This is a genomic window from Leptotrichia sp. oral taxon 218 (genome assembly GCF_018128225.1).
GTDB lineage: Bacteria > Fusobacteriota > Fusobacteriia > Fusobacteriales > Leptotrichiaceae > Leptotrichia.
This window is the reverse complement of sequence record NZ_CP072377.1, coordinates 692,058-807,400: the sequence shown is the minus strand read 5'-3', so window position 1 is coordinate 807,400 and position 115,343 is coordinate 692,058. Positions and strand designations below refer to the sequence as shown.

Below are 115,343 nucleotides of genomic sequence, written 5' to 3'. Positions count from 1 at the left end.
CAGCCGTAATCAAAATTGTTTCCAAAAGTTCTTCCAAGTTAATTTTTTTCTTAGCTGAAATTTCTACAAACTCTGTAGTTCCACCCCATTCAGGCGACATAAGTCCATATTCTGTCAACTCAGTTCTAACTTTTATCGGATCCGCACCTGACTTATCAATTTTATTAATTGCAACAATTATAGGTACTCCAGCTTCTTTGGCGTGGGAAATTGCTTCCACAGTTTGAGGTTTAACTCCGTCGTCCGCCGCTACAATCAAAATTGAAATATCTGTAATATTTGCTCCACGAGCTCTCATTTCAGTAAACGCTTCGTGTCCAGGAGTGTCAATAAATGTTATTTTCTGACCTTTCCAGTTTACTTGATAAGCACCAATTTTTTGAGTGATTCCTCCAGCTTCTCCTTCAATCACATTTGTATGTCTAAGTGCATCAAGCAGTGAAGTTTTTCCATGATCGACATGTCCCATTATAGTAATTACAGGTGCTCTTGTAACCAAATCTTTTTCACTGTCCTCAGTTTCCAAGTGATATTTTTCACCGTAACTAACTTCCTCAACTTCTTCTTTTTCCACAATTACATCATAGTCAAGCGCCACTTCTTCAGCTTCTTCAAAAGTTAAAATTGCATTTGCAGTAAGCATTTTACCTTCCATAAAGAATTTTTTAATTATGTCTGAAATATTAATTCCTAATTTTTCAGCCAAATCTTTAATAACTATTTCTTCTCCAATAGTTATCATTCCAATAGATTCTCCTTCAATTCTCACAATTTCATCTTTTACAACTTTTTCCTGTTTTTTATTTTTCTTTTTCTTTTTATCATCTCTTCTAAAATCTGAACGAAGTTCTTTTTCTTCTCTATCTCTTCTATTTTTTTCATATTTTTTCTTTTCAAATTTTCCTTTACCTTTTCCGATATTTTTCCCTTTTTCAGCGACAGGTGTAGCTATGATGTCATTCTGAATTTCTTTTTTCGCACCGAAATTTCTGTTGTCTCTATTATCCCTATTATTTTCTCTATTAAACGGTCTGTCTTTTCTAAAATTTTTATTGTCAGAATTTCTATCATTATCTCTAAAATTTTTATTGTCAGAATTTCTATCATTATCTCTAAAATTTCTATTATCTCTGCTATCTCTGTTTTCTCTATTTCCAAAATTTCTGTTGTCTTTGTTATCCCTATTATTTTCTCTATTAAACGGTCTATCTTTTCTAAAATTTTTATTATCAGAATTTCTGTCATTATCTCTAAAATTTCTATTATCTCTGCTATCTCTATTTTCTCTATTTCCAAAATTTCTGTTGTCTTTATTATCTCTGTTATTTTTTCTATTAAACGATCTGTCTTTTCTAAAGTTTTTATTGTCAGAATTTCTGTCATTATCTCTAAAATTTCTATTATCTCTGCTATCTCTATTTTCTCTATTTCCAAAATTTCTGTTGTCTTTGTTGTCTCTGTTATTTTCTCTATTAAACGATCTGTCTTTTCTAAAGTTTTTATTATCAGAATTTCTGTCGTTTTCTCTAAAATTTCTGTTTTCTTTATTGTTTTTATTATTTTCTCTGTTATCTCTATTTCCGAAATTTTTATTCTCTTTATTTTGTTTATTCAAATTTTTATCCATATTATTTTGGTTGCTCAAATTAACTTTCATCTCCATTTTCTTTTGATTTTCTTTAAGATTTTGTTCATTTTTCTGCACGGTTTCTTTTTTTTCAAGTTTTTCTTCTATTTTTTTATCTTTTGCTAAATTTTTCTTTATGAGCTGTTCTTCTTCAGTTGTCACAACATTCATATGATGTTTTTTATTAACTCCCACTTTAGCAATATCTTCAATAAATTTTGCAGTTCCAATGTAGCCCATCTCTTTTGCCAATTCGTGTACTTTTTTCATCCAAGATCACCTCCACTTTCTTTTATTATATTGTACTATTTTTTATAATTTTTTAAGTATTCCTTTTATCACCTTTTTATCAAAAATTCCAACGACATTCACATCTCGCATGAAAAGTTTGATAAACTCTTCTTTTTTTTCAATAAAAATAATATTTATAGAATATTTTTCCTGTAACCGTAAAAATTCTTCGATATATTTTTTATTTATATCACGAGGAATTACAACTAATTTCACTTTTTCTTTTTTTATATAATTAATATTTTCATCAATTCCAAAAGCAAAAAATTTCGAATTTTTCATCGGTTTTAAAATATCAATTATATTATTTTTTTCTATATTTTCCAACATTTTTACCAAATATTGAATTTCAATATCATATTTTTTATTTTTTGACAATTTTTCAATACATTCTTTCGTCTTACAGACATAAAATCCACGAGCCTGAATTTTCATTTCTTTATCAAAAACATATTTCTTATCTTTTTGTGCCACTCTGAAAAAAGAATCTTTTTCTCCTTTTCTTCGACAGCAGACACACATTCTAGTTGGCATAATTCATTTTTCCTTTAAATTTTTAAAATTTATTCTTGTATTTCATCCGCTTCTACGGTATTAATATCAATTTTTATTCCGCAAAGTCTAGCTGCAAGTCTTGAATTTTGACCTTTTTTACCGATTGCAAGAGAAAGTTGATCTTCTTGTACAAACACTTTTGCAATTTCTGTTTTTTCAAGCTCTTTATCAGTTTTTTCATTTTCTTTATCTTCTTTTTTCTCTTCAACAATTTCTACTGCTAAAACTTGTGCAGGATTTAGTGAATTTTTTACAAATTCTTTAATATCTTCGTCCCAAAGTACAATATCAATTTTTTCTCCGCCCAATTCGTCAATGACACTTTGAATTCTAAGCCCATTTTTTCCAATACAAGCCCCTTTTACATCAAGGTTTTCGTCATTTGAGTAAACTGCCACCTTAGCACGGCTTCCAGCTTCTCTGGCAATATTTTTTATTTCGATAATCCCTTCTTCAATTTCAGGAATTTCAAGTTTTAACAGTCCTCTTAAAAGTTCTTCAGATTTTCTTGAAATAAATGTTTTTGTAAATTTCGTATTTTCTTCAACTTCTCCAACAAAAACTTTTATTCTATCCCCTTGTTTAAAAGAATCTGATGCCGACAGCTCTTTTGCTGGAATAATCGCTTCAAGTCCATTGATATCAACATACAAGTTACCTTTTTCATCAGTTTTTCTAACATTTGCAGGTACAATTGTGTTTTCAATTTCCTTGAATCTGTTAAAGATATTTCTTTTTTCACATTCTCTGACTTTTTGCACAACAATTTGTTTTGCATTTTGAATCGCATTTCTTTTAAAGTTTTCTGCATTGATTTCCAAATCTAAAATATCGCCTAATTTCGATCTTTTTTTCAATGAAACCGCATCTTCCAAACTTATTTCATCATCTGGATTTTCCACAACTTCCACAATTTTTTTTTGTGAAAATACTTTCACATCTCCACTATTTCTATTTATTGTAACTTTAACATTATCTCTTTCCCCATAATTTTTTTTATACGCTGCAAGAAGCGCTGTTTCAATTGTTTCAAACAATTCTTCTTTTAAAATCCCTTTTTCTTTTTCTAATTCGTCAAGCGCTTCCAAAAATATTTTTTGGTCTTTACCTTTCACTCTCTAATCCTCCTCGCTATCCAATATTCCGTTAGGTATTTCATAAACCAAATTCGCCTTTTTCAATTTTTCCAGCGGAATCTGAACTATTTTTTCCAACTTCACATCAGAAATAAAAATTGTATTATTTTCAAATTTTTCTAATTTCCCAATAAATTTCTTAGTTCCTTCTATATTGCTTTTCGTATGAACATTAATTTTTTCTCCAGTAAATCGTACAAAATCCTTTTCTTTTTTAAGTTTACGCTCAATTCCCGGAGTTGAAACTTCCAGAAAAAACTTCTCATCTATAAGTTCGTCGGCAATTCCATCAATTTTTCTGCTAAAGTCGATACAATCATCAAGTGTCGTCACACCTTCTTCCTTTTCCACATAAACTCTTAAATAATTGTATCCACCATCTCGCACATATTCAACATCCGCCAGTTCTAAATTCATTTCTTTCAAATGCAATTCGATTTTCTTTTCAAATTCATTCAAAATTTGTTCCATAATTCACCTCTATATCTAAAACTAAAGAGTGGGAACAACCCACTCTCCTAAAATCTATTTTCTTAAATATATTATATCACATTTTTTATATTTTTTCAAGATTAAAAAAAACTTTTTACCAAATTTTAATTCTATCAGCAGGAGCTTTATACATCTTATCTCCTTCTTTCACTTCAAATGTTTTCTCAAAAGCATCAACATTTTTTAAAATTGCATTTACTCTTAGGAAATTTGGCGAATGAGAATCTGTTTTCGTACTATTTTTTAAATATTCAGGTGTTGATTTTTGTCGCCACATTCTCGCATAGCTCAAAAAGAACAGTTTACTTATCGTATCATCATAAGCCTTTGTCGAATTCGGATGATCTTTCAAATAAAGCTGCAGTGCGTCATAAGCGATATTTACTCCACCTAAATCGGCAATATTTTCAGTCAATGTAAATTCTCCATTCACTCTTGTATTATCAACTACCGTATAGCTTGAAAATTCGTCCGCCAATTTTTTAGAAATAGCATCAAATTTTGCTCTATCTTCATTAGTCCACCAGTTTCTCACATTTCCATCTCCATCATAAGAAGCTCCAGAAACATCAAATCCATGTGTTATTTCATGTGCAATCACAGTTCCAATCGCTCCAAAATTTGCGGCAGCTTCAGAGTTTTTGGCGTCATAAAATGGCGGTTGAAGTATTCCTGCTGGAAATACTATTTCATTTCCAGTTGGCGAATAATAAGCATTTACTGTATTTGCAGACATTCCCCACTCAGTTTTATCCACAGGTTTTCCAACTTTTTTAAGAGTATCTTTATATCCCCAGTCATTCATTTTTTCAACTAAATCATAAAGAGTATCATCATCTTTGAAAACCAATGTGCTATAATCTTTCCATTTATCTGGATAACCAATTTTAACAGTTATTTTCGCCAATTTTTCCTGCGCTTTTTTCTTAGTTGTATCACTCATCCAAGAAAGTTTAGAAATTCTATTTTTAAGTGCTTTTCTTATATATTCAACCATTTCTTTCGTATCTTTCTTAGCTTCAGGCGTAAAGTTTCTTTTAACATAAATCTGTCCAACCATTTCTCCAAGTGTGCCATCTGTAAAGTACAGTGCTCTTTTTTCCAGCGTTTCTCTCTCTTTTTGACCATTCAAATATCTTCCGTAAAATTCAAAACTTCTTTTTCCAATTTCATCAGTAAGATATGCTGTCGATCCATTAATCAATTGAAATTTCATATAATCTTTAATCAAGTCAATATTTTCATCTTTCAAAAATCTGTCCAGATTTTGATAGTAATTTAGTTCACTAATAATCACTTTATCAGTATTTACACCAACTTTCTTAAGATAATCCGCCAAATCTATATTTTTCGTAATATTTGCCAAATCTTTCACGCTTCTAGGATTATTATACTTTTTAACATCGTGATAATCTTCAACTTTCAACATCGTACTAGCCATATCTTTTTCAAATTGCACAATTTTTTGCGCTTTTTGCAAAGTATCTTTTTCTCCTAAAAATTTTAACATATCGCTAACATAGTTCGTATATTCTGACAAAATCTTTCTATTTTCAGCAGTATCCTTTTGATAATAATCCACTGATAATCCTAAACTTGCATCTCCCAAATATATAGCATAGTTTTTGGCGTTATTCAAATCCGTTCCAAGTCCCCAGCCATAAAACTCATTATTTCCCTGTCTTGTATTTTCAATATTATATTTTTGCAAATCTTGTATATCTTTAATTGCGTCAATTTTCTCTAAACTATTTTTAATTGGCGAAATTCCAAGTTCATCTCTTCTTTTCATATCCGAAAAACTTTTATACAAAGTTAAAATTTTCTGTTCATTTGTATTATTGCTTACTTTTTTTTCTTCCAATTCTTTAATCAAATTTTTCAAAAAATCCTGATTCTTTTCGCTAACTTCAACAAATGAACCCCAAGAAGATTTTGCTTTTGGGATTACTGTACTTTTATCCCATTTGTTATTTACATATTTGTAAAAGTCATCTTGTGGTCTAACGCTTTTATCCAGCTCACTAAACAATTCTCTATCATTTGGTTTCAACAACTTCGCCTGTTGCTGCTCATAAAAGTCCCAAAATCCTGATTTTTTTGTGCTTGCTTTTTTAGTCACTCCATTTTGTTTTTCCAAGTTATTTGTTTTCGCAACATTTCCCGCATTTGTATTTTCTTCAGCAAAAACACTGCTAGCAGCTATTAAAACTGCCCAAATCACAAATATTTTCTTCATTTTTTATCTTTTATCCTTTCTTTTTATTATGTTTTATTTTATTTTATTTTATTTTGTTTTTTACAACTTTTTTAATTCACATATTTTTATTTTTTTATAAATTATTTTTCAAATTATATCATTTTTTTTTAATAAAATCAAATAAAAAAAGCCGCATAAAGCGACTTAATTACAAAGACTAAAATGCTGGAATAATTCTTCCTTCATATTTTTCTTCGATGTATTTTTTAACTTTTTCACTTTGCAACGCTTTCATCAATTTTTGTATTCTAGGGTCATTTTCATTACCTTTTAGAACAGTTACAACATTTGCATAAGGCGAATTTTTATCTTCCTGCAAAATAATTTCGTTTTTAGTAACTCCCGCATTAATTGCAAAGTTTGAATTAATGATTGCTCCTGCAACTTCAACTAATCTTGGTGCAATTTGTTCATTTGACAAAGTTACAATTTTAATTTTTTTAGGATTGCTTGCTATATCTTTAGTTGTAGAATCCAATTTTTTATTATCTTTCAATTTTATAATTCCAGCTTTATCAAGCAAAATTAAAGCTCTTCCACCGTTTGTCGGATCATTTGGAATAATTAATGTGTCATTCGGTTTCAAATCTTTTATATTTTTAATTTTTTTAGAATAAAGCGCCATTGGTTCTAAATGCACATTTCCAACTGAAACTAAAGGAATATTATTTCTTTTCGCAAAATCTTCCATATATGGAACATGTTGGAAAAAGTTTGCGTCTATACTTTTATCCGCAAGAGCTTTATTTGGCAAGATATAATCGTTAAATTGCACAATTTCCAAATCAACTCCTTGTTTTTTCAAATCATCTTTTACTAATTTTAGGAACTCTCCATGTGGAACTGGAGTCGCTCCAACTTTCAATTTTTCCCCTTTTCCGCAAGACACCACAAATAGTGCAAGCGCAACTAACAATGCTAATATTTTTTTCATTTTGCATCATCCTTTCTTTTTAAATTAAATTAAATTTTTTATTTATACTTTTTTTCTTTTTTCAATAATTTTATTTACAATTGTATCTCCAATAAATTGTATAATTTGAACTAAAACAATAATAACTATTGTAGCTTGCCATATAATTGCATAATTTTGATTTTGATAACCATCCATTACAGCCGAATTTCCTAATCCTCCACCGCCAATAGTTCCAGCAAGTGCAGAATACCCAATAAGCGTGATAATTGTCAAAGTAATTCCATGTACTAACGAAGGTAATGCTTCTGGTATCATCACTTTTAAAATTATTTCTTTAGAAGTTGCTCCCATTGATTTTGAAGCTTCTATTAATCCTTCATCCACTTCTTTTAATGCTCCTTCAATTATTCTTGCAACAAATGGAGCAGCACCTAACGCAAGTGGTATAATAAACGGAACACTTCCAATGGAAGTTCCCACAATAAATCTCATTAATGGAAGCAACAAAACCATTAATATAATAAATGGAATTGATCTTGTTATATTTACCAAAATAACATCTAAGATTTTATGCAGTGATTTATTCGGCTTAATTCCTTTCTCTTCAGAAGTAACCAACAAAATTCCTATTGGAAAACCAATAACTAATGAAACTAAAGTCGCAATTCCAACCATATAAATTGTTTCCCAAAGTGGTACAATCATATTTTGAAATTGAAAAAATTCTATCCAATCAAATCTCATAAATTATAACACCTCCGAATCTATTTTATGTTTTGTAAGCCAATCTATAATTTCGTGAACTTTTTTTTCATTCGCTGTAATTTCAATAAGCAAATTTCCAATTATGATGTTGCTTACTTTGTCAATAAAGCCACCTAAAATATTTACTTCCACATCGAAAGTTCTTATAAGTTCTGCAATATAAGAACGGCTAACTTGCTCTTCGTTATATTTTAATTTTAATCTCAGTTTACCGCCATTGCTATTTTCTTTTCTTCTCTTAATTTCTTCTTCCGTCCTAAAAGTATCGTGTGACAAGTGAGCAACAAATTCTTTAGTTAGTTCATTTTTGGGACTTAAAAATATTTGTTTTGTAGTTCCACTTTCAACAATTTCCCCATTCGACATAATCGCAACTTTGTTACATATTTTTCTAATCACTTCCATTTGGTGAGTAATTAAAATAATAGTTATCCCAAAATCTTTATTTATCTGTTTTAATAAATCTAAAATTGAATTTGTAGTTCTAGGATCAAGTGCTGAAGTCGCTTCATCAGACAAAAGTATTTTAGGATTATTCGCTAAAGCCCTAGCAATTGCCACTCTTTGTTTTTGCCCTCCTGAAAGTTGCTCAGGATAATTTTCTTTTCTATCAGAAAGTCCAACAATTTCAAGCAATTCATCCACTCTTTTATCAATGTCAGCTTTTTGCCACCCAGAAATTTCTAGCGGAAACGCAACATTTTGTGCAACATTTCTCGAATTTAGTAAATTAAAGTGTTGAAATATCATTCCAGTTTTTTTCCTGTATTCTCTAAGTTTCTCTTCATTAAATTCCAAAATATTCTTTTTCGAAAAATCAGAGTCTGTGCCATTTGAATCAGCATTTTCTTCAACCAGAATCTGTCCAGAAGTCGGTTCTTCAAGTCTATTTAATAATCTTATAAGCGTTGATTTCCCAGCGCCACTAAGTCCCATAATTCCATAAATATCGCCTTTTCAATCTCAAGATTTATGTCATTTACTGCAAAAATCTCTTTTCCATCGGCTAATTTATACTTTTTTACTAAATCTTTTATTTCTATAAAACTTCCCATCTATTATTTCACCTCTTTCATATTAATTTTTCTTATAATTTTAAAATAATTCTAAAATTATAATTGTTATAATTTATTATACCATTTTTTTGTGTATATGCAAATATTTTTTTTCAATTTTTAAAAATTTTAAAAAAATTAATAAATTGTATTCAAAAATTCTTTCACACGACTAGATTCTGGATTTTCAAAAATCTGTTTAGAAGTCCCCTTTTCTAGTATTTTCCCATTTTCTAAAACGACAACTTTATCTGAAATTTCTTTCACAAAATTCATCTCATGGCTTACAATTAACATTGTTATTTTTTCGTTCTTCAATTTTCTTATAATATCTAAGACTTCTTTTACAAGCTCTGGATCAAGCGCCGAAGTCGGCTCATCAAAAAGCAAAATATCAGGTCTAAGTGCCAGTGCTCTAGCAATTGCCACCCTCTGTCTTTGTCCTCCTGAGAGCTCACTCGGAAAATTATCAATTTTATCGGCAAGTCCAACGACTTCCAAAACTTCTTTTACAATTTTTGTAGCTTCACTCACAGAAGATTTTTTCACCAATTTTAGTGTTCTCACAATATTATTTCTCACCGTCATATGCGGGAACAAATTGAACGACTGAAAAACCATCCCTGTTTTTAATAAAATCTCTTTTTTTAATTTTTTATCCTTCAAATTTTTTCCTTCGATAAAAATATCGCCATCGGTAATTGTCTCCAAATCAATGATACATCTCAAAATTGTAGACTTCCCACTTCCTGAAGGCCCTATAAGCGAAACGACTTCCCCTCTATTAACAGTCAAATTTATGTCGTGCAAGACCTCATTTTTACCAAAATTTTTTCTCAAATTTTTTACTTCAATTATTTTTTCCATTATTTAACTCCCAATTTCTCTTTTTCTGCCCAATTTTATATTATATTCTAACTTTATTTCGTTTTTCAATAACTTTAAACAATCTGTCAATACAAAAACTCAAAATCAAATAAATGATAATTGCACAAATATAAGGAGTTATTGTGTAAGAAATATTCGCCAAATCTTTTGTTCTCTTCATAACTTCTGTAACAGCCAAAATATACATAAGCGATGTATCTTTTATAAGAGTAATTGCTTCATTTCCCAAAGTTGGAAGAACTCTTCTTAAGGCTTGTGGCAAAATTATATAAATTATTTTTTGCCAATATGTATATCCCAAGACTTTCGCAGCTTCGTGTTGCCCTTTATCAATGCTCTCAAGTCCACTTCTTATAATTTCAATAAGATATGCTGCATAATTTATCACAAATGTTATTGCAACGGCCATGTAAGCTGTCAAAGTTATGCTATATCCTTTTATTTTTATAAGCGGCAATCCATAATACATCATCAAAAGTTGCAGCATAAGCGGTGTTCCACGAAAAATCCAAGTGTAAGTTGAAATTAAAAATTTTATAATTTTATTTTTTCCAGTATATGACAACGCACCTAGAATTCCTAACGGGACGGAAAATACTATCGTTGTTATATACAACAAAAACATACTTGGCAATGTCTTTACAAGTTCAAAAAATATTTGAAAAAAGGTCATTTTTTCCATATTTAATCTTTAAACCATTTTGAATAAATTTGTTGATAAGTCCCGTCTTTCTTCAATTCTTCAATTGCTTTATTAATTGCATCAATCAATTTTGTATTTCCTTTTTTAGCCGCAACCGCATATTCTTCCTGACCAAAATCGTCTTTTAAAATTTTGTATAATTCTTTTTTAGCTTGTGTTTCTTTAACTTTTTTAGTATATTTTGCCAAAACTTCATCGGCAACTATAGCGTCAACTCTCTTAGCGTCCAAATCCATAAACGCTTGGTCATATTGAGCATAACTTTTAAAATCTTTAAATTTTTTGTCAAACCCAGCTCTTTTTACAGCTTCTTCTCCACTGCTCTGAGTCTGGCTTCCAACATTTTTTCCAGCTAAATCATTTTTATTTCCAATTTTTTCATCAATTCTTGTCACAATAAGCTGATGTGATTCTAAATAAGGATTAGACATCTGAGTTTCTTTTTTTCTTTCATCTGTAATTGTAAGTCCATTCCAAATCAAATCTATATTTCCAGCATTCAAATCAAGAATTTTAGAATCCCAATTTATCGGTTTAAATTCAACTTCACTTCCAATTTTTTTAGCAACTGCACGAGCTAAGTCGATATCAAATCCGACAATTTCACCTTTTTCATTCTTAAATCCCATAGGAACAAATGAATCATCAAGTCCCACAATAATTTTTTTTGGAATTCCATCTTTGCTAACTTCTTTTGTCTCATCTTTTTTAACACTACACATTACAAGCGACAGCGCCAAAATCATCAGTAATAATACTTTTTTCATTTCTTTTACCTCCACAATTTTAATATTTTTCCTTCAGAAAAACATTATTTTTTCAAATAAACAAGTCTTTTCTTCGATATACATTATTTTACCATAGATAATTTGAAAAAGCAATGGAGCCAAAATGAAAAATAAATTTGTAAATAAATAATAAAAATAAATAAATTAAATAATAAAAAATTATTGTAAAATAAATTTAAAAAAATCACAATCAATTAAATCAAATTAAACTAAATTAAATTTAAGACTGTGATTTTTCCTAATATTTTAAATATTCTTTATTTTTTTATAAAATTATTTTACAGAAGCTTCATAAATTTCTTTAATAGCTTCAGCCAAATCTTTGTTAAATTCATCATCACTTTGTTGTGCTGACAATCCTTCAGTTAATGCTCTTGAGAAACTTGCGATAACTCCTTTATTTTTAGCAAGAATTTCGTTTGCTTCTTTTCTTGGATAACCTCCTGATAATGCGACAACTCTTACAACTCTTGGATGTTTTGTCAAATCTTCATAAAAGTTTTCAACTGTTGGAAGTGTAACTTTTAACATAACATTTGAAGTTTCAGGCAATTTATCAAGATGTTTTTTAATTTCATTTTTCAAAATAGTTTCACATTCTGCTTTATCAACATTGTGAATATCTACTTCTGGTTCTATAATTGGAACAAGTCCAGCTGCAATAATTTTATCTGCAACTTCAAATTGTTGATCTACAACTTTTGCAATTCCTGCTTGAGATGCTTTTTTAATAACAGAACGCATTTTTGTTCCGAAAATATGTCTTTCGTTTGCTCGGCTCAAAAGATCGTCTAATCCAGGAATAGGTTTCATAACTTGAACTCCATCTTCCAATTCTTCTAGTCCTTTATCAACTTTTAAGAAAGGTAAAACTCCTTTTTCTTCCCACAAAAAGTCAGCTGTATATTTATCATCAATTTTTCTATCCATAGTTTGTTCAAATAAAATAGCTCCTACAATTTCCTTATCACTAAAAGCAGGACTTTTTATAATTCTAGTTCTCATTTTATGAATCAAGTCAAACATTTCTGTATCATTAGAATATTCACTTTCATCAATTCCATACAATTTTAAGGCTTTTGGAGTACTTCCACCACTTTGATCCAATGCTGCAATAAATCCCTTTCCGTTTCTCATTCTTTCTAATCTTTCTTTCATCTTAATCTTCCTCCTAATTTAAAACATTTTGATTATCAAATCTTTTATTTCTATACTTATCATACCACTTTTTCGAAAAATGTCAAGAGTAAAAAATGAAATTATTTTTATCACTAAGTTTTTAAAAATTATACAAAGTTTCAACTTTAAATTTTACTTCTCCATTTTCTATTGCTTCCAATTTTTGTATATCAATTGCCGATTTTGGAAACGATTCTGGTTCTTTTTCAGAATCTATGATTTGAAGCACAACTGTCGCAGTTTTGACATTTGTTTCCTTTGCAAAAAATTTAGCATTAAACAGAAGATTTCCATCAAAATTAAATTCTCCAATTAAAAGCAAGTTACTGCAAGAAGTTTTTGGATTTGAAATAATTTCAAATTCTGTAAAATTCATTAAATCAAAATCATCTTTTTCAAACATCTTTTCTCTCCTATAAAATTTTATTTTTTATGTATTAATTTAAAAAACAGGAGAAATTTTTTCTCCTGTAAAAAATTAATTTTTCATTATCAATGTTCCATAAATATTTTCCAAATCAGTTTTTCCACCCAAAATATTACTTGCATTTTTAACTGTTGCTTCAATATTTTTAGCTTTTATAGATTTTATCATATTTTCAATACTTTCAGTCATCATTTTAGCATTTTTCTTGATTTTTTCATAATTTTCTTTATTCACATTTTCTTTTCTAGCATCGTCCAAAGTCATAGTTTCAAGATTTCTATACGATTTTTTTACTTCTTCATTTAATTTTTCCAAATTTTCAATTTCATTTTCATCATAATTCAAATTATTTTTTGAAAATGCTCCTTCTGAAAATTTATTTATTGCAGTTACAAAATCAAGTAAATTTGATTTAAATTTTTTATTATTTTTCTTAAATTTCTCTGACAATTTTTTATTTATTGAAACTGACATCTCTTGTAATGAATTTGCTAAAATTTTATCATTTTCTTTTCTTGTCTGCGAAACTAATTTAAATTTATCGTTTAATTCTTTTACTCTTCCTAAATTATCAGCTTTATATTCACCTTTTTCAAAATAGTCGTCTATTTCGTTTAACACTTTTTGTTCATCAACAAGCGATTTCAAAAGATTTTCCGCATTTGTGTCAATTACTTCAAATTTTGGATTTTTTTGCATCACATCTCCCAAATCCCTAATTTGATTTCCCAGTAATTTTACCGAACTTTTTATATTTTCAACAGCGTCATTCCCTTTTAGATTAGTTAAAACTTCTTCTTTTGCATTTTTAAATTTTCCTTCATCAATTCCATCAAATAACATAAGCCACTCATCTGAATTAGGAACTTCGCTTATCCTTACATATTCTGTATATTTAGCTAATCTATCAGGACTTAATTCATCTTTTACATAAGTAACTTGAACTTTATCTTTTGCGCCATTTTTACTACCATCTTTCTTCCCGCACGAAACTGTGGCAAGTAACGCTAAAATTCCAATAAAAATATATTTTTTCATAGTTTTTCCTCCATTTTTTATTTTAATTATTTATAAAATTTCGACTTTTGCATTCAAACTATAGATTACATCTTTTCTTTCAACTATAATTTTCACTTTTTCTCTCAAATTTTCATCTTCTTTTATTTTTTCAAGCAATTTTTTTGCAGGATTAATCGCAATGGCATGTCCCACATTTTTAAACATAGTCAAATCTCCAGTCGTATCTCCATAAGCATAAGATTTTTCTAAATCAATATTATATTTTTTCACAAAATAAGAAATAGCTTTCTGCTTACTTTCAGCGTCCCACATAGGTTTAACTTCTCCAGTAAAATTCCCCTTTTCATCAACTTTATAAACCGAAGCACGGTAATCTTTTACACCATATTTTTTTGCAAGTTTACTCACCAAAAAATTTGGACTTCCAGAAATTATTATGACTTTGTGATTTTCCTTTTGATGATACAAAAGTCTTTCTCTTGTGTAGCGATAAACTTTATCTCCTTTTAGCACCATCACTCTTTTTGCAATAAAATCCATATCATTTTTACTGAAATTTTTAAGCGCTTCCATATAAGTTCGCACCAACTCATCTAAATAGTCGTCATAATCCCCAGTTCTATTTTCCCATTTAGAAAATTTTTCCTTCACTTTTTTCTCCCAACTGCTCATATCTATATACTCATACTGAAGAAGCATCTTAAAATGCTCAATTAATAATGAATCTCTATAAATTGTTCCGTCTATATCAAAAAAAGCCGCTATATTTTTCGTCATAACTATTCTCCTTAAAATTCATTTTTTGTGAGAAACTTTACCATAAATGCTACTATAAAAATACCACATATATTTAGAAAAGTCAACTTTTGTTAATAAAAATCTAACTTGATAAAAAATAAATTTTTCTCAAGAAATTTTAAAATATTTTAAAATATTTTATTTAATTTTAGATAAAAATTATCGTTTACAATTATAGTAATTTAGTATATAATATAAAAAATAATAAAAGTAAAGGAGATTTTATGGCAAGTTATAAAGATTTTGACTTTAAAAAATTATATTTTATCGTATATATAGCATTAATTTTACTAGTAGTATTTTTGGCATTTAAGCTGGGAGTTTTTTTATTTCCATTTACTCTTGCACTTTTTATTTCAATAATAATAAGACCTCTTGTAAGATTTTTAATGAATAAGCTAAAATTTTCAAAAAAAACTGCTTCAATAATTTCAATTGTAACATTTTTAATCGTATTTTTTGGACTAATTGGAATACTTTCCCTAAAATTTTTTGGAGAAATTTACAAATTGTCTCAAAATTTAAATAATTATAGTTCCGATATTCAAAATTTGTGGACAGAAAATGTAAAAAAAGTTTACACCTATTTGGGAAATTTTCCTGCAGGATTTAATGATCAGCTAAATAACACGATTAATAGCTTTGTGTCAAAAGGTTCTGTAAAACTTGGCTCATTTATAAATGGCGTTATAAGTTTTGTAACTTCTATTCCAACTTTAATTTTATATATTGTGATCACGATTTTATCAACATTTTTTATGATTTTAGATAGAGATGAAATACTTAGTTATCTGGAACATCAATTGCCAAAAAGTTGGCTAGATAAAGTATTTAACATAAAGACAGAAATGTTTACAGTGCTTGTTTCATATTTAAAAGCACAGGCAATTTTAGGTTCAATTTGTCTTATTGAATCATTGATTTTATTGAATTTATTAGCATTCTTAAAATTTGATGTGCCGTATCCGCTTCTTATGTCAATTATTATTTGTATTGCTGATATTTTGCCAATTTTAGGAGCTGGGACAATTTTAATTCCATGGTCTGTCTTATCTTTTGCCACAGGAAATATAAAATTGGGAATTGGACTTCTTATTTCGTATTTAATAATTATGTCAGTTAGACAAATGTTAGAACCAAAATTAATAAGTCAAAATTTGGGAGTTCATCCCTTAATTACGCTTATTTCAATGTATTCTGGCTTCAAAGTTTTTGGAGTCAGTGGATTTTTGATAGGACCTGTTGTCATGATCATTTTAAAAAATGTTTTTTCAAAAGAATTAGAAGTTGGATTTTTTAGAGATATTTTTGGAAATGGCGATGATAAAAATAAAACCAAAAAAAGACAAAAAAAAGACAAATAATTAATTTAAAACTGTTTCTAAATTTAAAATATTGTGAAACAGTTTTTTTTAATAATTTGTCTTAAAAATTTTATATTTGACCTTTTTTTATAAACTTAAATTCTACTCTTCTATTTTTTACTCTTCCTTCTTCAGTGTCATTTGAACCTACAGGATTTTTTTCACCTCGTCCAAGGACACTTACTATTCTATCTTCCGCAAGACCAATATTCAAGAGGCTTGAACTAACGCTTTCTGCTCTTTTTTGCGACAATCTTTTATTATACGCTTTTACACCAGTTGTATCAGTATATCCAACTACTGAAATCAAAAAATCATTTTTTTCAGCATAAGCTTTTACATCTTCCAAAACAGGATAAGCTTCTTTTTTTAGCTTAGCACTATTTTTATCAAAAACCAATTCATGAGAACGAAGTGAAATCAAATCAGACTTTGTCAACTCAAATTTGTCATTTTCATTCTCTAAAATTTCACCAGTTTTAGGAGTATTTTCCGGTGCTAAATCCAAATTAGAATTTTTCTTCTGTACATCATTTTCGTCTTTATCTATTTTTGTTCCCGTTCCATCCTGTGTGAGTGAAACTGTTATTAAATCAGGATCATCCACAGGCTTTTCGGGATTAGGCGGATCTAATGTTGGGACATTGTCTTCTTCATCTTCTTCTGTCACATCAGCCACATTTGCTCGAATGATTTCTTTTCTCATTTCCGAAGTTGTTACTTTTCCTGAAACAGTTGGCACTGACATTGCCACAATCGAGGACATCGCTAACACTACCGGTTTTTTCATCAACATTACCTCCTTTATATTTATTTTAAAAAACAAAATCTCAAATAATCAATTATTTTATTTTATTTACTTAAATTAAGATTATATTTTTTAAGCAATTCATCATATTTTCCATTTTCTTTCAATTTTTTAAGTTCTGCATTTACTTTTTGAATTAATTCAGGATTTTTTCCTTTGTCAAATGCCATTGCCATTCCTTCTTTATCAGCTTTTTCATCAAAAATTTCCATTTCAGGATTTTTTTTCATATATTCGATTGCAACTACATTGTCCATTATAAGAGCATCAACTTTTCCCATTTTTAAATCCAAAATTGTATTTACAATACTTTTATTTGGCACAACAACAGCTCCATCAATTTTTCTAGCCGCAATTTCTTGAATTGACCCAAGTAAAACTCCAATTTTTTTCCCTTTTAAAGTTGAAGCGGTAACTGAATTATTTCCTTTTTTTCTAATATAAAGTTGTTTTGATACAAAATAGTCATCTGTGAAATCCACTGATTTTTTTCTATCTTCTGTCGCAGTCATTCCAGAAACTATAACATCAATTTTTCCAGCTTTTAATGACGGAATAAGTCCATCAAACGACTGGTCAATAATTTCAGTTTCATAGTTCAAATCTTTTGCAATCTCGTTTATCAAATCCACATCAAATCCCACAACTTGTCCATTTTCTTTATATTCAAACGGTGCAAAAACTGCATTCAACCCAACTCTCAATTTTTTCGAGTCCTTAGTTTCTTTATTTCCACCACACGAAGTCAATCCAAAAATTAACAATGTCAACATTAAAAATACTTTTTTCATAATTTTCTCCTCTACATTTATTTTTTTATTTTGTTTTTTTTTTTTATAAATTTTTATTTTTTAATTTTTTTATTTTTATTTTTTCAAAACTAACTAAAAAACTGATTAATAAATAAATTAATTAATCAATCGGATTCAAAACTTTTCTCAAAAACTCTTTTGTTCTATCATTTTTAGGATTTTCAAAAACTTCACTTGGAGCTGCATCTTCCAAAATATGTCCACCATCCATAAAAAATACTCTATTTGCAACATTTCTTGCGAATCCCATCTCGTGAGTTACTACAATCATTGTCATTCCAGCTTGTGCAAGTTCCTTCATAACAATAAGAACTTCTCCTATCATCTCTGGATCAAGTGCACTTGTAGGTTCATCAAATAACATAATTTGTGGATCCATAGCTAATGCTCTTGCAATTGCTACCCTTTGTTTTTGTCCACCTGATAACTTATTTGGATAAACATCTTTTTTATCTTCCAAACCAACTTTTTTCAACAATTCAATTGCTTTTTCTTCAGCTTCAACTTTTGAGATTTTTTTTAATTTTACTGGTCCCAAAATAATATTCTCAAGCACAGTTTTATGTGGATATAGATTAAAATGCTGAAAAACCATTCCGACATTTTCACGAATTTTATTTATATTCACATTTTTTTGTAAAATATTCGTTCCATGTATAAAAATTTCCCCTGAAGTTGGTTCTTCAAGCCTATTAATGCATCTTAAAAAAGTCGATTTCCCCGAACCAGACGGTCCTATTATTGAAATCACTTCTCCTTCTCTTATTTCCGTATTAATTCCCTTTAGAACTTCAAGTTTTCCATACGATTTCTTTAGATTTTTTATTTTAATCATTTCTTGAGCACAATCTTTTGAATTAATCATTTCTTCTTAACCTCACTTCCAGTATTCTTCCTAAAAATGAAAATACTTTTACACTCACATAGTAAATAATACCTGTAAATAATATTGGTCCAACACTATAATAAGAGGCTTGAAGTCCATTACTATTCATTGTTATATCAACGACACTTATATATCCCACAACAGATGTTTCTTTAAATAGCGTGATAAATTCGTTTACAAGTGCAGGTAATATATTTTTTACAGCTTGTGGCATAATTATTTCGTTCATTGCCATTTTATAAGGCATTCCTGTTGCTCTTGCCGCTTCCATTTGTCCTTTGTCAATACTTTCAATTCCCGAACGCACCACTTCCGCAACATATGCAGCACTATTTAAACCCAACGCAATCATTGCTATCCAGTAATTATCAAATACTTTTATAAGCACTGAAAGTATAAGTAATTGTAATATCATAGGTGTTCCACGCATTATATCTATGTATTCATCAATTATTATTTCCTTTGCCATATCAAAAGTTGGAAATTTTGTTTTTTGAAATTTCAAAAACGCCAAAAACATTCCAAAAAATATTCCAATTAAAGCTCCTCCAATTGTCAATCCAACCGTTGTTACTAAATAACTGTCAACAAGGTAAAGTTTCCATTCATGTGGTTTTAATTCTTTTGGAAATGCAAATATAAATCCAACTGCTACAATTATCAGGAAAAATGATACTTTTAATACTTTTCTCAAATTTTCTATATTTTTCATAATCTTATGAACTTTTTTGTCCACATCCTCCTTCCAAAATTTTTGCATATATTATATTATACCTAATATTTTACACTTTTTCAATAAAAAGTTAAAAAAACTTATTTTTATGAAAATTTTAGAAAAAATAACATTTTTATTGCTTTTCTTTTCTTTTTATGTTAAAATTGCATTAATAGAAATAATAAGAAAGGGTGTGAAATCAATGATAACCGTTTCTATAAATGCTAATCCTGACATAGAGAACAAAATAAATAACTATGTTAAGGAAAATAATATCAATTTAAACCAGGTAATGTTAGATTTAATTCTTGAAAAAATCGAAGATGAAGAAGACTACAAATTGGCTATTGAGGCTTATGAAGAAGAAAAAGACAACAGAGAAAACTGGATTAGCCACGAAGATTTAATAAAAAAATTAGGGTTGGAAAATGAAATATAGTCTAATGTACTCTGAAAAAGCACAGAAACAACTAAATAAACTAGATAATTCTATGAAATCAAAAATTTTAAAATATATTGATCAAAATCTTTTCGATACAGATAATCCAAAAAAATTTGGAAAAGCTTTAAGATATAATCTAAAAGGATTTTGGAGATATCGAGTTGAAAATTATAGGATTATTGCAAAAATTGAAGAAAATGAATTACTTATTTTGGTTGTTCAAATAGATAAAAGGGATAAAATTTATATTTAAAATTTCTGAATTGAATTTTAAATTATTGGGTTAAATTGAGTATTAAAAATAAAAAACTGTCTGATATTCTTGATTTTAAAAACAACAGGCAGTTTTATTTCGCATATATAAAATTTTTACTAAGTGTGTTCATAATTTTGTGTAGACTAATAGATAAATCCATTAAATTCAATACTTTTCTATTCTATTTACACAAAATTTTTATGCACACAATTAAGAATATTATTTAGCATATCAGTATTTAAAGTTTAGTACTTTTGATACAATATCAAAAATATTAATTTTAAAATCTTCTTTAGTTACATCTATCGATTTCAGAAACTCTTTATTATCTCTTAATGATTTCCATAACAATTTTTTCTCTATCTCATTGGTATTAATCTTGTATAAAAGATTTGCCAGAGCAATAATTGATCTTTTTTCAGACGAACTATACCATGCGCTATATTTTCTTTTTATATATTCATCAAGATCTTCATTTGTATATTTAGGCTGTAATTCCTTTATAGGATTTACCAATAACTGAGTGCATAATGCCATTAAATGAATATACTTTTTAAGTTCCTGCTGTTGTTCTTCTGTCATTTTATTATAATCTAACCCTAAATTTGGTATAACTCTAATAGCAACTTTTAATTCTATATTTCCATTGTCAATTTGTTTAATACGATCATCTAATTCATTTATTGCTAATTCAAAAGATTTCAAATCACGGTTACTAATCCTTATAAATAAATTTTCAAGACATTTTTGATCATTTTTATTTTTCCAAAATAAAAGTCCCCCTGCTATAACTCCAACTCCTGCAATAGCCAATCCAATAGGCCCCATTAAAGCAAGAAATGCTTCCCCAGCAGCCATTCCACCTCCACCTGCTGCAAGTGCACCTCCTCCAATCCATGCCAAACCTGCATTCATAGCCGCAGCACCACTCAAAGCAGATATAGCAGTTCCTGTTGAAGCAACACCAAATGTGGTAGCAATACCCATAGCTACACCAGGACCCAAAGCAGCAACGGCAACACCAGCTCCAATTCCAACTCCCGCAACTCCAGCAGCAGTAGCATCTTTATTCTTTATTTCTTCATATTTTTTTATTATCTCATCAACTTGATTTTTCCAATTTAATCTAATTTGTTTTAATTCTTCATACCGTATTTTTTCTTCATTTGGTATATTTTGAACTTTATCAAATTCTTCTTGAATATTCGTTAATGTTGTGTTTAAAATACCTAAATGTTCTCCCAATATAGTTATTTTTTCATTTACTCTAACAACCATTTTTTGTACTTTGTCCTGCATCTTTTCAAGTTCTGTTTTTCCTTTTTTCATATATTATTTCCTCCATCTAAAACTAAAATAAAAATTTATATTTATATTATACCCCCCCCCCCGAATTTGATTTTAATTACAAAATAATTAAAATTAATTAAATTATTATTTCGTTTTTTGCATTATTTTTGAAAAACATCAAAAAAACGGAAAATTTTTTCATAAAAAGTTAAAACATAGGACATGTTGTAAAAATTTTTGAAAGAAGGTGAAGTAATTATAAATTTTTTCAATGGTTCAAGACCTTTTATTAACAAGCAATATAAAGTACAATTTCTATTTTTTAAATAAAGTTTAGTTTAAATATAAATAAAAAAAACTACACCACTTTAATTATAAATAAATTTTTGGTGCAGTCCATATTTTTTATAAAATCTCAACTAACAAACTTTGAAACCCTTCAAAAACAACTTTCTCTCCATCTTTTTCAAACCCATCAAAATTATTAATCAAAATTTCTCCAATTTTAATTTCTTTTTCTCCAAGAGCTTTTGCAATTTCACTCAATTTAACTTCTTGTTTCAACTCAGAAAAATTACTAATACAAAGAACTTTTTGATTTTTATATTTTCTCACATAAGCAATAATTTTTTCATTCTCCAACGGAACAGAAATAAAATCACCAAAAGTCAAGCAATCTGAATATTTCCCATTTTGTCTCAAATCAATCATTTTTTTGTAATGTGAAAAAATTGAATCTTTGTCATTTATTTGGTCTGCTACATTTGTTGTGGCTTGGCTTCCTGTTAATTTTATCCATGATTTTGAGTTTTCATCTTTTGAAAAACCAGCGTTTTTGCTGTTATCCCATTGCATAGGTGTTCTTGAATTGTCACGGCTTTGTTTATTTACAAAATATAATGCTTCTTCAGATGAAAATCCTTCTCCTAATGCCCGTTGATATTGGTCTTTACTTGCAATATCATCAAATTCAGAAATATCATTTCTCACAAAATTATCCATCCCAATTTCTTGACCTTGATAAATAAACGGTGTTCCTCGCAAAAAGAAAAATACATTTGCTAACAATTTTGCATTTGTTTCATTCGCTTTTTCACCAAAAAATTTATTCAAACTTCTTGGCAAATCGTGATTTTCAAAGAATGGTGCTCCCCATCCATATTTTTGCTGAGTCAGTTGACTTTCAAAAATAGCATCCCTAAGCTCTATTGTTGGAATATCTCTCAATGAATAATAAAATCCGCCTTTTGTCATATCTAAATCCGTATAGCTAAAATCAAAAATCATTGTAAAAAATCCATCATCTCCAATGAAATCATTGTATCTTTCATACTCAAGCATTGGAGTTTCCGCAACAGTCATCGCATTATATTTTTTGAAAGTTTCTTTTGCCAATTCTCTTAAAAACTCTTCAATTCCAGGCTGATTCAAAGTATATTCCACATTGTGTGCCATTCCATCCGCTCCATCAACTGGCAAATCCAAATATCTTGCATCTTTTTTTATCGAATTAATCGCATCAACTCTAAATCCAGCAATTCCCTTTTCAAGCCAATAATTTACCATTTTGTAAAGCTCTTTCCTAACTTCAGGATTTTCCCAATTTAAGTCAGGCTGTTTTTTTGTAAATAAATGCAAATAGTACATTTCATTTCCATTTTCATCAGCTTCTCCTTCAACTTTTTCCCAAGCAGAACCTCCAAAATGTGATCTCCAGTTTGTTGGTGGCAATCCATTTTCTCCTCTTTTGAAAATATAGTAATTTCTGTACTTGCTTTCAGGATTTTTCAATGCTTCCAAAAACCACTCGTGCTCATCAGAAGTATGATTAATTACCAAATCTAAAATTACTTTTATCCCTCTTTTTTCGGCCTCTGCAATCAATTTTTCCAAATCTTCCTTTGTCCCGAATTCAGGATTCACATCATAATAATCTGAAATATCATATCCATTGTCATCCATTGGCGACTTAAAAATTGGACAAACCCAAATAAGCGTTATTCCTAAATTCTTCAAATAATCTAATTTCTCTGTAATTCCATTCAAATCTCCAATTCCATCGTTATTACTATCATAAAAACTTCTTGGATAAATTTGATATCCAACTTCTTTTTTCCACCATTTTTTATCTAATTTTTTTATATCCATTTTTTCTCCTTCATATTTAATTTATAAACAATTTATAAACTTTTATTAATATAACTTTTTTCTTTTTTGGTTAATGAACATTGACATTATTTAACCTTTAAAAATTTATTTTTACAACTGATTAATAAAAAATAATTTATAAGTAATTATATCAAAAAAAAAGACACTACTTCAATAGCAGTGCCTTTATTTTTGCAATTTATTTTACTATACCATGCTGAATGGTTATTTTTTTAAATAATTATATCATAATTAATTAACATTTCAAGCACTAAAAATTATTTATTTCAAATCTGTTATTTCAAAACTGGCCAGAAATCTTTATTAGCCTCAATCAAGTCATCCAAAATAGCTTTTGCAACAGATGCACTTGGCACAGTTCTTGACAATGTAATTGCCTGCCATAATTTTTGGTATGAACCTTCAATCCATGCTTCTACTGTTAATTTTTCAACAGAAACTTGTTGTTCCATTAAACCTTTTTGGAATTGAGGAATTTTACCTTGAACAATTTTTTCAGGTCCGTTTGAACCTACTATACAAGGTACTTCAACCATTGCAGTTGAATCAAAGTTTGAGATTGCTCCGTCATTTTCTACGATTAATAACATTCTTTCTTTTGTATCATAAGCAATTGCTCTTGCCAAGTCAACTATGTATGAAGCATGATCGTCTACATGAAGTTTACTATCTTTTGCAGTTCCTTTTTCAGCGATTGCTCTACATTCACCAAATACGAATTTTTCCCTTCCTTCCATTACTTCATTTGCTCTTGTGTGGTTAGGGTTTGAATGCTCTACCACATAGTCAGGGAATAAGTAGTATTTTAAGTATGTGTTTGGTAATGTTGTAGGGTCAACTGCAAATACATCTCTTGCTTTTGTAAATGTATCATTCCAGCTTGCTTCTGTATTTTCTCCTTCAATTTCTACATTATACCCTATTTTTGCAACTTTTTCTTTTAATTCAGGCATTAAGTCTTTTCCATGTTTATCTCTAATGTCTGTCCACCAACCAAAGTGATTCAATCCAAAGTATCTGATTACCATATCTTTTCTTGATTTCAATCCAAGCATTTCAGCCATTCTTATTTCAATTCCAATTGGCATATCGCAAATATTCAATATTTTAGAATTTGGACGCAATCTTCTAGTTGCTTCTGCTACAATTGCCGCAGGATTTGAGTAGTTCAACATCCAAGCATTTGGCGAATATTTTTCCATATAATCAACTAATTCAATAACTCCACCAATTGAACGCATTCCATAAGCGATTCCTCCTGGTCCACAAGTTTCTTGTCCTAATACTCCGTGTTTCAAAGGTATTTTTTCATCTTTTTCACGCATTGCATATTTTCCAACTCTTATATGTGCCATAACAAAGTCAACATCTGTAAATGCTGTTTCGGGATCAGTTGTATAAACAAAATTAATATCAGGTGCTTTTTCTTTTATTATAATGTCACACGCTTTTGCAATAACTTCTTGTCTTTCAGCGTCATTATCATAAAATTTAATCTGTCTAATTGGAAATTTATCCAAGTTTTCTAACAACATCAAAACAATTCCTGGAGTAAATGTACTCCCTCCACCAGCTACTACGATTGAAAATTTTTTCATAATTAATCATCTCCTATAATTTATTAATCATATATTTTTTTCTTTTCTTATTTCAATATTAATTATAACATATTTTTTAAAAAAGTCAATAGGTTTATATAAATCTTTTAAAATTTTTATAATTATTATATAAATCTTTTGTTTTAGTTGTTATTTAAAGCAATTTATTGTATAATATATAAAAATGATATGAAAGGTTTATACAAATGACTAAATATGAAAAAGTATATTATGATATAAAGGAGAAAATTAAAAATGGTATTATTAAATCAGGAGATTTTTTAAAAAAAGAAGATGACTTGGCAAAAGATTATAATTTTTCTAAACTTACTGTAAGAAAGGCTCTTTCTATGCTGGAAACTGAAGGTTTTATTCAAAAAGTGAAGGGAAAAAAATCAATTGTACTGGAGAAAAAAAATTTGGAAAATATTTCTCTGACTTCAATTCAAACTGTGCAGGAACTCAATAAACTTCAAAATATTAATCTTGAAACCGACTTAATCAGCTTATATATTGTTCAGGGAGATAAAAAATTAATGAAAGAATTTCAAGTTTCTGAAAGCGCTGATTTCTACAAAGTTGTCCGTACAAATTCCTTAAATGGGGAAGTTTTAAATTATTCCACAAGTTTTTTTGACAGAAAAATTGTACCTTTTTTGAATGAAGAGATTGCCAAAAAGTCGATATATGAATATTTGGAAAAGGATTTGAAATTAAAGATCGGTTATTCTCGAAGAGATATTAATTTCAGAAAGATCACTCCAGAAGAACAAAAATATCTCAAATTAAAAGATATAAATATGGTTGTTGTTATTGAAACTCATGCCTATTTATCAAATGGAACACTTTTTCAGTATGAAACAATAATTCATCATCCTGAGAAATTTACTTTTACCGCTATTGCAAAAAGATAATTTTTATACAAAAAAAGAGGTTATATCATTTTTGAAGCAACCTCTTTTTCTTTTATTTTGAAAATTTTTCAAATGCTTTAACAAATCCAATCGTATAAATATCAAAAAATAAATTTACATTTTTTTCGGGAATATCACCTAACGCCATCATCACATTTTTAGCAAAATGTACAGGACTATCCCCTTTCGCAGTTATCAAGTTTCCATCAATCACTGACTCCATCTCCACAAAATTTTTAGCATTCGTATAATTCGAATTATCTTTTATTTCATCAAAGCTATTTACTGTATGTTTTCGATCATTCAATAATCCATTTGTCGCAAGAAAATATGCAGCATCACAAATAGCACCTACAACTTTATTAGGATTATTTTTAAATTTTTTCACAAGCTCAACGATCTTATTATTTGTTTCTTCTGTTTGACTTCTCCAAGTTCTCCCACCAATTAAAACTAATCCATCTACATCATTTTCATCAATCTCTTTCAATGTCAAATCAGGTAACACTTTTAAATTTCCCATTGACTTTTTTAAATTTTTATCAATTGAAGCAAAGTTAGTTGTATAATTTTTTGTTATATTCTTATCATTCAATGCTGAAGATAAAAAAGCTGCTTCCCAATCTGCAAATTCATCTAAAATTACAAAAACTATATTTTTCATTTTATCTCCTTTAATTATTAAAAAATTCTATTTATTTTATTTAACAATAAGAAATCAGAATCCCTCGCTAAATAACATAATTTTATATAAAAGAAAGAACTTTCTCAAGTTTTGTATTTTAAAAATTTAAAATTTTTAACTTTTGAAAATTCTTTCTTAATTTTTTTATAAAATTTAATTTCAATTATTTATTATTTATCAAATTTTATTTTTACCCTTTTTTCATCATGTCTTCAATTCTTTCTCTTACTTGAGGTACTGACAATCCGATGATTACTTGAATAGCTGTTCCTTTTCTAACTACACCATGAGCTCCTGCTGCTTTAAAACGCTGCATCTGGTAATAATTTACTTGCATCTTTTACACTTACTCTAAGTCTAGTTGCACAGTTATTAAGTTCTTCAATATTTTCTCTTCCACCTAATGCTTCAAGAATGATTGCACCTTTTTGAGCATATTCATCTCCACCAGCTGCGGCAGCTGCACCTTGTGCTCCACCTTCACCATGTTTAGCTCTATAGTCAGCTTTTGTATAAAGTTTCATTTCTTCATCTTCATCTTCTCTACCTGGAGTTTTTAAATCCATTTTTAAAATTAAGAATCTGAATAATACGAAGTAAATACATGTAAAGATTAATCCAATTACAATTTGAGTAATTACTGTTCCACTATGGTTTTTAAACATTGGAATCCAGTTTAAGAACATAAAGTCTAAGAATCCTCCACCGAAGTTTCCTACAACTCCGAACATATACATCAATGTTGACATTGTTGCAGCTAATACTGCGTGTAATCCAAATAATACTGGTGCTATAAATAAGAATGTAAATTCAAGTGGTTCTGTAATTCCTGAAACTATTGCAGTTAATAAAAACTGGTAATAACAATCCTGCTACTTTTTTCTTGTTTTCAGGTTTAGCAGTTGAATACATTGCAAGTGCGATACCTACTGAACCAAAGATTTTTGAGTTACCGTGTAATGCAAATCCACCTTGTGGGAACATTTCTTTTAAAGGTTTTGTAGATTGAGCAAATTGACTTATATGTTGAACCCAGTAAGTTTGAATTCCACCTGGAACTGCTGCTGGTCCGAATATAAATGGTGTATATACAAAGTGATGCAATCCTGTTGGAATCAATGCTCTTTCAAGGAATGTGTAAATCCATACTCCAATTGGTCCTGAAACTTTTAATAATTGTTGCAAGTTGTTAATTCCAATTTGAACTTTTGGCCAGCAAAGTGCAGTTATGAAAGCACATGGAATCATTACTAAGAAACCAATAATATAAACAAATACTGTTCCTTGAAATACTCCTAAAAAGTCTGGTAACTTTTTATCAAAATATTTATTATGTAAATAAACTACTATTGCAGAAATTATAATTGCACCAAATAAGTTTGTATCTAGTGTTTTTACTCCAGCAATTACTGCAAGTCCACTTGTTCCTCCAGCTTCTTGACTCATGTCAACACCAAAGAAGCTCCATTGTGCAAGCATTGCAGCTACAAAATAATTATAAGTTGTATATAAAGCAAACGCTTCCAAACATGCTCTTGCATTTGTTTTATTCGCAAGGCTGATTGGCAATCCGATTGCGAACAATAATGGCATTTGTCTAAATACTGTCCAACCACCTTCACTTATCACAAACCAGAATTTATACCAGTTTGTCCCTTCATTTGCAATTGAACCCATTACTTGTGGATTCGTAAATAGTGATGCTATTCCTACGACTATCCCTGTGAATGCGAATAATAGAACTGGCGCCATCATTGCTCCACCGAACCGTTGAATTTTTTTCATCATGATTGAGTACCTCCTAAAAATATTTATAAATTAAAATTTGTTTTACACATTAGTTATACCTCATAATTTTCATTTGTCAAGACATTTACGGAAAACTTTTTAAATTTTTTTTTATCTTTTACCAAAATGAAGCTTTTATAACTCTATTTTCACTTCCAAACCAAAGTGATCTGAAACAACTCCTTTATTTTCTCCATTAAAAATAACTTTACTTTCTAAAACTTTTACTTTTTTATTTGAAAAAATATAATCTAGTCTTTTTTCAGAACCGCTAGTTGCCCAACCATCAATTTTTTTATTGACTGTTATTCCACTATCTTTTTTTTCAGCTAATTCATAAGTATCGAATAATCCTTGATTTATTATATTTTGATAAGCTTCTTGATTATGTATCGCATCTGTGTTAAAATCTCCCATCAAAAATTTTAAATTATCATTTTTCGTTCTTTTTAAAATTGTCTGAATATTTTCTCCCATATCTTCTGTTTCACAATTTGGCAAATTCATATGACAACTGTAAAACTCTATTTCTTGTCCTTCGTAATCCAAAGTTATACTTACAATCCTTCTTGCATTAATAACTCTGACAGATTGCGAAAAAGTGCAATAAAACTCATCCTCATCTTTTATTGGATGCTTTGTAATAATTGCCACTCCTTCGTCATATTTCCCAAAACCGATGTGAGAATTGCTCCAATGATAATAATAATCAGTATCTGTGTACTTTTCCAGCTTTTCCAGCAATTTCCATCCGTAATTATCGTTTCGAATTCCATCGTAAATAACTGGACTATTCATAAGCTGATTCACTTCTTGCATAGCGATTACATCATACTGCTTTTCAGCAATCGTCTTTGCCAAAATTTCCATCTTCTCATCTTGATTTTCTTCCAACCACGCATGTGTGTTGATTGTCAATAATTTCATTCCACTGCCTCCTATTTTTTATTTTTGTTAATTATTTTACACTTTAATATTACAACATTTTTTTTATATAGTCAAGATATTCGGATAAGTATAATTTTTTTTAATAACTTTTACGGATAAGTTGACTTTTTAAAAAAAATATAGTATATTTAAAGTAATATAGATTTTACAAAAATATATTTTTTAATAAAAAATTTTAGGAGGCTACTATGTTTAAAAGAAGTTCTGGGATTTTATTACACCCAACTTCACTTCCAGGAAAATATGGAATTGGAACACTTGGAAGAGAAGCTTTTAATTTTGTAGATTTTTTGAAAAAATCTAATCAAAAACTTTGGCAAATTTTTCCACTTGGACCTACAGGTTACGGAGATTCGCCTTATCAATGTTTTTCTTCATTTGCAGGAAATCCTTACTTAATTGATTTTGATTTATTAATCGAACAAAATTTACTTTCAGGAAACGATCTTGAAAATATAAATTTTGGAGAAAACGAAGAATTTGTAGATTATGGAGCTATTTACAACAGTAAATATCCACTACTTAGAAAAGCTTACGAAAACTATAAAGTTAATCAAAATGACCAATTAAGAGAAAAATTTGAAGAATTTAAAGTTAAAAATGCTGAATGGTTAAACGACTACAGCCTTTACATTTCGTTAAAAAACCATTTTGGTGGACTTTCTTGGAACGAATGGCAAGAAGATATTAAAAACAGAGAACCACAAGCTATGGAGAGATATAGAAACGAACTTTCTGACGACATTGAATATCATAATTTCATTCAATTTTTATTCTTCTCACAATGGGAAGCTGTAAAAAGATACGCAAACGAAAACGGAATTAAAATCATCGGAGATATTCCAATATTTGTTGCTGCTGACAGTGCTGACACTTGGGCAAATACTGATATTTTCTTATTTGACAAAGATAAAAAACCAGTTAAAGTGGCAGGAGTTCCGCCTGATTATTTCAGTGCTACAGGACAACTTTGGGGAAATCCTTTATACGACTGGCAAAAATTGAAAGAAACTAACTACAAATGGTGGATCGATAGAGTAAAATCTAATCTTACAACTTGTGATATAATAAGAATCGATCACTTCAGAGGATTTGATGAATACTGGGCTGTTCCTTATGGAGATAAAACTGCACAGAATGGTACTTGGTGTCCAGGTCCTAGAATGGACTTATTTAACGCCATTAAAAATGAACTTGGAGATTTACCTATAATTGCCGAAGATTTAGGAACAATGACACAAGGAGTTATTGATTTAAGAAATGCTTCTGGTTTCCCAGGAATGAAAATTTTAGGATTTGCATTTGATTCAGCTGAAGAAAATGACTACTTGCCACACACATATGATAAAAACTGCGTTGTCTATACAGGTACTCACGACAACGACACAATCGTTGGATGGTTTGAAAAAGCAAAAGAAGAAGACAGACAATTTGCAAGAGATTATTTAAATTCAACAAATGATGCAAATATACACTGGGACGCTATAAGAGGAGCTTGGAGTTCAGTTGCAAATATCGCAATTGCACCAATTCAAGACTTTTTAGGACTTGGAAGCTATGCTCGTATAAATACGCCAGGACTTGCATCTGGAAACTGGCAATGGAGATTAAAACCAAATCAATTGACAGACGAACTAGCACAAAATATTGCAAAATTAACAAAAACTTATTCAAGATAATTTTAAAATAAATTTTTATAAAAAAATACTTCTAAAGTTTAATAATAATTTTAGAAGTATTTATTTTTTTCTTATGTATCTTTTTCTACAAAAAAATTACCCTTTATGATAAACGATAACATAACATAAAAGGTAATTTTATTTTTATATTAATTTTATTGTTGTGGTTGAACTATAACTGGTTCTGCTCCTTCAATTTTAAATTGAATTCTTCTATTTTCAAATCTTCCTTCTTCTGTTTCATTTGTATCAATTGGTTCACTTTCACCTTTTGATTCAACTCCTATAATTCTAGAAGGATCCATTCCAAATTCTAACAATTTGTCTCTAACCGCTACTGCTCTTCTCATTCCAAGTTTCATATTATATTCGTCAGATCCTTTTGAATCTGTATGTCCAATAATTACTACTCTTAAGTTCTTTTGTTCAACATAGTCTCTTAAGTTTCTCAATAATTCATAGTATCTTTCTTTAACTACTGATTTATCAAAATCAAAGTTCAATTTACCAGAATTAAATACTATATCTCCTTCATTTTCATCGATAATTCCTTCATCTTTTGCTTGTTCGATTACTTTTTCTAACTCAAGAGCATTAATTCTTATTGTATTTTCTCTCATTTGAGTTGTAGTCAATCTTCTCGCCATCACTGGTGCTGACAACATTAGAAGAGCGATTACAGCAATTATTGTTGATTTGGCTGTTCTTGTTGTTGTTGATTTGACCATGATTCAGCCTCCTTTTCAAGAGATTTATATTCTTTGCTTCCTGGGTATGGCTTGTTAGCTTTTAAATAATCTTCGATAGTATCTAATCTGTCTGTATTATAATCTACCAATCTAGCATTTGTACATGACAATGCTCCTAATCCTAATGCTAATAATATTAATTTTTTCATACTTTTGTCCTTTCCCTTTCTACGAATAAATTTTAAAATCTAAATTTTTTAGTTTCCAATTCTATCTTGGATTGCATCCAATCTTTCTTCCATTTGATCTAACAATTCATTAGTTTTATGAAATTTTTCTATATTGTTATTAATTTCGTCAACTCTTTTACTAATTCTTTGAACTTCACGATTCATTTGTTCACTTTCAGACATATTTCTTCCGTTTGATTTAAATCTTCTGTTAGTTGTATCTTTTTTAACTGATTTTACTGGTTTTACTTTTTTTGCTGGTACAGTAGTAACTGTTTCAGTTTCAACAACAACGGGTTGCTCATTTACTATTACTTCTCCTCTTTCACGAGCAGCTTGTCTTTGTTTTGCAACTTTTACTAATCTTTGAATTGCAGCGTCAGTATTTGAAGATTTTGCTGCAAATGAGAATTGACTAGCTAACATTAAAACTGCTAACATCCCTAATATTTTTTTCATTTTTTTTCCCTTCTATTAAAGTAAAATTACTAAATTAATTATTTAACTAAACATTTCACTTTAATTATTTTACTTTATTAACTTTTATTTTTTTTCCTGAATTTTTCTTAATAGATTTTTGTTTTTTTAAAGAATCTTTTTTCCCAATAATTTCATTGAAACTACCTAATTCTTGTTCTTCTCTTTGAACACTTCTTACAACTCTTTGGTAAAAATCTACTCTGTCTTTTGCTCTTTCAGAATTATATTCCAATTTTTCAAGTCTAGTTTGAGGTTTATGATAAACTTCTTCTTCTTCCGTTAAACTTCCATCATAATATTCAATCATCGATTTCGCTCTATCAGTTTTTTCTGGTTTTAAACTGTCATAATAATCATTTCTTGCATCTCTTATTACACTTTGTGCACTTTTCCCAAACATTGGTAAAGAGGATGCTATTACTACACCGAACAATAATAATTTACTGTTTTTTTTCATTTTCATTACCATTCCTTTCATTTTTTGATTAGTTCATAATTGATAAAAGTGCTTCTAGCTCATTAATTTTCTTTTCTTTTTCTGCAATCATTTTGTCGATATTTTTTGTATATTGGTCAAATTCTCTCAAAATGTTTTTATATTTATCTCTGTGCCATCTTACTTCAGAATCTTGTCTTAATTTTTCTGCAGTTTTATCTCTTCCTTCTTTTTTCAATTTTAATGCATCTAATTCAGATTGTAACTGTGCAATTTGTTTTTCATATGCTTCTTTTTGCGCAGCTTCTTTTTTCATTAAATTATTAAATTGAGATTCAATAGAATTCAAGCTACTTTCTATACTACTCTTTTGTTCTGCAGAGAAACTCATTGCTGAAACCATCATTATTCCCATTAATAAGAATACTATTTTTTTCATTTGTTTCCTCCTACTTTTTTATTTGAATCAATACTTTCCACTCCAAAGCATGATTAATATAAACTCTGTTTCATCACTCTATATTATTATACCAAATATTTTTTAAAAATACAATATCTTTATAATTTATTTTTAAGAAAATAAAACCCCTTTAAATAAAGGGATTCTATGCATTTTCTATTCTTTTTTAATAAAAAAATAATAATTATTTTGTTATTTTAACAAATTTAGAACTTCTTCAACTGTTTCCACAGATTCTATTTTTTCTACAAGTTCTTCTTCAAAACTCAATTTTGCAATTTCTGCAAGTAAATCTAAATGCTCTCCTTTTGCATTTTCTGGTGCAGCTATCATAAATATTAATTTTGAAGGTTCATCGTCCATACTGTCGAAATCAACTCCAGTTTTAGAAATTCCAAGTGCCAAAGACATTTTTTTTACTAAATGTGTTCTTGCGTGTGGAATTGCAACACCATCTTGCATTCCTGTTGGAGATAATTTTTCTCTTTCATAAATTGAAGAAATAAATTCGTCTAAATCATCAGCGCTCAAAATTCCATCTTTTACAAAAACTTGTGCCATTTCTTTGATAACTTCCGCTTTGCTTCTTCCTTCTAAATTCATTTTTATTCTGTTTTTTGATAAGTATTCCAAGATTTCCATTTTTTTATAAGACCAAAATTTTGGTCTTTCTCCTTTCTTAAAACTTATTTTGTTAAAAATTTTTCCATCTTTTTAAAATATCTTTTATAATTTTGCTCTCAGACATTTCAGAAAAATTGTAAATGATATAATCTTTTTCTTTTCTAAACCAAGTGAGTTGTCGCTTCGCATAATTTCTACTCTCTTTTTTTATTAATTCAACAGCTTCGTCAAAACTTATTTTATTTTCAAAATACAAAAATAATTCTTTGTAACCTATCGAAGATATTTTATAAAGATTTTCCCTGTACTTATTATATACTTTTTTTGCCTCTTCGACAAGCCCATTTTTTATCATAATTTCCACTCGTAAATTGATTCTTTCATATAATTCATCACGGTTTCGAGTCAAAAAAATTTTCAAAAATTTATAATTATTATTTTTTTTATTTTTCAATCTCAACTCACTAAATTTTTCGCCAGTCAAGCGACAAACTTCTATTGCCCTAACCAATCTCAATTTATTAGATAAATCAATTTCACTCCAAGCCTTTTCATCCAAATCTTTTAAAATTTTCTGTAGTTCTTCAAGAGACTTTTTGTCAAGCTCTCTTCTAATATTTTCATTTTTTGCAGGTAAATCAGCAAATCCATCGGTCACAGACTTTATATAAAGCCCCGTTCCACCGACAAGCATAATATTTTTACTTTTAGTCCCAAAACTATTTTCTTTTTCAAATAAAATTTTATTTACTTCTTTTTCAAAATCTCCAACTGAATAATCACTGTCAGGATTGACAATATCAATCATGTAGTGTTTAATTTCCCGCATTTCAGATAAAGTTATCTTAGCTGTCCCGATATTCAGATCTTTATAAATTTGTGAAGCGTCTGCAGAAATAATTTCACTATTTATCTCTTTTGCCAACTTTATCGACAAATCTGTTTTACCAACTCCAGTAGGTCCTGCTATTACAATTCCCTTTAAAATTTTTTTCACCCCAATTTCTTTCCATTCTTTCTTTTTATCTTTTTATCTTTTTTTATTTTTTTATTTTTTTATCTTTTTATTTTTTTCTTATTTTTTAATTCCTCCACTTTTCATTTTTTAAATTACATATTCAAATTCATATCCAGCGATAAGTATTGTATCTCCTTCTTTTACACCTGCTTTTTCAAGTTCAGTTTCCATTCCCAAACTTCGCATTTTTTGTAAAAAGCTAATAATTCCTTCTTCACCGATAAACACATATTTTTTAAGCACATCATCGACAATTCGTCCATCCACTTCAAATGCATTTTCACCAGTTTGCTTAATTTCCCAATCGTCTTTTTGATTAATTTCACTTAATAAATCTTCAACTGATTCCACTTCTTCCAACGGCTCTCTAGGTATAGCTTGAATCAATTCCCAAGCTTTAGATAAAACTGGCTTTATCCCATCGTTCGCAATAACCGAAATCGGATACACGAATTCAGCTCCATTTTCTTTCACAAATTTTTCAAATTCATCATATTTTTCATCTTCATATAGCATATCAATTTTATTTGCCACAACAATTTGTTTTTTTTGTGACAATTTTTTGCTATAATTTTTTAATTCTTCATTTATTTTCAAAAAATCTTCTTTTGGATCTCTTCCATCAATTCCAGAAATATCAACAATGTGAATAATCGCTTTACATCTTTCAATATGTCGCAAAAATCTATCTCCAAGTCCCACTCCTTCATGAGCACCTTCAATCAATCCTGGCACATCAGCTATCACAAAACTTTCTTCATCTCCCATTCTGACAACTCCCAATTTAGGTTTTAGAGTTGTAAAATGATAACTTGCAACTTTTGATTTTGCTTTTGAAACTTTGTTTATAAAACTTGATTTCCCAACACTTGGATAACCTACTAAAGCTATGTCAGCTAACATTTTTAGCTCCATTTTTATTTTCAGCTCAATTCCTTCTCTTCCACTTTGAGCAATTTTTGGCGCTTTTGTTACTGAAGATTTAAAGTGAATATTTCCACGACCTCCATCTCCTCCTTTTAAAAACACCACTTTTTCATTAGGACTACTTAAATCAAGTAAAAGTCTATTTGTTTCAAAATCTCTAATCATCGTCCCAACTGGAACTTTTATGATCAAATCTTCTCCGGATTTTCCCGTTGCACGAGATGGCATTCCCTTTTGCCCATCTTGAGCCTTAAATTTTTTGCTGCTTTTAAAGTCGACCAATGTATTGATATTCGGATCTGCAAAAAAGACAATATCTCCTCCTTTTCCGCCGTCTCCACCATCAGGACCACCGAATTGGACAAACTTTTCTCGTCTAAAAGTAGCCGCTCCATCTCCTCCTTTTCCAGAAATTACTGTAATTACACTTTCATCAATAAACATCTATTTTATCATCCTTTTCTTCTATTTCTATATTTTCGCTATTTTTTTGTTATCTTTTTTATTTCTTTTCTTTATTTTCTATGCTCTTTTTTATTTACTTTAATTTTTTTATTTTTATTTTTACTTTCTTTTTATTTTTATTTTTGTTCTTGTTTTTACTGAACTATTATTTTCTTTTTTATTTTTTCTATAAACCCAAGGTTCAATATAACCCTTTCTTGAAAATAATCCCAATTTTTTTTTCATTGCATTTTTTTGATATTCTTCAAACTGTGTATCTTTTTTTGCATATTCCTGATACCACCAAGCGTTTCCTGTTTTCACCATCTCTTCATTTACATTTGTCTCATTTGCGTAAACAATTGCAACTGTTCTGCCATATCTGTCCTTATTTTTTATTTCTATGCTCAAAGTCTTCCCAGCCACTAATTTTTCCAACGCTTGTCTACTTTCAGGACCGTAATCTTGCGATTTTTCAGGAGCATCCATTCCATACATTCTAATTTTCAATATTTCGCCAACAAATTTTCCGTTGTCAACTTTTTGAATACTGATTGTATCTCCATCACTAACTTTTAAAACTTGGTATCCATCAGAAATTTCAGGATTTGCTACTTTTCTTTCTTTAGTTTTTTTATTTTTGAAAATTTCAGCATTATTTTTTTTATCGTTATTTTCAACTCTTTTTCCATTTTTATTAAACATTCCAAAGAGCATAAACATTGTAATTACAACAACTGCTGCAATTAATATTATCTGAGATTTTCCATCGTCAATTTTTTTAGCCATTTTTCTCCTATTTCTCTATTTTTCCAACGCTTGTTTAAAGTCTGCAATTAAATCATCAATATTTTCAAATCCAACTGCAATTCTAATTAACGAATGTGTGAATCCTCTGGCTTCTTTTTCTTCTTCAGGCATTTCAGCGTGAGTAATTGTGCTTGGGTGAGTTACCAATGTTTCAGCTCCACCAAGACTTGCCGCAAATAATGCAACATTTAAACTTTCAAAAAATGTCTTTACTTTTGAATCGTCTTTCAAAGTGAATGAAAATACTGCTCCGCCACCAGTTGCTTGACTTTCATGAATTTTTTTACCTTTATTTGTATCCAAAGTCGGATAATAAATTTTATCAACCGCATCGTGACTTTGAAAAAATTCAATTAATTTTTCTGTATTTTTTTGTGCAGCTTCCACTCTCAATTTAAGTGTTTTAAGACTTCTCATAAGTAACCAGCTGTCAAATGGAGAAATTAGTGCTCCTGCTGCAGTTTGTGCAAATTGAATTTTTTCTGCTAATTTTTCATCATTTGTAACTGCCACTCCCGCAAGTAAATCGTGATGTCCAGATAAAAACTTAGTTGCGCTGTGAATTACAATGTCAACTCCAAGTTCAAGCGGTCTTTGCAAATACGGTGTCATAAATGTGTTGTCAACAATTGTAATTAAATTATGTTCTTTTGCAAGTTTTACAACTTCTCTTATGTCAGTTACATCTAATAAAGGATTTGACGGTGTTTCAATAAGAATTGCTTTTGTATTTGGCTTTATCGCTTTTCTTATATTTTCCAAATCAGTTGTATCAACAAATGTAGATTCAACTCCAAATTTTGAATAAACATCGTTCAAAATTCTGTAAGTTCCACCATAAATATCTTGTCCCAAAACTATATGGTCTCCAGCTTCAAACATTGTAAAAACTGAAGTCGTTGTCGCCATTCCAGATGAAAAAGCATATCCATATTTTCCACCTTCCAAATTTGCAAGTAATTTTTCCAATTGGCTTCTAGTCGGTGCTGACACTCTTGAATATTCAAATTCCTGTGTCACTCCAAATTTTTCAACTGGAAAAGTTGAAGCAAAATTTAGATTTGTTGCCCAAAGTTCTTTCTTTTTTTCTTCTTTAATTCCATGTATTGTCTTAGTTTCAAATTTCATATTAACTCAGCTCACTTTCTTTATTTTTTTATTTTAAATTCTATATTATATTTTTTTTCTGATTTCACTTATAACAGGTTTTTTTCGCAAAATTTTCTCAAATGCAATTCTTTTAGCACCAACATCTGGCTCTCTATCCAAAAATATGACTCCACAATATTCAAATCCCTGTTTTTCTAAAATTCTTTTCATTGGTTCATTATTTTCATGTGTATCCGCCCTCAAACTAAAAATATTATTTTTTAAGCAAACATCTTGTGAAAATTCCAAAAGTTTTGTAGCAATTCCTTGATTCTTTATATCTTTATCAACCGCAATTCGATGAATTACCGTATAATCACCGCAAGTTATCCATTTTCCATCAATTTTGCTATACGGTGCCTCTTTTTCAGGCGAGAGTGCTATTGTCGCCACAATTTTATTTTTTCCATCAATTTGAATTTCTAGAACATAACTTATTCCTTTTTTTATGTCATTTTCAATCGATTTAATATTTGGATATCCGTTTTGCCACTGATTTAGCCCCATTCTTTTTAGTTCAACTTTTGCCATCTCAATAATTTCTAAAATTCTCGTGACATCTTTTAGCTCTGATTTTCTAAAATTCATTTAGTTTTTCTCCTTTCCAAAAAAACTATATTTGCCAGTCAATCTCTTTTTTCCCTAATTTTTTCAAAATTTGATTAACTTTTTTAAAATGTCCGCAGCCAAAAAATCCACGATTTGCTGACAATGGACTTGGATGAGAACTTTCCAAAATATAATGCCTACTAGAATCTATAAGTTTTTTCTTGCTTTTTGCATTATTTCCCCATAAAATAAATATAATAGGATCTTCCCTTTCATTTAAGTAACTTATCACATTGTCTGTAAAAATTTCCCAGCCAATTTTTGAATGAGAATTAGCTTTTTTTGCAACAACCGTCAAAGCTGTATTTAAAAGCAGAACCCCTTGTCTTGCCCATTTTTCCAAATAGCCGCTATTACTCATTTTGTAACCATATTCATCACTAATCTCTTTATAAATATTTTTTAGCGAAGGTGGCAGCAAAACTCCCTTTTTTACAGAAAAAGCCAGTCCATGCGCCTGATTTTCCCCATGATAAGGATCTTGCCCAAGTATTACCACTTTGCAGTCTTCGTAGCTTGTAAGTTTAAAAGCTGTAAAAATTTCTTCAGGTTTTGGATAAATTGTCTTTGTCTTGTATTCTGACACCAAAAATTTTCTCATTTTTCTGTAATAATCTTTTTTAAATTCCTTGTGATAACTAAAAATTTCATCCCAGTCATTTTCAATATTTACCATATTTTTCCTCTTTTCAGTTTTCAGTTTTTATTTTTTATTTATAATTTATTTTTATTTTTATTTTTTTTATTAATCTTTAAAATTTATAACAATTTTTTCTTTTTCCATTTTTAAATGCACAATTTCTATTTCTGCATTTTTTAATATTGTTCTCGAAGCCGCCGTTGTCTCCAAATCTTTGTGCTTATCTGAAAAATAGACAACTTTTTTTATTCCCGACTGTACAATCGCTTTTGCGCACTCATTGCACGGAAAATGCGTCACATAAATTGTGCTGCCTTTTAAAGATTTTATACTGTTTAAAATTGCATTTAATTCAGCGTGAACGACATATGGATATTTTGTATCCAAAAAATCTCCAGTTTTTTCCCAAGGCATCTCATCGTCAGAACTTCCCGCTGGAAAACCGTTATAGCCCATTCCAATTATTTTTTTGTCCTCATCAATTATACAAGCTCCCACTTGTGTCGACGGATCTTTACTTCGCATTCCTGACAAAAAGGCAACTCCCATAAAATATTCGTCCCATGAAAGGTAATCTGTTCTTTTTGACATCTTTTTTACCTCGTTTATATAATTTTTTTCTTTTTTTATCTCTCGTGTTTTTTATCTCTTTTATTTCTTTAGTATTATTTTTTTAATCAACTTTCATTTTTCTTCTCGCATCTTTAAATTGAACTTCAACAATTTCGTTTTTACTAAGCTCAATTCCTCTTTTTACAATTTTTCCATTTTTTCTCGTAATCGTATAGCCTAAATTTAAAATATCCTGAACTGAATATTTAGAAACTTTTATTTTTTTATACTGTAAATTTTTCTTTTTTCTTCCAAAATATTTTTTATTGCAAAATTTATATTTTTCTCTTTTTCAATCAAATCTTCTTTTCTATTTAAAATCTCTTTTTTCAAGTCAATTTTATTAATTTGCTGTTTTCTGTATTCTAATTTTTCTCCAGCTTTTTGCAAAATTCTCTTAAGCTCTTTTACCAAAAATTTCTCTTTTTCAATAAGTTCCATTTTTTTATCATCCAAAATATTTACAAAATTTTTTATGTAATAATTATTTTTTCTCTGCTCTAATTCTTTTTTCATAAAAATGACTCGGTTTCGTAAAATTTTAGTAATTCTATCCTTTTTATTTTCTAATTCCGCAATCAAATTTTGTTTTTCAGGAATTAGAATTTCTGCAGCCTGAGTCGGAGTCGCAGCTCGTCTATCCGCTACTAAGTCCGATAATAAATTATCAATTTCATGTCCAACCGACGAAATAATCGGAATTTCTGACTTATAAATCGCTTCTATAACAGCTTCTTCATTAAATGCCCACAAATCTTCAATACTTCCACCACCTCGCCCGACAATAAGCGCATCTACTGCAACTTTATTTTCGTCTTCAAAATTTTTAGCTCTATTAAAAAACTCAATTCCACTCACAATTTCCTGTACCGCTCCATCACCTTGAACTTTTGCTGGATAAAGAAAAATATTTACATTGGGAAATCTTTTGTGAGCTGTATTTATTATATCCCGAATTGCAGCTCCTGTCGCAGCTGTCACTACCCCAATATTCATCGGAAGTTTTGGAAATAACTTTTTCTTATCATTGTCAAAATATCCCTTTTCATAATATTTCCGCTTTAGCATTTCCATTTTTTCATAAAGCGACCCAATCGAATTAGTTCTCTCAAGAAAGTCTGCAACAATCTGATAACTCCCATTTCTTTCATAAAGAGTGACATTTCCCCTTATTTTAACTTGCTCTCCTTCTTTCAAATCCACAGGAACTCCACGGTACTTATATCTAAAAATCGCACATTTCACACTAGCTCCAGCGTCTTTTAGCGTAAAATACAAATGCCCTGAACTGTAATAAGTTATATTTGAAATTTCACCTTGAACAAAGATATTTTTAAATGTATTTGTTCCTTCCAAAAATTGCTTCACTTCAAAATTAATCTCACTTACTGAAAACACCGTCGCTTCCATATTTTTTCACCTTCTTTTATCAAATAGCTTTTAAATTTTTAAATTTTATAATAAAATTATACTTTACTTTGGTAGTAAAATCAAGATTTTTTTATTAATAAAAACAAAAATAGTGAAACTAAAAAAGTTCCACCATTTTTGAATATTTTTTATAAAAATTTTTTGTTATTTATTATTTAATATTTATATTAAACTGATTCATTCACTCTTACGCCATATTTAAAAGTTTTATTCCAGTAAACATTCTCAAGAGTAGAAATTACAACTCCTTTTGCTGTTGAAGCGTTTAGAAATAACGAATTTCCCAAATATACAGCTGTATGATTTCCTGTTCCTTCAGGTTTAAAAAATACAATATCTCCTGCTTTTAACTGGTTTCTTGAAATGTGAGCTCCAACTTGAACTTGATCAACTGTTCGTCTTGGCAGCTCAAAGCTGAATACTTCCCGATAAACTCTTCTTGTGAATGCCGAGCAATCAATCCCACTTTCAGAGTCTCCGCCCATTTCGTATTTTGTCCCTTTCCAGTGCTTATATGCCCTAAGTAATTTATTTTGTAATTCCACAACTTTTTTTTGCTTTGATGTTCCTTCACTTAATATTTTTTTCTGCTCTTTTTTTAATTCTTCCAATTTTTGCAATACCAATTGAGAATTTGGCGTATTTTGGTCAACTAGCTCCCTTTCATCAAATAATCCGTCTGATGAAAAAGAGCTATCTGTTTCAATATTTGTCGTTATATAATCTGAATGTTCTTCTCTCTCAGTGTGTCTTTTTGAAATTTTATTTTTAGTATCTTCTTTTTCATGTGTTTTTTTATTTTTTCTAGTGTCAGTTCCTTTTTTCACAGTAACTTTAATTTCATCAGTTTGGCTATTATTTGCCGTAATAGGATTTTTAGTACTTTCTTTCTCTGAATTAGTCTGTAGACCCGTGCAGCTTGCGGTAAATATCATACAAGCAGATGTAAACGCCATTTTTCTTCCCATTTTTTTTATCATTCCTTTCTTTACTTAAATAAATAATGCCAAAGATTTATTAATTCAAAATATTTTAAATCTAATTTAGAAAAGAAAAGAAGAAATAAAAGTAAACTTTAAAAAAATAGAAAAACTAAAAAAATTTATAAACTTAACTCTCTATTATCAAATTTACCGGTCCATCGCTTTCAGAAATTATTTTCATATATTCTCCAAACTCTCCTGAACCAAATTTTATACTTTTTTCTCTTAATTTTTTTAAAAATAAATCATATAGCTCTTTTGCTTTTTCTGCTTTTGCCGAATCTACAAAACTCGGTCTTCTGCCTTTTTTTGTATTTCCATAGATTGTAAAATTACTGACAGCCATAACTTCCTTTTTCAAATCTTTTATTGATAAATTTAATTTTCCACTTTCATCATTGAAAATTCTTAAGTTTATTAATTTTTCTACACAGTATTCCACATCTTCTTTTGTATCATCGGTTTTCACTCCAATAAAAGCCAGAACGCCTTCTTTTATTTCTTCCTTAAATTTGTCATTGACAAACATTTTAGCATAATTTACTCTTTGAATTATTATTTTCATTTTATATTTTCTCTTTCTTTTTGCAATTATATCACTTTTTTTTTAATTTGTATAGAACTATTTTTATATTTCTTTATAATTTTTTTAATAATATCTTTTTTCTTCCCCAATTGTCGTATCAAAGCTATGTCCTGGATAAACTTTTGTATCTTCTGGATATTGCATAAGTTTTTTTAGCGATTTTCCCATTTCAATTGGATTACTTGTTGGCAAGTCAACTCTTCCATAAGTTCCCTTGAAAAGCGTATCTCCGGTGATCATAATTTTTTCTTTTTCGCTGTAAAAACAAATGTCTCCAGAACTATGTCCTGGCGTTTCAATAATTTTAAAAATACTTTCACTTTTATTTTTTTTATTTTTTTCATATTTTTCATTTTTATCAACTATAATTCCATCAAATCCAATCACATCATTTTCTTTTAATTTTCTAATATCCAAATTTTCATCAACTTTAAATTCCAGATTTTGCCAAATACAAAGCGAAAGCTCTGGATTAAACAAAAATTCATAACCATTTTCACTCACAAAAAGCGGAACTTTTTTATATTCCATCATCGAATTGATCCCCAAAATGTGATCCCAATGTCCATGTGTCAAAAGTACAGCTTCCATTTCCAGTTCATTTTTTTCCAAAAAGTCAATAACTTTTGTCATTTTTTCTTCCCCAGGATCGACAACAAAGCATTTTTTCTCACATTTAACCACATAGCAATTGCTTCGTGCCAAATTATCGTTTACAAATCTTATTATTTCCATTTTTATCTTCCTTTCAAATTTTATTTGTTTTTAAATATTTTAAATTATTTTTATTTTTTATTTTTTGTTTTTTATCATTACATCCATTTGTGGATATGGTATTTCAATTCCTTCTTTTTCAAATTCCAGTTTTATTTTTTCATTTAATTTTAGTTTCAAATCTATATAATTTTCTGTTCTTGTATAAACATATACATAAAAAATTATTGCAAAGTCCGCTAATTCTCCAACACCAATAATCGGCTTGCGTGACGGCAAAATTAATCTGTCGTGTTCTGTAAAATTTTTTTCTTTTTCAACTTCTTCCAATTCATCAAGTTCTTCTCTTAAGTTTTCATGTGCCGACTTTTCCGCTTCTTCCATTTTCTTTTTAGAAAAAAGCGTAGAAAAAAAGTTTATTTTTATATTTTTCTTTTCTTTTGAATCCAAAACCGTACTTTGCCATTTTTTAAACAAATTCTCTTTTCTTTTATCTTCTTCGACTTTATCCATCGTTTCTTCTTTGACAATTCTAATAATAACTTCTTTAACTTTTTGAATATCGCTGTTATAAGACACTCCCACAGTCAAATCTAACCGTCTTTCTCCATCTTCCCTTATGTTTCTAATTTCTGTATTAGTTATAATTCCATTTGGAATAATTACAAGTTCATTTTGTGGATTTATAATTTTTGTGTAAAATAATTCAATTCTTTTTACAGTTCCAATATAATTATTATATTCTATTGTATCTCCCACACGAAATGGCTTAAAAGTAAGAATAATAATTCCGCCGCAAAAATTTCCCAATGTTTCTTTAAAAGCAATCCCAAATACAATCCCAGCCGCTCCCAAGAATGTCGTAATCGAAGTCGTATTAATTCCCAAAATTCCAATTGAAATGTAAATTAATATGAAATAATAGACAACCGAATAAAGTGAAATCAAAAAAGATGCAATACTTTTATCCATATTCGATTTTTCAAATATTAAATTTAATATTTTTTCAATTCTTCCTTTAAATATTTTTGCAATTTTAAACATAATATAAATAATAAATAATTTAAAAATATTTGTCTTTAAAAATTTAATTATATTGTCAAGTTCCAAAAATTTTTGTAATGCAGTTAATTTCATTTTTTTTCTCCTATTTTTATTTTATTTTAAAATTATAAAAAAATAGAAATATTTTTTTCTATTTCTATTTCTTTTTATTTCTTTCTCTTTCTTTCGCTTTCTATTTTTATTTAAGACAAGAAAACAAAAAACCTTGATAATGTTTTTAAACATTAAATCTAAAGAACATAACATCCCCATCTTGCACAATATACTCTTTCCCTTCAAGCCGCATCGCACCTTTCTCTTTTGCTCCATTCCATCCATTTAATTCAATAAATTTATCAAATGAAACAACTTCTGCCCGAATAAATCCTTTTTCAATATCCGTATGAATTTCACTAGCTGATTTTTGTGCATTTGTTCCTTGCTTAATTGTCCAAGCTCTGACTTCCTTCACTCCAGCCGTAAAATATGTAATTAATCCCAATAATTTAAATCCAGCACGAATTAATCTATTTAAACTTGGTTCTTTAATTCCAAGTTCATCAATAAACATTTGTCTTTCCTCTTCATCTTCAATTTCAATTAGTTCTGCTTCCACTTTTGCCGAAAAAGTCACAACTTCGCTGTCATACTGTTTTGCAAATTCCCTAACTTTTTTTACATAGTCATTCTCAGTCCCGCTTGTCAAGTCATCTTCAGAAATATTTGCCGCAAACATCATTGGTTTTACTGTCAAAAATTGATAAACTTTTATTAATTCTTCTTCTCTTTGAGTAAATTCTAAAGTTTTTAACAATTTAAATTCTTCCAAATGTGCCTTACATCTTTCAAGAACTGCAAGTAATTCCTTTCCTTCAGCGTTTCCGCCACGAGCCAGTTTCTGATTTTTCTGAATTGCTCTTTCGACAATTTCCAAATCAGCAAAAATAAGTTCCGCATTGATTGTTTCAATATCTCTAATCGGATCAACGCTTCCTTCCACATGAATAATGTTGTCATCATCAAAACATCTCACAACTTGGCAAATTGCAGCCGTGTTTCTAATATTTGACAAAAACTGATTACCAAGCCCTTCCCCTTTAGAAGCACCTTTTACAAGCCCTGCAATATCCACAAATTCAACTGTCGCTCCAACTGTTCTCTCTGGATTAATAATTTTTTCCAATTCTTTTAACCGTGGATCTGGTACACTCACAAGCCCTACATTTGGCTCAATTGTTGCAAACGGATAATTAGCCGCCTCCGCATTCTGTGTTTTTGTTATCGCATTAAACAATGTTGATTTTCCTACATTTGGTAATCCTACAATTCCTATTCCTATCATTCTTTTTATATTTCCTTTCTTAAAATAAATTTACTAAATTTAATTAAATTTAATAAATAAATTAAAATAAATAACTTTTTTATTTTTTATAATTTATCAAAATAATCTTATATTTTTGCAAATATATTTGCTATTTTCCATTTTTCTTTGTCAGTTGTCTTATTCAAAAAATAGTCAATATCATAAATTGGAATAACTGGTGTTCCAAAATAACTATATTCTTCGCCGAACATTTTTTTCATATCTACTTTTTGATCTTTTATAAGAGCCTTTGTCGGTTTTTCCCCAACTGAAATTATATATTTAGGATTCACTAGAGCAATCTGCGTATCCAAAAAGTTTCTACACATCTCGATATCTTTTTCTTCAATGATATTATCCGTTTTATAGCATTTTGTAAGAGTTGTAAAATAACATCTGTCTATATTTAAATTTGAATATTCAAAAAATTTTTTTAATAACTTTCCATTTTCATCTTCAAGCAAAAGTCTTTTTTCCGCTTCTTTTCTATTTATTTCGTCCAGCAAAAAAAATATTTCAGCTTCTTGATTTCCTTGTCCAACAATTCGAATATTTCCATATTTTTTCCCCAGTTTACATCTCTCACAAATGTCTACTTCAACTTCCAAATTTTCCCACATATTTTTTTCCTTTTAAAATTTCAAAAAAATTAATTTCTTAAGATTTATTTTATTTTATATCTCATCACTTAATTAACAATTCTTTTAAGGTAATTTATAAATTTTTGTACCTATTTCCCCAATAACTTCAATTTCCAAATTTTTTCTATTTTCTTTTTTCAAAATTTTATTCAGCGAATTATAAGCCAATTCTGGCGTATTGTTGTCCTTACTAATATGCATTAAATAAACTTTTTTTAATTTATCACATAAAACTTGCCTAACTAGCCTTGCCGCATCTTCATTTGACAAATGTCCGTATCTTCCTTTCACACGATTTTTGAGCTCCCAGTGATAAGGTCCTGTTATAAGCATCTCATAGTCATAATTACTTTCTAAAACAATGACATCACTATTTTTCAAATTTTCTCTGATTATATTATTCACACATCCAACATCACTTGCATAAGAAAGTTTTTTTCCATCAAACTCAAAAGTGTACCCCAGACATTTTTTTGCGTCATGCATAACTTCAAAATTATTTATCACGCAATTTCCAATCACAATTTTATCTTCTTTTATAAAATTAAGATTTTTTTTATCTATTTTCCCAATTTTATCTTTAATCACTCCATAAGTCAGCTCATGTAAATATATCGGAATATCATATCTTCTGGATAAAACTCCAAGACCCAAAATATGGTCAGTATGTTCATGCGTCACAAAAATTCCATCTATGTCTTCAATCCGCTTTTCAATGTCATGAAGTCTTTGAGCAGTTTTTTTTCCACTAAAACCTGCGTCAATCAAAAACTTTTTATTCCCCATTTCAACAAAACTGGAATTTCCGCTACTTCCACTTCCCAAACTTGAAAATTTCATTTTTTTATTTCCTCTATTTATTTTATTATTTTATATTTTATTATTTTAATCTCTTTTATTTTTTTATTTTTTATTATTTTCTTAATTTTTTTAATTTTCTTTATTTTTTACTTTATATTTTTATTTTTTATTTTTTTTATATATCTTTTAATTAATATTTAGTTTTTTATCTTTATATTTTTTTCTTTAAGTTATTAATATTTTATTGATATTTTTTATTATTTAGTAATCAAATATTTGGTGTAATTTTCCCAGTTTTTTTGTCGTAGACCCAGCCACCTTTTTTATCTTTTTTTGTTACAATTTGGTTACTTCGTTCCCTGTGAAGCTTTAAATTTTCAGGAATTTCATAAATCTGTTCAGTTCCATAAAAAGTGCTGAAGTTAAAACCGTCATTTTTTGGACTTTTTATAAGCGACAAATTATTTTCAAATCCAGCAATTTCTGGATAAATTCCCTCTTTTCTATAATATTCATTCACAGCACTCTGAAGTCTTGCCGTTTCCACTAACACATCCGCTTTTATCAATTTATCAGCTTTTCTTGAAGCCATTATCATTACGATAAAAGTCGCAATAGCAAAGGCAAATACAAAAAAAATGCTTCTAAATAACAATTTTCTCAATATTTTCGAACTACTTTCATTAAATGCCATACTTTTCTCCATTTTTTAATTTTTTTTTGCTTTAAAAATCGCTTCTCTTACAACTACTTTCACAGCTTTCGGATAAGTCAACTCAACTTTTAATGCTCCTCTTTTAACATTAATCCAGCCAAGTCCCGCAATTACAAGCTCTTCATTCTCCCCAACTTCCATAATTTCTGTTGCAAACTCATTTTCAAAATATTTATCTTTTTCATTTTGGGATAAAAGTTGGAAAAAATCTCCTTCCAGAAGATCAGCAACTCTTTCTCTGCGAGTCACATGAAATTTTACATTTTTCGAGCTATACGCTGAAAATATTGCTTTATTCTCTGAGTCATTCTTCAAAATTTCAAATCTGCAAAATACATCAAACATAAATACTTGATTTTCTTCAAGTTTAAATGTCTTTCGAGAAATTTCTCCAGATGGAACTAATTTTAACCCAGATTCTATGCTTATTAAATCAGAAACTCTGCCAACTGGAATAAGTCCAGGTGTATCTACAATTGTAACCTGTGTATCTGGAACTTTATTATTTATTGATTTTAATGTCGTTCCAGAATATTTTGAAGTTGTAATTCTGTCATCTTTTAAAAGCAAATTTATAATCGACGATTTTCCAACATTTGACACTCCTAAAATTGTCGCTCTCACTTTTTTATTTTTAAAAATATTATTTATTTTTCTGATTATCCCATTTACGCCATATTTATTTTTAGCACTCACAAATGCAATATCATCTGGAACAATTCCCTCTTCGGCAAGTCTTGCTTTTACCCAATTTGAAATCTCTGTTGGATGAATAAAATCTGGCAATAAATCAATTTTATTAATCAAAACTATTGAATTGTAATCTCGTAAATAGTCCAGAACTTCATCGGTAAACGAACCTTCAAAGTCAATGATGTCAAAAATTGGAAGTATTATATCAGATTTTTTCACACTTTTTAAAACTTCTTTTTTATAATCTTCCGAACTAAAATTATTTGCCAAATTTTGTCCATAATTTTTTATTTTATAACATCTCTGACAAAGCAAATTTTCTTGCGTCAAAAGTTTTTCTTCTGGGACAAATCCTTCTTTATTTTTGTCTTCACATTGCAATTCAATCCCGCAACCAAGGCATTTTTTTGTTATCAATTCTTTCCTCTCTTTCCTCCATCACTACATTTTATACTTTTTATAACCTTCTCTTCTCCCTTTTAAAACTACTCTGTGATAATCCTTATTTTTTGTAATAAGCATTCCCACAAAGCTTCTAAAGATTTTTTTCCAATATTTAAAAATATACATTCTATTTTTTCTATATTTAACTTCTTTTTTTACCAAAGCTCCAAATCCCAAAGCGTAGTTATAAGCTCTCGTCAAATCACTGTAATTTCCTTTTTTCGCTGGATGAAAAATTATATCATTTGCAAAATATCTACCTTTATAACCTTTATGGAGTAAAGTCAACACATAATCAGTTTCTTCGCCACTTCCATAAGTCGCTCCAACTCCCAGCTGCTCATCAAATAAAATAATTTCATCGCCGTTATAATTCACAAAAAAAGTGATGGATTTTACAGTCATATCAACATTATCAGGTGTAATATTCATATCTTTTGTTTCCATAACACCTGTTCCATAATCTTTCCCACGCTCAAGCGTACGGCATGAATAAATTTTATAATTTTTTTTCCTTTCAAAAAAAGAAACCACTTTTTCTAGCGTATCATCGTCATACTCACAATCATCGTCTGGAAATCCAACTATTTCGCCATTTCTCAAAATAAGACCTTTATTTCTATTAAGACTAAGACCTTTTTCATCGCTTTTCACATATTTTATGTCAAATAACTTTTCATATCTCTTTAAAATTTTAAACACTTCGTCATGCTCATTCTGATCTATCGCAATCAATTCAAAATCTTTAAATGTCTGTCTTGAAAGGCTATCCAAAAACAATACAAGCTCATCTGTGACATTTATCGTTGGCATTATCAAAGAAACTTTCATAAAAAAACTTCTCCTTTCAAATTTTTTTATTTTTCAATTAAATTAGCGAATATCCAGTACAGCCATATACGGAAGATGGTCCGATAATTTTGTCCAGTCTTGTGTGTTGTCATTTATGTAATAACTTGACTTAACTCTCCATTTATTTGACTTATTCCCAAAAATATAGTCAATTCTCGGTTTGTCAAGTGATCTTATCTCAGGTGAACGAGCTTCCATATAAGTGTCCTTCCAATTTTTCATCATTTCGCTGTAATAACTTGTCGTTGGCAAAAAATTAAAATCTCCGCTTATAAATTTTATGTCATTTTTGTCAAAAAAACTTGTCAAAACCCCAAGCGACTCTATTTCTTCAGGTTTCATTTCCTGCTTAAAGTCCAAATGCGTATTCATTATCAAAACTTTTTTCCCAAAAACTTTTTTTTGAATTTCAGCAATTATGAGCTGTCGTCTTTCTCGTCCCATCGAAGGCAACTCGTAACTATAAATCTTCTCAATCGGAAATTTTGAAATAAATGCAATTCCAAACTCACCTTTGTCATAATCCATTGCTTTCTGAAAATAATAATAGCCATATCCTAGCTCTTTTGCAATATCCGAAGTCACATCTCTAAAATTACTTCTCTGCGTGTTTCTATCAACTTCCTGAAGTGAAACAAAGTCCGGTGAATACGGCTTTATACTCTGCCCCAATTTTTGTCCATTTGTAAGTCTAGCTCCGTAAATATTATATGTCATCAATTTTAATTCTTTTGCCGAAAGCATAATAGCATTTGCCATCAAAAATAATGACACCATTTTTTTTATACTGCTCATTTTAAAAATACTTCTCCTGTTTTTTTATTATTATATCATTTTTTTTTCTATTCGTAAAATTTATTTTTTAAAAATAAAATTTTAAAAATAAAAATGGAAGACTTTTTTAACAAAAGATAGCAAGAAGTCTCCGGCTTCTACAAGCGGGAGATGAGTTGCTTTTTTTTGTAAAAAAAATTGAAAAAAGAATATATCTATGATACAATTTTTGTATAAAATATTGAAGAGAAGTCATTAAAAATAATATTCAAAATCAAAAGGAGGTGTAATTTTATGAAATATAATTTAGCATTCAAATACAGGATTTATCCAAATAAGGAGCAAGAATTATTGATAAATAAGACTTTTGGATGTGTTCGTTTTGTCTACAATACGATTTTGCATATTGCGAATAAAATTTATGAAGAAACTGGAAAAAATAAAATAATTACACCTGCCAGTTTGAAGAGTGAAAATCAATTTTTGAAAGAAGTAGATAGTCTAGCACTTTCAAATGCTCAATTGAATGTAAGACGATCATTTACGAATTTTTTTCAAAAAAGAGCGAAATTTCCGAGGTTCAAATCTAAAAAGAATAGTATTAAAAGTTACACGACAAATTGTGTGAATAATTCAATCCGAATTGAGGAAAATAAATATTTAGTTTTGCCAAAATTGAAAAAAGTTAAATTAAAATATCATAGAGAAATACCGAAGGATTATAAAATAAAGTCGGTAACATTGACAAACAGTAATGGAAATTACTATGTTTCTGTTTTGACGGAATTTGAAAAAGAAATTCAAAAAAATCCAAGTAATGATAAAGTGATTGGACTTGATTTTTCGATGTCTGAATTATTTGTCAGTTCTGAAAACCAAAGAGCTGATTATCCAAAATATTTTAGGATGTTGGAAGAAGAATTGAAAAAATTACAGAAATCATTATCAAGAAAAGTGAAATTTTCTAAAAATTGGTATAAACAAAAAGTGAAAATATCAAAATTGCATGAATATATCAAAAATTGTCGAAGAGATTTTCTACATAAATTGTCGAAAAAATTGTCTGAAGAATACAATGCTGTGGTTGTTGAGAATTTGAAGTATGAAAGGGATGAGTCAGGCATTAAATTTTGGGAAAAGTGTAGGAGATAATGGATGGGGAATGTTTTTGAGGATGCTTGAGTATAAGTTGATGTTATTAGGAAAACAATTTTTGAAGATAGATAAGTGGTTTCCGTCATCGAAAACTTGTAGTAAATGTGGAAATATTAAAGAGGAACTGAAATTATCAGAAAGAAGTTATAAATGTAAGTGCTGTGGAATTGAAATTGATAGAGATTACAATGCTGCAGTGAATATAAAAAACATTGGAAAAGAAATGTTGAAATATTAGGAAATAAAAAAACAGGGCAGGGACTGTCCAAAGAGCTTGGTAAATATATTTGGCTAGCAAAAGCAGATACTTCCCAAGAAGCTCCCGCTTCTAAAAGCGGGAGTAGTTCACTTTTCTTCCATTAATTTAGTTATTTAGTTAATATAATATTTAGATTAATTTTGATATTTTTTATTTAAAAAGTTCATTTATTTTTTGTATAGTAAAATTTACATCATTTGATTTTGTGATCTCAACTATACTTGTCCCAACTATAACTCCATCTGCAAATTTTCTCATTGTATTAACATTATCATTATTTTTTATTCCAAATCCCAATGACACAGGCAAATCAGTTTTCGTTCTAATATTTTCAATAAATTTTTCAAGTCTTGGTAAATCAACTTGTTTACTTCCTGTCACTCCAAGCGACCCAATTGCATATACAAATCCACTTCCCCTAGATGCAACTTTTTCAATTCTGTCTTGCGAAGTCACACTCACAAAAGGAATAAAATCAATATTATTTTCTTTAGCTTTCTCAAACAGTTCTTTAGCTTCCTCATAAGGCAAATCAGGGACCAAAAGTCCTTTTATACCACATTCTACACATTTTTTAATAAATTTGTCAATTCCATAAGAAAAAATTAAATTATAATAAATTAAAAATACAAGCGGTTTTGTAACTTTCTCTTTCACTTCACTTATCAAATCAAATACTGTGTCTGTTGTAACTCCAGCTTCTGACGCCGTAAAAGAAGCTTCCGAAATAAGTTTTCCATCAGCCAGTGGATCTGAATAAGGAACTCCAACTTCTAATATATCAATGCTTGTCTTATCCAAATTTTCTAAGAAATTTTTTGTAAATTCCAAGTTTGGATAACCTGCGACAACATATCCAATATTTGTTTTTTCTCCATTTTGTTTTTTCTTATCAAATACATTTTTTATACTATTCATTAACATCTTCTCCTCTCAATACTGAAAATACCGTATGCATATCTTTATCTCCTCGTCCAGATACATTTACAATTATAGTTTCTCTTCTATCTTTAGAAAGTGTCGGACAAAGTTTTTCCAAATAAGCAAGTGCATGAGCGCTTTCTATTGCAGGTATTATCCCTTCTTTTCTAGTTACTAAAATTAGTGCATCCATCGCTTCTTTATCAGTAATCGGCGCATAAATTGCCCTTTTCATATCATGCAAATACGAATGTTCAGGCCCTATTCCAGGATAATCAAGTCCTGCTGAAATCGAGTGAACCGGTAAAATTTGCCCATATTTATTTTGCAACACATAAGTTTTCATTCCATGAATAATTCCTTCTCTTCCAAGCGTCAATGTGGCAGCATGTTTATCCGTATCAATTCCAAGCCCTCCAGCTTCAACACCATACAATTTCGTAGTTTCATCATCTAAAAATCCACTAAAAATCCCAATCGCATTACTTCCACCACCAACACAAGCAATAACATGGTCAGCATGTTTTCCTAAATCTTCAATTTGATGTCTAGCCTCTTTCCCAATAATCGACTGAAAATCCCTAACAATCGTAGGATAAGGATGTGGTCCAACAACAGAACCAATCACATAAAATACAGTTTCAATTTCTGCAACCCAAGCCTGAATTGCCGCAGTAGTCGCCTCTTTCAACGTTTTAAGCCCATCTTCAACAGAAACGACTTTCGCTCCCAAAAGCTCCATTCTAAACACATTCAATTTTTGTCTTTCAATGTCAACTGCTCCCATATAAACATCGCATTCAAGCCCAAGAAGTGCCGCAGCAGTAGCAGTCGCAACCCCATGTTGTCCAGCCCCAGTTTCAGCGATAACTTTCTTTTTCCCCATTTTTTTCGCAAGTAAAACTTGTCCAAGCGCATTATTAATTTTATGTGCTCCCGTGTGATTCAAGTCCTCTCTTTTCAAGTAAATGTCGTGATTATAATAGTCACTCAAACTTTTTGCATAATAAAGTGGCGTTTCTCTTCCAACATAATTTTTCAGCAAATCTTCAAAATTTTCATAAAATTCCTTGTCATCTTTCAATTCATTGTAGGCTTTTTCCAGCTCAAATAACGCTGTCATAACAGTTTCTGGAACAAACTGACCTCCAAATTCTCCAAAATATGCTTTTTTATTTTCCATAATTTCTCCTTCTATTTTTATTAAAAAATATTTTTATTTTAAATTAACTTTTTACAATTTTAATTATTTTTTCTATCAATTTTTTATTTTTTCTATCATCAATTTCAACTTTACTGTTGACATCAACAACCGCTGGTCTATAAGACATTGCTGCTTCCACATTTTCTGTTGAAATTCCTCCAGCCAGAATAAACGAATATGGACTTACCTCTTCTAAAGTTTTCCAGTCAAAAGTTTTTCCGTTTCCACCAGCTTTGTCACCTTTTGTTTCAAAAAGGGGATATTCAATAAATGACTTGTAATCATTAATATTTGGAAGTTTATTTTTTACAGCAAAACTTTTCCAAATCGCAGTTTTATCTTTAATGCTTTTTACATCGTTTTTCAAATTGTTCAAATAATTTTTATGAATTCTCTCAAGCGCTTTTCCCAGCTCTTCACAATATTCTGCCGTTTCATTTCCGTGAAGCTGCACAACATCAATTTTAAGAGCTTCTACAATTCTTACAATGTCTCTAATCATTGCATTCACAAATACGCCAACGACTTTTTTCCCATTTTTATGTGCAATTTTTGTGATTTGACTAACAACTTCAATATTCACTTGTCTTGGACTTTTTGCAAAAATACATCCAATATAATCAATGTCAAGTCCTTTTAATTCTTCTATTTCCTCAACCGACCGAATCCCACAAATTTTTAGTAAAGTTTTATTCTTTTCCAACGCATCTCCTTTCAATCCAATAAATTCAAAAATTTATATTATTTTTTAAATTTTTTCCAAATCCAAATTTCCTCTCATAAGTGCTTCCCCAATCAAAAGACCATCAACCCCAATACTTTTTGCATACTCCAAATCCTCTTTCGTAAGAAATCCACTTTCGCCAACAAGCACCAGTTTTTCCTTCATTTCATCTGGAATTTTATCCATCAGCTTTTTCGTAGTCTTAATATCCACCTCAAAAGTATTCAAATTTCTATTATTAACTCCCAAAATTTCTAAATTAGGTATTTTTAACGCTCTCTCAAGTTCAACCTCATCATGCACCTCAACCAAAACATCAAGCTCCAAATCATGTGCCAATTTATGCAACTCACACAAAGTCTTGTCATCCAACATTCTCACAATAAGAAGTATCGCCGAAGCCCCCAAAAACTTAGCATGAGCCACCTGAAACGGAGTATAAATAAAATCCTTCCTCAAAATCGGCATTTTTGGAAATTTCTCTCTTACAATTTTTATAAAATTATTCTCCCCTTTAAAATATTCCTTTTCCGTCAATATCGAAAAAGCCGCAACCCTTTTATCCACATAACTTTGTGCCTGTTTTAACAAATCAAAATCATCTTTCGCAATTTTTCCCTTCGATGGAGAAGCCCTTTTAATTTCTCCAATAATCCGTACTCCATCCTGTTTCAATGCCTCTTTCAACGACGGCTGTTTAAAAGATTTTATTTCTGCTTCAAGCTGTATATCTCTTTTTATTTTTATTTTTTCTAAAATATCCATGTTTTTCCTTTCATAATTTAAAAACTTAATAATGTATCAAAAATTTTGTTTACTAAATCAATAGAAAATATTGTAAAAATAATAAGTGCTACTATATTTAATAAAAAAATTATTATCTTTAATCTAATTTTCTCTTTTTTCTTTTTTTCTTCATCTTCAGTTTTATTTATTTTTTCAAACTTTATAGAGTAAAAATACATAGTTGTTATTTTGAATAATAACCAGATTAATGGAATATTGAAAAAAATGTTATCAATTATACTCTCAATAATATAAAGAGGCAGTATTATACATACTACAAATATTGAAAATTTGAAGAAAAATATAAATAATAATATTATTTCTGGGATTATAAAATACCTCAAACATTTTTCTTTATATAAAGTTTTTATCATCATCTAAATTCCACTTCCAAAAAATTATTTCACATAGTTTTCATAAAATTCATAAACTTTCCCACTCTCAATCGCTTCCAAAATCATTTCCTTTGCCTTTGCAGGATGGTCCACTACATTCGCAGTATAAAGCCCAAACATCGCATTTAACACAACTATATCAAATTTTGCAGATTTTTCTTCACCTTTTAATATTCTCTTTAAAATTTCAGCATTTTCTTCTGCTGTTCCACCTTCGATTTCAGAATGAAAAGCTCTTTTAAATCCAAAACTTTCAGGCGAAATTGTATATTCTAGAATTTGTTCTCCTTTTACTTCGATAATTTTTGTATCATCGCAAATTGTGATTTCATCAAGTCCATCATTTCCACGCACAACCAACGCATGCTTTCTTCCCAATAATTGCAATGTTTCAGCATACAATCTGTGAACAGGCTCATGATAAAGTCCAACTAACTGATATTTTAATTTTTTGTTAGGATGTAACAAAGGTCCTAAAACATTGAAAACAGTTCTTATTCCAAGCTGCTGACGAACTTCTCTAACTTCTCCAACTAATTTATGGAAAAATGGTGCATGGAAAAATGCCAAATGTTTTTTCTCAAGTTTATCTAATTGAGCCAACAATGATTTTTCCAAAGGAACTCCCAATTTATCTAAAACATCACTACTACCACTCTTACTTGAAACCGCACGATTTCCGTGTTTTGCAACAGTTACTCCCATCGCTCCCAAAATAAACGCAACAGCCGTAGAAATATTTATTGTCTTAAATCCATCTCCACCAGTCCCACAAACATCTATCATATCCGACTCATCCTTAAACGTCGTACTATAAGCCAAAATATTTTTTACAAAAGCCGTAAGCGACTCTGGATAAAGACTTTTTTCTGAAATTAAAACTAACAATGCTCCAAGCTGAATAATATTATAATTTTTACTATCAATAATCGCACAAATTTCCTTAAAATCACTATCAGTCAACGCAATATTATCTTGCAATTTTTTTAAATATTTTTTCAAATTTTCGTTTTTTGCCATATTTTCTACCTCTTTTTTTATTTCTTTTTCTCTTTCTTTTTTTTCTTCTTCTCTCTTGTTTTTATTTTCAAGTTTTACAAAATTCTCAATCATCTTTTTCCCGTACTCAGTAAAAAATGACTCAGGATGAAACTGTATTCCATAAATATCCTTAGTTTTATGTTCAACCGCCATAATTACCCCATCTTTTGACTTTGCTGCAACGATTAAATCTGGACTTAGTGTATCTTCATCCACATAAAGTGAGTGATAACGCATTACATTAAACTTTTTAGGTAAATCACGAAATAATTTTGAATTATCATAAAGCACTTCAATTTCTGAAGACTTTCCGTGCATTGGATTTTCCATTCTTTTTATTTGTGCACCAGACACATATCCTATCGCTTGATGTCCTAGACAAATTCCTAAAATCGGAATATCTTCAATTTCTTTCAAAATCTCAAGACAAACTCCGCTATCTTTCGGATGCTTTGGTCCAGGCGATAAAACTATTTTGCTTGGATTCAACTTTCTAATTTCTTCTATCGAAATTTCATCATTTCTCACTGTTCTAACTTCTTCGCAAGACAGCTCTTTTAAATATTGCTCCACATTAAACACAAACGAATCATAGTTATCTATCATTAAAATCATATTCTTCTCCTATTCTGCAAAAAACTTTTTTATTTGCAAAACTTTATTTTTTTATTTTTTTAAAAATTCAATTATATTTATTCTAATTTTTAATAATTACATCTTTTTAGCATTTTTTAGCATTTTTTTCAAAAACTCCTACAACAGATGCTCTTTTGTTGCAAATTTCTCTATATTCATTCTCTTTTATCGAATCAAAAACAATTCCTGCTCCTGCTTGAATAAATACATTTCTTTTTTCATCAACTTTATTAATATCGCAATTTTTATTTTCAAAAAACGCTGTTCTAATCACAATTGCAATTTGAACATCTCCATTAAATCGTAAAAACCCAATTCCTCCGCCATAAGGATTTCGCTTGTAAATTTCAAATTCTGAAATTATTTGCATTGCACGAATTTTTGGCGAACCAGAGAGCGTTCCAGCAGGAAGAGCAAGGGAAATCACATCAAACACCGACACATCTTTTCTTTTTTTTCCATAAACTTCTGACACAATGTGCATAACATGCTGATAATTTTTAATGTGCATAAGATTTTTTACTACAACACTTCCTTCTTCAGCAAATTTTCCCACATCGTTTCGAGCCAAATCCACAAGCATTCTGTGTTCAGCGCACTCTTTTTCATCATTTAACAAATCATTTGCCAAAAATGCGTCTTCATTGGCATCTTTTCCTCTCGGACGAGTTCCCGCAATTGGAGCGATATAGATGTTATCCGATGTAATTTCTACCAATATTTCAGGACTTGAACCAACCACATCTCCATATTTTGTTGGGAAATGGAACATATATGGCGATGGATTTGCTTTAGACAAATATTTGTAAAATTCTAACGAATCCATATTTGTTTCTAACTTCAACTGTTCACTCAAAACAACTTGAAATATGTCTCCAGATTTTATATATTCTTTCGCTTTCTCAACTATTTCATAAAAATGATTTTTTTCATCGTCTAAATTCGTCTTAACAGAATAATAAATTTCTTTTTTATTTTTTAATTTTTCTTTTGCTTTTTCTCTTTCTTCTTTTTTTTCTTTTTCTTCTTCTCTATTTTTTTCTTTTAAATTATCAAAATATTTTTTATTTCCATAAAGCGAATAATCTTTGCTCACTTTTGAATAGTGTAAATACGCTCTTGCATTGGCAAAAATGAACTTTGGAAATTCAAACTGAAAATTTTCAACTTTTTCTATTTTTTCAAAATAATGAACAGTTTCATATGCAAATGTTCCAAAAAGTCCAGAAAATGGCGCAATTTTTTCTCTTTTAGATAATATTTCGTAATAATTTTTTAACATTTTAAAGTCATATTCGTTTGAATCTACATAATCGCAGTCGATTCCAATAATAATTTGTCTTTCGTCTTCCGCAAGATATGAATTTGGAAATTTTTCTCTTATAACTGAATAATAATAAATCGGCTCTCTTGTAAACATAATTTGTTTTCCTTTCTCTTCTCTCTTCTTTGATGCTTAAATATTATGAAGTAAAAATTTTATTAATTTTTTTGTATAATTTTACATAAAACAAAAGTCCTTTAGACCACAAATGTAGAATAAAGGACTTAAAAAAATAAAAAACATTGATAAATTTTATTCACCAATGTTTTTTTATTTATATTCTATACTCAGCAATTAATTAATAAAACTACCTTTAGTTTAAATTTATGGCGAAAAATATTAAATTGTATTTAAAATTTGCCACCACCATAGTAATTTTACCATCTTAATCACTCCTAATTTTTTTTAATTTTTTATATGTTAAAGTATACTACATTTTTTTTAATTTGTAAAGTCCAAATAAAAAATTTTTTTATAAATTTTGTATATGTTTTTTCAAAAAAATATAAATAATAAAATAAAAAAGAAAATAATAATAATAAAATAAAAATAAATAAAAGAAAAAAAGAAAATAACTGGACTAATTTTAAAATTTTTTATATAATTTATTAAAAGGAAAGAAAAGAAAAGAAAAGAAAAATAAATAAAAAAACTAAAAAAATAGGAGAAAAATTAACAAAAAAAAATTATGAAAAAAGAAATATTTTTAAAACAATTTCCAGAAGAATTGGAATATTTGGCAAGTAAACTTTTCAATGCCTACGAATTTTCCCGTGATTTTGAAATAATAAGTTTTACTGAAGAATTTTATCCACCAAACTTTTGGAAAAAATTTCAAAATAAATCAAATGGACTAAATGTTATAACAAACGGCATTTTTGAAGACAGCGACAGACGGCAAATCGCTTTTGTCCCTGAAAATTTTATGCCAAAAGACAGCAAAGATTTTGAAAATTTTTTTGACTTTCCACATAAATTAATAAAAATTTCAATTTCTTCGAAATTTGAAAAATATGGACATAAAGATTTTTTAGGAAGTCTTATGGGTCTAAATATAAAAAGGGAATTGATGGGTGATTTGATTTTGGAAAGCAATTTGGGATATATTCCAGTTTCAAGTAAAATTGTCGATGTGATTTTGACTGAACTTGTAAAAATTGGGAAAACACCTTGTAAAGTCGAGATTGTCAATTTGGAAAAAATGAAAAATTTGCCAAAATATAATTATGACAATAAATTAATTACAGTTTCTTCAAAAAGGCTTGACAGCATAGTTTCTTCAATAACTAATTTATCGAGAAACAAAGTTGTTGAACCAATTGAAAAAGGAAAAGTTTTGGTGGATTATGCAAAAGTGACTGATAAGTCTAAAATAATTGACATTGGGAGCTTGATTACAATAAAAGGATTTGGAAAATACAAACTTTTTTCTGAAAAAGGGGAAACAAAAAAAGGAAGAGAAAGACTTCTTGTAAAAAAATATATTTAATAGGAGATGAAAATTATGAGAGATGTTACACCAAAAGATAATTTAGAATTATTTTTAAAATGTTTAGGAATAGCTGTTGGAGCGGTTGCAATAATTGCATTTTGAAATTGGCTTTTTCAGTGTTTATGTCAGTTGCTGGATGGATTATTCCAATTGCAATTGTACTTTTTATTTATAAAAAATTTTTTGATTGATTAAAAACTTTAAAAATGGGAGAAATGTACATAAAATAAATTTATTTAATAAACAGGAGGAAAAAATATGGAAAGAAAAGATATACCAAAGGAATATAAATGGAATTTAGGCGACATTTATGAAAATTATGAAGAATGGAACGAAGATCTTGCAAAAATGGAAAAAATTCAAGAAGAACTTGTTGGATATAAAGGAAAATTTGACAAAGAAGATAAACTTCTGGAATTTTTGAAAAAGCAGGAAGAGTCAGAAAAAATTGCTTACAAGCTTTATAGATACCCACAATTTGCAAGAGACCTTGACTCATCGGACAAAGAAGCAACTGAAAATATGCAAAAAATTCAGTTTTTGTTTGCAAAAATGGGAACAGAGCTCTCTTGGGTAAATCCAGAACTTATTGAAAACAGAGAAAATATTGAAAAATGGATTCAAAAAAAAGAATTTTCAGATTACAGATTTGGACTTGAAAACTTGTTTAGACTGCAAAGCCATGTTTTGGATGAAGATAAGAGTAAGCTGCTTTCTTATTACAGCTCATATTTTTCAGCACCAAGAAGCATTTATTCTGAAATAACAGTAACTGATGTAGATTGGCCTTTAATTAAACTAAATAATGGCAAAGAAATTCAAGCGACTGCTGCCAATTACAGTAAAGTTGTATCTACAAATAGAAATCAAGAAGATAGAAAATTGATATTTGAAAATTACTACGGAGTTTTTGAAAAAAGAAAAAATACGATTGCAGCAATTTATAATTCAATTTTGCAAAAAAATATAGCAAGTTCAAAAGCCTACAATTATAAATCATTTTTATCTAGTGCCTTAGAAGATAACAATATTCCTGAAGATATTTATTTGAATTTGATAAATACTGCAAAAGAAAATACTGCGCCGCTAAAACGATATATAAAATTGAGAAAAGAAATTTTGGGCCTTTCTGAATATCATAACTATGATGGTTCGATAAATCTTGTTAAATTTGATAAGGAATATGAATATGACGATGCTAAAAAAATTGTTTTAAATTCAATTGAACCACTTGGAAAAGATTATACGAAAAAAATGGAGAATGCGATTTCACAAGGATGGCTTGATGTGTTTGAAACACAAGGAAAACGGTCAGGTGCTTATTCTGCTGGAGTTTATGGAGTTCATCCATATATGCTTCTAAATTACAACAAAACTCTTGACAGCGTATTTACATTGGCACACGAATTAGGACATACTTTACACACTTTGTATTCTCAAGAAAATCAACCGTTTTCAACATCAGATTACACAATTTTTGTCGCAGAAGTAGCTTCAACTTTTAACGAAAGACTGCTACTTGACTATATGCTTGAAAAAACGCAAGATCCGACTGAAAAAATAGCACTTTTGGAACAGGAAATTAGAAATGTTACTGGAACATTCTATTTTCAAGCATTACTTGCCGATTACGAATACCAAGCGCATAAATTAGCGGAAACTGGACAACCAATTACAGCTGATGTTTTAAGCAAGATAACAGAAGACTTATTTTACACTTATTACGGCGACGAAATTGAAAAAGATGAATTATTAAGTATTTTCTGGTCAAGAGTGCCACATTTCTTTAATTCACCGTTTTATGTGTATCAATACGCAACTTGTTTTGCATCTTCAGCAATTTTGTATGACAAAGTTATAAAAACTGAAGATGAAAATGCAAGAAAAGAAGCACTTAAAAGATATATTGAACTTTTAAGTTCAGGTGGAAATGACTTTCCGATGAATCAATTAAAAAAAGCTGGAGTTGATTTGAGTAAAAAATCTACGATTGAAGCGGTTTCTAAACAACTTGACGGTTTACTTGATAAGTTGGAAAATGAGATAAAAAAAATAAATAAATAAAATAAACAAATTAAATTTAAAATTTTTAAAAATTTAGGGGGATTGCTTTTATGAAATTTGAAGAAAAATTTAAAAATTTATTTCCTGATATGAAAAAAGGTATTGGGAGATTTCCTGTAACTGTTGTTTTTAGCTTGATACTTTTTATTGTAGCAATTTTTACAATTGAGAGTGATTTTTATATTCTTCCTGAAGAGGACCTTTGGATAAAATATTTGATTATCGCAATCCCTCTTTCTGCGTCAGTTGAACTTGTAAGAGAAAAATATTTGGAAAATAAACGCTCGAATTTTTTTAGAATTACTAGCTTTTTTGGAATATTTTTATTTATTTTTTTCTTAAAAATATTTTTTAAAAATCATTTTGCAACTGAAACAATTAATATTACTGCGACAATATTAATATTTTATGTACTTTTTTATTTAATTCCGATTATTTACCGAAATGAAGATAAAGAAAAATATTTACAGTCGGTTGTTGGAAATCAAATGATTACGATAGGTTTTTCTATAGTTTTATTTTTAGGACTTTCTGCTATAGTCGGCACAATTGATGTCCTTCTTATAAATCTTCCAAATACGATATATTTTGATAATTTCGTATTTTCAGCATCAATTTTTGGAGTGGCATTTTTTGTTTCAAGATTAAAAGAAAAAGATGAAAGTCTAAAAGATTATAATTTGCCAAAAATTGTAGAAGTTTTAATTTGCTATATTTTAATACCGTTAATTTTAATTTACACAGCTATTTTATATTTATATTTTGTAAAAATTATATTTACTCTAAAAATGCCAAAGGGAATTGTGTCACATTTAGTTTTATGGTATACGACTTTTAGTTTATTTATAGTAATTATGGCAACTCCGATAACTTATAAAAATAAATTTGCTAAATTTTACAAAAAATATTTTCCGTTAATTTCTATCCCACTTATTTTACTGGCACTTTTTTCAATAAACGAGAGAATTTTTCAATACGGAGTTACAGAAAATCGTTATTTAGTGGTAATTTTAATACTTTGGCTACTTTTTAACATGATTTTTATCATAAAAGCTGATGTGAAATGGGTGCTTATTTCATTTATTTTTGCAGTTTTAGTCGCTATTTTTAGTCCATTTAATTTAGTAAATGTTTCAATAAATAGCCAAAATAAACGGCTTGAGAGAATTCTTAAAAAAAATGGAATCATTCAAAACAAAAAATTTATAAATAAAAATAATGAACTTTCTCAAAGAACTAAAAATGAAATTATGTCAATAATTGATTATTTTTACAATAACGCTTCGGAAATAAAACGAAAAAAAATAAAAATTTTAGGAAAAACATATGAAAAACCAGAAGATTTTATGAAAGTAATCGGTGTTAATGATTCTTGGAAAAGTTATGAAAATATTGATATTCAAGAAAAAAACATTGTTTCTGACATTGCTTTAAAAACAGATGATGATATTGAAATTACCAAGATAAAGGGATATGATTACTTAATATATGATTTTAGCGTTTCATATCCATTGGATACAAATGAAACAAAAGAAATTGACAATAACGGCTATAAAATTATATTAAAAAATGAAAATTTAACGATTAAAAATATTCAGAAAAATATTGAAATATTAAATATTAATTTGAACAAAATTGCAAATGAAATTTATTTAAAAATAAAAGAAAAAGCTAAAAGACAAAATCAAAGTTATGTCAAACTTCCTGAAAACGATTTAACATATTTATCTGAAACTAAAAATTCTAAATATAAAATCGTATTTTATGAAATTCATTTGAGTGAAGATGATAAATTTAATAATTTAAATATAAATATTTATTTTAGCGAAAAATAAAATTTTTATATTTTATAATTTTATAATTAAATTTACAAATTTTTTATAATTTTTATTTAAAAATCAATTTTAAAAGGGAATGTTTTTATAATTTACGAAACATTCCCTTATTATTTTATATTCTCAACTTATTTTTCATCATTTTAAAATTCTAAATTTATAAATTTTAAATTAATATTTTTTAGCTTGTGAGCATAATAAGGCTTAAAAATGTTCCAACGAGTGCTTCTCCACCCATCAAGCCATTTGCAAATAACAGCATTCTGCCATAAAAACCTTTTGAAATCCGATTTGCCAAAAAACTTAAAATTCCGCCAAAAAATACTGTCAATGTGAAACTAAACGGCATATACATCCCTATTCCAAAAATTATTATATTAAAATTGAAAAATTTTAAAACTGCTCCGATTAAAAATCCTGTAAAAAATACATTTAAATGTGGAATATGATTTATTGAGTTCAAAATAAGCGAAATTTTTAGATTTGAACTCGCATACGATAAAGTTTTTCCTGAAGAAAAAAATAAAAAAAACAAAAATGTTATTATAAAAGAACTCGCAACTGCGCCAATCATCTGTGCCAAAAACTGCTCTCTCGGATTTATTCCAACTTTACTGCATAACTTAAAGTTGTTTAACACATCCCCTGCAAAAGAACAGGCAACGGTTACAACACACGCCATTAAAAATAATATTAAAGTTGTCAATCCAACGACATACTTTTCTCCAGAAATATTTAATCCGTTAAACAATTTATTTAAAAATGATATTAGCGAAATTGTTATAATAGCATTGATTTCTATTGGATTAACTCCTGTTTTTCCAGTTGTGTAGCCAGAAATTACCACGGCAAAAATCACTAAAAACATCGAAAGTAGCGATAAAAATAACGGTATTCTAAAAATCATATTTGTAAAAAAAAGATAAAAAATTGTCAAAAATAAGAGCTTTACCAAAATACTCGAATTTTTTATAAAATTTTCAAATGAAAATGTCTTTAAGAAAATACAAAATCCAATTCCAGCTAAAATTCCCATAGTCAAGCTAGATTTTACATTTACAAGGTCATCTATTTTATAAAATTTTGAAATCAAAGCTGAAATAAAATAAACTAAAATTCCACCTAAAAACCAAAGAAAAGTTTTTGAAAGACCTAAAATATATCCTATTCCAACTAATATTGGAGAAACATAAAAATTAAGACCGCTTTTTAGAAAAAAAACTGTTGGAACTAACGGTTTACTTCTGAAAAAACTCGCATCCCGTAAAATTGTCACAATCGAACTAACACCCACTCCAAATCCAACTGCTCTGGCATTTTGAATATTTTTTCCAGAATCAATCACATTAAAAGTGGCTTCTCCAACAGGAAATTCAAGTTTATCTTCATCTAACATCTTTGACCTAAAAATATACGACACAAATCCACCTAAAATACTTCCAACTAAAATTGTAAAAAACATCGTATCTCTGCTAATGCTTTCAATACTTCCTCCAAAAAGAATGTAAACTGGCATTGTAAAAGCTACTCCAGCTGCAATTGTAGTTCCACTTCCCATAATCATTTGAGTAATTGCTATTTCTTTATCATTTGTACTTTTCAAAAAGTTTAAAATTAATATGGAAATTGTCGTAACTGTAATTGAAGACCAAGTTAAAGTCCCAAATTTTAAAACTGTGTAAAATGCACTAGACGAGACTAAAATTGCTCCAAGAACTCCCAAAAGAATGGAAGCGATTGTAATATTTAATTTTTTTGCTCCAGCCATATCAATCTTTCTCCTTCATTATATAAAAAGATTTTATAAATAAAATTGCTGCACCAATTATTCACAATTGTTGAAAACAAAACTTTAGAAATAAGAATAATTTTTACAGCAACTTTTTATTTGTTATTTTTTACTATTTTAAATTTTAAACAAAGATTATTGTGTGAATTATTCATATTAGACTGAAAGGGAATCCATATTTCAGGAAATCCCCTTCAATTAGCACTTTTGTGCTCTACAAAGTTCAGAAGTAGGAATAACTTTTTAACAATAATCTTTAGTTTATTTTAACATAAAAATCACTACTTATCAAGTTTTTTTAATAAAAATTCGATAAAATTTGTGCAAGTGGAATCGGATTATCTACATCAATTCTATCAAATATGACATCTGCCACTTCTTTATCAAAAACCTTTGTTCCTCTAGCTTTCACATTCATCTCAATCAAATCATACATTGTCATATATTCTTTGTTTACAAAATATTTCAAAATATCTTCAAGATAAGCTGCTTCATTATTTTGAAGTCTATTTTGATCTCTATAATTTTTACTGACAGGCAAATTCATATCAATCCAAATGTATTCTGATTTTTGTAAATCCACCAAAATTGTACTAGTTGTATAATTTTTCGATAAAATCTGAAAACCTTGACTAATTGCGGCGCTAAACATATTTTTTCTATCTTGCGACTCCTCTTTTGTAAGTTCTAAAACTCCCGCAAATACGCTGTTAATTTCCTTAAAATTAAAACCATTGTAACTTCTAACCGTCATTAAAATATAATTAATTCCTTTTTTCTTAATTTTCTCCAAATCATAAATATCAATAAATTCCAGTGCTCCATCAGGCGCATCCACAATATCTCCACTAAAAGCGAAACCTTCTTCAATTTGATTATAATATGCAAGTGAATTCAAAAAGTTAAACTCACTATCGAAATAAACAGCGGATAAATCAATATCTGTTCGAATTTTTAGTCCATCTTTTTCAAAATTTTTCCAACCAACAAAAAATCTCAGGACTTCGGCATCGCTGTTAAATTTGATTTTTGAACCTTTTGTCATCGGACGAAGTGAAATGTTGCTATCTTTTTCGCTCGTTGTAACTGCAATATTTTTATAACTTTCATCGACAAATACTTTTTTTAGTGAATCTTTTTCTTTTAACTTTTCAATAATTCCATTTTTTACAACTTCCATCAAGTCTTCTATCAATTCATCACTTAAAAATATCGTTTCGTCTATTTTTCTCCAAGTTCCTTTGCTATTCACAACTCTTGGAATTTCCATCTGTAAATTTCTAATTCTTTCTTTTTCAAGCGTTTCAATAATTTCAGTTTTATTTTTTTGTTCTTCAATATTTTTTTGCTTTTCCAATTCAGATTCATCTTTCTGTTCTTCCTTGAAAACAAGATTTCTGAAAACATTTCTAATTTTTGAGCGTTTTTCAGGTGAATTTTTTTTCTCAAAAATTTCTTCCACAGTTTTTTCTTCTTCTGTAATTTGCGAATTTTTAATTTTTTCTATTTTTATTTCTATTTCTATTTCTTTATTTTTTTTAATTTCTTCAAGTTGTTTTTTTTTCTGTAAATTTAAAAGTCTGTCGTAAAGTTGCAGTAAAACTCTTGTATTTACATCTTTCATGCATTTTTTTAGACCATTTATCAAAATATGATATTGTTTTTTATTCGAAATATTCAAAAGCGACAAAACTTGTCTAGCATAATCGCCAGAAAATTTTAAATAAAGTCCAATAAATTTCTCCAAATCTTTATTTGACATATTTGGAATATTTTTTTTCACTTTGTCAAAATAACCTTTTGGCGTTTCATATTCAAATTTTGAAAACAGCATATTCACAATTTTTTGAACATTTGGATATTTTTTCAAATTAATTTTTTTCGCATTTAATTTAAAAAATTTGTGCCACGGTTTTTTGTATCTTTTAATATCTGGAAAACTATTTTTTATTTTTTCCAATTTTTTTACAATTTGAGCTAACTCCGTTCTGCTAAAATATGCAAAGCAAATATATTTCGTATTCAATTCACCATTCGATAATTTCGTAATAAACCTCAAAACATCCGTAGCCGTGTCAAAATTTCCAATCAAAATTTTTCTTTTTTCCCAAACATAACTTGATAGTGTCGTAAGTGTTTCCTTCATCAAAATATTTTCAGAATATTCTTCCAATTCTTTCTCAGAAAATCCGTTTGATAAAAAGCAAACATCTTCCAAATATTGACTTGACAAAGTGACATTGCTAGAAAGCAAATTATAAAATAATTTTTCAATATCAGAATCAGCTACTAATTTTAAATGAGAAAGTTCAACTAACTGTGCTAGTTCATTTTTTTCATATCCAATATTTTTATTTTTTAAATTTTTATGTTTCGGAATATATCCAAACCAGTAATGAAGCATCTGATTTATGTAAATATCAGCCTCTTCCATATTCATCACTTCTTTTGGAAAATCTTTGTAAAAAACTTCATATCCTTTATCCGATTTAAAATCTTCAATATTTTCCAGCATTTCACGACATAAATCTATGGCATAGTCCCTGTCAACTTTAAAAATTGTCTGTGCCAACTTTTTTTCAAAAGTATATCCATAACCTTGAAATTTTTTTGTAATTGTAGCCATTTCAGCAATACTCAAAGTATTGTTTCTACTCGCTTTTTTAATATTTAGTTTTTGCTCTTGGACATAAACTCCGTTTAAATGTCGTAAAGTAATGCTATTTATTGATTTTATCATTTTTATTCCACCTTTTAAAATAGTTTATACTTAATTATACTAAAAAGATTAATATAAGTCCAGCACTAAATTTTCTCTTTATTAAGAAAATATTTTATTTAATTTTTTTATTTTTAGTTTTTAAAAAAGACTAGAATTTTTTTATTTTCTAGTCTTTATTTTAAAATTATTTTTTTAAATTTTTTAAACTTTTTAAATTATTCTTTAAAATATTTCAAAATTTCTTGCATAACTTTATCTGACTTTAAAATGCTTGAATGACTTTCCCCATCAATTATTTTAAATTTACAGTTTTCCAATTTTGCACTTTTAACTGGAACTGCTCCGTCACTTTCTCCATCTGTTATTACCGAATATAACGGATTATTTGCTCTATTTCCAACCATGACATAACAGTTGTAATCTGGCTCTTTCAGCTGATTTACAAAACTATCTTTTTGAACATTTATCTGTTTTATCGCTTTCCCCAAATATGGACTTAACAGTTCTGTAAAAAAATTTCCTGCCATTGAACTTCCGTGAGATGGTGGCGAAAGAAACACTACTTTTCCTAATTCTTCAAAAGTATTTTCTTGTAATTGATATCTCAAAACGACTGAACCCATTGAATGAACTACAAAGTTTATTTTTAATTTTTTTTTGTTTTCCGATAATCTTTTTTTATTTATTTCATCTAAAACTTTAATTTTTTTCTCAATTTCTGGCTCAATATATTTTCGTGCTATATCTTGAATATCATCTTTAGTAGTTGGATACTGAATATTAACTCCTGAATATCCATTTTTCTCCAATTTTTTCTCAATATACTCCAAATTGTCCAATTTACTGTAAATACCATGCATCAAAATAACAATATCTTTATCCGTCTTTTCAACATTCCCAAATTCTTCTGTCCTAAATTCATGCGTCAATATTCCAGCATTAATATTTATCGTTATTGACAATAAAAAAACAATTTTTAATATATAACTTTTTATATTTTCCATATTTCTCATACTTTTCCTTTTCACTAAGAAAGTCTATTACGAAAATCTTCATACTTAAATGTATGAATAACTTTTAATCCATCTTTTTCAGTATAAACCGCAATTGACGGAAGATTTATTCCGTTGAAAGTATTTGTTTTAACCATGCTGTAATGCGCCATATCGGTAAAAATCAGTTTATCCCCAACTTTTACTGGCTCATCAAAAGAATAATCTCCGATAATATCTCCTGCAAGACAAGTTGGTCCACCAAGTCTATAATTATATTTTTTCTCATTTGGCATTCCAGAACCGAAAATATATGGTCTATACGGCATTTCTAAAACATCAGGCATGTGACACGAAGCCGATGTATCAAGCAAAAGTATATCAATTTCATTTTTCGTCATATCCAGCACTTCTGATACCAAAAATCCAGTATTTAGCGCAACAGCTTCCCCAGGTTCAAGATAAACTTCTACATCATATTTGTTTTTTATATGATTTATGCATCTCACAAGTTTTTCTATGTCGTAGTCTTTTCGAGTGATATGATGTCCACCGCCAAAATTTACCCATTTCATATCATAAAGATACTTTCCAAACTTTTCTTCAAATATTTTTAGCACATTTTCCAAAGCGTCGGAATTTTGCTCACAAAGTGCGTGGAAATGAAGTCCTTCTAATCCAGAAAGTCTTTTTTCGTCAAAATTTTCCAAAGTCACTCCAAATCTTGAATATCTTCCCGCAGGATTGTAGATTTCTGTTTCAACTTCTGAAAATTCAGGATTAATTCTAAGTCCACAGCTTATTTTTTTTCCAGTTTCTTTTGTTTTAGCAAAAACTCTGTCTTTAAATTTAGCCCACTGATTAAACGAATTAAACACGATATGATTAGTTAAATCTAATATTTCATCAAATTCATCATCTCTGTAAGCTGGATTAAAAATGTGAGTTTCGATATTTTTATCAGAAACTTTTTTTTCCATTTCTTCATAGCCAAGTTTTGCCTCAAATAGTGAACTTGCTGTAGTTCCGTCCAAATACTGCGCTATTAACGGATAAAAATAAAACATTGAAAATCCTTTTTGTGCCAACAAAATTTTACATCCAGTTCTATCTTTAACACCTTTCAACACTTCCAAATTTTTTTTCAAAAGTCTTTCATCCACCAAAAATGATGGCGTTGGAAGATTTGTAATATCTATGTCTATATATTTATTTTTTGTCACTTTTCCTCCTAATTTAAATATTTTGTTAAAATTTTTGATTTAAAAAAATTTTCACAAAAACTAATCCACTAATTCAGGATTAAAATCTTCAATCCAAGGAAGTCCAAATTTGTTTAATGCATCCATAAATTTATCAGGATCAAGTTCTTCCACATTGTAAACTCCTGGTTTTTTCCACTCTCCAGTAAGCACCATAGATGCTCCAATCATCGCTGGAACTCCAGTTGTATATGAAATTGCTTGAGAGCTAACTTCTTTGTAGCATTCTTCATGTGTACAGACATTGTAAAGATAATAAGTTTTATCTTTTCCATCTTTTTTCCCTCTAAAAATATTTCCAATATTCGTCTTTCCTTTAGTTCTAGGTCCAAGTGAAGCAGGATCTGGAAGCACAGCTTTTAAAAACTGCAGTGGCACAATTTTTTGACCTTCAAAATCAATTGGCTCAATCGAAGTCATTCCCACATTTTCCAATACTTTTAAGTGAGTCAAGTAACTTTGCCCAAAAGTCATAAAAAATCTAATTCTCTTAATACCTTTTATATTTAATGCAAGTGACTCAAGTTCTTCGTGATGAAGCAAATACATATCCTTTTCCCCAATTTGCGGAAAATTATACACTCTTTTAATTTCCATTGGCTTTGTTTCCACCCATTTTCCATCTTCCCAGTAACTTCCATTAGCAGTCACTTCTCTTATATTTATTTCAGGATTAAAATTTGTCGCAAACGGATACCCATGATCTCCAGCATTTGCGTCAAGAATGTCAATATAATTAATTTCATCAAAATAATGCTTTTGTGCATAAGCTGAAAATACTCCAGTCACACCTGGATCAAATCCGCAACCTAAAATCGCTGTAATCCCAGCATCTTCAAATTTTTTACGATAGTCCCACTGCCATTTATATTCAAATTTCGCCGTATCTAGCGGTTCATAATTGGCTGTATCCAAATAATCTGTCTTAGTTTCAAGACAAGCATCCATTATTGTCAAATCTTGATAAGGTAGTGCCACATTTATCACAATATCAGGTTTATATTCATTTATTAATGCCACAAGTTCTGGCACATTGTCAGCATCAACTTTAGCTGTCTGAATATCAATTCTTCCCGCATATTTACTTTTTTCAATTGTTTCTTTAATTGCATCACATTTAGATTTTGTTCTACTGGCGATCATAATTGAACTAAAAACTTCTGAATTTTGTGCACATTTATGACACACGACATTTGATACTCCTCCTGCTCCTATTATCAACGCTTTTTTTCCCATTTCTTTCCTCCTGCTTTTATTTAATATTTTTAAATTAATTTATTAATTTATATAAATTATTCCATTTTGAATAAAAATATTTTTTATTCCATTTTCTCCGACAACAAAATTTATTTTTCTTGGTCTAATGTCAAATGTTCCTTTATTTGTACCTATTTTGTTTCCAGGAACCAATATTTTTTTACTTTCTGGAATTAAAATTTCAGCTGCCGATTTACTTACAACAATTTTTTTAACTTCATCTCCCAAAGGCAATGTTACACTATTACTTTTTGTTGATGGCGCATGTATTTTAAATGTGCTGTAATCAATTTGAACTTTGTCAGCTCCATACATTTTTATTCCTACTGTATAAACTTCCAACTTATCAAATGAAAATTTTTCCACTTTACTTTCAAATTTTGGTGAACTTTTAAAAGTACAAATTTCTGATGCAAATGAAAATGAGCTTAAAATTAGTACTGCAATCAATAATTTTTTCATATTTTTTCTCCTTTTACTTTTTACTTTTTACTTTTTATTTTTTATTATTTTTATTTTATTTTTTATTATTTTTATTTTTATTTTATTTTTTTATTTTATTTTTTTATCTCAAAATTTTTTAATTTAAAAATAAAAAATTTATGTTATTTCTTTTTAATTAGAATTTAAATTTATTTTTTATTTTATTTTTCTCAATTAATTATATCACAAATATTTTAAAATTTTAATTATTTTTATAAAAAAAATTACAACATTAAATGCTGTAATTTCGTTAATATTTTATAATTTTTATAATTCCTGTTTTAAGATATGTCCCATTTTTTCTTTTTTAGTTTTCAAATATTTTCCATCAATTTCATTTGCAGGAATTTCAATTTCTTCTCTGTTTACAACTTTTATTTTATAATTTTCAAGACCTTTAATTTTAGCTGGATTATTTGTCATAAGTGAAATTGATTTTATTCCCAAATCTTTTATTATTTGAGCTGCCACCGCATAATCTCTAAGATCTTCTTCAAATCCAAGTTTATGATTAGCTTCTACCGTATCAAATCCTTCATCTTGAAGTTTATAGGCTTTTAATTTATTCAAAATCCCAATTCCACGACCTTCCTGTCTTAAATAAATAACCAGACCTTCACCTTTTTTTTCAATTTCATTTAAAGCTCTGTGCAACTGATCTTGGCAGTCACATCTTTTTGATCCAAAGACATCGCCAGTCAAACACTCAGAATGAAGTCTTACACTCACATTTTCTTTATCTTTCACATTTCCTTTAATTATAGCAATATATTCTTTATCTTCTATTTTATCGCTGTAACCAACAAAGTCAAATGTCCCAAATTTTGTCGGTATTTTGACACTAGCTTCACCTTTTACCAATTTTTCATTATTTTTTCTATACAGAATTAATTCGTCAACTGTAATAATTTTCAAATTATGTTTTTGACAAAATGCGAACAAATCGTCTCTTCTAGCCATAGTTCCATCATGATTCAACATTTCCATAATAACTGCAACTGGCTCAAATCCAGCAAGTCTAGCCAGGTCAACTGCTGCTTCCGTATGTCCTCTTCTCTCCAAAACCCCATTTTCCTTAGCAATCAAAGGAAACATATGTCCAGGTCTTAAAAAATCTTCTGGCTTTTTATTCGGATTTGCCAAATCCAAAACAGTTTTTAATCTGTCAGCTACCGAAATTCCAGTTGTTGTCCCTTCAGCCGCATCTACTGAAATTGTAAAAGCTGTCCCGTGATGATCGGTATTGTGATGAGTCATTGGATCCAACATAAGTCTTTTAGCTACTTCGTGGGAAACAGGAACACACATAAGTCCTCTTGCTTCATTTATAATAAAGTTCATCCATTCGTAAGTTGCAACCTGTGCTGGAATTATCAAATCTCCTTCATTTTCCCTATCTTCATCGTCAACAACCACAACTGGAATACCTTTTTTCAAGTCTTCAATCGCAGCTTCGACAGTATCAAATTTTACTTTATTTTCTGCCATTTAAACCACTTCTTTCTTTTCTTTCTTTTTTTCCTTTTTTTATTAAAATCCATTTTTTTGTAAAAATTCCATTGTCAATTTTGATTTTTTCTGATTTTTTTCTTTATTTTCAGAGTTATAAAAATTATCAAATTTCAATATTTTTTCCACATATTTTCCAAATAAATCTGTTTCAATATTCACAAAATCCCCAGTTTTCTTCATTCCAACCGTAATATTTTCAATCGTGTGCGGAATAAGTGAAACCGAGAAAATTCCATCTTCATCATTTACATCAATTACCGTAAGACTCGCCCCATCAATGGTTACACGCCCTTTTTCAACGATATATTTCATATTATTTCTATGATTTTCATCCAGCTGAAACTCATAAACTTTCGCAATTCCCTTATCCGTAATTGACAAAATTTTAGCCTCGCAGTCAACATCTCCCATAACAAGATGTCCGCCTAAAAAAGTTGCAAGCGTAAGCGACTTTTCAAGATTGACAATATCCCCCGCTTTAGCCCGTTTCAAGCCACTTCTTTCAATAGTTTCAAACATCACATCTGCCGTAAAGTCACTTCCCTTTAATTTTGTAACAGTCAAGCAAACTCCGTTTACAGCGATACTATCCCCAATTTGTGCCTTTTCTACAACCTTTTTTCCTCTTATTGTAATTTCAATACTTGCATTTTTTTTCGCAAGATTAATAACTTTTCCAGTTTCTTCAACTAAACCAGTAAACATAACTTTCTCCTGATTTTTAATTTATTTTTTAATAGACATATTTGACAACTATTTTTTTCTTAACAAGGGGTCAAAACCTCTTGCTTTATTATATTTATTTCATTAAAGTTAAAATTTATATAGTTTTCAAATAAATTAAATAATTTATTTAAATTAATTATAATTTTTTTGCAAAAATTCTATTCCCACATTTTCGCCATAAACATTATATTTCACATTTTTCAAAATCACAGCTTCATCCATTTTTTCCCTATCAAATCCTGCAATGAAAGACTTCCCTTTTTCATCGCCTAAAATTTTATTGGCAATAAAAATTTCTCCAGCGTCAATTACATTTTCTTCAAATGCCTGTGAAATAAGCGATTGTCCACCTTCCAGCAAAATTGAATCAATTCCAATTTCTCCAATTTTACGAAGAATTTCTTTAAAGCTAAATTTTGTGCCATTTAAAAATACAAATTTAACTTTGCTATTTTCAGAAAAATCCAGCTGCTTTTCAGAATTTTCGTTATTTTTTGATGTGACAATTATTGTCTTTTCATCGCTATTTTCTTTAATAATATTGTGATTCTTTCCAGTTTTAAAATGTGGGTCAATAATGATTCTATATGGATTTATACCGTTTTCAACTCTTGCAGTAAGACTTGGATTGTCAGCTAAAACCGTATTTATTCCAACCATAATTCCCATAAATTTATTTCGATAAAACTGAACTTTTTCACGAGCAGTTTCATTTGTAATCCATTTGGAATTTCCTGTCTTTGTAGCAATTTTCCCATCTAAAGTTATCGCACATTTTAAAAACAAATACGGAATTTTTGTCATAATATATTTAAAAAACACTTGATTAATTTTATCACATTCACTTTTCAAAACATTTTCACGCACTTCAATCCCAGCATTTCTTAATATTAGCACACCTTTTCCAGCCACTTTCGGATTTGGGTCAGATGAGCCAATAACACATCTTTTTAGTCCCATTTTCACAATTTTTTCAGCACAAGGCGGTGTTTTTCCATAATGCGAACACGGTTCCAATGTGACATAAATCGTTGCATTTGACAAATCGTTTGAATTTTGAGCAGCTTCTTCCAAAGCGTAAACTTCAGCATGAGGCCCTCCAAAATATTTATGATAGCCAGTTCCAATAACTTTTCCATCTTGAACAACAACCGCTCCGACCATCGGATTAGGATTTACCGCTCCAGTTCCTTTTTTTGCCAGTTCAATTGCCATTTGCATATAATTTTTATCAATATTTTCTTCTATATTTTCTTCCATCTTATTATTTTTTTATTTTCCTTTTTTAATTAATTTTTTTAATTTTATTAATTTTTAAAATTATCCAATATTTTTTATTAAATCAATCATTTCTAATGCGCCAAATGCAACATCGGCACCTTTATTTCCAGCTTTTGTTCCAGCTCTTTCAATTGCTTCTTCAATATTATTTGTAGTTAGCACTCCAAACATTACAGGAAGTCCTGTTTGCAACGAAATTTGAGCCACTCCCTTAGAAACCTCTGCACAAACATAGTCAAAATGAGGTGTTGCACCTTTTATAACGGCTCCTAAAGTTAAAATTGCGTCATATTTTTTTGATTCAGCCATTTTTTTAGTGATTAAAGGTATTTCAAAAGCTCCTGGAACCCAAGCAATATCAATGTCTTCGTCATTTACATCATTTCTTTTAAGCACATCTACCGCTCCACCAACTAATTTTGAAGTGATAAACTCATTAAATCTCCCCGCAACTATTCCTATTCTCAAACCTTTTCCATTAAATTTTCCTTCTAGTGTTCTCATTTTTATTCCTCCTGAATTTTATTTTGTTTATTTTTTAAATTTTTATTTTTTTATTTTTTTATTTTAATAAATTTATTTTAAAATAAAAAAACTGGATTATGAAATCCAGAGCGTTTTTTACTTAAGAAAATTTTTTATAATTTTTTGAATTTTATTTATTTAATAATCAAAATTATTTTAATTCAAATAATCATATCGCTTCTCTCATCCAGACTTTACTGTCGGTAACGGAATTACACCGTTTCATGCAACTAATAGTTAATTTAGCTTTGCTCGTGGACTTTACCACCGGTCAGGAATTTCACCTTGCCCTGAAGTCTTACTCTTAGAATCATTATATACTCTTTTTTTTATTTTGTCAAATGATTTCATTTTTAAAATTTTTCTAAAATTAAAAAAATTTAATTATTTTTATCTAATTTAAAGTTTTATTTTTTTTAAATTAATGCTATAATACTTCAAGTGTCGCCAAAATAGACATAAAAATAAAAATATATTAAATATCGAAAAAGAGAAAGGATTTTTAAAAATTTATGAAAAAAAAGGGACTTTTAACTACGACGCTTATGATGGTCGCAATGCTTCCTGGAACTTTACAAGCAAAAGTTTCCAAAACTAAAAAACCTATAAAAAAGAATAGTTTAGCAACAAACTCAAATTCAAAAACTATTTCAAGAAAAAAAATAACTTCTTCTAATTCAGGAATTTATTCAATTCCAAAAAATAATAAATCAGAACTTGTCACAGAAAAAATGAGTGAATTAAAAAAATATCACGAAAAAGTTCTTCATTCAGGGACAACTGCTCAAAAGAAAAAAGTTTTTACTCAAAAAAAACTTTTGACAGCCTATAGTCACTGGAAAGGAACTAAATATGCACTTGGTGGCGATTCTAAAAAAGGAATTGACTGTTCTGCACTAACTCGTCGAGTTTATCGTGAAGTTTACAAAAAAGAGTTGCCAAGAGTTGCCGCTCAACAAGTAAAAACAGGAAAAAAAGTTTCCGATAAAAATTTGGAGCCAGGAGATATTTTATTTTTCAAAACTAACGGTGGAAAAACGAATCACACTACCGTTTATGTCGGAAATACATTATTTATAAATGCTTCTTCTTCAAAAGGAGTTGTTATGTCTTCACTAAAAAGTCCATATTGGAAAAAATCTTACAGATATGGAGTCAGAGTAAAAAAATCATAAAATAAATTTTTACAATCCCTAATATATATTGTATTTAGGGATTTTTTTATAAAAAAAATCACAGCTAAATTAATAACTGTGATTTTATTTTCTATACTTAACTAATAAATTAATCTAAATCCTACACCGCTTCTTACATTTTTACCTTTAGTGTCGTATCCAGCATTTACTGTAACACCAAATCTAGTGTTATCTACTCCGATGTTAAGGTCAAACTTACCATTTCCTTTTCTATCGTCTTTTTCTCCTCTTATTCCAAACCAGTCTGCATTTGTGTATCTAACTCTTCCCTCGTTATTTACATTTCCAACTTTTCCTAACTCATTTTCATAAGCCGCTGTAAGTCCAACAGATAGATTTGTTCTTACTGCCAATGGCTGAACATATTTAAATTCTGCACCAGCTTCTGGTTTTACTGAGAAATAGTCATTTCCTTTGATTTCTAATCTCATTTCTCCAGAATTTTCTTTTATATTGCTAAATTTCCCATATTCCATTTTCAAAGCTCCATAAGGTCTCAAATGGGTTCTTTCAGAAAGTCTTATATCATATCCTAAATCTGTCTTTAAAGCCGCTCCATAAGAATTATAATTTGATTTTGCTTGGAATATGTCATCTACAACCAAATATCTACGTTTCATTTCATTAATACCTGCAAATACATCTCCACCAATTGTCCATTGTAATGATCCATTATGGTCATTTTCTGGTGACATTGTTTTAAAGACTCCTGCTTTAATTTGAGTTTGATTTTCTCTTGAATGTCCTATATCTTTAAATTTAAATCTATTTGTCACAGCTCCAGCATACCAACCTTGAGAATTTCCCATCTTAATAGCTTCATCTTCATGAACATAAGCTACTCCATAAGCATTGCTTGTGTAGTCAATAATTCCAGCTGTATCTGTATTATACTCATCTCTCATTCCAAATACTTTAATTTTATTATTTTGTTTAGATGGATTTCTCCAGTCGTGTTTTAAATATCTAAATTCTTTATCAAGCATACTTCCAGTTGCATTTATTCTCATTTGAGTATTTCCATATTGATGACCCATCATTTCATCAGCTGCCTGATATAATAAAACTTCTTCATTATTTCCTATTCCATTTAACTTGTCAAATAATGATTTTTCTCTAGTTCCTAAACCTTCAACTCCATATCTTTGTTCAAGTCCATCTAGGAAATTATATGAATCTGTAGAATTTACAGGAGTATTTTCATTTCCTGCCCATCTAGTGTATGGAATTTTTGCTAAGTAAGCATTTTCTATTGTTCCATCTGTTTGGTTTTGTGCTACACTTGACATCCATGTAAGTGAACCTGAATAAATATTCCATTTTCCAATCTGTGGATTATTTAAAATCATCTGATTATATGGTGCAAGTATTTGTGGACTTAATTGAATATATTTACTTGTTGTATTTTGTGCCGCTTCTGTCCCTATAATCAAATCTGCATTCTTTAACGTACTCAGATTACTTAATCCAACTATTGGTCTTGTAAACCGTTTGTTTGAAGTGTCTATATACATTCCTATTGTTGAAACTTCCATTGGTTTGTATTCTTCTCCTGTCGTTGTCGCTACTTCTGGTACTACTGGCACTCCGTTTACTGTTATTGTCGCTGTTGATGAACCTGATGGCGCATGTATCTTAATTCCCGCCATATCTTTTGATATTTCATGTCCTGGCTGCGGAATCTGAGTATTTACTGATCCTGCTCCTCTTATAGTCAATGTTCCGTAGTTCTTGATTATTCCTGGATTCTGTCCTGCCACATTTCCTTTTGAAAGTAATCCTACCGCTTCATCGGCATTAATATCAATTGTTCCGTTATTTTCTATTGTCGAACCGTTCTTAACTACAACTCCGACTACCTTCTTTAATCCTGTTCCATTTGACTTGATTGTTCCGTTATTTATTCCTTCTGCTCCGTTATCAAGGTACATTCCTGTTGTGTTGCTTGCATTTAAGTTAATTATTCCACTGTTTACTACCTTTGTTCCTTTGTTTACTCCATACATTCCTATACTGTATGGTCCTACTACATTAATTATTCCCTTGTTTTCTATATTTCCTGTATAAGCCGGTGTTGTCGCATCCCCTACATATCCTGCCGCCATTCCTATTGCATACTGGTTAGCTGTCGGATCAGAATTTGAAGCTCCTACTGTTATTGAGACACCTGGATTATTTACCGCACTTCCTCCATTTATACTGTAAATTCCTACGTTTCCTATTCCTGAGCTGTAGTTAATATCTGCATTATTTACTACATTTCCTGCTGAATAAAGTCCATAGTTTAGTGAACCAGTCGAAGTTAACGGTGTATTGTTTATCACTGTTCCTGATGTATCTCTTGAGAATACGAAGACTGTGTTATCTCCAACTGTCTGTGAAGTCATATTACTTGTTATTGTGTTTCCTGTTCCTTCATTTATGAATCCATATGAACCGTTACCAATTGCCATTGTAGAACCTGCATCCGCTGTTACGTTGTTTCCTGTTCCTTTTGTGTATACCCCAATTGCTTCATCTTCTCCCAGATTAATTACAGAACTGCTTGTTAATCTAACGTTTCCACCTGTACTTAGTATTCCCTTACCTTTGTTTCCAATATTTAGTGTTCCGTTATTTACCACATCTGCACCTTCAGAATAGATTCCATAAGCTTTTCCGCTTTTATCTGTTATTGTTGCTGCATTTGTTAGGGTTCCACCATTGTTCATATATACACCAACGATTCCTTTATTACTTCCGCTGTTTACTATATTTACATCTGTGGTATTTGTAACATTATGTCCTGCTCCACCTTCATAGAAAATTCCTGCTGCCGAATTATTTGCAGAACCTGTATATTTTATTTCTAGTGCTGAACCTGTCAATGTGCTTCCATCATTTTTAACAAATATTCCGACACCTTTGTCTTTTACTTCTATTCCTGTATTAGATACAATATTTACAGGCGAATTTTCAGCATACACACCTATTCCATTTGTTCCTACTGTTATATCTGAACTTCCTGTTCCACCAAGATTGACAGTCGCTCTTTTTGCTAGTATTCCTACTGCTGCATCTCCTGTCATTATGATTTTCCCAGTGTTTGTGATACTTCCATTTGAAGCTACCAGCCCACGTCCTGCAATATCGTTAGTTTCTCCATAAAGTCCTATTGACTGATTTCCACCTACTGTTATTGTACCTCTATTATCTAACTCAAGAACTTTGTCAGTTGCAGTTAATACTTTTGCATCAGTTCCATATGCCTGTAATCCTGAAGTTGCTGAAGCAAATGCTGCCATACCAACTCCGCCATTTGTAATGTTTATTGTTCCTGTGGAATTATTTGTAAATTTACTTCCATTTACTCCATAGGCAGCTATTCCATTGTCCATATTTATTGCACTCTGATTATCCAGGTATCCATAACTTGTATTAATAGCTGTTGTTCCAGTTGGTGTACCTCCTGTTATATTTATAGTTCCTTTATTTGTATATCCTGAATCCATATTTGTCGTAGCATGTTTATTAGATCCCAATGCAAGTCCTTTCCCCGTAGCAGAGCTTACTGTTACTCCTGGACTTATTGTTACCTTTTCTCTTGCAAGAACAAATTTGTTAAAGGCTTCTGTTGTACTGTCTAAATCTATATTTCCATCTATAAAGAAATCGCCATTTATATAGTAAATTTTGTATGAATGTCCACCATCATTGAAACTATTAAGTTTCATTTCACTCTGAATCACATTGGCTATTGTTCCGCCTGTCCAATGAACTGGCGCATGTCCGTCATGTGAACTCAATACTACTCCATCTCCTGTCAAGTTTACATCTACATGTTGCATTCCATTGTATTTTGTAGCTGTACCTGAAGCTGCTGTATAATCTGATGCTTGTCCAGGCATTAATATTCCATTGGCAATATTTATAGTAGTATGTCCTGTAAAGTTTACGTGCCCTGTATTATTAGCAAACATCGGTGTACTTTTATCATGATCTTTCGCTTCATTTTCAGAGTGGTCTATTATTCCTCCTGCAAAATTAACTGTTCCACCGTTAGTTGCCACCAACGCTCCATCTTTTCCTGTTTTTATTGTATTTCCTGTTCCATTTAAGTTTACAACTGAAGAATTGCCATCTGCCATTCCACCAATACCATGAATATCAGCATTTCCTGCTATAGTAACAGTTCCGCCAGAACCTGCATATGCTCCTATATTTGTGTATAAGTAAGGTTTTGTGGCTGAATCTCCTGATGCTCCTGTATCTTTAGCAGTTATATTTTTATCTGCAATTACAACTCCATTTCTTTTCGCCAATGCTACTATAGAGCCATATCCATTTGCTGTTACATCTTCTTTGGCATTAACAATACCTTTATTGTCTCCTAACAATGCTACAGAGGGATTTGGTATTGCTCTTGTAACATCTGATCTTCCTGACATAATTACAGGAGCATAAAGGTTGATTCTACTTCCTTGTCCTCTTAGTCCAGCTGCTACCCCTCCAGGCATATTTTTATTATCCCATGTGCCTGTCGCATATGCAATCACAGTTCCTGTTGCTGCCTGGTTTGAAGTATCATCAACTGAACTTGTCAATGCTGAAGCTGAATCTTGAATTGTTGTAGAAGGAGTGATTTCTAAATACGGTGTAGTCCCTGTTGCATTGGCATCTGCTTTTTGTGGCCTTGCAACATCAATTACTGAACCTTGATCCGCCGCAAACATTATACCATCTGTAGAATATTTACCAAAATAGATTTTAGCAGCCCCTATTTCCAAGTTGTGAATTTTATCAATGTTATAGTCAGGAAAAGTTGTATCAGGTGAAGGTGCTCCCAAATCGTCTTGAGGAACTATTTCAACCCTTTGCCCTGATTTTGAATATACTCCAACATTTCCTACTGAAGCAGAACTATCTCCTATATTCGCTGCGACATCAATTTCTCCTTGATAAATACCAATTATAGATTTTGCCCAGTCCTGTCCACTTTGTCCTTTTGCAGTACCGTCATTATAGTGTGGTATTGATGAATCTCCATGTCTATTGTCAAAAAATAACGAAACATTTGAATTACCGTTAATTGTACTGTTTCCTATTTTTATGTACGGAGTCATTTTAGCATCTGTAGGTGTTGCATTTTTATAATCCTTTTCTATACTTCCACTGCCTACTAAATTTTGCCAGTTAGGAACATATCCTAACCCTAAATATACAAGGTTTTTATTACCATTAATTGTGTATTTTCCGCTACTTTTAATTGCCATACTTCCTTGCACACCCATTACAGAATAAATATAATTATCATTTGCATTATTAATATTAACATCAAGAGTTCCTGTAAAGCCTCCTCTTTGTTTATACGCACTATAATTGCTTGTCTTTGCCAATCCAAAATAAGTTGTTGGATACCCATAAAACACACTGTTGTTAGTTCCATCTATATTAACTGTTGTACTTGTTAATTTTACTTTTCCTGAATGCCATGCTTCTGTTGAGATAAAAGTTCCCAAGCCATGCAAATATCCTGTCACATTTTCAATTTCTCCATCCCAGACTGTATGAAGTGCAATAGTTCCTTTAGGATAAGAGTTTGCATCTCCAGCAACATGAACTGTTGCATCACTTAATTTCCAATGCTGCGTTCCATTTGGTTGAGTATTTGTATTCAAATAAAATACATTTGTTACTCTGCTTGCGGCGGGTGTCATTAAAGTTCCACTAGCATTATATTGGTATACTGATTTATTTGCAGGTCGTGCTGTACCCGGATCCCATCCCGAGTAATAAGTATAACTTTTACCATCTTGAGGTTTTGTGCTCCAAGGAGATTCTGTTGAAAGTACATTATGTGGATTAAACTTATATTCAGATATAGGTGTTGCGCTTACTGAAGGAAGTTTATTTGGCACTGTAACTATAGAAGGTGCAGGTATCTCCAATGAAGGCGGCAATAAATTAGGTACTCCCAAAGCATTTAACTGTGGCGCTCTTATTCCCAAATCTGGAATATCTATCTTTACTGTTTTAGGCCTGATTGAGGCTTCCACATTCATTTCCACAATTGGTTCTTGTGCTGGGTCGTTACTTGCTATTCCGTATGATGAAGGAATTCCACTTCTTAAATTTGATGAGGCTGAACGTCTGTTTGCTCCCAAAGATAAATCTCCGTAATGGCTACTTAAAGGCGAAGTATATCTTTCAAATGAGTTTTTACTTCTCTCAAATCTTCCTTCGTAAGGATATTTTTCTTTCTTATCTCCTCTTCCCTTATATGTTCCATTCCAATTGTTGTTAAAATAATTCATACCATATTGCCAGCTGCTCCAAGGTGATTTTACAACATGATCTCCCTGTTCCATCAACTGAATTAGTTCTAAGTTTGTATCTCTAAGCAATTTATCATTTTCATTTCTTGCTTTTTTGAATTGCAACCTCATGTCTTTTATTGAGCTGTTTATCTGTCTAGTTTGAGTAGCTATCGCATCTTCGACAGAAAATGTCACGTTTGAAATTCCTAACGTTATAATTCCTGTCAAAAGAAACGTAATTAATGCTGAATCTGTGTATTTAAAGTCTTTTACTCTTTTGGCAAAAGCTTTTAAATCTTTTTTTAGTTGTCTTAAATTATTGCTTCCCATGATCTTTTTCCTTTCAAAACTGTTTTTATATGTTTTACATTTCAAAGAATTTTTTTTGAAAATAAAAAAATTTCAAGAATAATTTTTTTAAGTGAGTGATAAGTGAAATTTTTTATTTCCTCAAAAAAAACTTTTTATTATACACTACAATTATACTAAAAAAAGAAAAAAAAACAAGTACTTTTTCTGAGAAACTTTAAAAAAATATAAAGTTTTTTTTGTTTTTAGTAATTCTTTTCATTTTTTTTTTAAGGAACAATATTATACTACTACACCACAGTTAATTCTATTTTTTATTATTTTTCAAAAAAAAATCACAGCACAACACTATGATTTTTTTTTATATATTCTTTATTTTCAAAATTAAACTTCAACCACAACTTCATTTCTCAAACTTGGTTTCATCTCCAAAAATTCTCCCCAAAGTTCAAGAACAGCTTTATATTCGTCAAAATGACAGCTCCATTCTGGATATTCTTCACAAATTCCAAAAATTGTATGCTCAAAACTCACCTTATCCCTCGTTATTTTATGCTGAAATGACTGACCGTCCCAACAAGTTTCATTCAATTTTCCTTGTGCAACTTTATTCACTTCATCCAAAAAATCTTGCACCATTTTTTCTTCTGGAAAATCTTCCATAATCGCTGTTATCAAAAATTTTGTATATTCATTCTGCTTTTTTTCCAAATCTTTAAATTTTATTATTTTTTTTCCACCAAATTCTTCTGCATCAAAAAATTTTACTTCAGAAGTTGGCATAATTCCAAAATCTCCATCTTTACAATAACTAAATTTTACTCTCAATGTCGTATTCACCTTTCTCAAAATTTATCTGTTTTCATAAACAGGATATGCCGTAATTCTTGGAGTTTTATAGCCTCTTATTAAAACCTTGCTCTTACTTAAACCCTGCCACATATTTTTATCTCTTCCAGGAACATCTCTTCTATTTTCCCAAGCTGAATTTATTTCACTAATTATTCTAGCTTCGTCCCAATCACTTGGAAACATCGTATTAACTCCGCCATTTGAAGTCTTTTGCTGCCACTTTCCGCTAGAATCCCTAATTTCAACAGTTGCTCTATAGACTCCATTTTTTGCAGGTTGTCCAATTTTTTTCACAATTCTGACATCACCTTTTAAAAGCGAATGTCCGCCAGTAACTTTTCCCGAATGATTTTGATCTCCTCCGATTACATGCTCGTAATCTATGTTATATTTACTGCTCTCAACTGATCCGATATCTTTTTTTCTATAATTTTTATTTTTTTTAGAACTCAAAGACTTTTCGGATTTATCGTTACTTTCTGCAACTAAACCTTTTACATAATTTTTATCCGCATTTTTTTTAGCCACGCTATCCAAATAACTTTTTCCGAATCCAAAAAGTGCAACTATAAACACAACTAAAATACTTAAAATCTTATTTTTTTTCATCTTTCCTCCTCACACATTTTTTATAAGAGCTTTAATATTTCTCTTTTATATTCTATAAATTTTTCTGTTAAAGTCACTTCATCGCCATTCCCAGTTTTTGGCAAATCAACTTTTATCTCTTTTGTAATTTTTCCTGGATTTCCAGAAATTATATAAATTCTTTTTGAAATTAAAATTGCTTCGTCAATGTCGTGAGTTATAAATAGCGTTGATAACTTTATTTTTTCCATTATATTCAAATACCAGTTTTGCATTTTTCGCTTCGTTATAGCATCTAATGCGCTAAATGGCTCATCTAGTAAAGCTACTTCGCATGAAAACATATAAGTTCGCAAAAGTGCTGCTCGTTGCCTCATTCCACCTGAAAGTTGATTAGGATATTTTTTTTCTGTCCCAGAAAGTCCAAATTCTGCAAAATATTTTTGCGCTCTTTTTCTTGCCTCAGATTTTTTTACGCCTTTTATAACCAAAGGTAAGGACACATTGTCAATAATTGTCTTAAACGGCAAAAGCAAATCTTTTTGAAGCATATAGCTTATTTTTCCAGAATTTTCCAAAATATTTTTTCCGTCTAAAAAAACTTCTCCAGAAGTTGGACTAATCAATCCAGAAATTACATTAAATAAAGTAGTTTTCCCAACTCCGCTCGTTCCTAAAATACATACTAGTTCACCTTTATTTAAGTCAATCGAAATGTCTTCAATAATTTTTTTCCCTTCAAATTCGACAGACACATTTTTAACCTGCAATTTAATCTCATTCATTTTTTTATTTCACCTTAAAAATTTTATTCACAAAATTAGATTAGCATATGAAAAAAAAAATGTCAACAAAAAAATCTTTTTTTACAAATGAACACAAATGAAACAAAGAATATTCATAATTTCAATTGTAAAAAATTCATAGTAATTTAAAATTAAGAAATCTATTTTATTTCTACCTTAAAAATTTGCATTTTTAATAAATATTGGTATAATTATATCGAATAGTTTGATAAACAAAATATTTGAAGGAGGAAAGAAATATGAAAATAAAACTTAATAATATTTCAGAAACTATGCTTATTACTCTGTATATGCGAGCGACCGATGCTAAAAGCGAAAATCCGATTTTAAATGACAAAAAATCTGAAGAAATAATTTCTCAAATAGATTATGACTTCTCGAAATTTAAAAATGCATGGGCTTCGTATTATGGAGTTCTTTCACGGGCGAAAGTGATGGATAATGAAGTAAAAAAGTTTATAACAAAATATCCAGATTGTGTAATTGTGTCGATTGGATGTGGATTAGATACAAGATTTTTACGAATAGATAATGCAAAAATAAGATGGTATAATCTTGACTTGCCAGAAGTTATCGAAAAACGAAAGCTCTTTTTCGAGCCAAACGAAAGAGTTACAGATATTGCAAAATCTGCATTTGATTCAGCATGGACAAAGGATATTAAACTAGAAGGGAAAAAATTGCTTATTATTTCGGAAGGTGTATTAATGTATTTTGAAGAACAGCAAATTAAACAGTTCTTGGAAATATTAACTGATAATTTTGATTCTTTTGAAGCACAGTTTGACTTGCTCTATAAAGGAACAGTTAAAATGAGCAAAAAACATGATACCTTAAAAAATATGAAAGTAAAATTTAGTTGGGGCGTGAAAGATGGAAGCGAAGTTGTAAAATTGAATCCAAAATTAAAGCAAACTGGACTTATTAATTTTACTGATGAAATGAAACATCATCTTCCTGGCTGGAAAAAATTGTTTATTCCATTCTTTTACATTTTTAATAACAGACTTGGAATTTATACTTATGAAAAATAAAGGGCGATATTCCAAAATGTATACTGAAATGAAAAAAGCGCAGTCGGAATTTGAACTGATTTAAATTAAAATTTTGAGAGTGTAAACTTTTTTGCGTAAATAAACTAGAAAAACCTTATATTATTGGATTTATATATATTTTACACAGAATTCTGGACACTCTCAAAATTTATTATGCAAATTTACTGAATCTCTCAAAATGTACTTTACTAATTCAATGAACTTCTTACACTTGAATAAAACCTTTCCCTAATACCTAGTGAACTACTCTCACTTATAGAAGAAGGAGACCTCTTGCTAAATATTGTTCAACCATTTTATTCCAAATACTCATTACTAAACCCAAATCCGCTAGGAATTTTTTTAGCAATTAATTTATTTTTATAAAGCCAGTCATAAAACAAGTCCCATCTTTTTTTATCTATTTCTCCCCAATTTTTTGCATCCCCTTTATACTGCGAAACTAACCACTTTTGACTAGCAATCGCTAATTGCGGATTTATTTCAGGAGCATTTTTAATCAAAATTTTTGCAGCTTCTTCAGGATTTTTCATTGAATATTCATAGCCTTTTTTTATAGCCTTTAGCACTTTTTTAGCTTGAACTGGATTTTTTTTCAAATAGTCATTGTTTGCAATAATTACAGGACTGTAAAAGTCAAGTTCAGGACTGTAATCTGCAATTTTCAAAAAATTTGTATTAAGTCCAGCAAGTTTTGTTGCAACGCCATCCCATGCATAATAGACCCAAACTGCGTCAATATTTGTCTTAAGTGCTGTCACAACATCAGTAACTGTATTTGGAATCATTTTTACGCCGCTAAAATTGCCGCTGTCATCAGTAACTATTTTTTTTAAAATCGCCTTTTCAATTTCATCATCCCAAGTCGCATATCTTTTGCCAACCAATTTTTTTGGTGAATCAATACCTTTTTCTTTTAGAGAAATAATTCCAGATGTGTTGTGGTTTATTATCGCTGCGACAGCAGTCACTGGAACTGGAGCATCAGATGAAAATGTCTTAGCCAGTGTATCTTGAAAACTTATCCCAAATTCAGCTCCACCAGCTCCAATTAATGCAGTTGTACTTCCTTCAGGTGGCTGCACAATTTCCACATCAATTCCTTCTTCTTTAAAATATCCCAAATCTTTTGCAGCAAAAAGTCCTGTGTGATTTGTATTAGGCGTCCAATCCAAAACTATTCTTATTTTTTTAGATTTTTTTGCACAGGAAACTGACAATATCATCACTATTGCCAAAATTAAAATTTTAATAAAGTTCTTTTTCATTAAACTAAATTCTCCTTATTTTAAAAATTTTCAAAATTAAATATCTTTTTCCCAAGGCATACTCAATTTTTGAATTTCTTTTACAACAAACATTAAAAATAAACTGATTATTGAAATTAAAAATATGACGGCAAACATTTTATCAAATGAATACGACTTTCTGACTCTCGTCATATACACTCCAAGTCCATCAAATCCACCTAGCCATTCAGCAACAACTGCACCTATAATCGAATAGCTGACAGATATTCTAAGTCCCGCAAAAAAATATCCAATTGAACTTGGAAGTTTTATGTGAACAAAATTCTGAAATGGTGTTGCTCCCATCGTTTTCATAAGTTTTAGCGCATCTTTATCCGCCGACTTAAATCCATCCAAAAGTCCGATTGTTATTGGAAAAAATGAAGTTAAAACAATAAGTACAATTTTGGGTAAAATTCCATACCCCAGCCAAAGTACCAGAAGTGGTGCAATCGCAACAGTTGGAATAGTTTGAGTAATTATCAATATTGGATAAATCGACTTATAGGCAAATTCAAACATATCCATTATAACCGCAACTAAAAATCCCAAAATCACTCCCAGTCCCAATCCCAAAAATGCTTCTACAAGTGTAAATCTAGCATGGTGCATAAGAAGCGGAAAATCATTCACAAAAGCCTTTATCACATCAAAAGGTGACGGCAGCATAAACTTCGGCACAATTTTTGCAATTGACAATATTTGCCATTTTATTAAAACATATAAAACAATAATTACTGGTGCAATTTTATTCAATAATTTACCGTGTATATTTTTTGATTTTTTTTTCAATTGTAAGTATTTCTCCTTTCGGTTTATAATTTATCTTGACATATGACATCACACTTTTTGCGCCAGATTCAACTGCGATAATTTGACACATTTTAACAATATTCATAAGTTCGTCATAATCTCCTTCAATTGTCGTTTCAAAAGGTCCAACTACCATTTTCAAATTTTTACTTTTAATGTATTCGATAACTTTGTCAACTATTCTTATAATTTCTTCATTTTCACAAGTATCTGGCAATACTTGAATTGCAACACTTGCATTAATTTTATTAGACATAAAAATATCTCCTTTCAAATTTTATTAAAAACAAAAGGAGATTTATTTATTAATATTAAATTGTAATATTAAAATACTCCCTTCGTCGGCATTATCCGTATCAGGTTAAACGGGTTAAGTCAAAAGACTACTCTCAGCCATTATAGCACCCCTGTATTTATATTTAACTTTGATATCTTTACTTTAAGTATATCCCTATTTTTTCATAAGTCAATACTATTCTAAAAAACTTTTTTTAATTTAAAATTCTATTTTTTTCTGAAAAAATTTAAGTTTTCATATTTTTTAAAGAATTCTTCTAAGTAATCTGCTGATTTTACATCTTCTTCTTTTCCATCAACCATTCTCTTAAGTCCCAATTTATCCAATTCGCTTATCAATTTATCTTTAGTTGTTGGTTCTTTTAAATGCTGAAGCAAGATTAATTCAATCGTATCAACTGGGAAAATTTCATTTTTAAAGTTTCCAATTCCTATATATTGTCCATCTTCGCTTAAAATAACTTCCACATATTTAATAAATTTTTCTGGAACATAAGTTTCATTTTCCACAAAACTTATTCTTTCAATTCTTGTCAAATAAAAATTCAAATTTCCAATTATTACATTGTTTAAAATAAAACCTCTTATTTCCTGAACAATTTTTTCTTCCTGCTCTTTAGATAAGTTTTTGTCATTCAAAAATTTCTTGGCGTCTTCCACTTCAAATTCACCATTTTTTTGATTTAATAAATGTTTTAATGTTTCTTCTAAAACTTTATCTTCAAGTTCAGCTATTTCTATTTTATTTTTTATAACATAATAAAGTGAATCAATAATTTTATTAGGTATACTTTCAGAAAAATTTAATTTATCCGCTTGGCTTTTTTTACACATAAGCGATTTTCTAAATTTTGTATCCAAAATAAAGTCAATACATTGCTCTTTAATGACATTATCTCCGCCAGATAACTGCTGCAATCTTTCCACAGTTTCTTTTTTGTAAGAAGTTGCCATTGACAATTTTAAATTTGTATCAGAAAAATATTTTAATCCATTTTTATCAGCTAATTCAGCAAATTCATGAATGTATAGCGGATCATTAAACATTTCTAAATATTCGTGTCCAAGATAGTAATTTTGATGTTTTAGCACACTTTCCATCCATTCCAGATAACCTTTGCTTCTTTCTTTTAAGTCTGAATAAAGTTCTATTTGTTCTTTGAAAATTTCTACAACTTGTCTTCCTCTTTCTGTTTTTTCAACAAGTGAAAGATTTGGGTAAAATTTATTTACATAAAGCATCATATCTCTTACTTTTGACGCTTCTTTCCATCCTGGATAAGTGTTGTAAGACAAATATGCAATTCCATTTTCGTTTAAATTTTTGTTGAAAATTTCTATCATTTTATCTTTTACATCATTCGGAACCCATGAAAAAACTCCATGAGAAATTATATAATCAAATTTTCCAAAACTTTCATCAATTGTCAAAATATCTTTTTGATGAAGTTCAATATTTTTTAATCCTAATTTTTTTATAATTTCATTTCCTTTTTTTATCTGCTCATGCGACAAATCCACGCCAACATAATAATTATCTTCAAAATTAATCGCTTGAGCAATCAAGTTTCCACCAAATGATGTTCCTAGTTCTAGTACACGAGCTTTTGTCGCTTTTTGTGGATTAAGACCGTAAAAATACGCATATGCCTCCAATTTCATCATTGCAGTGTCTGCAAAAGGATTTGCTTTATAGACCAGTTCGTCGTAACTCTCCTTATTTTCTTTACTATCCATTTTATAATTTCCTTTCTTTTCTTTGTTTTAACTTAACTTCCAAAATTATATCACATTTTTAACCTTTTTTCATTATTTTTTTTGTTATTTTTAGAAAAAAAATTCCTATTAACTCAAATAATCAAAAATTAATAGAAATTTTACTTTTTATAAATTTATTTTTTTATTTTTTAGATTTTTTCTTAGATTTTTTGTCTTTCTTATCTTTTCGTTCTTTTTTATCTCTTTTATCTTTTTTATCTTTCTTTTCTTTTTTGTCTTTTTTTGAAGAACTTTTTTTACTCGAAGATTTTTTTCTTCCAGATTTTTTAGAAGAAGATTTCTTCTCACTTCCTCCGCTTTTTCTTCCACCAGTCGCTTCTTCAACTAAAGGTTTAGAATCATTTTTGGAATTTAACGCTCTCATGATGTATTCCGCTTCTTGTAATGGTACTGTAATAAATGAATATTTATCCATAATTTTTACATCTTTTACTTTTCTTCCTGGAGTTTTTGCTTTTTTGTGAAGTAAATCAAGCAGTCTTCCCACATTGTATCCATCTTTTGAACCAAGTGCGATAAATAATCTTGTTTTATCCGCAATTTTAACTTTCACATCTTGAATTTCACTATAATTTTCTGGTAAAAACTCATCTTCGTAGACATGTCTTAATACAGATGCCAACACTTGTTTTGGATCTCTTCCTTGGAGTAAATTATTTGCCAATTCATCGTAAGCGCTGTGGTCGTCTTCTTTTATAATTTCTTCAACATAGGCGATTAATGCTTCTTTTTTAGCATTCAAAATCTCTTCCACATTTGGTATGTCTTCTCTTTTGATGTCAGTTTTTGTAATTCTTTTAATTTGTGCCAATTTACTTGCTTCTCTAGGTGTCACAAATGTAATTGCAATCCCTTTTTGTCCAGCTCTTCCAGTTCTTCCAATTCTGTGAACATAAGATTCAGCTTCTTGTGGAATTGAATAATTAATTACATGTGTTAAATTACTTACATCTATTCCTCTTGCCGCAACATCTGTAGCCACAAGAATTGTCAACACTTTTTTCTTGAATAAATCTAGCGCTTTTTGTCTTAACGCTTGAGTGATGTCTCCGTGAATACATTCAGCATCATAGTTTCTAGCTTTCAGTTTATTTGTAACATCGTCAACTTCTGATTTTGTTCTACAAAACACAATTCCATAAAAATCCTGTTCATAGTCCAAAACTCTGCACAATGCTTCAAACTTATCTTCTTGCTTAACTTCATAATAAATTTGTTCCGTCAAATTTGTAGTCAATTCTTTTTTTGCAACTTTTAACAATTTATATTCTGGCATAAATTTTTTAGCTATTGCTAAAATTGGTTTAGGAATCGTAGCTGAGAAAAATAACATTTTTTTCTCATCGTTTGTCTTTTTAAGTATCTCTTCGATATCTTCAATAAATCCCATATTTAACATTTCATCTGCTTCGTCTAATACGAAATAATCTAAATTATCCACTTTTAAGACTTTTTTATTCATCAAGTCCATAACTCTTCCAGGAGTTCCAACTACAATGTCAACTCCTAATTTTAATCTTCTAATTTGATTTTCGATAGATGCACCACCGTAAACTGCCAAAACTTTTAAGTCTTTTTCACCTTTTAACGAATAAATTTCATCAGCCACTTGATTTGCAAGTTCTCTTGTAGGTGCTAAAATTAACGCTTTAACAGTTTTATCAGATTCAATAGTTTCTAGGATTGGAATGCTAAATGCTGCCGTTTTTCCTGTTCCTGTCTGTGCTTGTCCTATTAAGTGCGTTCTTTCCTTTAATAATTCGGGAAGTACCAACTTTTGTATTTCACTTGGCTCCTCGAATCCTTTTTTACTTAATGCATTAAGCATTTCTGTACTTAATCCAAAATCTTCAAATTTCTGCATCTTTTAAAATTACCTTCCTTTTTCTCTTTTTTTATTTTTTTATTTATATTTAATTTTAATATTATTAATCAGTTATTTAATTAATTGACTTAATTAATTTCACAATTATCTTTTATAGTGAACTACTTCCCGCTTTTAGAAGTGGAAACTTCTTGGGAAATATCTGCGCATGACTAGCCAAATATATTTACCAAGCTCTTCGGGTAGTTCCTACCCTGTCTTTTTTATTTTTTTGTAGTATATATCATTATACCACATTTTTTTAAAATTTGATATTTCTTTTTAAATTTTTATATTTTTATTCATTATTTTATAATTTTTCTAATTTTAATTTTGCCTCGCTGCTTCCCGCTTCCACTGCTTTTTCATACCATTTTCTAGCTTCCTTGGTATTTTTAGCCACACCTTTTCCCTCTTTATACAAATCTCCTAGTGCGACTAACATTGGCGCTGCCTCCACATCTTTTCTTCCTTCAGCATTTTTATAAAGCTCAATTGCTCTTTTATAATTATTTTGACTTTCATAAATCTTTGCTAAATTATATTGAGAAACAATATCTCCAGCACTATCTCCCATCTCATAATAAAAAATTGCATCTTCCAAATTTTTTTTTGTTCCCAGACCTTTTTCTGCCATAATTCCCAAATATCTTGGAGCTTTCATTTCAGCATTCATATTTCCTCTGTCCATAGCTCTGTTAAAAAGTTCAGATGCCTTTTTATAATCTTTTTTAACTCCAAATCCTTCAAAATATATTATTCCTACATTTGTGGTTGCTATTTCATTTCCTTTTTTCATCGCTTTTGTCGACCACATAAGTGCTTTTTTAGGGTCTTTTGGAACTTCTTTTCCAAAAAGATACATTTCTCCAAGTTCAGTTTGTGCTGCCACATCCCCTTTTTGAGCTGCTTCTGTCAATTTTTTCACTTTTTCATCAATTGCCGACACAATTTTTGGCTTAGGAGCTGGTTTAAAGCTTCTCTCTTTTTTTCCGCAACTTGCAAAAATCATAAGTACCATTATTAACAAAATACTTTTTCCATACTTTTTCATTTATTTTTTCTCCTAAATTTATTTTAAATTTTATCACAATAATATTAATTAACTAAAAAATTTTTAAATTTTTTAAATAAAATAAAAATATTCTGTAAAATAAAATAACTCTCTTAGAATCAACTAAAAGAGTTATTTCTTCATTAACTATTTTTGAATATTCAAAACTACTGTTTCCCCAGCTTTAGCTTCTCCACTTTCAACTGGATTTAATGAACTGTAATCTTCATAGTTTGAAATAATTACTGGTGTGATTATTGATTTTGCATTTGCTTTTAAGAAATCATAATCGTATTTAATTAATGGATCTCCAGCTTTTACAACTGCACCTTCTTCTGAAATTCTTTCGAAACCTTTTCCTTCCAATTGAACTGTGTCCATTCCAAAGTGAACGAAAATTTCTACTCCTGCTGGTGTTACAATACTAAATGCGTGGTTAGTATCAAAGATTTTTTCAACTCTTCCTGCAGCTGGTGCCAACATTACACCTGACGCATTTGGTTCAATTGCAATTCCATCTCCTACCATTTTTTGAGCAAAAACTTCATCAGGAACTTGAGATAAAGGCATAATTGTACCAGAAATCGGTGCGATTATTTTCCCTTCAAATTCTTGTTTTACTTCTTCTTTTTCTTTTTTTCCTTTTTTGAATAAATCAAATAATCCCATTTTCTTTCCTCCAATATATTTATTTTTTTATTAAATCATTATAATATATTATACTACATATTGTTAAAAAATACAAAATTTTTTAATAAAAAATTTTATTTTTCTATCAAACTGCTTCCATCCATTTCAGCAGGTTTTTCCAATCCTAAAAGTTCTAACATTGTAGGTGCAATATCAGCTAATTTTCCACCTTTTCTTAATTTAGCATCTTTCATGTCGTTTGAAATGAAGATGAATGGAACAGGGTTTACAGTGTGAGCTGTATGAGGTTCTCCTGTTTCTGGATTTACTAATAAATCAGCATTTCCGTGATCTGCAGTTATAAATAATGCTCCGTCCATTTCTAGCACTTTTCTTACAATTTGTCCTAAGCAATTATCCACAGCTTGACAAGCTTCAATTACTGCCTGTACATTTCCTGTATGTCCAACCATGTCAGGATTTGCAAAGTTTAAGATAACTGTGTCAACTTTTCCTGTATTTAATTCTTCGATTAATCTGTCTTTTACTTTGTAAGCGCTCATTTCTGGCTGCAAGTCATAAGTTGCAACTTTTGGTGAATCAGAAAGCAATCTGATTTCTCCTGGATAAGGTTCTTCTTTTCCACCGTTGAAGAAGAATGTAACATGTGCATATTTTTCAGTTTCTGCTGTTCTTACTTGAATTAATCCAGCTTTTGAAACAACTTCCCCAAAGCAGTTTACTATTTTTTCAGGTGGGAAAGCGATTGGCGAATCAAATGATGCATCATATTGAGCCATTGTAACAAAGTTTACTTTAGGATAAACTTTTCTGTCAAATCCTTTAAATTCTGAATCAATAAACATTCTTGTAAGCTGTCTTGCTCTATCTGGTCTGAAGTTTGCAAAAATTACTCCATCTCCATCTTTGATTAATCCATTGTCTTTTGAACCAATTTTAACAGGAACTACAAATTCATCAGTTACACCTTTTGCATAAGACGCTTTGATTGCTTCATCAGCAGTTGGGTAAACTTCTCCATCTCCGATAGTCAACGCATCGTAAGCTAATTTTTCTCTGTCCCAGTTGTTATCTCTGTCCATTCCATAATATCTTCCAATTACAGTTGCGATTTTTCCAACGCCAATTTTATCCAAGCCTTCTTGCAACTGAGCCAAATAATTTACTCCGCTTTCAGGCGCTGTATCCCTTCCATCTGTAATAGGGTGAACATAAACTTCTGTAAGTCCCTTTTTAGCTGCCATATCAACTAATCCAATAATATGGTCAATGTGACAGTGAACTCCACCATCAGATGCAAGTCCTAAGATATGAAGAGCTTTACCATTATTTTTAGTTGTGTCCATCACATTTGCTAAAACTTCGTTTTCTAAAATTGAACCATCGTTAATTGCTTTTGAAATTTTTGGAAGCATTTGGAAAACTGTTCTTCCTGCTCCAATATTCGTATGTCCAACTTCAGAGTTTCCAAATTGTCCGTCTGGAAGTCCAACATGTCCTCCATCAGCACGAAGTTCTGTAAAAGGATATTCTTTTTTATATCTCTCGAAATTTAATGGTTTTGCCATTTTTATTCCATTAACTTGATCGTCGTGGTGATTAATTCCCCAACCATCTAAAATTACTAAAACTACAGGTCTTTTTTTCATCTTATTGTCCTTTCAAATTAATATGTAAAATTTTCACTTACTACATTTATTATACTAATTTTTTCTTAAATTTTCAAGAAATTATATATTTTATTTTTATTATTTTCAAAAAATTTTTTTTAACAAAAAGATAACAAGAAGTCGCAGGCTTTCTATAAGTGGGAGTAGTTCACCTATGTATAACATCTGTTATTCTAATTTAATAAAAGTTTTTCTAGAAATTTTAGTTTATTTTTGATAAAATATGTATAAGCAAATTTATATTAAAAAAAATTTTAGAAAAAAAGAAAGGAGCGTATGTGGAAAATATTAAACTTTTCCCAAAAAAATATGTTAAAAAAATTATTATTTGCTGCTATTTTTGCAATTTCAATTATTGGATTTTCCGAAACTGACATTTCACAAATAGCAGCTGACTATCCTTATAAGGAAAGTGCTATAATATCAACTGTCCTTGGAACACCGACAGAACAATATTATAAATTTAAACACGCAAAAGGACCTAAAGTTAAAAGATTTAAGGCTACTAAGAAAATACCTGAAATTTTAAGACAATGGAGTACATATGATTATGGTGTCTGGGAACAAAAAGAAAAAGCACCGCTTATGATTATTATCTCAGGAACTGGATCGACTTATAACAGCGGGTTATCGCTTTATTTAGCCAACATATTTTATGATAAAGGTTATAATGTAATATCGTTTAGTTCACCAACAACCATGCCTTATATCGTATCTCAAGACAAAAATAAATATGCTGGATATATGAAAGATGAAACTGATAACATGTATGATTTGATTACACGAGCTATTTCTGAAGAAAAAAAAGATGGAATGAAAATTTCAAAAACTTATGTTTCAGGATATAGTTTAGGTGGATTTCAATCGCTTTTGCTACAAGAATTGGATGCTGAAAAGAAAAAAATTGGAATAGAAAAATCTCTACTTTTAAATTCTCCAATAAGTATTCTTACATCGACTAAAAAATTGGACAATTATTTAGTAAAAAATGGGATTTTTGATGTAAAAAGTTTGGAAAAATATTTAGATAATATTTTTTCGAAAATTGTAAATGACGATTCCATCAAATTAAATGAATTTTCTTCTACAGATATTTCTGCATCACTTGGAAAATTTAATCTTGGAGAAAAAGATTTTGAAATATTGACTGGACTTTTATTTAGATTTTATTCGGCAAACATGACTTTCGCAGGAGAAGTTTTCAGCGGAAATAACGCTTATGGACGACTTTCAGATAAAAAGCATTATAAAAGATTTGACTCTGTAACAAAAGAATTTCAAGAAGGTTTTTCTGTTTCATTTGAAGAATATGCGACAGAAATTTTATATCCTTATTTAAAGAAATATAAACATCCTGATTTGACGCTGAATCAATTTTTAGCTGACTTTGATTTGAAAAATCATAAAGATTTTATAGAAAAAAATAATAAAAATATTGTCTTTATCACTTCAGAAAATGATATTTTGCTTTCTAAAAAAGATTTAGATTTTATAAAAAATACTTTTTCAAATAAAGTTTTAGTACCATTTGGAGGACATACAGGACTTCTTTGGCACAACGACATGGCAAACTTGATGGTAGAAAAATTGGAGGAAGAGTAAAATGACAAAATTTAATAAAAATAAATTATTAATACTTGGTGCCGTTATTTCAGCTTGTGCGATTACTTATGCGGATAACGACGAATTTTATCCAGAAATTAAAAATACCGATACGGTTAGTTATTTAGATGAGTCAGAAAAAGAAGCAAATGATAATATTTATATTGAATTTGTAGATGAAAAAGATGAGCTTCCAGCTAAAAACAATGTAGAAAAATTTAAAATGACAAATTTAAAAAAGAAAAATAAAAAAATTGATAACAATAAATATATTGCTTTTGAGCAGGATAGTTACGGAGATTTGGCAAATAATATCGAAGGACTTGACGATGAATACATCGTTTCTAGCAAAGTTCTTGATTTAACTGGAATGGGAGGCACATTAAATGACCCGCTTGAGCCATTTAACCGAAGAATGTATGCTTTTAACACTCAATTTGACAGAAAAATTGCTTATCCAGCGTCACGAATTTACGGAGCAGTTGTTCCAAAACCTGTAAGGACAGGGATTTCAAACTTTTTCGGAAACTTTAAGGAAATTCCAACTTTTGTAAATTCAATGCTGCAGCTAAAACCTGGAAAAGCTATAAATGCACTTGGAAGATTTGCTGTAAATTCGACTGTTGGAGTTTTAGGAGTGACTGATGTGGCAACTAAAATGGGATTAAAAAAAGACTATGAAACAATGGGGGAAACATTCGGACATTATGGTGCTAGAAGTGGAGCTTACTTAATTTTACCACTTGCTGGTCCAAGTAATGTTAGAGATGCCATTGGAAGTGGAATTGACGGTGCGATTGAAGGTGCAGCCAGAGGCGTTGTCGAAGATAAACTTTTTTTTGACACAGGTATTTTTGACAAAACTGCATATGGATTTACAAGACCTGTAGTTACAGGACTTAACTTGCGTTCATTAATAAATTTAAAATATGGAGATTTAAATTCACCATTTGAATATGATTTTGTAAAAATACTTTATCAGAATTATAGAAAAGTTCAAATAAAAAAATAAATAAATAAATAAATTTAATTTAAAAAACATAATAAATTAAAAATTAAATAAATAAATAAAATAAAATAAATAAAGAGGAGAAAAAAATGAGTTATATAAAAGATTGCGATATTGAAGTTTATAACGCTATACAAGCGGAAGAAAAAAGACAAGAAGAAGGAATTGAACTAATTGCCTCAGAAAATTTTGTCTCAAAAGCTGTGATGGAAGCTGCTGGATCAGTTTTTACTAATAAATATGCGGAAGGTTATCCTGGAAAAAGATATTATGGAGGTTGTGTGAATGTTGATACCGTTGAAACTTTGGCAATTGAAAGATTGAAAAAAATCTTTGGTGCAAAATTTGCAAATGTTCAGCCACATTCAGGATCTCAAGCTAATATGGGAGTTTATGTTGGACTTTTAAATGCCGGAGATAAAATTTTAGGAATGGGGCTTAGTTCAGGTGGACATTTGACTCACGGATATAAAATTAACTTTTCTGGAAAAAATTACATTGGACTTGAATATGGTCTAGATCCTGAAACTGAATTAATTGATTATGACAAAGTGCGTGAAATTGCACTAAAAGAAAGACCTAGAATAATTGTGGCAGGTGCAAGTGCTTATTCAAGAATTATTGATTTTAAAAAATTTAGAGAAATTGCTGATGAAGTTGGCGCTTATCTTATGGTCGACATGGCTCATATTGCAGGATTAGTTGCAGCTGGAGTTCATCCAAATCCAATGGAATATGCTGATGTTGTAACTTCTACAACTCACAAGACTTTAAAAGGACCTCGTGGTGGAATCATTTTGACAAATGATGAAGAAATCGCAAAAAAAGTTGATAAGACAATTTTCCCTGGAATTCAAGGTGGACCTCTTGCACACATTATTGCAGCAAAAGCTGTAGCTTTTAAAGAAGCGCTAACTCCTGAATTCAAAGAATATCAAATTCAAGTAGCTAAAAATGCTAAGGTATTAGCTGAAGAGCTTACAAAAGGTGGACTTAGAATTGTAAGTGGCGGAACTGACAATCACTTGATGCTAGTTGATTTAAGACCGATGAAAGTTACTGGAAAATTGGCAGAAGGAAAATTGGAAAAAGCTGGAATAACTTGTAACAAAAACGCTATTCCAAATGACCCTGAAAAACCTTTTATTACAAGTGGAGTAAGACTTGGAACTCCAGCGATTACCGCTCGTGGATTTAAAGAAGAAGAAACTAAACTTGTTGCAAAATTCATTTTAGAAGTTCTAAATAACATTGATGATGATAAAGTTATAGAAGAAGTTAAAAAACAAGTTTTGGAATTGACTAAAAAATTTCCACTTTACAAAAATAAATAAAAAATCTAAAAGGAGAAAAAAATCAAGTTGAGAAATAATAACAGAAAAAACGATGAAATGCGTGAAGTTAAAGTTACAAAAAACTACATTATGCACCCTGAAGGTTCGGTTTTAATTGAATTTGGAAATACAAAAGTCATCTGCAATGCAACAATTGAAGAAAAAATACCAAGATGGCTAAAAATGGACAATTCTTCCAAAGGAATTCACTCTGGCTGGATTGCAGCTGAATACAGTATGCTTCCTCGTGCGACAAACACTCGTGTTCAAAGGGAGTCTATAAAAGGAAAAATTTCAGGTAGAACAATGGAAATCCAAAGGCTTATCGGAAGATCACTTAGAGCTGCAATTGATCTTGAAAAATTGGGAGAGAGAACGATTATGGTCGACTGCGATGTAATTCAAGCGGACGGCGGTACAAGAACTGCTTCAATCACAGGAGCTTATCTTGCTGTAGAACTTGCAATTGAAAAATTAATTGATGAAAATAAATTGAAAGAAATTCCGATAAAATCAAAAGTTGCCGCAATAAGCGTAGGAAAAGTTCGAAATGAGTTAGTTTTAGACTTGGATTACGATGAAGATTCAGCTGCGGATGTCGATATGAACATTGTCATGACCGATAAAGGTGAATTTGTAGAAATTCAAGGAACTGGTGAAGAAGCTACTTTTACTCAAAATGAACTTCTAAAATTCATTGAATTATCTAAAAAGGCTTTTGACAAATTATTTGCTTTATAAAAATTTTTACCCACTTTTTTAAGTGGGTTAAATTTTATACTTTCATAAATTTATACGAAATTATATAAAATTATATAAAATTAAAATATAAAAATTAAAGAATAAAATAAAATAAAATAAAATAAAGAAAAAAAGATAAAAATTAAAGAAAATAAAATAAAAATAAATAAATAAATAAAAATAAAATAACAAAAGAAAAGAAAAGAAAGGAAAGGAAAGGAAAAAAAATGAAAATTAATGAAAATGATAAATTATTTCAGAAATATATGGAAAAAATAAATGCTGGTGATACAAGTGCCATGAATGAAATTGGACTAATTTTTCAAAACAGTAAAGACAACGAAAATGCTAAAAAATGGTATTTACGAGCAATTGAAAAAAATGACTTTTCATATTCCAATAATTTAGGTTATCTTTACGCTGGAGAAAAAGATTATAAAAATGCTAAAAAATATTATTTACTTGCGATAAAACATGATGATTTCAACGCTTTAACTAATCTTGCCATTCTTCTTCAAGATTTTGGAGAAATAAAAGAAGCTGAAAAGTTTTACTTAAAAGCTGTAGAAAAAAATTGTGAGAATGCCAAAAAAAATCTTTTAATTTTTTACAACGAAACAAAACAGATTGAAAAAGAAAAAAATTTATATTCTAAAATGGCTTGGAATGGCGATAAAAACGCAATGAATCACTTGGGAATGATTTATGCAAATGAAGGAAATTATCATGAATCTAAAGAATGGTTCTCGAAGGCAGCAGCTCTGGGAGATGAACACGCTAAAAAAAATCTTAAAATTTTGAAAGATAATAAACATAAATTTTTAAAAAAATAAATTAATTTTACTTTAAAATATTTTAAGTTCTTGATTTTTTTTAAATATTTTGATAAAATATATTTCGATGTTTGGGAAAATCCATCGTTAAAAAAAACCTTTTGTAAACACATATTTTCAAAAGGATATGTGTTTTTTTATTTGTAAAAATTTTTAAGGAGGAAATGAATGCTTAATTTTTTAAATCACCTGCAATTTGGGGTAAATGAATTATTGTGGCTAGGATATTTAATATTAAATTTTTCAGCAGTTGCACTGGCTTACAGATTTTGGGGAAAAGGAGGACTGCTATCGGTTGTACCGTTGTCAATCGTTCTAGCTAACATTCAAGTTGGGAAAATGATGACTTTGTTTGGTTTTGATGGAATTACAATGGGAAATATTGCTTATGGAGGAATTTATTTGGCATCTGATATTTTGACAGAAAATGAAGGGAAGCATTATTCAAGAAAAGTAGTTTCGCTAGGTTTTGCTGCGATGTTATTTACGACATTTATAATGCAAATTGTGCTAAAAGTAAAAGTTTCGCCTGATGATACAATGCAAGGTGCTTTATCAGCAGTATTTGGATTCATGCCAAGACTTGCAATTTCAAGTGTGTGTGGATTTGCGGTTTCTCAGTCATTTGATATTTGGTCTTATCAATTTATTAGAAAATTTAGACCATCTTATAGAGATATTTGGATTAGAAACAATGCGAGTACAATGATAAGTCAAATTTTAGATAATATTGTATTTTCATTTTTGGCATTTACAGGAGTTTATCCATTTAAAACAGTAATCGGAATCATATTTTCAACATATTTATTAAAAATCGTAATTTCACTGCTTGACACACCTTTTGTGTATATTGCGACTTTATGGAAAAAACAAGGTAAAATAAGTGATTAATATTAGATTTGTTGTAAATTATTTTAAAATTAAATAAATAAGATGAAAAAATAAAAAAGGTATAAATTATAACATGGAAAGATATAGTGTAATAAAAGAGAAAAATCCTCGTGAAATCGTATTATTAAAAGGGTTTAGCTGTGCTTATGGGAAGTGCGCTTTTTGTAATTACATTTTGGATAATACGAATGACGAAGAAGAGATGAAAAAAGTAAATTTTGAGGCTTTGAGCAGAGTTACTGGTGAATATGGAGTTCTTGAAGTTATAAACTCTGGGTCGGTGTTTGAGCTAAATGGTGCGACATTAGAGAAGATAAGAGAAGTTTGTAAAGAGAAAAACATAAAAATACTTTATTTTGAAGCGTATTTTGGGTACTTAAATAGATTGAATGAAATTAGAGAATATTTTTCTGAACAAGAAGTAAGATTTGCATTCGGATTGGAAACTTTTGACAATAATTATAGAGCTAAGGTTTTGAAGAAAAATTTTATTTTAAATGAAAGAGTTTTGGAAAAATTAAAAAGCGAATATCAAATGTGCTTATTAATGATTTGTACAAAAGGACAGACGAAAGAACAGATTTTAAGCGATATTGAGCAGGGAATGGAAAATTTCAAGGAGCTAGTTGTAAGTGTATTTGTAAATAATGGTACAGAAATTGAAAGAGATGAAGAGCTTGTAGCTTGGTTTTTGACGGAAATTTATCAAAAATATAAAAATGTTCCGAATATTGAGATTTTAGTTGATAATAAAGATTTTGGAGTGTATGTTCAATAAAATTCTTTGATTATCAAATAATTTTTGGTTGACAATTAGTATAACATGTGTTATATTAAACAAACGATAGTATAAGTTACAATTTTAAAATTGATTTTATTTATTATTTTGTAATAAATTTGATGATTTTAGAATAAATAATTGTAAAAATATTAAAAATAAAAACTTATATTAAAAATGAAAAATTATAGGAAATTAAGGAGAAAAATGAGATTAAAAATAATATTAGCAGCTTTTTTAAGTGCTTTGGCATTGAATGCAGTAAGTATGGACTATTTATCAAATAATTCGGCTTCATATTTTCAAAATCCATCGCAAACTGGAAAAATAACTGTAGAAGGAGTATTTTACAATCCAGCGGGAACGGCATTTTTGGAAGATGGAAAATATTTTAATGTAAATATGCAAAATTCTATGATTCAAGAATCAATGACATTGAATGGGAAAAAGATGGCTTCAAATAGATATGCTGGAGCACCGTCGTTTAACTATGTTCAAAAGAAGGGAAGTAATTCTATTTTTGCTAATGCAAGTGTTGTTGCGGGAGGAGCTACTTTGAAATATGATGAAGGAGTGGCTGGAATAAATTTGGCAGCAGAAACATTTGACAATATGACTCGCGGATTATTAGGAGCAAAAGTTACTAGAAACCAATTTAGTGGACAAAATAGATATTATCAATTAATGCTTGGAGGAGCGCATCAATTGACTGATAAATTATCAATCGGTGGAGGACTAAAATATGTTCACGCCATGAGAAAATTAAATGGATACGCTTCTTTCGGATATAATCCATTTGTTGGTGCAAGAGTTGGTTTGAAAGGAAATGAATTGTATTTAGATTCTAGAAGAAGAGCAGACGGTGTTGGAGCGGTATTAGGTTTAGATTATAAAGCGACTGAGACATTGAATTTTGCTGTAAAATATGAAACGCCTGTAAAATTGAAATTCAAGACAAAAGCTACAGAAAGTACAGATATGACTTTAGCTGGGAGAAAAATTGGATTATCAGATTTTTATCCTAAATATGCAAATGGTGTAAATTCAAGAAGAGATTTACCAGGAGTATTGTCGTTAGGAGTTTCTAAAGATATTAATGACTGGACTGTTTCAGGAGGATATATTCATTACTTCAATAAAGCAGCAAATATGGATGGAATAGACTATAGAGACGGACATGAAGTGAACTTTGGAGTTGACTACAGATTTTCGCCAAAATGGACTTGGCACGCAGGTTATAATTATGCTCACACAGGTGCTCCAAAACAATCGTACAACGATACTGAATATGCTATAAATGCACAAATTTATACGACAGGATTGACATTTAAGCCGACAGAAAATCATGAATGGAAATTCGGTGTTGGATATGTTAAATATAATTCAGAAAATGGAGAGCCAGAAATAACTCATGGAATAAAATTGGATAAATCGAAAGTTAAATATGATAAAGAAGTTGGAGTATTTTCTTTAGGTTATACTTATAAATTTTAAAATTTGAAATTTTATAAAAATAGGGAAATATTGTTTTAAGGGAGTGGAATTTATGCTCCCTATTTTGAATATTTATTAAAAAAAAATATATATATCATCTCGCTCCATTGCTATATTTGAAAATGTAAACTTTTTTGTGTAAATAAACTGGAGAATCCTTATATTATTGAATTTGTATATACATTTATACAAAATTATGGACACTTTTAAAATGTTCCCCAATATACTTTTTCTCTTTAGGAAGCATAGACTCTGAAAAAGTTCCACTTTGAATACTATTTCTTATCTCAATAACTTCCTCTGTTATATCCGTTATATTTACAATCCACTCATTTACATATTTTTTCACAATTTCTCCCTTTATACCTAACTGTATCGCTCTTCTTCCTATTGGATTGCCGTAAATATCCCTGTCCGGATCCCATTGACATCTTACTTCTGAATTTTCCAATTTTTCTTTCCATTCTTCCTTAGATAAATCAGAAACTTCCCTAAAAGATGAAAGTACAGCATTTTTCACTATTTCATCAAATCCTTCCCTTTTCAGGTCAATTGCCAGTATTCTTTCCTGTCCTTGCTTAGTAGCCCAGCCACTTCTGTACATCATCTATAATAGTTGGATTTAATCTGAACATTTTATTTATTAATTTTGAAAGTATTTATAAAGTATAAAAGTACTAAAAAGGTACTAAAATTTAAAAAGAGACATATTTCAGCCTCTTTTGTTTTATTTTTCTCATTTCTTCTTTTTTCACAAGACTATTATACAACATGTTTTATATTTTACCAATAACTTTTTTATAAAATATAGACAAGATATTTTAATGATGTAAGAGATTTAAAATTTTCGTATTTTTTTACCACCTTATAAAAAATATTGTGACTTTTTCATTCAAAAAAAGATAGCCATTTCTGGCTATCCTTCATTTGTTATTTCTGCTATTATCTTGTGCATATTCTTTTTAGTCTTATCCATAACAGCACTCACTCTTCTTATCGCTATTCTATAATCCATAAGCTCCTGTGCCTCTTTTAAGTTTGACAATATTGATATTATTCCATCTTTTGACTTCTCAAGCTCTACAATAAACTGCTTATTAATTTCTGAAAACGTGTCGAATTCCATTAAATTATGATATTCTTTCTGAAATTTTAATATTTTATCATCATAAAGATTATCCATTTCATTTTCTATAGAATCCCAATTTTTATCAATACTGTTTGTATTAATTACATCTATTGCTTCATTCTTTATACAAAGACACATTTGACTTCCTTTAGTATTAAGCATTATCCCAAGTGCCTCTCCTGTTATTTTTTCCGTTCTTAATCTACTTTCTAACCTGTTAAGAACTTCAATAAGTTTTTCATTCCCTGCTATAAGAACTGCCCGCCCTGCTTCAGCATGTTGTAATTCACTGATTATTTTTTCATAGCTGTTTTTAATATCGTTTATTACCAAGTCAAAAATTTTCTTCACAAAATATAAAAATATTCCACATATAACCACTAAAGCACCTAAATCACTAATTTCTTTAAAATACATTCCTGTTCTCCTATGCTGTTATAATATGTTTTTATTTCCTGCTTTTTCCTCATCAAAAATTTGTTGCAGTATAACTTTTAAATCAAATGTCTTTCTAGCTTCCTTTAAAACTTCTGTTAGAACTTCTTCACCAATCTCTTCTGCGAAGTCAGGAATCCATTTTCTATCAATTGATTTTTCTTTTTCCAACAGATCTTCTAACTTATCCCAAAAACCTTCATACACCTGCTTAAACTTTTCTGCTCCAACTTTTCCTTTTGCAACTATTTCTGTTTTATAGATTAAAGTCTTTCCCAATTCTAAAATTTTACCTGTTAAATATATTTTTGCTGCTAATTTATCCATTTTATCATCTCCTATTTTATTCTTTTTCTTAAAATCAATTCTAAGCCACCTAGCAAGCCCTACAGTCAATTTTAACTCACTAGGCAACCTTTTATTCTCATACGGCTTGTAATAAAGTCATTTTTTAATTGTTTTTCCAATAATTCTTTACTGCCGCTACATAATATTTTGCAAGCTCCTTTTTGGTTGCTTCCAATTTTTCCATGTCTTCTGAATTTGTTATAAATCCGCTTTCAACTATGACACAAGGCGTTGAAGTTTTTCTCAAAAGAGTTGCCCCTCTGTCTTCGTAATTACGAGGCAAGATTTTTCTATCTTTCAAATGCGTTGCTTTAATATTAGCTTCCTGTAAAAATTCCGCAAGTTCCTTACTCCTTTTTGAGTTGTGCCAATATAACATTTCAGCACCTGAAGCTGTTTTATCAGCTGCATTTAAATGAAATGATAGTGTCACATCTCCTTTATTTGCAAGTCCATTTATCTTTTGTGGCAAAGTAGAATAGTATTCTTGATAAACTACAACATACTCTACACCTTGATTTTCACATTCTTTTTTTACATAGTTTTCCACAAAATCCTTATTCCAAGCGTGTTCCTCAAAACCATTTCCACACGCTCCTGGATCTCTTTTCACTCCACCATGTCCTACATTCAATATTACTTTCATTTATATCATCTCCTTTAAATATTTTTCTTTTCTATCAACACGATTCAACCATCCAGTCAAAAAATCTTGTTGTGTTTTATCCTTACTTACTAAATATTTATAAAAATTTCTTTGCATTTCATGATATTCTTTCAAAAAAGTTTCAGGATTTATTTTATTAATAGCTTCAACTGTCTTGGGTCCAATTATTCCATCTACAGTTAAATTTGAACCAAATTTATTTGCTACAATCTGAGCTTTCTTCTTTCCTGTTTTTCCACTATTTACAATCCAGTCAAAAATTGAAAGAGCTATTTTATCACTTACTATTTTGTCAAGATGATTCCCCTTGTAGTATATTTTTTCATAAATCTTTTCAGCATCTGATTTTTTAAATTTCCTCATATCTCCTATATACCCTAGATATGTTTTAGCATCTTCGTGTGTTATTCCAAAATTTGTTGCTCCGCCTTTATCGTTTTTATCATTAGTATAACCGCCTTCAACTTTAAAAATATAATCTAAAAATTTGTTAAATCTGTCGTTCATCTATGCCACTTCCTTTTCTTTAATTAATTCCATATCTTTTAAATATTTGTATAATTTGACTGGACTGAACTGATAGCCAACCCTGTCCTTTAACGATTTCAATTTATATGTCAAGGTGAACTGTAAAGCATAATCTATTGCATTTAAACAAAACTCACTGCAAAAATATCTATCGTCATCTTGTACCTTATTAGCATAAAAAAACTGTCCTAAAATTCCTAGATAGTCGTATCCTTTGCCTTGTGCTGTTTTAAAAAACTCAATAATATCTTTCGCATCAATATTACTATCTAACTCATAAATATCCATATTTTTCAAATATTTAAATTTTTGTGTTCTTACTCCTCCAGGATTAGATAAAAATACTTGATTATTGTAAATAAATTCGGCGTGTGAATATCTTCCAAGTGTCCACAATGCTATTAAATGTCCCACAAGATGTTTAGGTTTGTGAAAACATATATATAGTTTGTCTTTTTCTAATTCCATAATTTCTCCCTCTACATATTTTTATATGCTTTTTCATACTCTTCTTTTGCATTGTATTTTTTTAATTCCTCGTCAGTTAGATTTTCCAAACGATGAGTCAAAAATGTTTCTGCAGCCATTGATTTAGTAGTCTGTTCTTGCATTATGTTCGCCATTTTCATCATGTCCTGTATAGTTAAATTTACATATTTCTCACTATTTTCCTTTGTATAAAATTTCCAATTTTCAAAAGTTGTTTTCTTCAATGCTTGGCACATTACGACAATTCTTGTTAAATTTGATTGATCTAAATCCCTATTGTTTTGCAAATATTTTTGTCCATCTATTTCAACTTCAAAAGGGTGTTCCGAATATTCTATTCTCAAGTCATAGAGTTTTTTTTTTAGTTCTTCTATTCTTTTTTCTCTATTAAACACAACTTTACCATTTTCTATTTTTTCATATGTTTGTAATTCAACTAATTTTCCATCAACAAAATGCTGATATGGATTTATAAAAATGTCATCACTTTCGATTTCTTCGACAACGTCTCCAACCATTGTCGGTGCCAACATTGATATATCTTTATTTTTACTTAAAACTAATCTTGTATCTTTGTTATACATCACTTTTAATGTGCCTGCTTTAAAATCTTTTTGTTCTTCGTACCAATTTTTATTGTTTGCATCATAAATATCAATATATTTTTGTCCTGTTTCAGTTTCTTTTATTTCTATTCTGTCTACTATAAATTTTTTCATTTTTAATTCCTTTCTATGCAAAATATGCGTTAACCCAATTTCCATTTCTGTAAAATTGCAAAGCTCTTATTTGTAAATAATCTCCTCCACCAACATCGTGACCGTCGTGATTAATTAAACCAGTCACAACATATCCATTTATTTCGCCTGCATTATTTGCACTACCTAAATCCCTTACTGCATAACCAGCTAATCTAATTTCTCTGATGTAATTAACCCATTTGTCATTATTATCTCCATTTCTCAAATTATACAAATCTTGTGTCCTATTCCAAGCATCATCAGCTCTTCCACGTGCCGCATTTACATTTCCATCTATCGCATTCATACGATTATCTCGTGCAGCCATATCGTGATTATCCATAATTTCATTCCAATTACCACCGTTTCTATTCAGTACTTTGTAATATGCACGACCACCATTTAGATGATAACATCCAACATAATTTCCAGCTTCATCAAACATATAATGATGCCTTGCACTCCATAAATCAACTCCATTGCTTCTTACAAACTCTGTTGTATTATCTTTCACTCTATATCCTTTCGAGAACGGTACATACGGTGTTAAATCAGGCTTAGGTGACACTTGTTTAATTGTTTGATAATCAATTAGTCCAAAGGTATTTTCCGTTGCCGGTTTCAACAATTTACTTAAATATTTTACTAATGATTTTGCTGTCAGTATTTCATCGTTATTAAGAGTTTTTATAAAATCTGAAATCTGTGATTGTAAATTCTTTGCAACCATATTTTGCAATTCATTTGACTGATTTTCAACAGTATCTAGTGAATGTATTCGAGCTATTCCTTCTTTCGTTTCCGTTGCTACATCTGTATATTTCACTCTCTTAATTAATTCGTCATCTATTATTTTATTGTCTTCAACAAAATCAATTCTTTTAGGATATTCACTCCCTATCCATTGATTAAGTCCTAAACTTGTTTTTTTCTGTGCTGGCATTTTTTACCTCCTACTCCTTATATTTTTCTCTATCATCCCAATTTAAATTTAAACTATCCCAAGCATCCCATGTCTTGTTATATCTGTCAAATTCATCCCAAGTCATGTAGCTGTAAACTATTTTGTAGCCCAGATGGGCAGGCTTATTCAGTTCTATAAAATTGATAAAATTATTTAAATTGGGTGGTATTCCATAAATACTTGTAAATCTTATAATAAAATAGTATTCGTTAAATACTTCTGTTACTTCAATTTCCCCATTTGTAAATATTCTAGCCTGTTCTTTTAAGTTATCGAGAGAAAATATTCTTTTAGATAACAGACGGAACAAAATTCTCTCTCTTCTGTCCTGTAAATTCAACCTTGAATCTGCTTCCAGATTCATAAATTTTTCATATTTCAGAATCTGTTCTTCGTTAAAAAAGTTTAAAAAAATAAACTCCTTGTATTTCTCAATATCATTTTTTATTTTTTGAGCCTCTATTATTAAACTTTTTATTAAATCAACTTGTAAGCTATTTCTTGCAACTTTGGAAATTACTTTTATTTTACTGTTCATTGATAACAACCCCAGTCACTATTAATATTTCATTGCTATCTACAGTTATGTTTCTGCTGTCATTGTTTATCAGGACTTTGCAGTCTTCAACTCCATTAATAGATAAAACTATTTTTTCAATTCTGTTAATTGATAAAATTTCCTTACTGTTTAAAGTGTATAGCGCCGAATTATCTTTTATCATCTGCTTTATTTTTGAACTAATTAGATCCGATACGGTATTTAACTTTATTCCTGAACTTAAAATAACGCTTACAGATATAGCAATATTCTTACTGTCGAAACTTGTTACTGTAACATTGGCTCCGATTGGTCTACCGTCAATCTGCTCTATCCTTCTTTTTACCTTCTGTATCAGCTCATTATCAGCTAATGTATTATTGTAATTCGAGATTCTAACTCTTACTGTTCCGTTTCCATTCCATAGTGGTTCAACTAACACTTTACCGACTCCGTCTATTTCTTTTGCCCATTTCTCATAATCATAAATATTTCCACTATGTGCTGGTTTTAATATTCTTTCCTTCGCTCTAGATATTAAACTGTCATTAGGTTCCTCTTCATAACCGTTTGTAAAAGCTTTTTCATTAGTCACTGTAAAGATGTCGGCGTTAGCTATTTCAAAATTTACTATCTCACCTATAGCACAGTTCCCAACCTCTCCTGTTTGCAAGCACTCCACTTCCGCAACTGCTTTTCCGTTAAAAGCTATAGTCGTATCATAAAGCAGCTTGTATTTTGTGCTGTCCGTTTTTAATACTATTGATCCTGCAGATATTGTAGTATCAGCTTTCCCAGTTATTAATATTTCTCCTCTTGCTTTGGTTCCCTGCTTTCTCGTCACTCCGAAAAGCATCGCATGATAATCTATAAATTCATCTTCTGTTGCGGTATCAATAAAAGTTTGCTTAACCCAAAATTCTAGCAATTTATATATTGCTTCAGCTTCTATTCCGTAAGCACTTGCAATGTCAAAATTAAATGTTCCTTCTATTTTAGAAAAATTATTTTCCAAATTAGATAAAAACTTATTCCTTGCTTCTATTTTATTCACTGTATAACACCTCACTTTCTCCATAAACGGTAGAAACATTAAAAGAGACTTTTAAATTATTATCATCATTGTTGTAGTTTAATTCAAAATTATAGCAGTCCAAAATATACGGATTAACTAATAAACAATCTTTAATTTCCGAAATAATTAAAGCATTTTTTATACTTTCCTGATAAACCGTACCAATATGTACATCTAAATCATTTCCATAACTATCCGAATGTATTTCGTAAAAATTTCTTTTAGTTTTAAGTGCCTTAAATATCCATACTTTGAGTGCTTCATTTCCATTTAATTCAACAAGTCTATCGCCGTTTTTCAATGGCTCTAATGTATCTAAATTAATTGCATACTCTGTAAAAGGGGGTAATTCTTTTTTTTCTTTTTCTGTATTTTGACTCAAAAATAATTCTTCAAAATCCATATTTACACTCCTTCTATTGCACCACTTGGCATTTTCACTATTTTACTAACTACCACATAATTTATACCAAGCACTAAGACTAGAACTTCATCTCCAACTTTTAAAGTGTCTTCAAACCATATATCTTTACTACTTTTATAAGTTCCAGAACCTTTAATTGTCGAATGGTCATGGGTGTGTGAAGCGGGTCCATTTCCTATCGCTGTTTGAGTTGTAGCATTAATAGTTATTTCATCAATAACACCGTCTATTTTATAAGTTCTGTGATAATGCGGTAATAAGAAATTAGAGCAGTAAATCTGCTCTGAAGGTATTTCCACATTATCAAATTTTATTTTTAATTCAGGCGGTGGACTAGTTACACTAGCTCTTATAAAATTGTTGGATTGCTGTTGCACTCCGTTATCAATCATATCGTTAAGTATTTCAAACATGCTCATTATTTAGCACCTACCTTTTTCTTATTTTTCTCATTTGTCTTACTTTTCTCACCTTTCTTGTTTTTCTTACTCTTTTTACTTTGTGATTTTTTCGATTTTGGTTTTTCTTCAAATTCGGATTTATCCATCACATTTTCAAAAGTTAATTCTATATCACAATAATACATATCATTTTCCCAAGTATGCGTATCATTTTTTACTAAAAAACTGCCAACAAGGTTTGTATGTGGCTCGTGTATTCCTATTGAATAACCGCTTTGTATCAAAACATTACCAAGACAAGTGATATTTCCTGTTTTTTCAACACTTTTCAACATCTCTTTAGCATTGCTGATATTATCCCTATCCTTGTCATACTGCATTACTTTTTGAAATAATCCGTATTTTTCCTTGTCTTCTTTATTTTCTACTTTATCTACTATTTGTTGTTTTTCTTTTTCAGTTTTATAGATAACAATTTGATTCACCATTTGCTCAAGATCTTCACCATACTTAGAACTTTTTATATCTTGCCCAGAGTTTAGCATGACATCTGCCAAACTCCCTTGTTCCACAACTTCTATTTTTCCATCGTTACT

General features: G+C 29.5%; 108 protein-coding genes, 3 pseudogenes and 2 riboswitches (2 of these 113 cut by a window edge). Of the genes and pseudogenes, 19 read left to right on the top strand and 92 right to left on the bottom strand.

What is annotated here, in order from left to right:
* The 15 genes and pseudogenes from infB to J5A73_RS03745 form a co-directional block, all read right to left on the bottom strand.
* Positions 1-1,897: the 5' portion of a translation initiation factor IF-2 gene (gene infB, locus J5A73_RS03815; protein WP_211616780.1), read on the bottom strand. The gene continues 1,007 nt to the left of window position 1, outside the view; the window shows 1,897 of its 2,904 coding nt (coding positions 1-1,897); its start codon is at positions 1,895-1,897; the stop codon falls past the left edge of the window.
* Between the two features lie 42 nt (positions 1,898-1,939).
* Entirely contained in the window at positions 1,940-2,452 is a 513-nt protein-coding gene (locus tag J5A73_RS03810) for a DUF448 domain-containing protein (protein WP_211616778.1), read from the bottom strand.
* A 29-nt stretch (positions 2,453-2,481) separates the two neighbouring features.
* On the bottom strand, positions 2,482-3,588 hold the full coding sequence (gene nusA, locus J5A73_RS03805; protein WP_211616777.1) for a transcription termination factor NusA: 1,107 nt from the start codon (positions 3,586-3,588) through the stop codon (positions 2,482-2,484).
* Positions 3,589-3,591: 3 nt separating this feature from the next.
* Positions 3,592-4,080 carry a ribosome maturation factor RimP gene (gene rimP / locus J5A73_RS03800; RefSeq protein WP_211616775.1) on the bottom strand — a complete coding sequence of 163 codons (489 nt, stop codon included), beginning with the start codon at positions 4,078-4,080 and terminating at the stop codon, positions 3,592-3,594.
* A 115-nt stretch (positions 4,081-4,195) separates the two neighbouring features.
* Positions 4,196-6,340 (bottom strand): M13 family metallopeptidase, encoded by a 2,145-nt coding sequence (locus J5A73_RS03795; RefSeq protein ID WP_211616773.1) that lies wholly within the window; start codon positions 6,338-6,340, stop codon positions 4,196-4,198.
* 178 nt (positions 6,341-6,518) lie between these two features.
* Positions 6,519-7,295 (bottom strand): MetQ/NlpA family ABC transporter substrate-binding protein, encoded by a 777-nt coding sequence (locus tag J5A73_RS03790; protein WP_211616771.1) that lies wholly within the window; start codon positions 7,293-7,295, stop codon positions 6,519-6,521.
* A 42-nt stretch (positions 7,296-7,337) separates the two neighbouring features.
* Positions 7,338-8,021, bottom strand: coding sequence for a methionine ABC transporter permease (locus tag J5A73_RS03785; RefSeq protein WP_211616769.1), 684 nt, complete (start codon positions 8,019-8,021; stop codon positions 7,338-7,340).
* A 3-nt stretch (positions 8,022-8,024) separates the two neighbouring features.
* Positions 8,025-9,097: pseudogene (locus J5A73_RS03780) on the bottom strand (methionine ABC transporter ATP-binding protein).
* Between the two features lie 138 nt (positions 9,098-9,235).
* Positions 9,236-9,955: an amino acid ABC transporter ATP-binding protein gene (locus J5A73_RS03775; protein ID WP_211617286.1), complete on the bottom strand. Its 720-nt coding sequence runs from the start codon at positions 9,953-9,955 to the stop codon at positions 9,236-9,238.
* A gap of 49 nt (positions 9,956-10,004) precedes the next feature.
* Positions 10,005-10,658 (bottom strand): amino acid ABC transporter permease, encoded by a 654-nt coding sequence (locus J5A73_RS03770; RefSeq protein WP_211617284.1) that lies wholly within the window; start codon positions 10,656-10,658, stop codon positions 10,005-10,007.
* An 11-nt stretch (positions 10,659-10,669) separates the two neighbouring features.
* Positions 10,670-11,455, bottom strand: a complete 786-nt coding sequence (locus J5A73_RS03765) for an amino acid ABC transporter substrate-binding protein (protein ID WP_211616767.1) — start codon at positions 11,453-11,455, stop codon at positions 10,670-10,672.
* Positions 11,456-11,749: 294 nt separating this feature from the next.
* On the bottom strand, positions 11,750-12,634 hold the full coding sequence (locus J5A73_RS03760) for a fructose bisphosphate aldolase (RefSeq protein ID WP_211616765.1): 885 nt from the start codon (positions 12,632-12,634) through the stop codon (positions 11,750-11,752).
* A gap of 121 nt (positions 12,635-12,755) precedes the next feature.
* The gene (locus J5A73_RS03755) at positions 12,756-13,058 is read right to left on the bottom strand and encodes a hypothetical protein (RefSeq protein WP_211616763.1); all 303 of its coding nucleotides are present in this window, start codon (positions 13,056-13,058) and stop codon (positions 12,756-12,758) included.
* A 75-nt stretch (positions 13,059-13,133) separates the two neighbouring features.
* Positions 13,134-14,120, bottom strand: a complete 987-nt coding sequence (locus J5A73_RS03750) for a DUF3829 domain-containing protein (RefSeq protein ID WP_211616762.1) — start codon at positions 14,118-14,120, stop codon at positions 13,134-13,136.
* Between the two features lie 30 nt (positions 14,121-14,150).
* Positions 14,151-14,879, bottom strand: a complete 729-nt coding sequence (locus J5A73_RS03745) for an HAD family phosphatase (protein ID WP_211616760.1) — start codon at positions 14,877-14,879, stop codon at positions 14,151-14,153.
* A gap of 245 nt (positions 14,880-15,124) precedes the next feature.
* On the opposite strand from J5A73_RS03745, the gene ytvI reads away from it, so the two are divergent.
* Positions 15,125-16,264: a sporulation integral membrane protein YtvI gene (ytvI, locus tag J5A73_RS03740; protein WP_211616758.1), complete on the top strand. Its 1,140-nt coding sequence runs from the start codon at positions 15,125-15,127 to the stop codon at positions 16,262-16,264.
* Positions 16,265-16,334: 70 nt separating this feature from the next.
* On the opposite strand, the gene J5A73_RS03735 is transcribed toward ytvI, so the two are convergent.
* The 4 genes from J5A73_RS03735 to J5A73_RS03720 form a co-directional block, all read right to left on the bottom strand.
* Positions 16,335-17,054, bottom strand: coding sequence for an OmpA family protein (locus J5A73_RS03735; RefSeq protein ID WP_211616756.1), 720 nt, complete (start codon positions 17,052-17,054; stop codon positions 16,335-16,337).
* A gap of 62 nt (positions 17,055-17,116) precedes the next feature.
* Positions 17,117-17,863, bottom strand: coding sequence for a basic amino acid ABC transporter substrate-binding protein (locus J5A73_RS03730; RefSeq protein ID WP_211616754.1), 747 nt, complete (start codon positions 17,861-17,863; stop codon positions 17,117-17,119).
* Between the two features lie 121 nt (positions 17,864-17,984).
* Positions 17,985-18,719, bottom strand: a complete 735-nt coding sequence (locus J5A73_RS03725; protein ID WP_211617282.1) for an amino acid ABC transporter ATP-binding protein — start codon at positions 18,717-18,719, stop codon at positions 17,985-17,987.
* A gap of 22 nt (positions 18,720-18,741) precedes the next feature.
* Positions 18,742-19,482, bottom strand: coding sequence for an amino acid ABC transporter permease (locus tag J5A73_RS03720; RefSeq protein WP_211616743.1), 741 nt, complete (start codon positions 19,480-19,482; stop codon positions 18,742-18,744).
* Positions 19,483-19,591: 109 nt separating this feature from the next.
* Here J5A73_RS03720 and J5A73_RS03715 point away from each other — a divergent pair, with 109 nt between their 5' ends.
* Both J5A73_RS03715 and J5A73_RS03710 read left to right on the top strand, forming a co-directional pair.
* On the top strand, positions 19,592-19,924 hold the full coding sequence (locus tag J5A73_RS03715; RefSeq protein WP_249069381.1) for a DUF6290 family protein: 333 nt from the start codon (positions 19,592-19,594) through the stop codon (positions 19,922-19,924).
* The gene (locus tag J5A73_RS03710) at positions 19,914-20,180 is read left to right on the top strand and encodes a type II toxin-antitoxin system RelE/ParE family toxin (protein WP_211616741.1); all 267 of its coding nucleotides are present in this window, start codon (positions 19,914-19,916) and stop codon (positions 20,178-20,180) included. The genes J5A73_RS03715 and J5A73_RS03710 overlap by 11 nt, the downstream gene beginning before the upstream one ends.
* Positions 20,181-20,414: 234 nt before the next feature.
* Here the strand turns inward: J5A73_RS03710 and J5A73_RS03705 are convergent, their stop codons facing one another.
* The 3 genes from J5A73_RS03705 to J5A73_RS03695 all read right to left on the bottom strand — a co-directional run bounded on the left by J5A73_RS03705 (position 20,415) and on the right by J5A73_RS03695 (position 25,240).
* Positions 20,415-21,512, bottom strand: coding sequence for a hypothetical protein (locus J5A73_RS03705; protein ID WP_211616739.1), 1,098 nt, complete (start codon positions 21,510-21,512; stop codon positions 20,415-20,417).
* A gap of 366 nt (positions 21,513-21,878) precedes the next feature.
* Entirely contained in the window at positions 21,879-23,621 is a 1,743-nt protein-coding gene (locus J5A73_RS03700) for an alpha-glucosidase (RefSeq protein ID WP_211616737.1), read from the bottom strand.
* Between the two features lie 296 nt (positions 23,622-23,917).
* A complete protein-coding gene (locus tag J5A73_RS03695) occupies positions 23,918-25,240 on the bottom strand; it encodes a 6-phospho-alpha-glucosidase (RefSeq protein WP_211616734.1) in 1,323 nt (440 codons plus the stop codon).
* 206 nt (positions 25,241-25,446) lie between these two features.
* Here J5A73_RS03695 and J5A73_RS03690 point away from each other — a divergent pair, with 206 nt between their 5' ends.
* Entirely contained in the window at positions 25,447-26,154 is a 708-nt protein-coding gene (locus J5A73_RS03690; protein WP_211616732.1) for a GntR family transcriptional regulator, read from the top strand.
* A gap of 52 nt (positions 26,155-26,206) precedes the next feature.
* On the opposite strand, the gene J5A73_RS03685 is transcribed toward J5A73_RS03690, so the two are convergent.
* The 3 genes and pseudogenes from J5A73_RS03685 to J5A73_RS03675 form a co-directional block, all read right to left on the bottom strand.
* Positions 26,207-26,818, bottom strand: coding sequence for a DJ-1/PfpI family protein (locus J5A73_RS03685; RefSeq protein WP_211616730.1), 612 nt, complete (start codon positions 26,816-26,818; stop codon positions 26,207-26,209).
* Between the two features lie 211 nt (positions 26,819-27,029).
* A pseudogene (locus J5A73_RS03680) lies at positions 27,030-28,627 on the bottom strand (alpha-glucoside-specific PTS transporter subunit IIBC).
* 135 nt (positions 28,628-28,762) lie between these two features.
* The gene (locus tag J5A73_RS03675) at positions 28,763-29,554 is read right to left on the bottom strand and encodes an endonuclease/exonuclease/phosphatase family protein (protein WP_211616728.1); all 792 of its coding nucleotides are present in this window, start codon (positions 29,552-29,554) and stop codon (positions 28,763-28,765) included.
* Positions 29,555-29,763: 209 nt separating this feature from the next.
* Here J5A73_RS03675 and malQ point away from each other — a divergent pair, with 209 nt between their 5' ends.
* Positions 29,764-31,254 (top strand): 4-alpha-glucanotransferase, encoded by a 1,491-nt coding sequence (gene malQ, locus J5A73_RS03670; RefSeq protein WP_211616727.1) that lies wholly within the window; start codon positions 29,764-29,766, stop codon positions 31,252-31,254.
* Between the two features lie 155 nt (positions 31,255-31,409).
* Here the strand turns inward: malQ and J5A73_RS03665 are convergent, their stop codons facing one another.
* The 25 genes from J5A73_RS03665 to J5A73_RS03545 form a co-directional block, all read right to left on the bottom strand.
* Positions 31,410-31,982, bottom strand: a complete 573-nt coding sequence (locus J5A73_RS03665) for an OmpA family protein (RefSeq protein WP_211616725.1) — start codon at positions 31,980-31,982, stop codon at positions 31,410-31,412.
* Positions 31,940-32,152 (bottom strand): hypothetical protein, encoded by a 213-nt coding sequence (locus J5A73_RS03660; protein WP_211616723.1) that lies wholly within the window; start codon positions 32,150-32,152, stop codon positions 31,940-31,942. The genes J5A73_RS03665 and J5A73_RS03660 overlap by 43 nt, the downstream gene beginning before the upstream one ends.
* 48 nt (positions 32,153-32,200) lie before the next feature.
* The gene (locus J5A73_RS03655) at positions 32,201-32,632 is read right to left on the bottom strand and encodes an FAD-I family protein (protein WP_211616720.1); all 432 of its coding nucleotides are present in this window, start codon (positions 32,630-32,632) and stop codon (positions 32,201-32,203) included.
* A gap of 64 nt (positions 32,633-32,696) precedes the next feature.
* Positions 32,697-33,131, bottom strand: a complete 435-nt coding sequence (locus J5A73_RS03650) for a hypothetical protein (RefSeq protein WP_249069380.1) — start codon at positions 33,129-33,131, stop codon at positions 32,697-32,699.
* Between the two features lie 7 nt (positions 33,132-33,138).
* On the bottom strand, positions 33,139-33,528 hold the full coding sequence (locus J5A73_RS03645) for an adhesion protein FadA (RefSeq protein WP_211616718.1): 390 nt from the start codon (positions 33,526-33,528) through the stop codon (positions 33,139-33,141).
* Positions 33,529-33,741: 213 nt separating this feature from the next.
* Positions 33,742-34,191, bottom strand: a complete 450-nt coding sequence (locus tag J5A73_RS03640) for a PTS sugar transporter subunit IIA (RefSeq protein ID WP_211616716.1) — start codon at positions 34,189-34,191, stop codon at positions 33,742-33,744.
* A 52-nt stretch (positions 34,192-34,243) separates the two neighbouring features.
* Entirely contained in the window at positions 34,244-35,161 is a 918-nt protein-coding gene (gene miaA, locus J5A73_RS03635; RefSeq protein WP_211617276.1) for a tRNA (adenosine(37)-N6)-dimethylallyltransferase MiaA, read from the bottom strand.
* A gap of 117 nt (positions 35,162-35,278) precedes the next feature.
* Positions 35,279-36,562 carry a GTPase ObgE gene (gene obgE, locus J5A73_RS03630; protein ID WP_211616714.1) on the bottom strand — a complete coding sequence of 428 codons (1,284 nt, stop codon included), beginning with the start codon at positions 36,560-36,562 and terminating at the stop codon, positions 35,279-35,281.
* A 120-nt stretch (positions 36,563-36,682) separates the two neighbouring features.
* A complete protein-coding gene (locus tag J5A73_RS03625) occupies positions 36,683-37,351 on the bottom strand; it encodes a thermonuclease family protein (protein WP_211616712.1) in 669 nt (222 codons plus the stop codon).
* A 15-nt stretch (positions 37,352-37,366) separates the two neighbouring features.
* Positions 37,367-38,500 (bottom strand): PLP-dependent aspartate aminotransferase family protein, encoded by a 1,134-nt coding sequence (locus tag J5A73_RS03620; RefSeq protein ID WP_211616710.1) that lies wholly within the window; start codon positions 38,498-38,500, stop codon positions 37,367-37,369.
* 45 nt (positions 38,501-38,545) lie between these two features.
* Positions 38,546-39,109 carry a GNAT family N-acetyltransferase gene (locus tag J5A73_RS03615; RefSeq protein ID WP_211616708.1) on the bottom strand — a complete coding sequence of 188 codons (564 nt, stop codon included), beginning with the start codon at positions 39,107-39,109 and terminating at the stop codon, positions 38,546-38,548.
* Between the two features lie 25 nt (positions 39,110-39,134).
* Positions 39,135-39,806, bottom strand: a complete 672-nt coding sequence (locus J5A73_RS03610) for a uracil-DNA glycosylase (RefSeq protein ID WP_211616706.1) — start codon at positions 39,804-39,806, stop codon at positions 39,135-39,137.
* A gap of 69 nt (positions 39,807-39,875) precedes the next feature.
* Positions 39,876-40,361, bottom strand: a complete 486-nt coding sequence (locus J5A73_RS03605; protein ID WP_211616704.1) for a dCMP deaminase family protein — start codon at positions 40,359-40,361, stop codon at positions 39,876-39,878.
* A gap of 237 nt (positions 40,362-40,598) precedes the next feature.
* Complete coding sequence (xseA, locus tag J5A73_RS03600) at positions 40,599-41,792, bottom strand: exodeoxyribonuclease VII large subunit (RefSeq protein WP_249069378.1); 1,194 nt, start codon at positions 41,790-41,792, stop codon at positions 40,599-40,601.
* Positions 41,793-41,980: 188 nt separating this feature from the next.
* A complete protein-coding gene (locus J5A73_RS03595; protein ID WP_211616702.1) occupies positions 41,981-42,781 on the bottom strand; it encodes an NlpC/P60 family protein in 801 nt (266 codons plus the stop codon).
* 142 nt (positions 42,782-42,923) lie between these two features.
* On the bottom strand, positions 42,924-43,361 hold the full coding sequence (gene dtd, locus J5A73_RS03590; protein WP_211616700.1) for a D-aminoacyl-tRNA deacylase: 438 nt from the start codon (positions 43,359-43,361) through the stop codon (positions 42,924-42,926).
* Between the two features lie 84 nt (positions 43,362-43,445).
* Entirely contained in the window at positions 43,446-44,117 is a 672-nt protein-coding gene (locus J5A73_RS03585) for an MBL fold metallo-hydrolase (protein WP_211616698.1), read from the bottom strand.
* A gap of 57 nt (positions 44,118-44,174) precedes the next feature.
* Positions 44,175-45,233, bottom strand: a complete 1,059-nt coding sequence (locus J5A73_RS03580) for a mechanosensitive ion channel family protein (protein WP_211616696.1) — start codon at positions 45,231-45,233, stop codon at positions 44,175-44,177.
* Between the two features lie 145 nt (positions 45,234-45,378).
* A complete protein-coding gene (ychF, locus tag J5A73_RS03575; RefSeq protein WP_211616694.1) occupies positions 45,379-46,482 on the bottom strand; it encodes a redox-regulated ATPase YchF in 1,104 nt (367 codons plus the stop codon).
* A gap of 107 nt (positions 46,483-46,589) precedes the next feature.
* Entirely contained in the window at positions 46,590-47,123 is a 534-nt protein-coding gene (locus tag J5A73_RS03570) for a uracil-DNA glycosylase family protein (protein ID WP_211616692.1), read from the bottom strand.
* Positions 47,124-47,207: 84 nt separating this feature from the next.
* Positions 47,208-47,984, bottom strand: a complete 777-nt coding sequence (locus tag J5A73_RS03565) for an MBL fold metallo-hydrolase (RefSeq protein WP_211616689.1) — start codon at positions 47,982-47,984, stop codon at positions 47,208-47,210.
* Positions 47,985-48,213: 229 nt separating this feature from the next.
* Positions 48,214-48,639: a competence protein ComE gene (locus tag J5A73_RS03560; protein ID WP_211616687.1), complete on the bottom strand. Its 426-nt coding sequence runs from the start codon at positions 48,637-48,639 to the stop codon at positions 48,214-48,216.
* A gap of 15 nt (positions 48,640-48,654) precedes the next feature.
* Complete coding sequence (gene yqeH, locus J5A73_RS03555) at positions 48,655-49,770, bottom strand: ribosome biogenesis GTPase YqeH (RefSeq protein ID WP_211616685.1); 1,116 nt, start codon at positions 49,768-49,770, stop codon at positions 48,655-48,657.
* Between the two features lie 24 nt (positions 49,771-49,794).
* The gene (locus tag J5A73_RS03550) at positions 49,795-50,628 is read right to left on the bottom strand and encodes a glycosyltransferase family 2 protein (protein ID WP_211616683.1); all 834 of its coding nucleotides are present in this window, start codon (positions 50,626-50,628) and stop codon (positions 49,795-49,797) included.
* 42 nt (positions 50,629-50,670) lie between these two features.
* Positions 50,671-51,444, bottom strand: a complete 774-nt coding sequence (locus J5A73_RS03545; RefSeq protein WP_211616682.1) for an endonuclease/exonuclease/phosphatase family protein — start codon at positions 51,442-51,444, stop codon at positions 50,671-50,673.
* 273 nt (positions 51,445-51,717) lie between these two features.
* On the opposite strand from J5A73_RS03545, the pseudogene J5A73_RS03540 reads away from it, so the two are divergent.
* Positions 51,718-52,816, top strand: a pseudogene (locus J5A73_RS03540) (RNA-guided endonuclease TnpB family protein).
* A gap of 171 nt (positions 52,817-52,987) precedes the next feature.
* On the opposite strand, the gene trpA reads toward J5A73_RS03540, so the two are convergent.
* From trpA to J5A73_RS03505, 7 genes are all read right to left on the bottom strand, one after another.
* The gene (trpA, locus tag J5A73_RS03535; RefSeq protein ID WP_211616680.1) at positions 52,988-53,755 is read right to left on the bottom strand and encodes a tryptophan synthase subunit alpha; all 768 of its coding nucleotides are present in this window, start codon (positions 53,753-53,755) and stop codon (positions 52,988-52,990) included.
* The gene (trpB, locus tag J5A73_RS03530) at positions 53,748-54,941 is read right to left on the bottom strand and encodes a tryptophan synthase subunit beta (protein ID WP_211616678.1); all 1,194 of its coding nucleotides are present in this window, start codon (positions 54,939-54,941) and stop codon (positions 53,748-53,750) included. The genes trpA and trpB overlap by 8 nt, the downstream gene beginning before the upstream one ends.
* A gap of 43 nt (positions 54,942-54,984) precedes the next feature.
* A complete protein-coding gene (locus J5A73_RS03525; protein ID WP_249069377.1) occupies positions 54,985-55,665 on the bottom strand; it encodes a phosphoribosylanthranilate isomerase in 681 nt (226 codons plus the stop codon).
* A gap of 45 nt (positions 55,666-55,710) precedes the next feature.
* Positions 55,711-56,451, bottom strand: coding sequence for an indole-3-glycerol phosphate synthase TrpC (gene trpC, locus J5A73_RS03520; protein ID WP_211616674.1), 741 nt, complete (start codon positions 56,449-56,451; stop codon positions 55,711-55,713).
* Positions 56,452-56,468: 17 nt separating this feature from the next.
* Entirely contained in the window at positions 56,469-56,849 is a 381-nt protein-coding gene (locus J5A73_RS03515; RefSeq protein ID WP_249069376.1) for a hypothetical protein, read from the bottom strand.
* 21 nt (positions 56,850-56,870) lie between these two features.
* Positions 56,871-58,523: an anthranilate phosphoribosyltransferase gene (trpD, locus tag J5A73_RS03510; RefSeq protein ID WP_211616672.1), complete on the bottom strand. Its 1,653-nt coding sequence runs from the start codon at positions 58,521-58,523 to the stop codon at positions 56,871-56,873.
* Between the two features lie 106 nt (positions 58,524-58,629).
* Positions 58,630-59,964 (bottom strand): anthranilate synthase component I family protein, encoded by a 1,335-nt coding sequence (locus J5A73_RS03505; protein ID WP_211616670.1) that lies wholly within the window; start codon positions 59,962-59,964, stop codon positions 58,630-58,632.
* Positions 59,965-60,556: 592 nt separating this feature from the next.
* On the opposite strand from J5A73_RS03505, the gene J5A73_RS03500 reads away from it, so the two are divergent.
* The 3 genes from J5A73_RS03500 (at position 60,557) to J5A73_RS03490 (ending at position 65,259) form a co-directional block, all read left to right on the top strand.
* Positions 60,557-61,357, top strand: coding sequence for an RNA-binding protein (locus J5A73_RS03500; RefSeq protein ID WP_211616668.1), 801 nt, complete (start codon positions 60,557-60,559; stop codon positions 61,355-61,357).
* 261 nt (positions 61,358-61,618) lie between these two features.
* A complete protein-coding gene (pepF, locus tag J5A73_RS03495; RefSeq protein ID WP_211616665.1) occupies positions 61,619-63,424 on the top strand; it encodes an oligoendopeptidase F in 1,806 nt (601 codons plus the stop codon).
* Between the two features lie 50 nt (positions 63,425-63,474).
* On the top strand, positions 63,475-65,259 hold the full coding sequence (locus tag J5A73_RS03490) for a DUF4153 domain-containing protein (RefSeq protein WP_211616663.1): 1,785 nt from the start codon (positions 63,475-63,477) through the stop codon (positions 65,257-65,259).
* 181 nt (positions 65,260-65,440) lie between these two features.
* Here the strand turns inward: J5A73_RS03490 and J5A73_RS03485 are convergent, their stop codons facing one another.
* The 10 genes from J5A73_RS03485 to ribE form a co-directional block, all read right to left on the bottom strand.
* The gene (locus J5A73_RS03485) at positions 65,441-67,027 is read right to left on the bottom strand and encodes an OPT/YSL family transporter (RefSeq protein ID WP_211616661.1); all 1,587 of its coding nucleotides are present in this window, start codon (positions 67,025-67,027) and stop codon (positions 65,441-65,443) included.
* Between the two features lie 319 nt (positions 67,028-67,346).
* Positions 67,347-69,788 carry a TerD family protein gene (locus tag J5A73_RS03480; protein WP_211616659.1) on the bottom strand — a complete coding sequence of 814 codons (2,442 nt, stop codon included), beginning with the start codon at positions 69,786-69,788 and terminating at the stop codon, positions 67,347-67,349.
* A 197-nt stretch (positions 69,789-69,985) separates the two neighbouring features.
* The gene (locus tag J5A73_RS03475; protein WP_211616657.1) at positions 69,986-70,774 is read right to left on the bottom strand and encodes a triacylglycerol lipase; all 789 of its coding nucleotides are present in this window, start codon (positions 70,772-70,774) and stop codon (positions 69,986-69,988) included.
* Positions 70,775-70,797: 23 nt separating this feature from the next.
* On the bottom strand, positions 70,798-71,985 hold the full coding sequence (gene nspC, locus J5A73_RS03470; RefSeq protein WP_211616655.1) for a carboxynorspermidine decarboxylase: 1,188 nt from the start codon (positions 71,983-71,985) through the stop codon (positions 70,798-70,800).
* 60 nt (positions 71,986-72,045) lie between these two features.
* A complete protein-coding gene (locus J5A73_RS03465; protein WP_211616653.1) occupies positions 72,046-73,260 on the bottom strand; it encodes a saccharopine dehydrogenase family protein in 1,215 nt (404 codons plus the stop codon).
* Positions 73,261-73,302: 42 nt separating this feature from the next.
* Positions 73,303-73,743: a hypothetical protein gene (locus J5A73_RS03460; protein ID WP_211616651.1), complete on the bottom strand. Its 441-nt coding sequence runs from the start codon at positions 73,741-73,743 to the stop codon at positions 73,303-73,305.
* A 288-nt stretch (positions 73,744-74,031) separates the two neighbouring features.
* Entirely contained in the window at positions 74,032-75,252 is a 1,221-nt protein-coding gene (locus tag J5A73_RS03455) for a bifunctional 3,4-dihydroxy-2-butanone-4-phosphate synthase/GTP cyclohydrolase II (protein ID WP_211616649.1), read from the bottom strand.
* Positions 75,253-75,294: 42 nt separating this feature from the next.
* A complete protein-coding gene (locus J5A73_RS03450) occupies positions 75,295-75,981 on the bottom strand; it encodes a riboflavin synthase (RefSeq protein WP_211616647.1) in 687 nt (228 codons plus the stop codon).
* A 153-nt stretch (positions 75,982-76,134) separates the two neighbouring features.
* The gene (gene ribD, locus J5A73_RS03445) at positions 76,135-77,250 is read right to left on the bottom strand and encodes a bifunctional diaminohydroxyphosphoribosylaminopyrimidine deaminase/5-amino-6-(5-phosphoribosylamino)uracil reductase RibD (protein ID WP_211617272.1); all 1,116 of its coding nucleotides are present in this window, start codon (positions 77,248-77,250) and stop codon (positions 76,135-76,137) included.
* A 72-nt stretch (positions 77,251-77,322) separates the two neighbouring features.
* Positions 77,323-77,787 (bottom strand): 6,7-dimethyl-8-ribityllumazine synthase, encoded by a 465-nt coding sequence (gene ribE / locus J5A73_RS03440; protein ID WP_211616645.1) that lies wholly within the window; start codon positions 77,785-77,787, stop codon positions 77,323-77,325.
* A gap of 192 nt (positions 77,788-77,979) precedes the next feature.
* A riboswitch (FMN riboswitch) is annotated at positions 77,980-78,110 on the bottom strand.
* A 210-nt stretch (positions 78,111-78,320) separates the two neighbouring features.
* Between ribE and J5A73_RS03435 the strand changes: the two genes are divergently transcribed.
* Positions 78,321-78,983, top strand: coding sequence for a C40 family peptidase (locus J5A73_RS03435; protein WP_211616643.1), 663 nt, complete (start codon positions 78,321-78,323; stop codon positions 78,981-78,983).
* Positions 78,984-79,084: 101 nt separating this feature from the next.
* Here J5A73_RS03435 and J5A73_RS03430 read toward each other — a convergent pair whose 3' ends face one another.
* The 4 genes from J5A73_RS03430 to J5A73_RS03415 form a co-directional block, all read right to left on the bottom strand.
* Positions 79,085-85,630, bottom strand: coding sequence for an autotransporter-associated N-terminal domain-containing protein (locus J5A73_RS03430; protein WP_211616641.1), 6,546 nt, complete (start codon positions 85,628-85,630; stop codon positions 79,085-79,087).
* 363 nt (positions 85,631-85,993) lie between these two features.
* Positions 85,994-86,449, bottom strand: a complete 456-nt coding sequence (locus J5A73_RS03425; RefSeq protein ID WP_249069465.1) for a hypothetical protein — start codon at positions 86,447-86,449, stop codon at positions 85,994-85,996.
* A 12-nt stretch (positions 86,450-86,461) separates the two neighbouring features.
* A complete protein-coding gene (locus J5A73_RS03420; protein ID WP_211616639.1) occupies positions 86,462-87,070 on the bottom strand; it encodes an EndoU domain-containing protein in 609 nt (202 codons plus the stop codon).
* Positions 87,071-87,090: 20 nt separating this feature from the next.
* Positions 87,091-87,834, bottom strand: coding sequence for an ABC transporter ATP-binding protein (locus tag J5A73_RS03415; RefSeq protein ID WP_211616637.1), 744 nt, complete (start codon positions 87,832-87,834; stop codon positions 87,091-87,093).
* Positions 87,835-88,094: 260 nt separating this feature from the next.
* Here J5A73_RS03415 and J5A73_RS03410 point away from each other — a divergent pair, with 260 nt between their 5' ends.
* Positions 88,095-88,889, top strand: coding sequence for a class I SAM-dependent methyltransferase (locus tag J5A73_RS03410; RefSeq protein ID WP_211616635.1), 795 nt, complete (start codon positions 88,095-88,097; stop codon positions 88,887-88,889).
* A gap of 317 nt (positions 88,890-89,206) precedes the next feature.
* Here the strand turns inward: J5A73_RS03410 and J5A73_RS03405 are convergent, their stop codons facing one another.
* The 8 genes from J5A73_RS03405 to gpmI form a co-directional block, all read right to left on the bottom strand.
* Positions 89,207-90,178, bottom strand: a complete 972-nt coding sequence (locus J5A73_RS03405) for an ABC transporter substrate-binding protein (RefSeq protein WP_211616634.1) — start codon at positions 90,176-90,178, stop codon at positions 89,207-89,209.
* A 36-nt stretch (positions 90,179-90,214) separates the two neighbouring features.
* Positions 90,215-90,991 carry an ABC transporter permease gene (locus tag J5A73_RS03400; protein WP_211616632.1) on the bottom strand — a complete coding sequence of 259 codons (777 nt, stop codon included), beginning with the start codon at positions 90,989-90,991 and terminating at the stop codon, positions 90,215-90,217.
* Entirely contained in the window at positions 90,960-91,268 is a 309-nt protein-coding gene (locus tag J5A73_RS03395) for a thiamine-binding protein (protein ID WP_211616630.1), read from the bottom strand. The genes J5A73_RS03400 and J5A73_RS03395 overlap by 32 nt, the downstream gene beginning before the upstream one ends.
* A gap of 60 nt (positions 91,269-91,328) precedes the next feature.
* Positions 91,329-91,431, bottom strand: a riboswitch (TPP riboswitch).
* An 85-nt stretch (positions 91,432-91,516) separates the two neighbouring features.
* Positions 91,517-93,046, bottom strand: a complete 1,530-nt coding sequence (locus J5A73_RS03390; protein ID WP_211616628.1) for a methyltransferase regulatory domain-containing protein — start codon at positions 93,044-93,046, stop codon at positions 91,517-91,519.
* A gap of 163 nt (positions 93,047-93,209) precedes the next feature.
* Positions 93,210-94,952: a DEAD/DEAH box helicase gene (locus tag J5A73_RS03385; RefSeq protein ID WP_211616626.1), complete on the bottom strand. Its 1,743-nt coding sequence runs from the start codon at positions 94,950-94,952 to the stop codon at positions 93,210-93,212.
* Positions 94,953-95,262: 310 nt separating this feature from the next.
* Positions 95,263-96,006, bottom strand: coding sequence for a tetratricopeptide repeat protein (locus tag J5A73_RS03380; protein ID WP_211616624.1), 744 nt, complete (start codon positions 96,004-96,006; stop codon positions 95,263-95,265).
* Between the two features lie 147 nt (positions 96,007-96,153).
* The gene (locus J5A73_RS03375; protein ID WP_211616622.1) at positions 96,154-96,675 is read right to left on the bottom strand and encodes a PTS glucose transporter subunit IIA; all 522 of its coding nucleotides are present in this window, start codon (positions 96,673-96,675) and stop codon (positions 96,154-96,156) included.
* A 95-nt stretch (positions 96,676-96,770) separates the two neighbouring features.
* Positions 96,771-98,306, bottom strand: coding sequence for a 2,3-bisphosphoglycerate-independent phosphoglycerate mutase (gene gpmI, locus J5A73_RS03370; protein WP_211616620.1), 1,536 nt, complete (start codon positions 98,304-98,306; stop codon positions 96,771-96,773).
* Positions 98,307-98,636: 330 nt separating this feature from the next.
* On the opposite strand from gpmI, the gene J5A73_RS03365 reads away from it, so the two are divergent.
* The 8 genes from J5A73_RS03365 to J5A73_RS03330 all read left to right on the top strand — a co-directional run bounded on the left by J5A73_RS03365 (position 98,637) and on the right by J5A73_RS03330 (position 107,009).
* A complete protein-coding gene (locus J5A73_RS03365) occupies positions 98,637-99,929 on the top strand; it encodes an alpha/beta hydrolase (RefSeq protein ID WP_211616618.1) in 1,293 nt (430 codons plus the stop codon).
* A 1-nt stretch (position 99,930) separates the two neighbouring features.
* Positions 99,931-100,941, top strand: a complete 1,011-nt coding sequence (locus J5A73_RS03360; protein WP_211616616.1) for a VacJ family lipoprotein — start codon at positions 99,931-99,933, stop codon at positions 100,939-100,941.
* 86 nt (positions 100,942-101,027) lie between these two features.
* Positions 101,028-102,272: a serine hydroxymethyltransferase gene (gene glyA, locus J5A73_RS03355; protein WP_211616613.1), complete on the top strand. Its 1,245-nt coding sequence runs from the start codon at positions 101,028-101,030 to the stop codon at positions 102,270-102,272.
* Between the two features lie 27 nt (positions 102,273-102,299).
* Positions 102,300-103,013 (top strand): ribonuclease PH, encoded by a 714-nt coding sequence (rph, locus tag J5A73_RS03350; protein ID WP_211616611.1) that lies wholly within the window; start codon positions 102,300-102,302, stop codon positions 103,011-103,013.
* A gap of 227 nt (positions 103,014-103,240) precedes the next feature.
* Entirely contained in the window at positions 103,241-103,846 is a 606-nt protein-coding gene (locus tag J5A73_RS03345; protein WP_211616609.1) for a tetratricopeptide repeat protein, read from the top strand.
* 168 nt (positions 103,847-104,014) lie between these two features.
* Positions 104,015-104,737 (top strand): queuosine precursor transporter, encoded by a 723-nt coding sequence (locus tag J5A73_RS03340; protein ID WP_146961457.1) that lies wholly within the window; start codon positions 104,015-104,017, stop codon positions 104,735-104,737.
* Between the two features lie 73 nt (positions 104,738-104,810).
* A complete protein-coding gene (locus J5A73_RS03335) occupies positions 104,811-105,515 on the top strand; it encodes a radical SAM protein (RefSeq protein WP_211616607.1) in 705 nt (234 codons plus the stop codon).
* 207 nt (positions 105,516-105,722) lie between these two features.
* Entirely contained in the window at positions 105,723-107,009 is a 1,287-nt protein-coding gene (locus J5A73_RS03330; RefSeq protein WP_211616606.1) for an OmpP1/FadL family transporter, read from the top strand.
* A gap of 184 nt (positions 107,010-107,193) precedes the next feature.
* On the opposite strand, the gene J5A73_RS03325 is transcribed toward J5A73_RS03330, so the two are convergent.
* From J5A73_RS03325 to J5A73_RS03265, 13 genes are all read right to left on the bottom strand, one after another.
* Positions 107,194-107,616, bottom strand: a complete 423-nt coding sequence (locus tag J5A73_RS03325; protein WP_249069375.1) for a DUF4291 family protein — start codon at positions 107,614-107,616, stop codon at positions 107,194-107,196.
* 309 nt (positions 107,617-107,925) lie between these two features.
* Positions 107,926-108,555 (bottom strand): hypothetical protein, encoded by a 630-nt coding sequence (locus J5A73_RS03320; protein ID WP_211616604.1) that lies wholly within the window; start codon positions 108,553-108,555, stop codon positions 107,926-107,928.
* Between the two features lie 18 nt (positions 108,556-108,573).
* Complete coding sequence (locus tag J5A73_RS03315) at positions 108,574-108,987, bottom strand: universal stress protein (RefSeq protein WP_249069374.1); 414 nt, start codon at positions 108,985-108,987, stop codon at positions 108,574-108,576.
* Between the two features lie 37 nt (positions 108,988-109,024).
* On the bottom strand, positions 109,025-109,567 hold the full coding sequence (locus J5A73_RS03310) for an N-acetylmuramoyl-L-alanine amidase (protein WP_211616602.1): 543 nt from the start codon (positions 109,565-109,567) through the stop codon (positions 109,025-109,027).
* Positions 109,568-110,095 (bottom strand): glycoside hydrolase family 108 protein, encoded by a 528-nt coding sequence (locus J5A73_RS03305; protein ID WP_211616600.1) that lies wholly within the window; start codon positions 110,093-110,095, stop codon positions 109,568-109,570.
* The gene (locus J5A73_RS03300) at positions 110,096-110,584 is read right to left on the bottom strand and encodes a cytoplasmic protein (protein WP_211616598.1); all 489 of its coding nucleotides are present in this window, start codon (positions 110,582-110,584) and stop codon (positions 110,096-110,098) included.
* A gap of 11 nt (positions 110,585-110,595) precedes the next feature.
* Entirely contained in the window at positions 110,596-111,324 is a 729-nt protein-coding gene (locus tag J5A73_RS03295; protein ID WP_211616596.1) for a hypothetical protein, read from the bottom strand.
* Between the two features lie 13 nt (positions 111,325-111,337).
* Entirely contained in the window at positions 111,338-112,288 is a 951-nt protein-coding gene (locus J5A73_RS03290) for a hypothetical protein (protein ID WP_211616594.1), read from the bottom strand.
* A gap of 10 nt (positions 112,289-112,298) precedes the next feature.
* On the bottom strand, positions 112,299-112,847 hold the full coding sequence (locus J5A73_RS03285) for a putative phage tail protein (protein WP_211616592.1): 549 nt from the start codon (positions 112,845-112,847) through the stop codon (positions 112,299-112,301).
* The gene (locus J5A73_RS03280) at positions 112,837-113,901 is read right to left on the bottom strand and encodes a baseplate J/gp47 family protein (protein WP_249069373.1); all 1,065 of its coding nucleotides are present in this window, start codon (positions 113,899-113,901) and stop codon (positions 112,837-112,839) included. The genes J5A73_RS03285 and J5A73_RS03280 overlap by 11 nt, the downstream gene beginning before the upstream one ends.
* Positions 113,894-114,325, bottom strand: a complete 432-nt coding sequence (locus J5A73_RS03275; protein ID WP_211616588.1) for a DUF2634 domain-containing protein — start codon at positions 114,323-114,325, stop codon at positions 113,894-113,896. Before J5A73_RS03275 ends, J5A73_RS03280 begins: the two co-directional genes overlap by 8 nt.
* Before the next feature lie 2 nt (positions 114,326-114,327).
* Complete coding sequence (locus tag J5A73_RS03270; protein ID WP_146965043.1) at positions 114,328-114,759, bottom strand: DUF2577 family protein; 432 nt, start codon at positions 114,757-114,759, stop codon at positions 114,328-114,330.
* 5 nt (positions 114,760-114,764) lie between these two features.
* On the bottom strand, positions 114,765-115,343 hold the 3' portion of the coding sequence (locus J5A73_RS03265; protein WP_211616583.1) for a terminase. It continues 465 nt past the right edge of the window; only the last 579 of its 1,044 coding nucleotides appear in the window; its start codon lies beyond the right edge, outside the window; it ends in the stop codon at positions 114,765-114,767.

Excerpts from the sequence above, each read along its gene's own strand:
- J5A73_RS03810 (WP_211616778.1), bottom strand. The coding sequence starts at position 2,452 with ATGCCAACTAGAATGTGTGTCTGCTGTCGAAGAAAAGGAGAAAAAGAT.
- rimP (WP_211616775.1), bottom strand. The coding sequence starts at position 4,080 with ATGGAACAAATTTTGAATGAATTTGAAAAGAAAATCGAATTGCATTTG.
- J5A73_RS03795 (WP_211616773.1), bottom strand. The coding sequence starts at position 6,340 with ATGAAGAAAATATTTGTGATTTGGGCAGTTTTAATAGCTGCTAGCAGT.
- J5A73_RS03790 (WP_211616771.1), bottom strand. The coding sequence starts at position 7,295 with ATGAAAAAAATATTAGCATTGTTAGTTGCGCTTGCACTATTTGTGGTG.
- J5A73_RS03785 (WP_211616769.1), bottom strand. The coding sequence starts at position 8,021 with ATGAGATTTGATTGGATAGAATTTTTTCAATTTCAAAATATGATTGTA.
- J5A73_RS03770 (WP_211617284.1), bottom strand. The coding sequence starts at position 10,658 with ATGACCTTTTTTCAAATATTTTTTGAACTTGTAAAGACATTGCCAAGT.
- J5A73_RS03765 (WP_211616767.1), bottom strand. The coding sequence starts at position 11,455 with ATGAAAAAAGTATTATTACTGATGATTTTGGCGCTGTCGCTTGTAATG.
- J5A73_RS03760 (WP_211616765.1), bottom strand. The coding sequence starts at position 12,634 with ATGAAAGAAAGATTAGAAAGAATGAGAAACGGAAAGGGATTTATTGCA.
- J5A73_RS03755 (WP_211616763.1), bottom strand. The coding sequence starts at position 13,058 with ATGTTTGAAAAAGATGATTTTGATTTAATGAATTTTACAGAATTTGAA.
- J5A73_RS03750 (WP_211616762.1), bottom strand. The coding sequence starts at position 14,120 with ATGAAAAAATATATTTTTATTGGAATTTTAGCGTTACTTGCCACAGTT.
- J5A73_RS03745 (WP_211616760.1), bottom strand. The coding sequence starts at position 14,879 with ATGACGAAAAATATAGCGGCTTTTTTTGATATAGACGGAACAATTTAT.
- ytvI (WP_211616758.1), top strand. The coding sequence starts at position 15,125 with ATGGCAAGTTATAAAGATTTTGACTTTAAAAAATTATATTTTATCGTA.
- J5A73_RS03735 (WP_211616756.1), bottom strand. The coding sequence starts at position 17,054 with ATGAAAAAACCGGTAGTGTTAGCGATGTCCTCGATTGTGGCAATGTCA.
- J5A73_RS03730 (WP_211616754.1), bottom strand. The coding sequence starts at position 17,863 with ATGAAAAAAGTATTTTTAATGTTGACATTGTTAATTTTTGGATTGACT.
- J5A73_RS03725 (WP_211617282.1), bottom strand. The coding sequence starts at position 18,719 with ATGATTAAAATAAAAAATCTAAAGAAATCGTATGGAAAACTTGAAGTT.
- J5A73_RS03720 (WP_211616743.1), bottom strand. The coding sequence starts at position 19,482 with ATGAAAAATATAGAAAATTTGAGAAAAGTATTAAAAGTATCATTTTTC.
- J5A73_RS03715 (WP_249069381.1), top strand. The coding sequence starts at position 19,592 with ATGAAAATTTTAGAAAAAATAACATTTTTATTGCTTTTCTTTTCTTTT.
- J5A73_RS03710 (WP_211616741.1), top strand. The coding sequence starts at position 19,914 with ATGAAATATAGTCTAATGTACTCTGAAAAAGCACAGAAACAACTAAAT.
- J5A73_RS03705 (WP_211616739.1), bottom strand. The coding sequence starts at position 21,512 with ATGAAAAAAGGAAAAACAGAACTTGAAAAGATGCAGGACAAAGTACAA.
- J5A73_RS03700 (WP_211616737.1), bottom strand. The coding sequence starts at position 23,621 with ATGGATATAAAAAAATTAGATAAAAAATGGTGGAAAAAAGAAGTTGGA.
- J5A73_RS03695 (WP_211616734.1), bottom strand. The coding sequence starts at position 25,240 with ATGAAAAAATTTTCAATCGTAGTAGCTGGTGGAGGGAGTACATTTACT.
- J5A73_RS03690 (WP_211616732.1), top strand. The coding sequence starts at position 25,447 with ATGACTAAATATGAAAAAGTATATTATGATATAAAGGAGAAAATTAAA.
- J5A73_RS03685 (WP_211616730.1), bottom strand. The coding sequence starts at position 26,818 with ATGAAAAATATAGTTTTTGTAATTTTAGATGAATTTGCAGATTGGGAA.
- J5A73_RS03675 (WP_211616728.1), bottom strand. The coding sequence starts at position 29,554 with ATGAAATTATTGACAATCAACACACATGCGTGGTTGGAAGAAAATCAA.
- malQ (WP_211616727.1), top strand. The coding sequence starts at position 29,764 with ATGTTTAAAAGAAGTTCTGGGATTTTATTACACCCAACTTCACTTCCA.
- J5A73_RS03665 (WP_211616725.1), bottom strand. The coding sequence starts at position 31,982 with ATGGTCAAATCAACAACAACAAGAACAGCCAAATCAACAATAATTGCT.
- J5A73_RS03660 (WP_211616723.1), bottom strand. The coding sequence starts at position 32,152 with ATGAAAAAATTAATATTATTAGCATTAGGATTAGGAGCATTGTCATGT.
- J5A73_RS03655 (WP_211616720.1), bottom strand. The coding sequence starts at position 32,632 with ATGAAAAAAATATTAGGGATGTTAGCAGTTTTAATGTTAGCTAGTCAA.
- J5A73_RS03650 (WP_249069380.1), bottom strand. The coding sequence starts at position 33,131 with ATGAAAGGAATGGTAATGAAAATGAAAAAAAACAGTAAATTATTATTG.
- J5A73_RS03645 (WP_211616718.1), bottom strand. The coding sequence starts at position 33,528 with ATGAAAAAAATAGTATTCTTATTAATGGGAATAATGATGGTTTCAGCA.
- J5A73_RS03640 (WP_211616716.1), bottom strand. The coding sequence starts at position 34,191 with ATGGAAATCTTGGAATACTTATCAAAAAACAGAATAAAAATGAATTTA.
- obgE (WP_211616714.1), bottom strand. The coding sequence starts at position 36,562 with ATGTTTATTGATGAAAGTGTAATTACAGTAATTTCTGGAAAAGGAGGA.
- J5A73_RS03625 (WP_211616712.1), bottom strand. The coding sequence starts at position 37,351 with ATGGCTAAAAAAATTGACGATGGAAAATCTCAGATAATATTAATTGCA.
- J5A73_RS03620 (WP_211616710.1), bottom strand. The coding sequence starts at position 38,500 with ATGAAATTTGAAACTAAGACAATACATGGAATTAAAGAAGAAAAAAAG.
- J5A73_RS03615 (WP_211616708.1), bottom strand. The coding sequence starts at position 39,109 with ATGAATTTTAGAAAATCAGAGCTAAAAGATGTCACGAGAATTTTAGAA.
- J5A73_RS03610 (WP_211616706.1), bottom strand. The coding sequence starts at position 39,806 with ATGGTAAATATTGAAAATGACTGGGATGAAATTTTTAGTTATCACAAG.
- J5A73_RS03605 (WP_211616704.1), bottom strand. The coding sequence starts at position 40,361 with ATGTCAAAAAGAACAGATTACCTTTCATGGGACGAATATTTTATGGGA.
- xseA (WP_249069378.1), bottom strand. The coding sequence starts at position 41,792 with ATGGAAGCGACGGTGTTTTCAGTAAGTGAGATTAATTTTGAAGTGAAG.
- J5A73_RS03595 (WP_211616702.1), bottom strand. The coding sequence starts at position 42,781 with ATGGGAAGAAAAATGGCGTTTACATCTGCTTGTATGATATTTACCGCA.
- dtd (WP_211616700.1), bottom strand. The coding sequence starts at position 43,361 with ATGAAAATAATAATTCAAAGAGTAAATTATGCTAAAATGTTTGTCAAT.
- J5A73_RS03585 (WP_211616698.1), bottom strand. The coding sequence starts at position 44,117 with ATGGAAATAATAAGATTTGTAAACGATAATTTGGCACGAAGCAATTGC.
- J5A73_RS03580 (WP_211616696.1), bottom strand. The coding sequence starts at position 45,233 with ATGAAATTAACTGCATTACAAAAATTTTTGGAACTTGACAATATAATT.
- ychF (WP_211616694.1), bottom strand. The coding sequence starts at position 46,482 with ATGATAGGAATAGGAATTGTAGGATTACCAAATGTAGGAAAATCAACA.
- J5A73_RS03570 (WP_211616692.1), bottom strand. The coding sequence starts at position 47,123 with ATGTGGGAAAATTTGGAAGTTGAAGTAGACATTTGTGAGAGATGTAAA.
- J5A73_RS03565 (WP_211616689.1), bottom strand. The coding sequence starts at position 47,984 with ATGAAATTTTCAAGTTTGGGAAGTGGAAGTAGCGGAAATTCCAGTTTT.
- J5A73_RS03560 (WP_211616687.1), bottom strand. The coding sequence starts at position 48,639 with ATGGCATTTAATGAAAGTAGTTCGAAAATATTGAGAAAATTGTTATTT.
- J5A73_RS03550 (WP_211616683.1), bottom strand. The coding sequence starts at position 50,628 with ATGAAAGTTTCTTTGATAATGCCAACGATAAATGTCACAGATGAGCTT.
- J5A73_RS03545 (WP_211616682.1), bottom strand. The coding sequence starts at position 51,444 with ATGAGCAGTATAAAAAAAATGGTGTCATTATTTTTGATGGCAAATGCT.
- trpA (WP_211616680.1), bottom strand. The coding sequence starts at position 53,755 with ATGAATAGTATAAAAAATGTATTTGATAAGAAAAAACAAAATGGAGAA.
- trpB (WP_211616678.1), bottom strand. The coding sequence starts at position 54,941 with ATGGAAAATAAAAAAGCATATTTTGGAGAATTTGGAGGTCAGTTTGTT.
- trpC (WP_211616674.1), bottom strand. The coding sequence starts at position 56,451 with ATGGATATTTTAGAAAAAATAAAAATAAAAAGAGATATACAGCTTGAA.
- J5A73_RS03515 (WP_249069376.1), bottom strand. The coding sequence starts at position 56,849 with ATGATGATAAAAACTTTATATAAAGAAAAATGTTTGAGGTATTTTATA.
- trpD (WP_211616672.1), bottom strand. The coding sequence starts at position 58,523 with ATGATTTTAATGATAGATAACTATGATTCGTTTGTGTTTAATGTGGAG.
- J5A73_RS03505 (WP_211616670.1), bottom strand. The coding sequence starts at position 59,964 with ATGTTTACAAGAGAGCCGATTTATTATTATTCAGTTATAAGAGAAAAA.
- J5A73_RS03500 (WP_211616668.1), top strand. The coding sequence starts at position 60,557 with ATGAAAAAAGAAATATTTTTAAAACAATTTCCAGAAGAATTGGAATAT.
- pepF (WP_211616665.1), top strand. The coding sequence starts at position 61,619 with ATGGAAAGAAAAGATATACCAAAGGAATATAAATGGAATTTAGGCGAC.
- J5A73_RS03490 (WP_211616663.1), top strand. The coding sequence starts at position 63,475 with ATGAAATTTGAAGAAAAATTTAAAAATTTATTTCCTGATATGAAAAAA.
- J5A73_RS03485 (WP_211616661.1), bottom strand. The coding sequence starts at position 67,027 with ATGGCTGGAGCAAAAAAATTAAATATTACAATCGCTTCCATTCTTTTG.
- J5A73_RS03480 (WP_211616659.1), bottom strand. The coding sequence starts at position 69,788 with ATGATAAAATCAATAAATAGCATTACTTTACGACATTTAAACGGAGTT.
- J5A73_RS03475 (WP_211616657.1), bottom strand. The coding sequence starts at position 70,774 with ATGGAAAATATAAAAAGTTATATATTAAAAATTGTTTTTTTATTGTCA.
- J5A73_RS03465 (WP_211616653.1), bottom strand. The coding sequence starts at position 73,260 with ATGGGAAAAAAAGCGTTGATAATAGGAGCAGGAGGAGTATCAAATGTC.
- J5A73_RS03460 (WP_211616651.1), bottom strand. The coding sequence starts at position 73,743 with ATGAAAAAATTATTGATTGCAGTACTAATTTTAAGCTCATTTTCATTT.
- J5A73_RS03455 (WP_211616649.1), bottom strand. The coding sequence starts at position 75,252 with ATGGCAGAAAATAAAGTAAAATTTGATACTGTCGAAGCTGCGATTGAA.
- J5A73_RS03450 (WP_211616647.1), bottom strand. The coding sequence starts at position 75,981 with ATGTTTACTGGTTTAGTTGAAGAAACTGGAAAAGTTATTAATCTTGCG.
- ribE (WP_211616645.1), bottom strand. The coding sequence starts at position 77,787 with ATGAGAACACTAGAAGGAAAATTTAATGGAAAAGGTTTGAGAATAGGA.
- J5A73_RS03435 (WP_211616643.1), top strand. The coding sequence starts at position 78,321 with ATGAAAAAAAAGGGACTTTTAACTACGACGCTTATGATGGTCGCAATG.
- J5A73_RS03430 (WP_211616641.1), bottom strand. The coding sequence starts at position 85,630 with ATGGGAAGCAATAATTTAAGACAACTAAAAAAAGATTTAAAAGCTTTT.
- J5A73_RS03420 (WP_211616639.1), bottom strand. The coding sequence starts at position 87,070 with ATGAAAAAAAATAAGATTTTAAGTATTTTAGTTGTGTTTATAGTTGCA.
- J5A73_RS03415 (WP_211616637.1), bottom strand. The coding sequence starts at position 87,834 with ATGAATGAGATTAAATTGCAGGTTAAAAATGTGTCTGTCGAATTTGAA.
- J5A73_RS03410 (WP_211616635.1), top strand. The coding sequence starts at position 88,095 with ATGAAAATAAAACTTAATAATATTTCAGAAACTATGCTTATTACTCTG.
- J5A73_RS03405 (WP_211616634.1), bottom strand. The coding sequence starts at position 90,178 with ATGAAAAAGAACTTTATTAAAATTTTAATTTTGGCAATAGTGATGATA.
- J5A73_RS03395 (WP_211616630.1), bottom strand. The coding sequence starts at position 91,268 with ATGTCTAATAAAATTAATGCAAGTGTTGCAATTCAAGTATTGCCAGAT.
- J5A73_RS03390 (WP_211616628.1), bottom strand. The coding sequence starts at position 93,046 with ATGGATAGTAAAGAAAATAAGGAGAGTTACGACGAACTGGTCTATAAA.
- J5A73_RS03385 (WP_211616626.1), bottom strand. The coding sequence starts at position 94,952 with ATGCAGAAATTTGAAGATTTTGGATTAAGTACAGAAATGCTTAATGCA.
- J5A73_RS03380 (WP_211616624.1), bottom strand. The coding sequence starts at position 96,006 with ATGAAAAAGTATGGAAAAAGTATTTTGTTAATAATGGTACTTATGATT.
- J5A73_RS03375 (WP_211616622.1), bottom strand. The coding sequence starts at position 96,675 with ATGGGATTATTTGATTTATTCAAAAAAGGAAAAAAAGAAAAAGAAGAA.
- gpmI (WP_211616620.1), bottom strand. The coding sequence starts at position 98,306 with ATGAAAAAAAGACCTGTAGTTTTAGTAATTTTAGATGGTTGGGGAATT.
- J5A73_RS03365 (WP_211616618.1), top strand. The coding sequence starts at position 98,637 with ATGTTAAAAAAATTATTATTTGCTGCTATTTTTGCAATTTCAATTATT.
- J5A73_RS03360 (WP_211616616.1), top strand. The coding sequence starts at position 99,931 with ATGACAAAATTTAATAAAAATAAATTATTAATACTTGGTGCCGTTATT.
- glyA (WP_211616613.1), top strand. The coding sequence starts at position 101,028 with ATGAGTTATATAAAAGATTGCGATATTGAAGTTTATAACGCTATACAA.
- J5A73_RS03345 (WP_211616609.1), top strand. The coding sequence starts at position 103,241 with ATGAAAATTAATGAAAATGATAAATTATTTCAGAAATATATGGAAAAA.
- J5A73_RS03340 (WP_146961457.1), top strand. The coding sequence starts at position 104,015 with ATGCTTAATTTTTTAAATCACCTGCAATTTGGGGTAAATGAATTATTG.
- J5A73_RS03335 (WP_211616607.1), top strand. The coding sequence starts at position 104,811 with ATGGAAAGATATAGTGTAATAAAAGAGAAAAATCCTCGTGAAATCGTA.
- J5A73_RS03330 (WP_211616606.1), top strand. The coding sequence starts at position 105,723 with ATGAGATTAAAAATAATATTAGCAGCTTTTTTAAGTGCTTTGGCATTG.
- J5A73_RS03325 (WP_249069375.1), bottom strand. The coding sequence starts at position 107,616 with ATGATGTACAGAAGTGGCTGGGCTACTAAGCAAGGACAGGAAAGAATA.
- J5A73_RS03320 (WP_211616604.1), bottom strand. The coding sequence starts at position 108,555 with ATGTATTTTAAAGAAATTAGTGATTTAGGTGCTTTAGTGGTTATATGT.
- J5A73_RS03310 (WP_211616602.1), bottom strand. The coding sequence starts at position 109,567 with ATGAAAGTAATATTGAATGTAGGACATGGTGGAGTGAAAAGAGATCCA.
- J5A73_RS03305 (WP_211616600.1), bottom strand. The coding sequence starts at position 110,095 with ATGAACGACAGATTTAACAAATTTTTAGATTATATTTTTAAAGTTGAA.
- J5A73_RS03300 (WP_211616598.1), bottom strand. The coding sequence starts at position 110,584 with ATGGAATTAGAAAAAGACAAACTATATATATGTTTTCACAAACCTAAA.
- J5A73_RS03295 (WP_211616596.1), bottom strand. The coding sequence starts at position 111,324 with ATGAAAAAATTTATAGTAGACAGAATAGAAATAAAAGAAACTGAAACA.
- J5A73_RS03290 (WP_211616594.1), bottom strand. The coding sequence starts at position 112,288 with ATGCCAGCACAGAAAAAAACAAGTTTAGGACTTAATCAATGGATAGGG.
- J5A73_RS03285 (WP_211616592.1), bottom strand. The coding sequence starts at position 112,847 with ATGAACAGTAAAATAAAAGTAATTTCCAAAGTTGCAAGAAATAGCTTA.
- J5A73_RS03275 (WP_211616588.1), bottom strand. The coding sequence starts at position 114,325 with ATGGATTTTGAAGAATTATTTTTGAGTCAAAATACAGAAAAAGAAAAA.
- J5A73_RS03270 (WP_146965043.1), bottom strand. The coding sequence starts at position 114,759 with ATGTTTGAAATACTTAACGATATGATTGATAACGGAGTGCAACAGCAA.